This window comes from Microbulbifer jejuensis, from assembly GCF_047289955.1.
Taxonomy (GTDB): Bacteria; Pseudomonadota; Gammaproteobacteria; order Pseudomonadales; family Cellvibrionaceae; genus Microbulbifer.
In genome coordinates this window covers 1-115,343 of sequence record NZ_JBLBUB010000005.1, presented here as the reverse complement: position 1 = coordinate 115,343, position 115,343 = coordinate 1, and the positions used below count along the sequence as shown (strand labels likewise).

102 protein-coding genes (1 of these 102 running past the window's edge) are annotated in these 115,343 nt (G+C 54.9%); 73 read left to right on the top strand and 29 right to left on the bottom strand.

Translation table 11 applies throughout. The features are described from left to right. Positions 1-1,557, top strand: the 3' portion of a protein-coding gene (locus ACL7TT_RS04900) for an ATP-binding cassette domain-containing protein (protein WP_413393608.1). Its footprint begins 309 nt before the window's first position; only the last 1,557 of its 1,866 coding nucleotides appear in the window; its start codon lies beyond the left edge, outside the window; it ends in the stop codon at positions 1,555-1,557. A gap of 61 nt (positions 1,558-1,618) precedes the next feature. Here the strand turns inward: ACL7TT_RS04900 and ACL7TT_RS04895 are convergent, their stop codons facing one another. Further along, positions 1,619-2,062 (bottom strand): universal stress protein, encoded by a 444-nt coding sequence (locus ACL7TT_RS04895; RefSeq protein WP_299944084.1) that lies wholly within the window; start codon positions 2,060-2,062, stop codon positions 1,619-1,621. Between the two features lie 147 nt (positions 2,063-2,209). Between ACL7TT_RS04895 and ACL7TT_RS04890 the strand changes: the two genes are divergently transcribed. The 4 genes from ACL7TT_RS04890 (at position 2,210) to ACL7TT_RS04875 (ending at position 6,486) form a co-directional block, all read left to right on the top strand. Continuing rightward, positions 2,210-2,734 carry a hypothetical protein gene (locus ACL7TT_RS04890; protein ID WP_413393606.1) on the top strand — a complete coding sequence of 175 codons (525 nt, stop codon included), beginning with the start codon at positions 2,210-2,212 and terminating at the stop codon, positions 2,732-2,734. A gap of 213 nt (positions 2,735-2,947) precedes the next feature. After that, on the top strand, positions 2,948-5,635 hold the full coding sequence (gene topA, locus ACL7TT_RS04885; RefSeq protein WP_413393604.1) for a type I DNA topoisomerase: 2,688 nt from the start codon (positions 2,948-2,950) through the stop codon (positions 5,633-5,635). After that, positions 5,632-6,126 (top strand): DUF6586 family protein, encoded by a 495-nt coding sequence (locus tag ACL7TT_RS04880; RefSeq protein WP_413393602.1) that lies wholly within the window; start codon positions 5,632-5,634, stop codon positions 6,124-6,126. Before topA ends, ACL7TT_RS04880 begins: the two co-directional genes overlap by 4 nt. Positions 6,127-6,228: 102 nt before the next feature. After that, positions 6,229-6,486 carry a hypothetical protein gene (locus ACL7TT_RS04875; RefSeq protein WP_413393600.1) on the top strand — a complete coding sequence of 86 codons (258 nt, stop codon included), beginning with the start codon at positions 6,229-6,231 and terminating at the stop codon, positions 6,484-6,486. A 68-nt stretch (positions 6,487-6,554) separates the two neighbouring features. Here the strand turns inward: ACL7TT_RS04875 and lexA are convergent, their stop codons facing one another. After that, positions 6,555-7,160 carry a transcriptional repressor LexA gene (gene lexA / locus ACL7TT_RS04870; RefSeq protein ID WP_299944071.1) on the bottom strand — a complete coding sequence of 202 codons (606 nt, stop codon included), beginning with the start codon at positions 7,158-7,160 and terminating at the stop codon, positions 6,555-6,557. Between the two features lie 159 nt (positions 7,161-7,319). Here lexA and ACL7TT_RS04865 point away from each other — a divergent pair, with 159 nt between their 5' ends. From ACL7TT_RS04865 to ACL7TT_RS04840, 6 genes are all read left to right on the top strand, one after another. Beyond that, positions 7,320-7,958, top strand: a complete 639-nt coding sequence (locus tag ACL7TT_RS04865; protein ID WP_299944068.1) for an LOG family protein — start codon at positions 7,320-7,322, stop codon at positions 7,956-7,958. Between the two features lie 426 nt (positions 7,959-8,384). Next, a complete protein-coding gene (locus tag ACL7TT_RS04860) occupies positions 8,385-9,017 on the top strand; it encodes a TetR/AcrR family transcriptional regulator (RefSeq protein ID WP_413393598.1) in 633 nt (210 codons plus the stop codon). 47 nt (positions 9,018-9,064) lie between these two features. Beyond that, positions 9,065-10,081, top strand: a complete 1,017-nt coding sequence (gene nagZ / locus ACL7TT_RS04855; RefSeq protein ID WP_413393596.1) for a beta-N-acetylhexosaminidase — start codon at positions 9,065-9,067, stop codon at positions 10,079-10,081. Between the two features lie 51 nt (positions 10,082-10,132). After that, entirely contained in the window at positions 10,133-11,251 is a 1,119-nt protein-coding gene (locus ACL7TT_RS04850) for a mechanosensitive ion channel family protein (protein ID WP_413393594.1), read from the top strand. A gap of 276 nt (positions 11,252-11,527) precedes the next feature. Continuing rightward, positions 11,528-11,743, top strand: coding sequence for a cold-shock protein (locus ACL7TT_RS04845; RefSeq protein ID WP_020413094.1), 216 nt, complete (start codon positions 11,528-11,530; stop codon positions 11,741-11,743). A 449-nt stretch (positions 11,744-12,192) separates the two neighbouring features. Continuing rightward, positions 12,193-13,737 carry a bifunctional 2-methylcitrate dehydratase/aconitate hydratase gene (locus ACL7TT_RS04840; RefSeq protein ID WP_413393592.1) on the top strand — a complete coding sequence of 515 codons (1,545 nt, stop codon included), beginning with the start codon at positions 12,193-12,195 and terminating at the stop codon, positions 13,735-13,737. Positions 13,738-13,875: 138 nt separating this feature from the next. Here the strand turns inward: ACL7TT_RS04840 and ACL7TT_RS04835 are convergent, their stop codons facing one another. After that, on the bottom strand, positions 13,876-14,850 hold the full coding sequence (locus ACL7TT_RS04835) for a porin (RefSeq protein ID WP_413393590.1): 975 nt from the start codon (positions 14,848-14,850) through the stop codon (positions 13,876-13,878). 326 nt (positions 14,851-15,176) lie between these two features. Here ACL7TT_RS04835 and ACL7TT_RS04830 point away from each other — a divergent pair, with 326 nt between their 5' ends. The 12 genes from ACL7TT_RS04830 (at position 15,177) to ACL7TT_RS04775 (ending at position 29,013) form a co-directional block, all read left to right on the top strand. Then, the gene (locus ACL7TT_RS04830; protein ID WP_413393589.1) at positions 15,177-17,705 is read left to right on the top strand and encodes a DNA internalization-related competence protein ComEC/Rec2; all 2,529 of its coding nucleotides are present in this window, start codon (positions 15,177-15,179) and stop codon (positions 17,703-17,705) included. Between the two features lie 81 nt (positions 17,706-17,786). After that, on the top strand, positions 17,787-18,410 hold the full coding sequence (locus ACL7TT_RS04825; RefSeq protein ID WP_413393587.1) for a MotA/TolQ/ExbB proton channel family protein: 624 nt from the start codon (positions 17,787-17,789) through the stop codon (positions 18,408-18,410). Positions 18,411-18,425: 15 nt separating this feature from the next. Then, entirely contained in the window at positions 18,426-18,845 is a 420-nt protein-coding gene (locus tag ACL7TT_RS04820; protein WP_299946438.1) for an ExbD/TolR family protein, read from the top strand. Between the two features lie 86 nt (positions 18,846-18,931). After that, the gene (gene msbA, locus ACL7TT_RS04815) at positions 18,932-20,761 is read left to right on the top strand and encodes a lipid A export permease/ATP-binding protein MsbA (RefSeq protein WP_413393584.1); all 1,830 of its coding nucleotides are present in this window, start codon (positions 18,932-18,934) and stop codon (positions 20,759-20,761) included. Positions 20,762-20,770: 9 nt separating this feature from the next. Further along, a complete protein-coding gene (lpxK, locus tag ACL7TT_RS04810; RefSeq protein ID WP_413393582.1) occupies positions 20,771-21,805 on the top strand; it encodes a tetraacyldisaccharide 4'-kinase in 1,035 nt (344 codons plus the stop codon). After that, the gene (kdsB, locus tag ACL7TT_RS04805) at positions 21,795-22,562 is read left to right on the top strand and encodes a 3-deoxy-manno-octulosonate cytidylyltransferase (protein WP_413393674.1); all 768 of its coding nucleotides are present in this window, start codon (positions 21,795-21,797) and stop codon (positions 22,560-22,562) included. The genes lpxK and kdsB overlap by 11 nt, the downstream gene beginning before the upstream one ends. A gap of 12 nt (positions 22,563-22,574) precedes the next feature. Beyond that, positions 22,575-23,591 carry a UDP-N-acetylmuramate dehydrogenase gene (gene murB / locus ACL7TT_RS04800; protein ID WP_413393580.1) on the top strand — a complete coding sequence of 339 codons (1,017 nt, stop codon included), beginning with the start codon at positions 22,575-22,577 and terminating at the stop codon, positions 23,589-23,591. 355 nt (positions 23,592-23,946) lie between these two features. Next, positions 23,947-24,159 carry a hypothetical protein gene (locus ACL7TT_RS04795; RefSeq protein WP_413393578.1) on the top strand — a complete coding sequence of 71 codons (213 nt, stop codon included), beginning with the start codon at positions 23,947-23,949 and terminating at the stop codon, positions 24,157-24,159. Positions 24,160-24,170: 11 nt separating this feature from the next. Further along, positions 24,171-24,824, top strand: coding sequence for a UvrY/SirA/GacA family response regulator transcription factor (gene uvrY / locus ACL7TT_RS04790; protein WP_299946426.1), 654 nt, complete (start codon positions 24,171-24,173; stop codon positions 24,822-24,824). Positions 24,825-24,864: 40 nt separating this feature from the next. Continuing rightward, a complete protein-coding gene (gene uvrC / locus ACL7TT_RS04785) occupies positions 24,865-26,679 on the top strand; it encodes an excinuclease ABC subunit UvrC (protein WP_413393576.1) in 1,815 nt (604 codons plus the stop codon). 104 nt (positions 26,680-26,783) lie between these two features. Continuing rightward, a complete protein-coding gene (pgsA, locus tag ACL7TT_RS04780) occupies positions 26,784-27,350 on the top strand; it encodes a CDP-diacylglycerol--glycerol-3-phosphate 3-phosphatidyltransferase (protein ID WP_299946423.1) in 567 nt (188 codons plus the stop codon). Between the two features lie 703 nt (positions 27,351-28,053). Continuing rightward, entirely contained in the window at positions 28,054-29,013 is a 960-nt protein-coding gene (locus tag ACL7TT_RS04775) for a lipid A-modifier LpxR family protein (protein WP_413393574.1), read from the top strand. Between the two features lie 199 nt (positions 29,014-29,212). Here ACL7TT_RS04775 and ACL7TT_RS04770 read toward each other — a convergent pair whose 3' ends face one another. Beyond that, on the bottom strand, positions 29,213-29,593 hold the full coding sequence (locus ACL7TT_RS04770) for a YchJ family protein (RefSeq protein WP_413393572.1): 381 nt from the start codon (positions 29,591-29,593) through the stop codon (positions 29,213-29,215). 174 nt (positions 29,594-29,767) lie between these two features. Between ACL7TT_RS04770 and ACL7TT_RS04765 the strand changes: the two genes are divergently transcribed. From ACL7TT_RS04765 to ACL7TT_RS04740, 6 genes are all read left to right on the top strand, one after another. Continuing rightward, positions 29,768-30,295 (top strand): TetR/AcrR family transcriptional regulator, encoded by a 528-nt coding sequence (locus ACL7TT_RS04765; RefSeq protein ID WP_299946416.1) that lies wholly within the window; start codon positions 29,768-29,770, stop codon positions 30,293-30,295. A gap of 40 nt (positions 30,296-30,335) precedes the next feature. After that, on the top strand, positions 30,336-31,400 hold the full coding sequence (locus tag ACL7TT_RS04760) for an efflux RND transporter periplasmic adaptor subunit (RefSeq protein WP_413393570.1): 1,065 nt from the start codon (positions 30,336-30,338) through the stop codon (positions 31,398-31,400). 42 nt (positions 31,401-31,442) lie between these two features. Beyond that, on the top strand, positions 31,443-34,553 hold the full coding sequence (locus ACL7TT_RS04755; RefSeq protein WP_413393568.1) for an efflux RND transporter permease subunit: 3,111 nt from the start codon (positions 31,443-31,445) through the stop codon (positions 34,551-34,553). Between the two features lie 249 nt (positions 34,554-34,802). Next, positions 34,803-35,354: a GmrSD restriction endonuclease domain-containing protein gene (locus tag ACL7TT_RS04750; RefSeq protein WP_299946407.1), complete on the top strand. Its 552-nt coding sequence runs from the start codon at positions 34,803-34,805 to the stop codon at positions 35,352-35,354. Positions 35,355-35,432: 78 nt separating this feature from the next. Beyond that, on the top strand, positions 35,433-38,159 hold the full coding sequence (locus ACL7TT_RS04745; protein ID WP_413393565.1) for a DEAD/DEAH box helicase: 2,727 nt from the start codon (positions 35,433-35,435) through the stop codon (positions 38,157-38,159). Positions 38,160-38,243: 84 nt separating this feature from the next. Beyond that, positions 38,244-38,546, top strand: coding sequence for a hypothetical protein (locus ACL7TT_RS04740; protein ID WP_413393563.1), 303 nt, complete (start codon positions 38,244-38,246; stop codon positions 38,544-38,546). A gap of 147 nt (positions 38,547-38,693) precedes the next feature. Here ACL7TT_RS04740 and ACL7TT_RS04735 read toward each other — a convergent pair whose 3' ends face one another. Then, positions 38,694-39,008, bottom strand: coding sequence for a DUF6471 domain-containing protein (locus ACL7TT_RS04735; RefSeq protein ID WP_299946401.1), 315 nt, complete (start codon positions 39,006-39,008; stop codon positions 38,694-38,696). A 148-nt stretch (positions 39,009-39,156) separates the two neighbouring features. Here ACL7TT_RS04735 and ACL7TT_RS04730 point away from each other — a divergent pair, with 148 nt between their 5' ends. Genes ACL7TT_RS04730 through ACL7TT_RS04700 form a run of 7 tightly spaced genes read left to right on the top strand, consistent with a single transcriptional unit; the run spans position 39,157 to position 44,206 of the window. Continuing rightward, the gene (locus ACL7TT_RS04730) at positions 39,157-39,561 is read left to right on the top strand and encodes a DUF2170 family protein (RefSeq protein WP_299946399.1); all 405 of its coding nucleotides are present in this window, start codon (positions 39,157-39,159) and stop codon (positions 39,559-39,561) included. After that, positions 39,558-40,253, top strand: a complete 696-nt coding sequence (locus tag ACL7TT_RS04725) for a PspA/IM30 family protein (RefSeq protein ID WP_299946397.1) — start codon at positions 39,558-39,560, stop codon at positions 40,251-40,253. The genes ACL7TT_RS04730 and ACL7TT_RS04725 overlap by 4 nt, the downstream gene beginning before the upstream one ends. Positions 40,254-40,257: 4 nt before the next feature. Continuing rightward, complete coding sequence (locus tag ACL7TT_RS04720) at positions 40,258-41,331, top strand: potassium channel family protein (protein WP_413393562.1); 1,074 nt, start codon at positions 40,258-40,260, stop codon at positions 41,329-41,331. Further along, positions 41,316-41,969, top strand: a complete 654-nt coding sequence (locus ACL7TT_RS04715; protein ID WP_413393560.1) for a YjfK family protein — start codon at positions 41,316-41,318, stop codon at positions 41,967-41,969. The genes ACL7TT_RS04720 and ACL7TT_RS04715 overlap by 16 nt, the downstream gene beginning before the upstream one ends. A 15-nt stretch (positions 41,970-41,984) precedes the next feature. Beyond that, positions 41,985-42,401, top strand: coding sequence for a DUF350 domain-containing protein (locus ACL7TT_RS04710; RefSeq protein WP_413393558.1), 417 nt, complete (start codon positions 41,985-41,987; stop codon positions 42,399-42,401). A gap of 17 nt (positions 42,402-42,418) precedes the next feature. After that, on the top strand, positions 42,419-43,039 hold the full coding sequence (locus ACL7TT_RS04705) for a DUF1190 domain-containing protein (protein WP_413393556.1): 621 nt from the start codon (positions 42,419-42,421) through the stop codon (positions 43,037-43,039). Positions 43,040-43,042: 3 nt separating this feature from the next. Beyond that, on the top strand, positions 43,043-44,206 hold the full coding sequence (locus ACL7TT_RS04700) for a glutathionylspermidine synthase family protein (RefSeq protein WP_299946387.1): 1,164 nt from the start codon (positions 43,043-43,045) through the stop codon (positions 44,204-44,206). A gap of 103 nt (positions 44,207-44,309) precedes the next feature. Here ACL7TT_RS04700 and ACL7TT_RS04695 read toward each other — a convergent pair whose 3' ends face one another. Next, positions 44,310-45,941, bottom strand: coding sequence for a hybrid sensor histidine kinase/response regulator (locus ACL7TT_RS04695; protein WP_413393554.1), 1,632 nt, complete (start codon positions 45,939-45,941; stop codon positions 44,310-44,312). Between the two features lie 302 nt (positions 45,942-46,243). On the opposite strand from ACL7TT_RS04695, the gene ACL7TT_RS04690 reads away from it, so the two are divergent. The 3 genes from ACL7TT_RS04690 to ACL7TT_RS04680 all read left to right on the top strand — a co-directional run bounded on the left by ACL7TT_RS04690 (position 46,244) and on the right by ACL7TT_RS04680 (position 49,568). Further along, on the top strand, positions 46,244-47,659 hold the full coding sequence (locus ACL7TT_RS04690; protein WP_413393552.1) for an amidohydrolase: 1,416 nt from the start codon (positions 46,244-46,246) through the stop codon (positions 47,657-47,659). After that, complete coding sequence (locus ACL7TT_RS04685) at positions 47,656-48,957, top strand: amidohydrolase family protein (protein WP_413393550.1); 1,302 nt, start codon at positions 47,656-47,658, stop codon at positions 48,955-48,957. The genes ACL7TT_RS04690 and ACL7TT_RS04685 overlap by 4 nt, the downstream gene beginning before the upstream one ends. A gap of 215 nt (positions 48,958-49,172) precedes the next feature. Then, positions 49,173-49,568 (top strand): MAPEG family protein, encoded by a 396-nt coding sequence (locus ACL7TT_RS04680; protein ID WP_413393548.1) that lies wholly within the window; start codon positions 49,173-49,175, stop codon positions 49,566-49,568. Positions 49,569-49,696: 128 nt separating this feature from the next. Here the strand turns inward: ACL7TT_RS04680 and ACL7TT_RS04675 are convergent, their stop codons facing one another. Together ACL7TT_RS04675 and ACL7TT_RS04670 are read right to left on the bottom strand one after the other, a co-directional pair. Then, positions 49,697-49,996 (bottom strand): YebG family protein, encoded by a 300-nt coding sequence (locus ACL7TT_RS04675; protein WP_413393547.1) that lies wholly within the window; start codon positions 49,994-49,996, stop codon positions 49,697-49,699. A 312-nt stretch (positions 49,997-50,308) separates the two neighbouring features. Beyond that, positions 50,309-50,926: a LysE family translocator gene (locus ACL7TT_RS04670; RefSeq protein ID WP_299946375.1), complete on the bottom strand. Its 618-nt coding sequence runs from the start codon at positions 50,924-50,926 to the stop codon at positions 50,309-50,311. Between the two features lie 440 nt (positions 50,927-51,366). Here ACL7TT_RS04670 and ACL7TT_RS04665 point away from each other — a divergent pair, with 440 nt between their 5' ends. From ACL7TT_RS04665 to ACL7TT_RS04645, 5 genes are all read left to right on the top strand, one after another. After that, entirely contained in the window at positions 51,367-51,663 is a 297-nt protein-coding gene (locus ACL7TT_RS04665) for a hypothetical protein (RefSeq protein WP_299946373.1), read from the top strand. A gap of 70 nt (positions 51,664-51,733) precedes the next feature. Then, the gene (locus ACL7TT_RS04660) at positions 51,734-52,531 is read left to right on the top strand and encodes a DUF6249 domain-containing protein (RefSeq protein ID WP_413393545.1); all 798 of its coding nucleotides are present in this window, start codon (positions 51,734-51,736) and stop codon (positions 52,529-52,531) included. An 11-nt stretch (positions 52,532-52,542) separates the two neighbouring features. Next, a complete protein-coding gene (locus ACL7TT_RS04655) occupies positions 52,543-53,097 on the top strand; it encodes a sigma-70 family RNA polymerase sigma factor (protein ID WP_299946369.1) in 555 nt (184 codons plus the stop codon). Then, positions 53,090-53,464, top strand: a complete 375-nt coding sequence (locus ACL7TT_RS04650; protein WP_299946367.1) for a hypothetical protein — start codon at positions 53,090-53,092, stop codon at positions 53,462-53,464. Before ACL7TT_RS04655 ends, ACL7TT_RS04650 begins: the two co-directional genes overlap by 8 nt. 145 nt (positions 53,465-53,609) lie before the next feature. Then, positions 53,610-55,088, top strand: coding sequence for a serine hydrolase domain-containing protein (locus ACL7TT_RS04645; protein ID WP_413393542.1), 1,479 nt, complete (start codon positions 53,610-53,612; stop codon positions 55,086-55,088). 169 nt (positions 55,089-55,257) lie between these two features. Here the strand turns inward: ACL7TT_RS04645 and ACL7TT_RS04640 are convergent, their stop codons facing one another. Next, entirely contained in the window at positions 55,258-56,205 is a 948-nt protein-coding gene (locus tag ACL7TT_RS04640) for a DUF5996 family protein (RefSeq protein WP_413393541.1), read from the bottom strand. A gap of 633 nt (positions 56,206-56,838) precedes the next feature. On the opposite strand from ACL7TT_RS04640, the gene ACL7TT_RS04635 reads away from it, so the two are divergent. Continuing rightward, positions 56,839-57,453: a MiaE family protein gene (locus ACL7TT_RS04635; protein ID WP_413393540.1), complete on the top strand. Its 615-nt coding sequence runs from the start codon at positions 56,839-56,841 to the stop codon at positions 57,451-57,453. A gap of 17 nt (positions 57,454-57,470) precedes the next feature. Here the strand turns inward: ACL7TT_RS04635 and ACL7TT_RS04630 are convergent, their stop codons facing one another. From ACL7TT_RS04630 to ACL7TT_RS04620, 3 genes are all read right to left on the bottom strand, one after another. Continuing rightward, entirely contained in the window at positions 57,471-57,731 is a 261-nt protein-coding gene (locus ACL7TT_RS04630) for a DUF3081 family protein (RefSeq protein WP_299944806.1), read from the bottom strand. A 302-nt stretch (positions 57,732-58,033) separates the two neighbouring features. Then, positions 58,034-59,791 carry a SulP family inorganic anion transporter gene (locus ACL7TT_RS04625; RefSeq protein WP_413393538.1) on the bottom strand — a complete coding sequence of 586 codons (1,758 nt, stop codon included), beginning with the start codon at positions 59,789-59,791 and terminating at the stop codon, positions 58,034-58,036. A gap of 330 nt (positions 59,792-60,121) precedes the next feature. Continuing rightward, positions 60,122-60,451, bottom strand: coding sequence for a metalloregulator ArsR/SmtB family transcription factor (locus tag ACL7TT_RS04620; RefSeq protein WP_413393537.1), 330 nt, complete (start codon positions 60,449-60,451; stop codon positions 60,122-60,124). Between the two features lie 97 nt (positions 60,452-60,548). On the opposite strand from ACL7TT_RS04620, the gene ACL7TT_RS04615 reads away from it, so the two are divergent. From ACL7TT_RS04615 to ACL7TT_RS04550, 14 genes are all read left to right on the top strand, one after another. Then, on the top strand, positions 60,549-61,427 hold the full coding sequence (locus tag ACL7TT_RS04615) for an MBL fold metallo-hydrolase (RefSeq protein ID WP_413393535.1): 879 nt from the start codon (positions 60,549-60,551) through the stop codon (positions 61,425-61,427). Between the two features lie 269 nt (positions 61,428-61,696). Beyond that, positions 61,697-62,398, top strand: coding sequence for a spondin domain-containing protein (locus tag ACL7TT_RS04610; protein ID WP_413393533.1), 702 nt, complete (start codon positions 61,697-61,699; stop codon positions 62,396-62,398). Between the two features lie 22 nt (positions 62,399-62,420). Beyond that, positions 62,421-63,179 carry a spondin domain-containing protein gene (locus ACL7TT_RS04605; protein WP_413393531.1) on the top strand — a complete coding sequence of 253 codons (759 nt, stop codon included), beginning with the start codon at positions 62,421-62,423 and terminating at the stop codon, positions 63,177-63,179. A gap of 98 nt (positions 63,180-63,277) precedes the next feature. Beyond that, positions 63,278-63,985, top strand: a complete 708-nt coding sequence (locus ACL7TT_RS04600; protein WP_299944817.1) for a response regulator transcription factor — start codon at positions 63,278-63,280, stop codon at positions 63,983-63,985. After that, complete coding sequence (locus ACL7TT_RS04595; RefSeq protein WP_413393529.1) at positions 63,966-65,453, top strand: sensor histidine kinase; 1,488 nt, start codon at positions 63,966-63,968, stop codon at positions 65,451-65,453. Before ACL7TT_RS04600 ends, ACL7TT_RS04595 begins: the two co-directional genes overlap by 20 nt. Before the next feature lie 452 nt (positions 65,454-65,905). Next, positions 65,906-68,155, top strand: a complete 2,250-nt coding sequence (gene relA / locus ACL7TT_RS04590) for a GTP diphosphokinase (protein WP_413393527.1) — start codon at positions 65,906-65,908, stop codon at positions 68,153-68,155. Between the two features lie 12 nt (positions 68,156-68,167). Continuing rightward, on the top strand, positions 68,168-68,998 hold the full coding sequence (gene mazG, locus ACL7TT_RS04585; RefSeq protein ID WP_413393525.1) for a nucleoside triphosphate pyrophosphohydrolase: 831 nt from the start codon (positions 68,168-68,170) through the stop codon (positions 68,996-68,998). 189 nt (positions 68,999-69,187) lie between these two features. Next, positions 69,188-69,841 carry an adenylate kinase gene (adk, locus tag ACL7TT_RS04580; protein WP_413393523.1) on the top strand — a complete coding sequence of 218 codons (654 nt, stop codon included), beginning with the start codon at positions 69,188-69,190 and terminating at the stop codon, positions 69,839-69,841. 169 nt (positions 69,842-70,010) lie between these two features. Beyond that, on the top strand, positions 70,011-71,009 hold the full coding sequence (gene hemH / locus ACL7TT_RS04575) for a ferrochelatase (RefSeq protein ID WP_299944827.1): 999 nt from the start codon (positions 70,011-70,013) through the stop codon (positions 71,007-71,009). Positions 71,010-71,274: 265 nt separating this feature from the next. Further along, complete coding sequence (locus ACL7TT_RS04570) at positions 71,275-72,048, top strand: hypothetical protein (RefSeq protein ID WP_413393521.1); 774 nt, start codon at positions 71,275-71,277, stop codon at positions 72,046-72,048. A gap of 323 nt (positions 72,049-72,371) precedes the next feature. Beyond that, a complete protein-coding gene (gene tsaB / locus ACL7TT_RS04565) occupies positions 72,372-73,073 on the top strand; it encodes a tRNA (adenosine(37)-N6)-threonylcarbamoyltransferase complex dimerization subunit type 1 TsaB (RefSeq protein WP_413393519.1) in 702 nt (233 codons plus the stop codon). A gap of 3 nt (positions 73,074-73,076) precedes the next feature. Further along, positions 73,077-73,874, top strand: a complete 798-nt coding sequence (locus tag ACL7TT_RS04560) for an undecaprenyl-diphosphate phosphatase (protein WP_413393517.1) — start codon at positions 73,077-73,079, stop codon at positions 73,872-73,874. 4 nt (positions 73,875-73,878) lie between these two features. Next, positions 73,879-74,760: an NAD(P)-dependent oxidoreductase gene (locus ACL7TT_RS04555; protein WP_413393515.1), complete on the top strand. Its 882-nt coding sequence runs from the start codon at positions 73,879-73,881 to the stop codon at positions 74,758-74,760. Positions 74,761-74,845: 85 nt separating this feature from the next. Beyond that, positions 74,846-76,084, top strand: a complete 1,239-nt coding sequence (locus ACL7TT_RS04550) for a tRNA-queuosine alpha-mannosyltransferase domain-containing protein (RefSeq protein WP_413393513.1) — start codon at positions 74,846-74,848, stop codon at positions 76,082-76,084. Between the two features lie 101 nt (positions 76,085-76,185). On the opposite strand, the gene ACL7TT_RS04545 is transcribed toward ACL7TT_RS04550, so the two are convergent. From ACL7TT_RS04545 to ACL7TT_RS04525, 5 genes are all read right to left on the bottom strand, one after another. Beyond that, complete coding sequence (locus ACL7TT_RS04545; RefSeq protein ID WP_413393512.1) at positions 76,186-77,898, bottom strand: thiamine pyrophosphate-dependent enzyme; 1,713 nt, start codon at positions 77,896-77,898, stop codon at positions 76,186-76,188. Positions 77,899-77,938: 40 nt separating this feature from the next. Then, positions 77,939-79,618, bottom strand: a complete 1,680-nt coding sequence (locus tag ACL7TT_RS04540) for an FMN-binding glutamate synthase family protein (protein ID WP_413393510.1) — start codon at positions 79,616-79,618, stop codon at positions 77,939-77,941. Between the two features lie 244 nt (positions 79,619-79,862). Next, positions 79,863-81,014 (bottom strand): saccharopine dehydrogenase family protein, encoded by a 1,152-nt coding sequence (locus ACL7TT_RS04535; RefSeq protein WP_413393508.1) that lies wholly within the window; start codon positions 81,012-81,014, stop codon positions 79,863-79,865. 177 nt (positions 81,015-81,191) lie between these two features. Further along, positions 81,192-81,917, bottom strand: coding sequence for a UDP-2,3-diacylglucosamine diphosphatase (locus ACL7TT_RS04530; protein ID WP_413393506.1), 726 nt, complete (start codon positions 81,915-81,917; stop codon positions 81,192-81,194). Between the two features lie 36 nt (positions 81,918-81,953). Beyond that, a complete protein-coding gene (locus ACL7TT_RS04525) occupies positions 81,954-82,463 on the bottom strand; it encodes a peptidylprolyl isomerase (RefSeq protein ID WP_299944845.1) in 510 nt (169 codons plus the stop codon). 209 nt (positions 82,464-82,672) lie between these two features. Here ACL7TT_RS04525 and ACL7TT_RS04520 point away from each other — a divergent pair, with 209 nt between their 5' ends. From ACL7TT_RS04520 to ACL7TT_RS04480, 9 genes are all read left to right on the top strand, one after another. After that, entirely contained in the window at positions 82,673-84,346 is a 1,674-nt protein-coding gene (locus ACL7TT_RS04520) for a glutamine--tRNA ligase/YqeY domain fusion protein (RefSeq protein ID WP_413393504.1), read from the top strand. A 78-nt stretch (positions 84,347-84,424) separates the two neighbouring features. Beyond that, the gene (cysS, locus tag ACL7TT_RS04515) at positions 84,425-85,801 is read left to right on the top strand and encodes a cysteine--tRNA ligase (RefSeq protein ID WP_413393502.1); all 1,377 of its coding nucleotides are present in this window, start codon (positions 84,425-84,427) and stop codon (positions 85,799-85,801) included. Between the two features lie 106 nt (positions 85,802-85,907). Further along, the gene (locus ACL7TT_RS04510; protein ID WP_413393500.1) at positions 85,908-86,096 is read left to right on the top strand and encodes a DUF3012 domain-containing protein; all 189 of its coding nucleotides are present in this window, start codon (positions 85,908-85,910) and stop codon (positions 86,094-86,096) included. 15 nt (positions 86,097-86,111) lie between these two features. Further along, positions 86,112-87,539, top strand: coding sequence for a Wadjet anti-phage system protein JetA family protein (locus ACL7TT_RS04505; RefSeq protein WP_413393498.1), 1,428 nt, complete (start codon positions 86,112-86,114; stop codon positions 87,537-87,539). After that, positions 87,532-88,260, top strand: a complete 729-nt coding sequence (locus ACL7TT_RS04500) for a DUF4194 domain-containing protein (RefSeq protein WP_413393496.1) — start codon at positions 87,532-87,534, stop codon at positions 88,258-88,260. Before ACL7TT_RS04505 ends, ACL7TT_RS04500 begins: the two co-directional genes overlap by 8 nt. A 144-nt stretch (positions 88,261-88,404) precedes the next feature. Next, complete coding sequence (locus ACL7TT_RS04495; protein WP_413393494.1) at positions 88,405-92,049, top strand: ATP-binding protein; 3,645 nt, start codon at positions 88,405-88,407, stop codon at positions 92,047-92,049. A gap of 57 nt (positions 92,050-92,106) precedes the next feature. Continuing rightward, complete coding sequence (locus ACL7TT_RS04490) at positions 92,107-93,309, top strand: Wadjet anti-phage system protein JetD domain-containing protein (protein WP_413393492.1); 1,203 nt, start codon at positions 92,107-92,109, stop codon at positions 93,307-93,309. A 183-nt stretch (positions 93,310-93,492) separates the two neighbouring features. Beyond that, positions 93,493-93,945: a hypothetical protein gene (locus ACL7TT_RS04485; RefSeq protein WP_413393490.1), complete on the top strand. Its 453-nt coding sequence runs from the start codon at positions 93,493-93,495 to the stop codon at positions 93,943-93,945. Between the two features lie 140 nt (positions 93,946-94,085). Further along, on the top strand, positions 94,086-94,559 hold the full coding sequence (locus ACL7TT_RS04480) for a GAF domain-containing protein (RefSeq protein ID WP_413393488.1): 474 nt from the start codon (positions 94,086-94,088) through the stop codon (positions 94,557-94,559). A gap of 307 nt (positions 94,560-94,866) precedes the next feature. Here ACL7TT_RS04480 and ACL7TT_RS04475 read toward each other — a convergent pair whose 3' ends face one another. Then, positions 94,867-96,822: an aconitate hydratase gene (locus ACL7TT_RS04475; protein ID WP_413393487.1), complete on the bottom strand. Its 1,956-nt coding sequence runs from the start codon at positions 96,820-96,822 to the stop codon at positions 94,867-94,869. Between the two features lie 432 nt (positions 96,823-97,254). On the opposite strand from ACL7TT_RS04475, the gene ACL7TT_RS04470 reads away from it, so the two are divergent. Then, the gene (locus tag ACL7TT_RS04470; protein ID WP_413393485.1) at positions 97,255-97,800 is read left to right on the top strand and encodes an NADPH-dependent FMN reductase; all 546 of its coding nucleotides are present in this window, start codon (positions 97,255-97,257) and stop codon (positions 97,798-97,800) included. A 222-nt stretch (positions 97,801-98,022) separates the two neighbouring features. Here ACL7TT_RS04470 and ACL7TT_RS04465 read toward each other — a convergent pair whose 3' ends face one another. Together ACL7TT_RS04465 and trmA are read right to left on the bottom strand one after the other, a co-directional pair. Further along, complete coding sequence (locus tag ACL7TT_RS04465) at positions 98,023-98,406, bottom strand: hypothetical protein (protein ID WP_299944871.1); 384 nt, start codon at positions 98,404-98,406, stop codon at positions 98,023-98,025. Between the two features lie 671 nt (positions 98,407-99,077). After that, a complete protein-coding gene (trmA, locus tag ACL7TT_RS04460) occupies positions 99,078-100,166 on the bottom strand; it encodes a tRNA (uridine(54)-C5)-methyltransferase TrmA (RefSeq protein WP_413393483.1) in 1,089 nt (362 codons plus the stop codon). Positions 100,167-100,221: 55 nt separating this feature from the next. Here trmA and ACL7TT_RS04455 point away from each other — a divergent pair, with 55 nt between their 5' ends. After that, positions 100,222-100,626 (top strand): secondary thiamine-phosphate synthase enzyme YjbQ, encoded by a 405-nt coding sequence (locus ACL7TT_RS04455; protein ID WP_413393481.1) that lies wholly within the window; start codon positions 100,222-100,224, stop codon positions 100,624-100,626. A gap of 6 nt (positions 100,627-100,632) precedes the next feature. On the opposite strand, the gene ACL7TT_RS04450 is transcribed toward ACL7TT_RS04455, so the two are convergent. The 9 genes from ACL7TT_RS04450 to ACL7TT_RS04410 all read right to left on the bottom strand — a co-directional run bounded on the left by ACL7TT_RS04450 (position 100,633) and on the right by ACL7TT_RS04410 (position 109,776). Continuing rightward, on the bottom strand, positions 100,633-100,968 hold the full coding sequence (locus ACL7TT_RS04450; RefSeq protein ID WP_413393479.1) for a TusE/DsrC/DsvC family sulfur relay protein: 336 nt from the start codon (positions 100,966-100,968) through the stop codon (positions 100,633-100,635). A gap of 8 nt (positions 100,969-100,976) precedes the next feature. Continuing rightward, the gene (gene tusB, locus ACL7TT_RS04445) at positions 100,977-101,270 is read right to left on the bottom strand and encodes a sulfurtransferase complex subunit TusB (RefSeq protein ID WP_413393477.1); all 294 of its coding nucleotides are present in this window, start codon (positions 101,268-101,270) and stop codon (positions 100,977-100,979) included. A gap of 1 nt (position 101,271) precedes the next feature. Continuing rightward, the gene (gene tusC, locus ACL7TT_RS04440) at positions 101,272-101,634 is read right to left on the bottom strand and encodes a sulfurtransferase complex subunit TusC (RefSeq protein WP_413393476.1); all 363 of its coding nucleotides are present in this window, start codon (positions 101,632-101,634) and stop codon (positions 101,272-101,274) included. Between the two features lie 2 nt (positions 101,635-101,636). Further along, the gene (gene tusD, locus ACL7TT_RS04435; protein WP_413393474.1) at positions 101,637-102,029 is read right to left on the bottom strand and encodes a sulfurtransferase complex subunit TusD; all 393 of its coding nucleotides are present in this window, start codon (positions 102,027-102,029) and stop codon (positions 101,637-101,639) included. 66 nt (positions 102,030-102,095) lie between these two features. Beyond that, positions 102,096-102,779, bottom strand: a complete 684-nt coding sequence (locus ACL7TT_RS04430) for a Bax inhibitor-1/YccA family protein (RefSeq protein WP_299944884.1) — start codon at positions 102,777-102,779, stop codon at positions 102,096-102,098. A 346-nt stretch (positions 102,780-103,125) separates the two neighbouring features. Further along, positions 103,126-105,549: an endonuclease/exonuclease/phosphatase family protein gene (locus tag ACL7TT_RS04425; protein WP_413393472.1), complete on the bottom strand. Its 2,424-nt coding sequence runs from the start codon at positions 105,547-105,549 to the stop codon at positions 103,126-103,128. Between the two features lie 8 nt (positions 105,550-105,557). Beyond that, positions 105,558-106,832, bottom strand: a complete 1,275-nt coding sequence (locus ACL7TT_RS04420) for a glycosyltransferase (RefSeq protein ID WP_413393471.1) — start codon at positions 106,830-106,832, stop codon at positions 105,558-105,560. Next, entirely contained in the window at positions 106,829-109,069 is a 2,241-nt protein-coding gene (locus ACL7TT_RS04415; RefSeq protein WP_413393470.1) for a hypothetical protein, read from the bottom strand. Before ACL7TT_RS04415 ends, ACL7TT_RS04420 begins: the two co-directional genes overlap by 4 nt. Continuing rightward, positions 109,069-109,776 carry a TVP38/TMEM64 family protein gene (locus ACL7TT_RS04410; RefSeq protein WP_413393468.1) on the bottom strand — a complete coding sequence of 236 codons (708 nt, stop codon included), beginning with the start codon at positions 109,774-109,776 and terminating at the stop codon, positions 109,069-109,071. The genes ACL7TT_RS04415 and ACL7TT_RS04410 overlap by 1 nt, the downstream gene beginning before the upstream one ends. A gap of 380 nt (positions 109,777-110,156) precedes the next feature. Here ACL7TT_RS04410 and ACL7TT_RS04405 point away from each other — a divergent pair, with 380 nt between their 5' ends. From ACL7TT_RS04405 to ACL7TT_RS04395, 3 genes are read left to right on the top strand one after another with little or no spacing between them, the layout of a single operon-like run. Further along, entirely contained in the window at positions 110,157-111,479 is a 1,323-nt protein-coding gene (locus ACL7TT_RS04405; protein WP_413393466.1) for a TolC family protein, read from the top strand. Between the two features lie 3 nt (positions 111,480-111,482). Beyond that, positions 111,483-112,589 (top strand): efflux RND transporter periplasmic adaptor subunit, encoded by a 1,107-nt coding sequence (locus tag ACL7TT_RS04400; RefSeq protein ID WP_413393464.1) that lies wholly within the window; start codon positions 111,483-111,485, stop codon positions 112,587-112,589. Positions 112,590-112,598: 9 nt separating this feature from the next. Beyond that, positions 112,599-115,280, top strand: a complete 2,682-nt coding sequence (locus tag ACL7TT_RS04395; protein WP_413393462.1) for an efflux RND transporter permease subunit — start codon at positions 112,599-112,601, stop codon at positions 115,278-115,280. Positions 115,281-115,343 lie beyond the last annotated feature (63 nt).

Here is a 115,343-nt window from a genome sequence, read left to right as displayed (position 1 = left end):
CCCACTGCCGAGCTGCAGGCGCAACTGGAGGCTGCGCAGGGCTGGGGCCTGCTGCCGCGTGTCAGTGGGGTATTGGACCGTCTCGGCCTCGATGGCGATGGGCGGGTTGAGGCGCTCTCCGGTGGCTGGCAGCGCCGCGCGGCACTTGCCCGCGCACTGGTAACGGAGCCGGACCTGTTGATCCTCGACGAGCCCACCAATCATCTGGACATTGCTGCGGTGGAGTGGCTTGAGGACTTCCTTGCCGACTATCGTGGCGCCCTGTTATTTGTGAGCCACGACCGTGCGCTGGCCCGGCGTCTGTCCCGCACAGTTTGGGACTTGGACCGGGGCCATTTGCGCGCCTTTCGCTGTCAGTTCGAGCGCTATCAGGAGGAAAAGGAAAAACTGTTGGAGGAGGAGGCCAGAACTGAGGCGCTATTCGACAGGAAACTGGCCCGGGAGGAAGCTTGGATTCGCCAGGGTATCAAGGCCCGCCGCACCCGCAACGAGGGGCGAGTCCGCGCCCTGCAAGGGCTCAGGCGTCAACGGGAGGCGCGCAGGCGCCAGCAGGGCATTGCGAGAATTTCTGTCGACAGCGGGGAGAGGTCCGGCAAGCTGGTGGCGGAGCTGACCGATGCCACGTTTGCTTATCCCGGCGAGAAACCGCTGATTCGTGATCTCTCCTTCAGCTTGATGCGCGGTGACAAGATCGGCCTGATCGGCCCCAATGGCGCGGGCAAGAGTACCCTGATTCGCTTGCTGCTGGGAGATTTGCAGCCCCAGTGTGGCCGTGTGCGCCTGGGGACCAAGCAGCAGATAGCCTACTTTGATCAGCACCGTGACCAGTTGAATCCCGATTTAACGGTGTTGGACAATGTGACCGGGGGCCGCGATTCGGTACTTGTTGGTGGTAAGAGCCGCCACGCAATGTCCTATCTGTCTGATTTTTTGTTCAGTGGTGCCAAGGCGCGCGCCCGGGTTGGCGCCCTGAGTGGTGGCGAACGCAATCGTGCTCTGTTGGCTAAGCTGTTCAGTCTGCCCGCTAATATTCTGGTACTCGACGAACCCACCAACGACCTGGATGCGGAAACCCTGGAGTTGCTGGAGAAGTTGTTGCTGGACTTCAGCGGTACCGTCCTGTTGGTGAGTCATGATCGCGCCTTTTTGGACAATGTGGTGGGCGCCTGCCTGGCTTTTGAAGGGAATGGCTACATTCGCGAGTATGTGGGAGGTTATAACGATTTTATTCGCCAGGGGGGCAGCTTCGCAGCGGGGACCAAAGCGGAAAAGATCACCGAGACCACGCCTTCCCCCAAACCCGCGGATAGGGCGAAGTCGCGGGATCAAAAAAAGAAGCTTGGCTACAAGTTGCAACGAGAGCTGGACAGCCTGCCTGAGTTGATTGAAGGGCTCGAAGAGGCAATCGGCGCTTTGCAAGCGGAGGTTGCCGATCCCGCTTTTTTCCGCCAACAGCCGTCTTTGGTACAGGGGCGGTTGGGTTTGCTCACAGAAAAGCAAGCGCAGTTGGAGGCCGCTTTTGAGCGTTGGTCTGAACTCGAAGGCGGGACCGGCTGAGCGTGTTTCTGGCGATTGAAGGGTGGTGGTTTTGCCAACCTCAAACTGCCCCCCTGATCAGCTACTTATCTTCCAGGTGCACGCGGATTGCCAGCACATCGCATTTGGCCCCGTGTAACACCCCATTGGCCGTTGAGCCCAGCAACAGGGCCAGGCCGTGGCGGCCGTGGCTGCCGATGACGATCAGGTCTGCCCCCAGGTCCCCGGCCAGGCGGTGTATTTCGGTAGACGGCTGGCCGAGAATGACATGTTGTCGTTCGGTGGGAATATTCAGCGCATGTGCGGCCTTGCGCAGCTGTTCTTTGGCCTGGGTTTGCAACTGATCCTGTACTTCGGAGAGGTCCATAGGGATATCTCCGCCATAGGCAAAAGTCAAAGGCTCTATGGCATGCACCAAACTCATCTCAGCGCCGAATGCCCCGGCAAGCGCTGCGGCTTTTTTCAGTACCTGAGAGGATTCCTTGGAGAGATCAAGGCCGACCAAAATTCGTTGATATTCCGCCATAATGTGCTTTCTCCCGTCTCTATTATTGACTTTGTGAATACACCCTTTCGACAGCCATTTTCAGTCTACCGTAAAAAAACTGTTTGACACAGATCATACGAAACAGCACACAATGGCGGTTTTTGTCTATTGATCAGGTGGGCGGTTATGTCGGAATGGGTGCCAGTGATCATTATTGCCCTCGTCATTGGGCTGGTACTGGGGCCGGTAATGTGGCTGAAACCCAACCGGCGAGACCGCCAGTTGGCGGACATGCGCAGCCGGGCTGCACGGGCGGGCATTACTGTGCAGATTCAGGCCCTTCCGGCCCCCGCTGGCAGGGGGACTGCCGCCGTCTATTCCCATCCGTGGCGGGACCGCAAAGGGCTGCAGGTCGGCTGGAGTTTACAGCGCCAGCGGGTGGCGCACGAGTTGAATTTTGCCGGGTGCTGGGATTGGGGTAGCGCTCGGGCGGCTCCCCAATCCGCCTGGCATCATCTGCACCAATTGCTGGAAAAAGTGCCAGTGGATACCGATGCAGTCGTAGCCACCGATGTGGGGTTGGGCATCCAGTGGCGGGAAACTGGTGGGGGACAGGCCTTTGCAAAACTGTTATCGGCACTGGCTGAATTCAGTCCGCTGATAGAGGGGGTCATACGCAAACCGAGTCCGGCAAGGCCTCCGGTAGGTTAGCCTGATGGGCTCGATAGCGTGAAGAGGAGACAGGCGCTATGTCTCTTTCCCAGTCCTTTATCGGGTGGACATTTTTGTTGTTTGGCACAGAAAATTGTCAGCTCTGCTTGACCGCGCAGTGACTGGAGCTTATATATTCGCGCAGCGCAAGCCTGCACTCACGGCTTGCCAGGTCTCAAACAGCAGTAAATTTTTATTTTAAATCAGAGAGTTATGGGTAAATCACTGGTCATCGTTGAATCACCGGCCAAAGCAAAAACCATCAACAAATACCTCGGCAAGGACTTTGTGGTTAAGTCCAGCGTTGGCCATATTCGCGATTTGCCCACAGGTGGGGGCCGCAAACAGCCTGTTGATGCAAAGGCTCGGGCGCGGCGCGCGGCGGAAACCCGCAAGCTCTCCCCGGAGGCGAAAGCGGCTTACAAGCGCAAAAAGAGTCACGAGCAGCTGATCAAGCGCATGGGCATAGACCCGGATCACGGCTGGCTGGCACATTATGAAATTCTGCCAGGCAAGGAAAAAGTCGTCAGCGAATTGCGCAAGCTTGCTGAAAACGCTGACCATATCTACCTAGCGACAGATTTGGATCGCGAGGGGGAGGCAATCGCCTGGCATTTGCGCGAGGCCATCGGCGGTGATGACGATCGCTATCGCCGGGTGGTCTTTAACGAAATTACCAAGTCCGCGATTCAGGGTGCCTTCAAAGACCCCGGGCGCCTGAATATCAACCGGGTGAATGCCCAGCAGGCACGGCGGTTTCTCGACCGTATTGTCGGGTATATGGTATCGCCGCTACTTTGGGAAAAAGTGGCCAGGGGATTGTCCGCAGGACGCGTGCAGTCTGTGGCCGTACGTCTCGTAGTGGAGCGGGAACGGGAGATCCGCGCCTTTATCCCGGAAGAGTACTGGACTCTGTTTGCCGACACAAAAACCGATAAAGCCGACAAGCTGCGCCTTGAGGTCAAAAAGCAGGCCGGTCAGGTATTCCGTCCCGTCAATGAGGCCCAGACGAATGGTGCCACGCGACAGTTGGAGTCCAGTACATTCGTTGTTAGCGGGCGGGACGACAAGCCGACCAGCTCCAAACCCGGAGCCCCGTTTATCACCTCGACACTGCAGCAAGCGGCGAGTAATCGCCTCGGTTTCGGTGTGAAGAAGACCATGACCCTGGCTCAGCGTCTGTATGAAGCGGGGCACATTACCTACATGCGTACCGATTCCACCAACCTCAGTGGGGAGGCAGTGGAATCTGCGCGGGAATATATCGGCGAGCACTACGGCGATAAGTACCTGCCAGGAGTGCCTAACACCTACAGCAGCAAGACGGGTGCCCAGGAGGCCCACGAGGCCATTCGACCCTCCGATGTACGCATGGGCCCGAATATGCTATCCGGGGTAGAGCGCGATGCGGAAAGGCTCTACAACCTGATCTGGCAACAGTTTGTCGCCTGCCAGATGACACCTGCACAATTTACCTCTACCTCGATCGTGGTCAGCGCCGGTGAATTTGAACTGCGCGCACGGGGCCGGGTTATCCGCTTTGATGGTTTCCTCAAAGTGGCGCCTTCTGGGGGCAAAAAGGAGGAGGATCTGGTGCTGCCGGACGTCAAAGTCGGCGACAGGCTCGCACTGCAGAAATTGGACCCGAGACAGCATTTCACCAAACCGCCTGCGCGCTTTAGCGAAGCGGCCCTGGTTAGGGAATTGGAAAAACGCGGCATTGGTCGGCCCTCCACCTATGCATCGATTATTTCCACCATTCAGGACCGCGGTTATGCGCGCCTGGAAAACCGGCGTTTCTACGCGGAAAAGATGGGCGATATTGTTACTGATCGCCTCAGCGAAAGCTTCAAAAATCTGATGGACTTCGGGTTTACCGCGAGCCTGGAAGAGTCCTTGGATGCGGTGGCCGAAGGGGAGAAAGGTTGGAAACAGTTGCTCGATGAGTTCTATCGGGACTTTTCCGCTCGCCTGGAAAAGGCGCAGTCTGCCGAGGCGGGCATGCGCCGCAATACCCCGACCGATACGGATATCACCTGTAGCAAATGCGGACGTCATATGCAGATTCGCACCGGTTCCACTGGGGTATTTCTGGGCTGTTCCGGCTATGCTCTGCCGCCCAAGGAGCGCTGCGTCAATACCATGAACCTGGTGTCCGGCGATGAGGCGGTTGATGCGGACACGGATGAGGAAGCGGAATCCCGCCTTCTACGCGAGAAGCGTCGTTGTGCCAAATGCGGCACGGCCATGGACAGCTACCTGCTGGACGAACACCGCAAACTCCATATCTGTGGCAACAATCCGGATTGTAACGGCTACGAAATTGAGCAGGGCACCTTTAAGATCAAAGGCTACGATGGTCCGATCATCGAGTGCGACAAGTGCGGCAGTGATATGCAGCTGAAGTCCGGTCGCTTTGGTAAGTACTTCGGCTGTACCAATGAAGCTTGTAAAAACACCCGCAAGTTATTGAAAAGTGGCCAGCCGGCGCCACCAAAAATGGACCCGGTGCCCATGCCGGAGTTGTCGTGCTTGAAAGTGGATGACCACTATATCCTGCGTGACGGTGCCAGCGGGCTTTTCCTGGCGGCCAGCCAGTTTCCAAAAAAACGCGAGACACGCGCCCCTCTGGTCAAAGAGCTGCTGCCTCACAAGAGCGAAATCGACCCCAAGTACAGCTTCCTCTTCTCGGCCCCGCTCAAAGACAATGAAGGGCGGGACACTGTAGTCCGTTTCAGTCGCAAGATGCAGCAGCAATATGTGCAATCTGAGGAGGAGGGCAAAGCGACGGGATGGCGTGCTTTCTATCGTGAAGGCGCTTGGCGGGTGGAGACCGGCAGTAAAAGCACCACTGCCAGACGTAAACCCCCGCGCAAGAAAGCAGTTCAGGGCAGCCAATGACGACTCTCTATACGGGGTTGGTTGTCTCTGCACTGCGCAAATGTCAGCTGTTGTTACAGAGGACCGGCGAATCTGACTTGCAAAGCAGGGCCCTGGAAGAGGCGGCCCTGTTTCAGTTATGGAAAGCCTACAGGGCTTTCCTCGCTGAGCTGGCAATCCAATTGCAATTGGGTTTCGAGCCTGAGTCTTTGCAAGTTATCTTGGATAGTCTTGAAAGCCAGGGAGTGGTCAGCAGTGAGGCCAGGGAATTGTCCTTGCTCAGCGCTGATCCCGATAGTTGGTTAAGTAAACTGCTTCAAGCTTGGAAGCAGCTGCAACAACTTGCCCCCGCGCCCACTAGGGAATCCGTGCGGAAAGGGGCAAACCTGATCCCACTGCACAGTATTGCCTTCCCCGCATCTAACGCGATTTCCGCTGAAATACTACTAGAGTGGCACAGTGCCCTGAGTGAATTGGTGCGCAGGCAGCGCGCCAGTTTGGAGGAGTGTTAAGGGTACCTGTGTACCATTTGCTCCGCCGGCTGCGCCCACTGAAACTTATAAATAGCCTGTGGTACACTGGGCGGAAATTGATTTGTGGTGAAGGAAAAGCAAATGTCCTCCGAAACTTTTGAGATTATTGAACTGGCCAATGGCGACGTGGCATTGCGTCGTAGTGGCCACAAGGAGGACCCTCTGGTGAGTATTCATTTCTCAGACGAGAGTCTCCAGTTTATGAGAAAGCATAAGGTGGCTATTGCCCGCGCTATGCTGGAAGCGGGCATTGAGGCTGTGCATAATCTGGATGACCTGGAGCCTGGTTACCTTGAGGAAGACGAGGAGGCAATGCCGGTTAACCATACGATCCACTGATCGAGCGGTTACCCAGGGGAGTTTCAACAGCGGCCAGTGGCCGCTGTTTTCGTTTCAGGCGTGAAAAATTAGGGGGTTTGACGAATAACGCCCACGGCCAACCCTTCAATCACAAAGTTGTTGTCCCGCATATCCACCCGAAGGATGTCAAAGTCCTCGTTTTCAGGCAGCAACTGCACCGCCGCCTGGTTGCCTTTGCGGCGGAAACGTTTAACGGTTACCTCGTCGTCAATGCGCGCCACGACAATTTGTCCATTCCTGACCTGTTCGGTTTTTTGTACCGCAAGCAGATCACCGTCGAGTATGCCCGCATCGCGCATACTCATCCCGTGTACCCGAAGCAGGTAGTCTGCAGGGGGGCGGAAGAAGTTGGCGGGAAGGTTGCAATAGTCCTCGATGTGTTCTGCCGCGAGAATAGGGTGACCCGCGGCAACACGACCAATGATGGGAAGGCCGGATTGGTGGTCGGGAATCCGAATGCCGCGGGAGGCGCCAGCGACCATCTCAATGGCTCCTTTGCGCGCCAGAGCCTTGAGGTGCTCTTCTGCGGCATTGGGTGATCGGAATCCCAGCTCTTGGGCAATTTCCGCCCGGGTCGGCGGATAACCTGTTTCAACCAAATAGGCTTTGATCAGCTCCAATACTTGGGTTTGTCGGGCGGTGAGATTGGTCATAGGGTTACCTGAAGTTCTGTATTTTTATACAGTTGCTGGGATTATATACAGAATTGATGTTCTTGCAATCCCAATGCACCCCCGTTCTATATGCTGCTACATTGGTTATGCAGACAGGAAATGAACACGATTGTTGAAAGGCCTGACAGAGAGGGAATAATGCTGGATGCAAAAATGGCCGAGGCATGGCGGGTGCTGCGCATACAGTCGGAGTTGGTAGATGGCATTGAACGCCTGATCGCACTCAGTGGTGCGGTTACGGTTTTTGGTGGTGCGCGCTTTACAGAGAATAGCTCTGAATACCAGCAGGGCGTGAAACTGGGTGAGCTATTGGCAGCAGAGGGTATTTCGGTTATCACCGGTGGGGGACCGGGTTTGATGGAGGCGTGTAATCGTGGTGCTTTTGACCTGCCGGGTACTTCGATCGGTTTGAATATCGAGCTTCCCTTTGAGCAAACGGCCAACCCCTATCAGGATATCAGTTTGAATTTTCGTTATTTCTTTGTGCGTAAATTTATGTTTGTCAAGCATGCTGTGGGGTTTGTGGGGCTGCCGGGAGGTTACGGCACCTTGGACGAATTATTCGAGGCACTAACTTTGGTGCAAACGCAAAAAGTACGCCGTTTTCCCATTGTACTAGTGGATAGGCACTACTGGAGTGGCCTCTACAACTGGCTAGTGGATACGGTTTTGGAGCGAAATTGCATTGATGCAGGAGATCTGGACTTGTTCCACATCGTAGAGACAGTAGAGGAGGCGGCAGAGCTGATACTGCATTATATGCGACCTCAGGGGTGACCGGAGTTTTTCCCTGTGTGCCGCGCCTACCTTCCCTTCGTATTTTAGCCCGCAGAGGAAACCGCACTATCAGGATCTATTGGTCAAGATCTGTTGGATAGACGCTTTTGAAAAACCGGCACAAAGGCACAGACTGCCTTTATTGTGTGACTCGCACCGGCCTGGGCCTGGCGGCAGCACCCTCTCGCATCGCAATGACCCGGCAATCTAGAGTAGGGCGGGCTAGCCATAACTAAGCCAACCACACCTGCTCCTAGGGGAGTGGTACGTCTCAACATAGCTTTCCTAACCAATACGCACTGTGGCCACGGCCTCGATGATTGATCGGGGACTTGGGGGGGTAGAACAAGGTGTCACCGGTGCGATGGTGGAATGTGCTAGTCTGGCCAGAATCAAACACCTGTTTTAAATTTTGGTCTAATGCTTATGAGCCATACGGACACCGTTAGCCGCATACTGGACGCCGCAGAGGTTCTGTTTGCGGAGCGCGGCTTTACCGAGACATCCCTTAGGACAATCACCAGCACGGCCGGGGTTAATCTGGCCGCGGTCAACTATCACTTTGGTTCAAAGAAAGCATTGATTCAGGCGGTATTTGAACGTTTTTTAACCCCGTTCACTTGCGCGCTGGAGTCAGAGCTGGACCGGCGGGCTGCATCTGGACTGCCCCTGCATGTGGAAGACCTGTTGGGGAGTCTCTACCGGGTGGGGCTCGGCAGTCTCAGTGAAAATGGCCTCAACCCCCAGCGTTTCATGCGCCTTTTAGGGTTGGCCTATACGCAGTTCCAGGGGCATTTGCGCCGTTTCATCGTGTCCCGATATGGCGATAGCTATCGCCGTTTTGCCGGCCTGTTGGCAGGAGCCCTCCCCGGGGTGGACCCTGTCACTTTCTACTGGCGCCTGTACTTTATGTTGGGTGCGACCATCTTTACGTTGTCGAGTTTCGATGCCATAGAGGCTATCCTGAGGGAGGATTTTGGTGCGCAGAGCAGTTTGCCGGAGACTCTGGAGCGACTGGTGCCAGCTGCCACTGCCATGCTCAAGGTTGTTGCGAAATAGCCTCTGACAGAGGTGTTCAGGCGGCGGAACTATTCGAGGAGCTTATTATGTCTGCACCGCTGGGGCCGGTTATGGTCGATATTGAGGGGCTTGAGCTTTCCGGTGAGGATTGCGAGTTGCTGAGACATCCGCTTGTGGGGGGAGTGATTTTTTTCGCGCGCAACTATCACAACCGGGTCCAGTTGCAGGAGCTGATTACTGCAATCCGCACGGTGCGTCCGGAGTTGCTGTTGGCTGTCGATCAGGAAGGGGGCAGAGTCCAGCGTTTTCGCGATGAATTTACCCGGCTGCCATCCCTGCAGGCCCTGTCCGCGCGAGCCTCACAGGAGCAGCTGCGGGATGTGGGCTGGCTGCTGGCGGCAGAATTGCTGACAGTTGGGGTGGATTTCAGTTTTGCGCCGGTTTTGGACGCAGATGACCAACGCAGTCGGGTCATTGGTGACCGCAGCTTTTGCGCAGACCCCAAGCGCCTGACCGCATTTGTACGCCCGTTTATCCAGGGCATGCGGGAGGCGGGCATGGCGGCGACCGGCAAGCATTTTCCAGGCCACGGCCATGTGCTTGAGGACAGCCATAGGGAATTGCCCGAGGATGGGCGCACCCTGGATCAGGTGATGGAGTCCGATGCCTTGCCATTTATTGACTGTATTGGTACCGCAGAGTTGGATGCAGTTATGCCGGCCCATATTCATTTCGTGAATATTGATAGCCGACCTGTGGGCTTTTCCCGCTACTGGCTACAGGATATCCTGCGGGGACGCCTCGGCTTTGGCGGGGTTATTATCAGCGATGATCTGTCTATGAACGGTGCTGCTGTCATTGGCGGCTATGGGGAGAGAATCCGAGCTGCCCTGGAGGCCGGCTGCGATATGGGGGTAGTGTGCAACAGTCGTGAGGGCGCCCTGGAGGCGCTCGCCGCCCTGCGGGACTTTGTGCCGCATTCAGAATCCCGTGCGCGCCTGAGTGCCATGCGCGGCAGGCCCTCTATCACTACTTGGCCTGAGCTGGAAACCAATGCCCGTTGGCACAGAACGCGCGACTGGCTCTTATCCTGGCACCATTAGTAGAGAGAGGGGGCAGTTGGGCTGTATGGTTGTTAAACGTAGGGGGTGTTAGTGGAATCCGTAGAGCACTTGCTATTGTCCTGGTTGGGCGAGAATCGCGCCTGGATCGTGATTGTCTTCCTGTTCGTACTGATTGCGGCACTGGCTGCCTGGATGTATGGCCGTTTCGTCATGCGGCTGGCGGCTCGGGCTGAAAAGACAGAGAACCCTTGGGATGATGCCCTGGTGCGGGCACTGTCGCCCCCAGGGCAGGTTTTGGTGTGGTTGCTGGGACTGACGTTTGCGGCACAGTATGCGGAACAGGCCACCGGTGCGGAAATCTTCTCTGTAGCAGAACCGATGCGGGAGATAGGGCTTATCCTGGTTCTGGCCTGGTTTGCCTGGCGTTTCTCCCACAGTACCGAGTGCAATCTGAGCAATCCGCGCTATATCGGCAAGCCGATGGATGCAACCACGGTACGTGCGATCGGTAAGCTTGTCAGGGCCTCCATAGCCATTACCTCAGGCATTGTAATTATGCAGTTCCTGGGCTACAGCGTGAGTGGCCTGCTGGCTTTCGGTGGAATCGGCGGACTGGCGGTAGGTTTCGCGGCCAAGGATTTGTTGGCAAATTTTTTCGGTGGCCTGATGATCTACCTGGACCGCCCCTTTGCGGTGGGGGACTGGATACGCTCACCAGATAAGGAGATTGAGGGCACAGTCGAGGATATCGGTTGGCGCCTTACCCGGATACGTACCTTCGATCTGCGCCCGGTCTATGTGCCCAATAGTGTTTTTACCCAGATTGCGGTAGAAAACCCTTCACGCATGCTAAATCGGAGGATTTTCGAAACCATCGGCATCCGTTATGAAGATGCGCATTTGATGGCGTCGATTGTTTCAGATGTAAGGGCAATGTTACAGCGGCACCCAGAAATAGATGCCAATCGAACACTGATCGTTAACTTCAACAGCTTCGCCGTCTCATCGCTGGATTTCTTTGTGTATACGTTTACGCGAACGACAGACTGGATCCGTTTTCACGAGATAAAACAGGAGGTTTTATTATCAATCTTAAGGATTGTCGAGGGTCATGGAGCCTCCTGTGCATTTCCTACGTCTACCTTACATATTGCCGATATTCCTTCATTAACACGGGAGCCTGTGTGTGACAGCCCACCGCAAGTGTAATAAGGTACAAGTGAGTCATATAGATACTGCCCTTTGCCAAGCTTTTGACGGTTAATTACGCATATCGGTACAAACCTAGTATCTATTTCACATAGAAAACTAGACACTGGCGCTGTTTTATCTAAAAATCAGTTTACGTTCGCTGGATATCTGTCCAAAGGATGATTCAAGACAGCATTCTGCATGGCGCAGTCTGTTAATAATAGGGTGGCGTTTGTCCCTCTTTACGTATGGGGTAATAGAGGTGGGCGCAATAACAATAATGAGGTTGTCTCAATGAGTGATCGCGTTACAGGTACTGTGAAGTGGTTTAATAACGCAAGGGGTTATGGCTTCATCACCTGTGGAGAAGGAACTGAAGATATTTTTGTTCACTACCGTAGCATCCGCGGCGAGGGTTATAAGACCCTTAATGAGGGGCAGGCGGTTGAGTTCGAAATGCAACAAGGTGACAAAGGACTGCTGGCGGAAGATGTTGTTCCCTGTGAGTGATTCCCGGATTGCTCGTTGAAAGAACTGTTGTCGTGCGGGGTTGGGTGATTGTTAGCTGCCAGCTCTGCCAGCGCCTCTAGAAAAGCGGGTCTTTCGACCCGCTTTTCTAATTTCGTTCGTTATCATACAGACTGGCTCGCTTGGCAATCCAATGCATGAGCGTATAAATAGGATTAGTGGCGCGCTGCCGCCGGGCCTGGGAATACTGGCGTAACTTACATTGCTGTTGGTATTCAAGGGGTGGCAGCCAGGCGGCGCTGCTCGCCCTAGCGTTTATTGATGTTGTGAATAATTGGGTGCAGAGGCTTTCGTATATTCGTTTTTTTTTCGCTTTCACAGTATTTTTTGGCAATGGTGGCAAACCGGGACATAGCGTGAATCAAACAGGTATCCGGCCGGTCAGTGTCTTTTGAATACAATGGTATGAGTCCTGGTGGTTGGTATCCACGATGAACTGGGTAGTAAAAGCAGCTGCCCGTTATGCTCTTCTTCGACATGGAAGTCCCGCTATGCACCCCGGCATCGACCAGAATACGCGGCCCGATTACGATCCTGTGATTCAGGATATCGCTGACTATGTCCTGAATTACTCTATTGATTCCGATGCAGCCTGGGATGCCGCACGCTATTGCCTGATGGATGCCCTTGGCTGCGCTCTTCTGGCGCTGCGCTTTCCCGAATGTACCAAGTTGCTGGGTCCTTTGGTGGAGGGGACCTGGGTGCCCGGTGGCGCGCGAGTGCCGGGCACCCGGTTTCAACTGGACCCTGTGAAAGCGGCCTGGGATATCGGCTGTACAATACGCTGGCTGGATTTTAACGATACCTGGTTGGCCGCGGAGTGGAGTCATCCCTCGGATAACCTGGGCGCTATACTCGCGGTGGGCGATTATCTGTCGCAACAGCAGCGGGTACAGGGTGGCCCCCAAGTGCCGATGCAAAAAGTACTTGAGGCCATGGTCAAAGCCTACGAAATTCAGGGCGTGCTGGCGGTGGCAAACAGCTTTAACCGCGTTGGCTTGGACCATGTACTGTTGGTGCGAGTGGCTTCAGCGGCGGTCGCGGCCTGGATGAAAGGTGGCAGTCGAGCGGAAATAATGGCGGCGGTATCCCTGGCCTGGGTGGATGGCAGCGCCCTGCGCACCTATCGGCACACCCCCAATACCGGTTCGCGCAAGTCCTGGGCAGCGGGGGATGCCTCATCTAGGGGTCTATGGCTTGCGCAGATGGCAGTGCTTGGGGAAATGGGAGTGCCCACTGCCCTCAGCGCACATCAGTGGGGTTTTTACGATGTCTGTTTTAGCAAAACCAATGCGGATCAGAAAGTAAAGCTGGAGGGAGACCGGCAGTTTCAATTTTCCTGTGGCTATGGGTCTTATGTGATAGAGAACATTCTGTTTAAGGTCTCCTTTCCGGCCGAGTTCCACAGCCAGACTGCCTGTGAAGCAGCCATTGCGCTGCACCCGCAAGTGGTTGAAAGGCTTACAGAGGTCGACAGGATTGTGGTGACAACGCAGGAGTCGGCGATCCGTATTATCTCGAAACGCGGCCCTTTGGCGAATGCGGCAGATAGAGATCACTGTCTCCAGTATGTGGTTGCCGTGTCACTGTTATTTGGCAATCTGCAGGCTGAATACTACCAAGATGATTTCCATAGGGCGCATCCGGAAATTGATGTGCTGCGCGACAAAATGGCGGTGGTTGAGGACAACTGCTACTCGAGGGATTACCTGGACCCGGACAAACGCTCTATTGCCAATGCAGTGCAGGTCTTTTTTCGAGACGGCAGCTCGACAAAAAAGATCGAGGTGGCATACCCCATTGGACACCGCCGTCGCCGGCAGGAGGGAATTCCACTGCTGGAGAACAAGTTTCGCCAGAACCTGGCTTCCCGCTTTCCCCGGGGCCAAATGGAGAAAATTTTGGCGTTATGCCAGGACTTGCGACGCCTCCGGAACCTGCCGGTACATCGGTTTATGGATTTATTGGTGATTTAGTGCCCCGTGTCGTCAGCGGGGGGAAGGACTGCCAGGTGGGCATTAATGCGGCGGCCAGTGGCCGCCTATTCAAGCACTCACAGGGTGGGGTGATCAGATGGCCCTTCCCAATTGGAGTCGCCGGCGTATCAAGTGCTCCTAGAATTTGTACTCGGCACCGATGCCAGCGTAGCTGCGGTCGTAGCCTGCATCTGCGCTTTCATCGGTGTAGAATCCAAAAACCTTGGCCGCGCTGTTGAACTTGTAGTCGACCCCAAGGCTGTAGGTTTTTCCGTCCTCCTTGACAATGTCGGACTGGCCGTACTGGGCTTTCAGGGTCCATTGCTCGATCTTGTAGGCAACAGAACCCATCCAGCCGTCCTGGTTGCTGCCGTCAGCTTTTTCCTGATCTTCGAAAAGGGCGCCGACCTGGAGGGGGCCAAGATTGTATTGGGCGACGAAGCGCTGAACGTCACGGTCATTTTCTTCAACGTCCTGGTCAACAGCGTAGGCCAGGTAAACACCGTTGTTGTCGTAGGCGATCGAGACGGAAGCCCCGTTTTCCCGGGTGATCTCCCTGAGTATTTCGTCACCTGCCTCATTTAGGCCGAGGTCCTCATAGCCAATCACAGCGTCTTTGTGGCTGATGTAAGCGGCAGAGGCTTTAAAACCAGCGAAAGACGGAGTAGTGTACTGAAAACTGTCTGCTTCGCGGTTGTCGCTCTTGGTGATCAGGCTCTTGATGTCGCCCTCCAGATCGTTGAACAAATCCACTTTCTTCTGGGCAATCTTCAGTGGGGTGTCAAACTTGCCCGCGATCACCTGACCGAAACCGCCTTCCAGGCCAGCGTAGATATTGCGCTGGGAGAAGGTGTCTTCGGTGTCGCCGTCCATATCCACTTCGTATTCCAAACGGTAGATGCCCTTGATGCTCTCGGTCAGAGCGATTTCGCCCTTCACGCCGAGGCGAGAGGCATTGCTCTGAACGTCGGTGACAGAGCCGTCGCCCTCGTCGGCAGACTGCAGGGCGACATTGGCTTTGCCGTAAAAATCTACTAGTTCGCCTTCATCCTGAGCATTGGCCACAGTGGGGATCAGGGTAACGATGGCCAGAGAGAGCGCGGTCTTGTTCATAATCGTCTCGCACAGTTTATGGGTTTGGTCAGAGGGGGGTTTTCGTTCGCTTTATTGACGACCCCTCAATCTGGTGCGGATTCTGCGACCTGAATATTACAAAAAGGTTAAAGATGGCGCTTTTTTTAAAATAATATGACCAGTGAGTGTTACGCAAAGGCCTTAATGCCACCTGGAGGCAGCATAAGCTAACGATACCCTCTTTCTTTTGGTTCGCTTGTACCTGCTCTTGGGTTTCTGGCAGTCCCTCAGGTTGATTCAAGTGCGAATGGGGGTATTACCTGCTGATGTAAAGGCATTGAATCGAGCAGGGACAGCGGGGGCAAATGGGTATGCTTTATTGGCGGAGGGTATCTGGTGAAAGGCGACTCTGGGGTCCCACTCCGCTGCTCTGGATATTTTCACTGTCCCTCATGGGCGTCGGTTGTCTACCTGAACTTCCTCAAACGGGGCTGCTGTTGGGCGTCTATGTGTCATTGGCCCTGGTGGTGCTCATACAGCCCCGGCACAGGCCCGCACTGATTGTGTTGGCCGTCTCCCTTGCCGGTGCTGGCTGGGGGTTGTGGAGCAACCAGAAAGCGCTGCAACAACGCCTGCCCATTGAGATACACGGCTCCGACCACCTGCTCCGGGTCCAAATCGTATCCCTGCCGGAAATTCGCTCCGGTAACGGTGATCAATGGGACGGGTCGCAGGCACGCAGTGTGCGTTTCCAGGCGGTGGTTTTGGGGGCGCCTCCGGGCAAAAGGCGGAGTCCGGTTGCAGCGGGTAGCCTCTTGTATCTCACCTGGTATCGTGCCGATGCCGACACGCTGTCCCAACTGCGCGGTGCCAGCCGCTGGTTATTGCCGGTGCGATTGATGCGCCCGCGGGGCAGTGTGAACCCCCACAGTTTTGATTATGAGCATTGGCTCCTGCAAAGGGGGGTATTTGCGACAGGCTATGTGCGCCCTGGGGACGCGACCCCGCAGTGGTTGGGGCAGGGCGCGGGAATAGGGTCGCTGCGCAGTATGTTGCGCGACAGGCTGCTAGCACTGCCGGTGGGGCGGACAGCACTGATCAGCGCGTTACTGCTGGGTGATCGCAGCGGTCTTGTCCAGGCGGATCGAGACCTGTTGAAGCGGACGGGTACAGCGCACCTGCTGGCGATTTCGGGGCTGCATGTGGGCATGGTGGCGGGATTTCTATTGCTGCTCGGTCATGGCATTGCCCGGGGTGTCGGCATTCTGACAGGCGTTACCCCCGCGATCCTGTCTGTGGCGCTGGCTTTGGCGGGCACCCTGATTTATACCCTGCTGGCCGGTGCGCCCCTCTCGGCGCAAAGGGCGCTGGTGATGACCTGGGTATTGCTGCTGGGTTGGCAGTGGCGGCGCAGAATTGGTGCCGGCATTGCCTTTGCCCTGGCGCTTGCCCTGGTACTCACCCTGCAGCCGCTGGCCTTTTACGCAGCGGGATTCTGGTTGTCTTTCACTGCAGTTGCAGCCCTGCTGCTGGGTTTTAGAGGACGCCTGGCACTGGCGCTTGAGCCAGTATCGACCACCCAGGTGCTCAAAGCGGGGGCTTTCCCTGCAGTGCGATCCTCGTGGCTCACCCGTATTTTGCAGCTGCTGCGCAGCCAGTGGCTGGTGGCTCTGGGATTGCTTTTGCCTTCGGTCGTGTATTTTTCCGGATTCAGTGCCGGCGGCATGTTGTTCAACTTGGTGGCGATTCCCTGGCTTGGTGTACTCATCCTGCCTGTGCTGATGCTGGGCATCTTGCTGATGGAGACGAGCTTAGGGCTTCTTTGTTTCAGGTTCGCCGGTTGGCAGCTGGACCTTTTGATAAGGTGCCTGGAGGCTGCGGATCGTCTGTTGCCCAGTTGGCAGACCCTGGCGCCGCCGCAGGGTCCAGTGCTGCTGGCGGTTGCAGCGCTGGGTGTATTGGCGCTGTTGCTACCGCGGGGTTGGCCGGCGCGCAACCTGGGCTGGCTGTTTCTGTTGCCCTTGCTCCAGCCGCTGCTGCCCCTGTCGGTGTCGGAGCGCCAGGGGTTTCGGTTCACCGCCCTCGATGTTGGCCAGGGACTGGCGCTGGTGTTTTACTCCTCACAAGCCCATGTCGTCTATGACGCGGGTCCCCTGTCTTCGACAGGTTGGAGCGCCGGCAGCGCCATACTCACCCCCTACCTTGTCGCGGCGCGGGCAGGTACCCTGGATGCGCTGATTGTCAGCCATGGAGACAGGGATCACGCTGGTGGTGTGCAGGGGCTGCTGCAGACCTTTCTGCCGGGCAGGCTGTATGCGCCGGGGCGATTGGGATTCAACCTGGTGGGTAATTCCAGTGTGCCAACGGAAGCCTGCGTGGCCGGCAGAAGCGCCAGTATTGGCGATATCACTATTGACTGGCTCTGGCCCCAGGGAGAGGCACTAAGCGGTACGGAAAATGACCACAGTTGTGTGGCCCTGGTGCAGTGGCGCAAGGTTCGATTGTTGCTGACAGGGGATATCAGCAGTGCGGTGGAAACTCGTCTACAGCAGATGTACCCCCATTTCCCGCCAGTGGATCTGCTGGTGGCGCCACATCATGGGTCGCGGACTTCGTCATCGACAAACCTGCTGGTTTGGTCGAAGCCGGAGCGGGTTGTTTTCAGCGCAGGTTTTCGCCATCACTTTGGCCATCCCCATGCCGAGGTGGTCGAGCGTTACCGCAAAATGGGTACTCAAATTTTCAATACTGCGCAAAACGGCGCGGTGGCGTTTTTTTGGCGGGAGGGAATCAGCCGGCCCCAGGTACGCCTGGCCCGGTCCGCTGCGCGATTTTGGTATGCGGGTCACAGTGATGAGGCAGGGCACGATGGAGGACTTAGCCGCCGGGAATAGCTGTGGTAAAGTGCTGAACCCGCATCTGTGATGCAGTAGTTAAATTCCCGAAATCCCTCTCGCTGTTTGGGGCTGAGAAACGTGTTAGAAATCATAAAATCCGGTGGCTGGCTGATGCTGCCGATCCTGCTCTGTTCTGTAGCCGTAATTGCGATCTGTATTGAGCGCCTTTGGACATTGCACCCCCAGCGCATAGCGCCACCGACCCTGTTGAGCGAAGTTTGGGGGTTGCTGAAAAACAATCAGCTGGATGCGGAGCAACTGAAAGCGTTGCGGGACTCCAGTCCATTGGGGCGCATTTTTGCCTCCGGCCTGTCCAATTCCCGCCATGGTCGCGATGTGATGAAAGACAGCATTGAGGAGACTGCGAGTCAAGTGGTGCATGAACTCGAGCGCTATTTGGGTGTATTGGGCACCATTGCAGCGGTTGCACCACTGATCGGCCTGCTCGGCACCGTGATTGGTATGATCCAGGTATTTACCGCCATTATGCTGGAGGGAACCGGCAATGCCGGGGTACTGGCCGGTGGCATCAGCCAGGCCTTGATCACTACCGCTGCGGGCCTGACCGTGGCTATCCCCGCGCTGATGGCACACAGATATTTCCAGCGCCGGGTGGATACCATAGTGGTGGCGATGGAACAGGAAGCCGTGAAGCTTGTGGATGCTTTGCACAGCGACCGCAACATCAAAGCCGCGGCCTGAGCGAGGTAGCAACCCATGCACTTTCGCCGTCAAGCCAAAGAGTCTGATGGAGTGAACCTCACGCCGCTGATTGACGTGGTTTTTCTCCTGTTGATTTTCTTTATGGTGTCTACCACCTTTACCAAGGAGAGCCACCTCAAGCTGAACCTGCCGGAAGCCGCTGGGCCCCAGGCGGCAGAGCAGCCCCGTGCTGTGGAAATTTTGATCAGTGCGGATGGTGGTTACGCTGTGGAAGGTCAGCCTTTGATCAACAAAAAACTGACCACCTTGAAATCCGCGCTGTCAGAAGTTTCCGCAGGCGAGTACAATCGCCCGCTTGTGATCACCGCCGACGCCACAGCCCATCATCAAGCCGTGGTTCGGGCAATGGATGCCGCTGGACAGTTGGGTTTTGTCAACCTAAGCATTACTACACGGCAACCGGAACAAAACTAGCGCGCAGAGTCTGTATCTGGCCGTGGTGGATGGTGGGATTCGCGCGTGCATTCATCCCGTTTGGGTGAATCCATTCATTGGTCTGTATGAAGAGAGAAATCCCGTCCCCCAGCAAACCGCAACGAGGGGCGCAAACCTATCGCCGTCTGCTCATTTACGCCCGACCGCATATTGCCATCTTTGGTGTTGCAGTCCTGGGTTTTTTGCTGTTTTCTGTGATGGGTGTCAGCCTGATTGCCGTAACCGAGCTGCTGCTCGATGCGGTGGGGGCGGGTATTCAGGAGAATCGCGGTTTTCTCTCAAAATTTGTAGCCTCTCACTATGCCGGAGGCGTGATGCCCCAGGAAACCGCGCGCTGGCTGGTTCCCCTGGCGATGTTCTTGATTATTGTGTTGCGGGCGCTGGGCAACTTTATTGGCAGCTACGGTCTTTCCCATGTGGCGCGCGCAGTGATTCACCAGCTTCGCACCGAATTGTTCGAAAGGATCGGCCAGCTTCCCAGTGCCTATTTTGACCGTTATACCGGCGCCTACCTGATTTCCAAGGTCTCCTATAACGTCGAGCAGGTTACCAACGCCATCACCAAGGCGATCAAAGTGCTTTTCCGCGAATCCTTTACCACGCTTGGCCTGTTGATATACCTGCTGTTGGTGAACTGGAAACTCACGTTGACCTTTTTTCTGTTTGCGCCACTGATCGCTCTTATTGTGCGGGTGGTCGGCAAGCGGTTTCGCAAATTGAGTCATCGTATCCAGAACTCCATGGGAGATGTTACCCACGTCACCCAGGAAGCCATCAATGGCTACCAGGTTGTACGTATGTATGGTGGCCAGGCTTATGAGCGTTCCCGTTTTCTGTCAGCCAGTGACAACAATCGCAGACAATTTATGAAGCTGGTGGTGACCAATACTGCCAGTGTGTCGGTTATACAGATTTTGGTGGGGCTCTCGACGGCTACCATTGTATGGCTGGCCCTGGCACCAGGTATGGTGGAGTCCATGACTGCGGGGGTTTTTGCCGCCTATATCGGCGCTGCGGCCTCCCTGGCGAAACCGGTACGCAGTCTCTCCGAGGTGTTTGCGGATATTCAAAAAGGCATTGCCGCGGCGGAGAGTATTTTCGAGGTGATGGATGCACCCAAGGAGCCGCAGGGGGGCAAGCAGAGGTTACCCAGGCCGGTGCGCGGGGCGGTCAGTTTTGAAGCTCTGGAGTTCAGCTATGATGAGGCGGCACCAAAAGTCCTTGAAGGGATCAGCTTTTCTGTGGGAGTGGGTGAAACGGTGGCCCTGGTCGGGGCTTCGGGCTCCGGCAAAAGTACCCTGGTAAGTCTGCTGGCCCGTTTTTATGAACCCAGTGGCGGGTGCATTCTGGTGGATGGCACAGATATCTCCGCTGTACCTGTCACCGAATTGCGCCATCATATCAGTATGGTATCGCAGAATATCGTCTTATTTAACGATACCGTTTACCGCAATATCGCCTATGGCGAACTGGAAGATGCCCCTCGGGAAAATGTACTGCGCGCCATAGAACAGGCGCATGCGGCTCAATTTATCGAAGCACTGCCACAAGGGCTGGAGACCGCCCTGGGTGACAATGCGCAGACGCTCTCCGGCGGTCAGCGCCAGCGTCTGTCGATCGCACGGGCCCTGCTCAAGGATGCTCCCATTCTTATTCTGGATGAGGCGACTTCGGCATTGGATAATGAGTCCGAACGCCATATTCAGGCCGGCCTGAGGGAGGTGATGAAAAACCGCACTACGTTTGTCATTGCCCATCGCCTGAGTACGATCGAAAATGCCGATCGCATCCTGGTGATGGAGAGGGGCCGTATAGTGGAGAGCGGTAGTCACACGGAGTTGCTCGCACGCGGGGGGCATTATGCCGTATTGTTGCAACGGCAGGCGATGGGGTAGGGCACAGGGATGTCACTGGAAGACTGGTTGAATACGCGCTGGTATCCGAAACAGGGCGGCAGGCGGGCTCTGTACCTGCTCGCACCACTGGAGATGCTCTACCGCCAATTGATCGGTCGGCGCAGGGCCAGGTTGGCCCGCACGCCGCCACCGCCACTACCGGCGCCGGTCATTGTGGTGGGTAATATCACTGTTGGTGGTGCCGGCAAAACGCCGTTGGTGGCGGAACTCGCGCGCTGGTTGAAAGAGCGGGGTAGAAACCCCGGTATTGTCAGTCGCGGATACGGCGGCCGCGCCAAGCGCTATCCCTACCAGGTTACGGCCCAGTCGCACCCGCTGGAATCCGGTGATGAACCACTGATGCTGCACCTGATTTCCGGTGTGCCGGTGATGGTTTCCCCCAATCGAACAGAGGCGGCCCGGGCACTGATTGATTATCACCAGTGCAATGTCATTTTGTCCGATGACGGTTTGCAGCATTACAATCTTTGGCGCAGCCTGGAAATTTGTGTGGTGGATGGCCTGCGCGGTCTCGGCAATGGCCATTTGCTGCCCTGTGGCCCCCTGAGAGAGCCTGAAACCCGTTTGCGGACTGTGGATATTGTGGTGAGTAACGGCGAGCCCGGTTCGGGAGTCAGGCAGCAGTGCGGAGATCTGCTGGATTTCCAGATGACACTGGAGCCATCCTGCTGGCATCAATTTAACCTCGATCAGACTTCTACACTGCGACTGCTCTCGGGGCCGGAGCCCGGCCCCTGCCACGGGGTGGCGGCGATCGGCAATCCGCAGCGCTTTTTCCGCGCACTTCGCCAACTCGGCTTTAAGGTGATGGAGCAACCCTTTGCCGATCACCATCAGTTCAGTCCGCAGGAGCTGCACTTTGATGGCAAAACACCGGTCATCATGACGATGAAGGATGCGGTAAAATGCCGCGACTTCTGGCAGAGCCACTGGTGGGCGCTGGAGGTGCGCGCCAAGTTACCCGATCTGTTTTATCAAAAGGTGCATCGGCACCTGCAGCAGTTTTCTGATGATGAAAAATAATTGCGCTTTCGATGTTATTATTCCCGCCCGTTTCGCGGCCAGTCGATTACCGGGCAAGCCCCTGGCAGATATTGCCGGTAAACCCATGGTGCAGCATGTCTATGAGCGGGCACGGGAGAGCAGTGCCGAGCGGGTGATTGTCGCCACTGACGATATGCGCGTAGCTGAAGCTGTGCGGGCATTCGGTGGGGCGGTGTGTATGACCTCGGCGGATCATGCCTCCGGCACCGATCGCCTGCAGGAAGTGGCGATGAATCTTGGGCTCGCCGACGATCGCATACTGGTGAATGTACAAGGGGATGAGCCCCTGATCCCGGCCCGGGTTATCAATCAGGTCGCGCACAATCTCGCGGCAAATGGGCGCGCCGGTGTGGCCACCCTGGCGGAGCCTATTCATACCCTGGACGACTTTCGTAATCCGAATATTGTAAAAGTCGTCACTGCAAAATCGGGGATGGCGCGCTATTTTTCTCGCGCGCCAATACCCTGGCCGCGGGATGCCTTTAGCCTGGAAGCCATTGAACTGCCCGTTGGCCTGGAACCTCGCCGACATATTGGTATCTATGCCTACCGGGTGGCGCTGTTGCAAAGCTTCGTATCCTGGCCTGTGGCCCCGCTTGAGCGGTTCGAAGCGCTGGAACAGCTGCGTTTTTTGTACCACGATGAAGATATCCATGTAGCCGATGCCTGTACGGAAGTGCCTGGCGGTATAGATACCGAGCGGGATCTTCAGCGTGTACGGGCACTTTTCGGCTAAAGCTGTTTCCCGATGATAGAAGCCGATATCGATTTACAACCCCATAATACCCTGGCAATACCTGCTCAGAGTGCCCATTTTGCGCGGGTGCGAACGCTGGATCAGTTGCGGGAAGCTTTAGCGTTTGCGCTGCGGCGGCGCCTTCCCATTTTGCCCTTGGGTGGCGGCAGCAATATCGTGTTGACCGGGGATTTCCCCGGTCTGGCTATCCAGTTGGATCTTCGTGGTCTCTCACTTAAGTCGGAGGACCTTGGTCACACTGTCAGCGCCGCCGCCGGTGAGAATTGGCATCAATTGGTGATGACGACGGTGAAGAAAGGATTGGGTGGGCTGGAAAACCTTGCCTTGATTCCGGGCAAGGTGGGTGCAGCGCCAATTCAGAACATCGGTGCCTATGGGATTGAGTTGCGCGATCGCTTTAGCAGCTTGCAAGCAATGGAAATTGCCAGCGGGGAAATACATACATTCGATACCGGGGACTGCGCCTTTGCTTACCGCGACAGTGTGTTCAAGGGCTCGCTGCGAGACCAGTACATCATCACCCAGGTGAGCCTGGTGCTTCCCGGCAAATGGCAGCCCTATATCGGCTATCCTGCACTGCGCGAGTATCTACAAAAACGCAACTGGGACCGCGCCGCGCTGACGCCGGCTCTGGTGGCGCGAGCAGTGAGTGATATCCGCAATAGCAAATTGCCTTTGCCGGAAATAATTCCCAATGCCGGCAGTTTTTTCAAGAATCCTGTCGTAGATACCGTTTGCTATGAAAGCCTTAAGGTGGCACACCCGGATTTGGTGGCTTTTGCAGCGGGGGATCGCTGGAAGTTGGCTGCGGCATGGCTGATTGATCGCGCCGGTTGGCGGGGGGCCCGGCGCAATGCTGTGGGGGTGCACGATTCTCAGGCCCTGGTGCTGGTCAACCCCGGCAGGGGTAGTGGGGATGAACTGACGGGGCTGGCCGAGGAGATCGCCGCTGACGTGCGTGCAAAATTTGGTGTGTCACTGGAACCCGAGCCACGCTACTACCCATAGTGGGGTGCTCCGGCTGAGCGGTGGCCCTTGACGGTGCCAATCCAGCGCCTTCTGCAGCCCTGTTTTTTCCATATCGCTCCCTGCTGCCTAGCCGTGACCCTGGCACGAGGTTTTAGGCAGAATCTTGACGTCCAATCACTGCTTAAGTCATCGGGTTCAACAGAGATTTGTGTTGTGGCACAGATCCCAATATCTATAACTAAAAGAAATTTAATTGCATTTAATATATTTCGAATTCTATTATCCATAGAATCTTCGTTATCTGACTTTTTGCCGTGCAAATCGTGCGGAATAAAAACCTGTTGATCGCAGGAAAATAACTTGGTACGTTTTTACAGTGTAACGATTGCGTATAATGGCAGCAGAATTCTTTGCCGATCAGACTTTTTGGCAGCATTTGAAACGCCAACTTTGCTTTGCGGTAGCGTTTTTGTCTGGTATGTTGTCGTTGGATTCTTGGGGTGGATCTGTGCGGGGCAGTTTCCCCGCAATTAAGAAAAAGAAGGCAGTTTCGAGGGCGCAGGCGGTGGGGATGAAGACGCTGCGCAATCGCTGCACTTATCCGTAGTTGGGGATAGCTTGATCAAAGTCTTGGTGGTAGACGATCACGATCTTGTGCGAATGGGGATTTCGCGCATGTTGAGTGATGTCGAGGGAGTAGAGGTCGTTGGCGAGGCAAATTGTGGCGAGGAAGCCCTGGAATTTGTGCGCCAGCGCGAAGTCGATGTGATTCTCATGGATGTAAAAATGCCCGGCATGGGCGGGCTCGAAGCGACCCGAAAGCTGCTCCGCCGTTGTCCGCAGGCGAGAGTTGTCGCGGTGAGTGCGCTGGATGACGATTTGTTCCCCGGTCGCTTGATCGAAGCGGGCGCCCGGGGGTATGTCACCAAGGGTGCCGACCTGGCAGAGATGGTTCTCGCAATTCGCACCGTGGTGTCCGGTGAACCGTATATCAGCAAGTCCATGGCGACCAAAATGGCACTGCGCAATGTCTCCGGCCAAACGGGTAACCGCTCTCCGTTCGAAAAACTTTCCAAGCGTGAACTGCAGACCGCTGATATGATCGTCAATGGGGCCAAGGTCGCAGAGATCGCCCAGACGCTCTCTGTCAGCCCCAAAACAGTAAACAGCTACCGTTACCGGATTTTCGAGAAGTTGAATATCAGCAGTGATGTTGAATTGACCCTGCTCGCAGTCAAATACCAGATACTCGATCCCGAGGCGGCCCTTTAATTTTAGCGGGCAGGTGCCGGCCCATAAAAATGACTGCCAGATGTTTGACAGCAAGCGTTTTCTTTCCACCGTTACCCGAAAGTCGGGCGTCTACCAGATGTTTGACGCCAACAATCATATTCTCTATGTGGGCAAGGCGAAAAACCTGCGCAATCGCCTTTCCAGTTATTTTCGCAGTTCTGGTCTCACCACCAAGACCATGGTCCTGGTGCAGCGCATCAACACCATAGAGGTTACTGTCACGCGCAGTGAGACGGAAGCGCTGGTGTTGGAACAAAGCCTGATCAAGGCGCAGCGCCCACCTTTCAATGTCATGCTGAAAGATGACAAAGGTTATCCTTATATTTTTCTTTCCAGCAGCGATGCTTTCCCACGCATTGGCTTGCATCGCGGTGCCAAATACAGGAAGGGACGCTATTTTGGCCCTTTTCCCAATGCGTCCTCGGTGCGTGAGAGCCTGAACTTCCTGCAAAAGACCTTTCGAATCCGCTCCTGTGAAGACAGCGTATTCCGCAACCGTTCAAGACCCTGCCTGCAATATCAGATCCAGCGCTGCACTGCGCCCTGTGTGCATTTTATCGGTGAGGAGGAGTACCGTCAGGATGTGCGTCACGCTGAGATGTTCCTCAGCGGCAAAAGCGACAGTATTATTCGGGAATTGGCCGATGAAATGGACGATGCCTCCAGGGCCCTGGCATTCGAGAAGGCCGCGCGCTTGCGCGACCAGATTTCCGCATTGCGACGCCTCCAGGCTGATCAGGTGGCCGAGGGCGACAGCGGTGATGTGGATGTGCTTGGGGTTGCCAGTGAGAGCGGCAGCTGTTGTGTACATGTGCTGTTTATCCGCCTGGGGAGAATATTGGGCAGTCGCAGTTATTTTCCCAGCGAGCGTCTCGGGCTGAGCCATGCTGCGCTGTTGTCTGCCTTTGTACCGCAGTTCTATATCGGCAGTGCGCGGGAAATCCCCCGCGAAATTCTTGTGTCCGAAGCCCTGGAGGATGTGGTGCCGCTGCAGCAGGCCCTGGGCGCCCAGAGTGGGCGAGAGGTTACCATAGCGCACAAATTGCGCGGCAAGCGCGCCACTTGGGTGGAGATGGCGCAACAGGCGGCCCGACAGAATTTGAGCAGCCGTACCGCTGCGCAGCAGAGGCTGTTCGACCGCTTTGAAGCGCTGCAGGAAGCGCTTGGGTTAGAGCAGCTTCCGGATAGGTTGGAGTGCTTCGATATCAGCCATTCATCAGGTGAGGCTACGGTGGCGTCATGTGTTGTATTTGATACCGGCGGTCCGGTCAAGTCGGATTACCGCCGATTCAATATTAAGGGCATCCAGGCCGGGGATGATTATGCGGCCATGGGTCAGGCGCTCAAGCGACGCTATACCCGCTTGTCAGGGGGCGAGGGCAAATTCCCCAATATTCTGTTGATTGATGGCGGAAAGGGTCAGGTTGGCCAAGCGGTGGACGCTCTTAATGCGCTGGGTGTGGTTGGTGTACAAATCATCGGCGTTGCCAAGGGCACGACGCGCAAAGCGGGCTTTGAAACCCTCCATGTGGTTTCCAGTAACAAAGAGCTTGTACTGTCTTCCGATTCGCCCGCTTTGCATTTGATTCAACGGGTTCGCGATGAGGCGCATCGGTTTGCCATTGCGGGCCACCGGGCGCGCCGGGACAAGAAGCGGCGGGAGTCGCCCCTGGAGGGCATCGCCGGGGTGGGGCCCGCTCGTCGACGGGCATTGCTGCGCCATTTTGGTGGTCTGCAGGAAATCAAGCGGGCCACAGCGACAGAAATTGCCAGTGTGGAGGGAATCAGCCGCAAACTCGCACAAACTATATACTCGCTACTGCACCAGGAATAATTGGGTGATAGAACTGATGAATTATTGTCCGGCTGTTTCACTGGACGTTTCATTTTGTGCAACGGCTTGTTAACGTACGTCCCCCTTCAAGAACAGAGAAAAGTATGACACTTGCCAACCAGTTGACATTGCTTCGTGTCGGATTGATACCCGTCTTGGTGATGGTTTTCTATCTGCCGTATCAATGGAGCTATGTCGCCTCGGCAGTTATTTTTGCCGCCGCCGCCGCAACCGACTGGCTCGACGGTTACCTGGCAAGAAAACTGAATCAAAGCACGGCATTTGGTGCCTTCCTGGACCCCGTCGCGGACAAGCTGATGGTGGCCACCGCCCTGGTGCTGCTTGTGGGCCTGCACAAAAATGCCTGGTTTACTATTGCAGCAGCAGTGATTATTTGCCGGGAGATTGCGGTATCCGGTCTGCGGGAATGGATGGCGGAGTTTGGTCAGCGCAGCAGTGTTGCCGTATCCTATGTGGGCAAGGTCAAGACTACGGCACAGATGGCGGCTATTATCGTATTGCTTGCCTTCGACGTACGGGAGTATCCGCTAATGGAAACCCTTGGGTATCTACTGTTGTATATCGCCGCTGCGCTGACCCTGTGGACAATGGTTATGTACCTGCGCGCTGCCTGGCCAACCCTGATGGCAAATAATCACACCCCCCCCTAGCTCATTGTCTTTTTAAGTCACTGTTGGTACCCATCGGCGCCATGAGGCAAAGGGGGTACTGCGGTCGCAATGTGATAGCCCCCTCATTAGGTGTATTTCAGCTCCAGAAGCGGACCGGGTCCGTTGCGGAGTGGCTCTGCCAGCTATTGTGATTATTGAAAGGGCGCTTCTCATCTCATTCTTTTGTTGCCGGTTTGCTAGGGGCTGTTGAAACAACATTTTTCAGCAGCCTGCTAACGCGAACAGGGATGTTCGGGCTGCAAATCAAGCCTGTAAGTGTTTGATTTGTCGTGGAGGGTTTGCGGGCATGCGCCGCAAACCCAAGTTGAAAAAAGTCATGGAAGGCCTTTTTCAACAACCTGCTAGAGTTCAAATTGAGCTGCGAGTATTTGTATTGTGATGTTGATTCAGGGGCCAGTTTATCGCTGTTGCGCCCGCCACGGAGTAGAGCTGTGTCAGTGAGGGGCAAGTTGATTGGGACTGGTCATCATTTCTGCCCCGGCCTTTAGGCAAACAAGCAGTACTTCACCAGACGCAATTGGGCTGTTGACACTGAAAAGGTGAGAGGTGGCAGAGTGAGGGGGCTCCTCCAGTCGGGGCTTTGAGGGGGCTGGAATACCCTTGTTGCAACCAGTAGTGCGAGAGTGCAACAGAGCGAGATCGGATTTGGCTTCTTAAGGAACAGGCGAAGTAAGAGTGGCATATGGAGCACAGTGCCAAGAATTTCCTGTTGTTAGTGGTTGTTTTGCTCTCTGCCATGGATTCGCTGCCAGTTGGGGCGGCCGGTACAGCAAAAGGCCAGCTTCAGATCGAGGTGGCGAACGACGCTCCTTTCCAGACGGATAGGGATTATACCGGCGGACTCCTTTTAGCCTGGAGGTCGGCAAGCAGTCCGTTTACGCTGCGTTTGGGCCAGGATATCTATACTCCGGAAAATCTTGCAAAGCCCGCGCCGGCCAATGGTGAACACCCCTATGGCGGATGGGCCTATTTGGGTGTCAACTACCACTACCAGATTTCCGCTAACTGGTGTGCTGATGTTACCTTGGATATTGGCAGCACAGGCCCCAGATCCGGTGCGCGAGTGATGCAAGAGTGGATACACAGAGCTACCGGTTCCACGTTCCCCAAAGGTTGGCGCTCCCAAGTTTATAACGAATGGGGATTCATGCCAGAGTTACAGCTTGGCTATAAAATTCCTCTGTCCGCCTTTCAAAAAGGGGGGGTGGTTTACCGCGCGGTACCTTATCTTCGCTGGAGAAGCGGTAATATTATTAGGGACCATGGGGTTGGGCTTCGTTTGATGCTGGGCAGTCGGCTGCCGGCTTTCAGCAGTGTCTCAACCCAACCTGACGGTGATTTTTATTGGTTTGTTCAAGCCGGTCTTGAACATACAGCAGTGGTGAGAAATATTTTTTTGGAGGGAAATTCAAAAGTTAGAAGCGGCGTAAAGCAATATAGTTATGGGGTGATCCCAGAGAAAGCGCTTACAGTGGCCAATTTGGGGGTGTTTTGGGGTTTTGGCGCTTATGAAGCGGGTGTGGATATAAGGTATAATTCCAAGGCCTATGCATCACAAAGTCGTATGGAGAGTAGCTTTTTAATTGGCGGCACTCCCTCCGGAAACTTTGTTATGTCTCTAATTTTCAAAAAGTTTTTTTAAAATAAATCTTCTCGCGGCCCGCTTGAGAGGCGCCATTGAAAAGCCAGTGCAGCCGAAGATCACAGATGTTTGCTTTGTCAACGTAAAAGGCGGTGAGAAAAGCCTGGATGCCAAAACATTTCTGCGGGGACGTTGTCCCACGGAGCCTGCTCGGCCCATGTATTGTTGCAGAGTAATTACAGTAGTATGGCAGGACTTTTTATGGCCAATCCGCGCAAGTTTGCAGATAGACCCAGCGCTTTCTGTATAGTTTGAACAGGGAAATCTCGCGAACTTCACGCTCCTGATCTCCGTCTCTGTACAGCGCTTTAAACTCCGCGACAGAGTGCTTCAGCCCTGGCTTGACCCTGATTATCTGCAGATGTGTCCATTGGGTTACCAGGTCTTGCGCGCGAAGATTTGGGCGGGTATCGGGGTGCCAGGTCTGGTGCAAATAGGTCAGGTTGCCTGTGGCATAGGCACTGTAGCGGCTGCGCAACAGAGATGTGGCTGTACCTGGGTAGGCTTTGCCGGAAAGGTAGAGGCCGCAGCAGGCTTTCAGATTTTCGCCCGAACCGCAGGGGCAGAGTAGGATCGACATTAAATACTCCAGATAGGAAACTGCAGGGCAGTGTCCAATGGGTCATAGAGTGCCCTGGCACACACTTTTTAACCTTGAGTGATGGGGCCGTAGAGTAACATCGCTTGACATTGCCTCGGCTTGAGATAATATACCGACCAGTCGGTTTTTATTTGGAGATTCCCAGGAGGCCATGTGCCAAAAGTCGATAAGGCTACCATAGTGCGCGCGGCGGAAGCGGTGGTGCGGGAGAGAGGTGCGCGCAAGCTCACCCTGGATGCAGTCGCTGCCCATTGCGGCCTCAGCAAGGGGGGGCTCATTCATCACTTTCCCACCAAGCAGTCGTTGATCAAGGCCATGCTGCAGGCAGCCGTTGACAGGGAATATGCCAGTACCGAGGCCTCCGTCGCGTCGGGAGCGGGTTTGCTGATCGCTCGGCTCAATGCCATTTTTGAACTGATGGAGGATGATGAATCCCTGCCGCGATCTCTGATAGCGGCTGTGGCAGAGAATCCGGCACTGCTCGACCCTTTCAAGGCCAAGCAGGCTGCGTTGCGCAGTGAATTGGCCAAAATCTATCGTGACCCCGAATTGGCCCTGCTTTTGATCCTGGCGGCCCAGGGTATGTTTCTCGGGCGTGTTTTGGGGGTTTTGGAGATTGAGGACCCACTGTTCGAGCGTCTCCGCGAACGCCTGCTAATGCTTTCGACCGATCTCGCCTGAAGCTTTGATTTCCAGTTAACCAAGTTTGTGGATAAGGAATATGAATTTGTCGATACATTGTCGTTGCTCCCTGCTCTTGCTGGTGGCCACTGTGGTGCTTTTTGCAGGGTGTTCCGGCTCGGAAGGGGATGAGCGCCAGATCGAGCACCTGTTGCCGGTCAAGGTTGCCACTGTCACCAGCGATGCTGGGTCTACGGATCGCCAGTTTGCCGGACGGGTGAAAGCGGTGCAGAGTGTGGATCTCTCATTCCAGGTGGGGGGCAAACTGGACAGGTTGAATATTCGAGAGGGAGAAATTCTTCCCAAGGGTACACTGATTGCGGAGTTGGACGACCGGGACTACCGCCGCAGGGTAAAAGAGGCCCGTGTCAATGTAGAGCTGCTGGAGAAGACCCTGAAACGCCAGCGCTCTCTGGCGGGATCAAAAGTGATATCCCAGCAACAGCTCGACGAAACCGAGAGTAATTTCAATCTGGCAAAAGTGGCCCTGGAAAAGGCCGAGCAGGACTTGGCCTATACCAAACTGCGCGTGCCCTTTGATGCGCTTGCTACCCGCCAGCTGGTGGAAAATTACACCAATGTGCAGCCCGGCCAGGCCATTGTGCGGCTGCAGAACATTTCTGAAGTACGCATCCAGATTTCGGTGCCGGAAAAAATGCTGGCAACTGTCAGTAAGGACCAGATCAGTTCGGTCAATGCAGAATTTGAATTCCTGCCGGGACAGGCGTTTGCTCTTGAATACCGGGAGCACCAGGCGGAGGCGGACAGCGTGACCCAGACCTATATCGTTGAACTGGGCATGTCGCGCCCAGAGAAAGTACAAATTCTCCCCGGTATGACGGCACGGGTGAAGGTGAAGTTGAAACAGGAAAGGGGAGATCTGTGGGTTCCGCTGGCGGCAATCCAGACTGATGCCGAAGGTAAGCCTTATGTCTGGCAGATCAATGTGGACCAGTCTGTATCCAGAGTCCAGGTCGCCCTCGGGCGCACTGACGGTGAAGCCGTGCAAGTCGTTGAAGGCTTGTCGCCAGCGATGAAACTGGTCGCCGCTGGCGGTCAGCATCTCTATGACGGTGCAAAAGTACGCAATTATGTACAGCGCTAATATCCGTTTGACCTGTGGGCCTGGTAGGGGTGGGGAAGTATCTTGAAAATTTCTGATGTTTTTATCCAGCGGCCGGTATACAGCTGGCTGCTGATACTGATTTGTCTAATCGGCGGCCTCTGGGCGCTAACGGATATTGGCCGTCTTGAAGATCCTGCCTTTACCATTAAAGAGGCCCGTGTTTTTACCTTGTATCCGGGGGCCAGTGCCCGGCGGGTTGAAGAGGAGGTCACCGAAAAGCTCGAGGTTGCTATCCAGCAGATGGGACAGCTCGATAAGGTGACCTCCACTTCCAGTCCCGGCATGTCGGAAATTCGGGTACAGGTCAAGGATCAGTATAATTCGGAGGAATTGGCACAGGTTTGGGATGAACTGCGCCGCAAGGTCAACGACACGCAGAGTGAGCTGCCTAGTGGCGCCATGGAATCTGTGGTCAACGACGATTTCGGTGAAGTGTACGGTATTTACTATGCGGTCACCGGTGACGGTTTTTCGCAGGCGGAAATGCGTGAAATCACCAAGGCCATTCGTCGCGAGCTATTGGGTGTTGAGGGGGTGGCTAAGGTATCCCGCTCTGGCACCATTGATGACGTGGCCTACCTCAATATTGACGAATCCCGCCTCGCACAGTTTGGCTTCTCCCTGGATGACCTGGCTCAGGTGCTGCGGGTGGAAAGTGCCACCCAGCAAGAGGGGGAGATCGGCAGGCAGGACCTGCGCACCCGTATTGTGGTGGACAACCCGGCCAGTGATCTGGAATCGGTTCGCAACATTCTGGTGGGTGTTCCCGGTTCCACCGCTATGCTGGCAGTGCGGGATATTGCCGATGTCTCTCTGGGTTACCATGAAAATCCGGGTTTTATCGCACGCTTTAATGGTAAGCCAGCCATTTTGATTGGTGTGGCTGGTGCTGAGGACATCAATATCGTCGATGTGGGAATGGCTGTGGGAGCCAAGCTGGCAGAGCTCAAGCAGGGCTTGCCTCTGGGTGTGGACATCCACCCGGTTTACGAACAACACAAAGTGGTAGAGGAGAGTGTCACGGGGTTCCTGTTCAATCTTGTTTCTTCCATAGTGATTGTTACTCTGGTGTTATGTGTGTTTATGGGCTGGCGCTCTGGTGTGGTTGTCGGTGTTGTGCTCGGTCTTACGGTGCTTGGAACCGTGCTGATTATGAATTTGTTCGGTTTGAATCTGCAGCGCATTTCTCTCGGTGCCCTGATTATCGCCATGGGGATGCTGGTGGATAATGCCATTGTGGTGGCCGAAGGGATGCTGATGGGGGTGCAGAGGAAAGAGGCACCCCAGAGTGCTGCCCAGCGCGTGGTACGTCAGACATTCTGGCCGCTTCTGGGAGCGACCATCATCGGCATTATGGCTTTTTCCGGAATCGGTTTGTCCGACGATGCCACCGGTGAATTCCTCTTCTCCCTGTTTGCTGTGATTGGTATTTCCCTGGTGCTCAGTTGGGTGCTGGCGATTACTATTACGCCTTATTTGGGTTATCACCTGTTCAAGCCGGTAAAAACTGCCAGGAGCGACGATGATCTTTACAGTGGGCGCTTTTATCGTATGTATGCCCGGGCCCTGTCCGGTGCGTTGAATCGACGCGGCCGCACCATCGCGGTGCTGGTTGTGGTGACGCTGCTCAGTTATATCGGTTTCGGTTTTGTTAAACAGGGCTTTTTCCCCAACTCCAATGCCGCCCTGTTTTATGTGAATTATTTCCTGCCCCAGGGTAGCGATATCAAGCGCACTGAAAGCGCGCTGCAGGAAGCCACCGAGTTTATGTTGGCGCAGGACGCAGTGATTTCCGTAACAGCGGTTGCCGGCAGAGGGGCGGACCGTTTTATGCTGACTTATGCTTCTGAGCCGCCCAACCCCGCTTATGGCCAGTTGATTGTGCGTACGGAAAATCGTGAGCAGATTGCGGGGTTGATCGAGCGTGCCAAGACAGGGTTGCGCAACGCGCAACCGGAGGCCTTGATCACCTTCAAGCGCTTGGTATTTGGCCCTGGCGGGGGCGCGGATGTGGAAGTGCGTATCTCGGGTCAGGATTTCAATACCCTGCGTGCCCTGGCTGAGGAGGTTGAACAGCTTTACCGAAAAGGCGATTTGGAAGATATCCGGCACAACTGGCGCAGCCGAGAGGCCACTGTTCGCGTGCATCTCGACCCTGAGCGGGCGCGTGTAGCGGGGGTGACCAATACGGATATCAGTCGCACCATTCAGTTTGCCACATCTGGCTACCGGGTGGGGGAATTTGAAAGTGGCGACCGGATTATCCCGATTATTGCGCGTATGCCGGAAAAAGACCGCAACCGGGTTGGCTCCCTGCAGGACCGGCTTATATGGAGTCCCAACGAGCAGGGTTATATTCCCGCCGGCCAACTGGTTACGGAATTTGAGACCACCGCAGAAGAGAGCCTGATTCAGCGCCGCAACCGGGTGCCCACTATTACAATCAGTGCGGAAGCGCCCGAGGGCGTGACTGCCATGGCGGCATTCAATAGAATCCGCAGCGGGGTGGAAAGTCTGTCATTGCCCCTGGGTTATACTGTGGAGTTTGGTGGCGAATACGAAAGCTCTTCGGATGCACAGGAATCCCTCGGCAAGAAGTTGCCACTTGGCTTTCTGGTCATGGTCCTGATCTCTATTTTGTTGTTTGGCACTGTGCGTGAACCGCTGATCATCTGGCTGGTTGTGCCTATGTCTCTGGTGGGTGTGGTGGTTGGCCTGTTACTGACAGGGTTGCCGTTTGGCTTTATGTCGCTGCTCGGCGTACTGAGCCTGTCTGGCATGTTGATCAAAAATGCCGTGGTGCTGGTGGATGAAATTGAGGTGCAGACTGAAATGGGCCTGCCGCGCCTGACGGCCATCCAGCGCGCCAGTGTCAGTCGTTTACGCCCGGTATTTCTCGCTGCGGTTACGACCATACTGGGGATGTCGCCGTTACTGTTTGACGCTTTCTTTGCCGATATGGCGGTGACCATCATGGGTGGACTGGGTTTTGCAACGGTGCTGACTCTGATTGCGGTGCCGGTCTTCTACGCGGTTTTCCACAAGGTCAAGGCCACTGAGGTGGCCGGATATGAGGAGCATTCCGCACGGGAGCTGCAGCGGCAACCCCGCACAGAATCCGTGTCTGCCTAGAGTCAGGGAAGACCCGGTAAGAACACCCGGTATACTGGGTAATTCGGGGGGCAAAAGAAGATGAATGTTTTGCCCCCATTCTATTTCTGAGTGTACTTACAAACCTGAATCTATCCTGTTCTGGGGTTTTTCGTATAAAATATTCACGCTTCAAACTTGTACCTCCCCGGTAAAAATCTGAAGTATGCGATAGCCTAAAGCAGGCCTTTCCATTAAGCTGCAAATTTGGATTTGATTGGTAGTCGTTGTATGAGTGTTCGGTCAATTTCAAAGCTGCTGACGGCTTTGTCTTTTCTTTTGTTTGGTTTTTCTGCGGTAGCGTTACCGTATAAACGTGCGGAATGGCTGCCCCGCTGGTCCGACTTCGATAGTGACTGTCAGGATACCCGTCACGAGCTGTTGATGCGTTTCTCCCTCTCCCCCGTGCGTTTTACCCACAGCAATGGCTGCAAAGTGGATACGGGATTGTGGTTGGACCCCTATACCGGCAATTTTTACAGCAAGGCATCTGATCTGGATGTGGAGCATATAGTACCTTTGAAGTGGGCCCATGATCACGGCGGGGCCGAATGGAGCAGTGAGCGGAAACGGCAATTTGCGGAGGATATTGAAAACTTGTGGTTGGTGGATGATGGGCATAACCAGAGCAAAGGGCACAGAGGCCCCGATCGATGGATGCCACCTTACGCACCGGTGGGAAAAATTTATGTCCGGCGTTTTATGTCGATCGTGAAAAAGTATGGCCTGCGCCTGAGTGTGGCTGAAAAGAAACAATTCCACGCACTGGCGGGTGAGCGTTAAGATGTGGTAAGAGATCATTTGTCCCGGCCTTTTTATTTCAAGTAGTATTTTGTCGAAAAGTAGTATCAGCGGACGGTTATGCAGGCAAACTTTCAATTATTGATTGAATATTTTCGACGCTGCTATCTAGCGGACAGTCACGATCTGTCGCTGACCAATATTGCCAGACTGCCGGGCAACCGCCGTTTGTTTTTAAAGGAGCCGGATTATCTCAGCAGCGGCGAACTGCCACGAATTCCATTGATTTACCCTGTTGCGGAAAAACTGGCCAAACTGGCTGATACCTATCGAAAAGAGCGACGCCTGATTTATGCCTGTTTTTTTGTCTGCGGAAAGCTCACCACTCAAGGTGGTTTCACCGCCAGGCGCACACTGTGTTCACCGCTTCTGTATTTTCCCGCTCGAATTTATCGCGAAGATGATTATTTTGCCGAAATAAATACCACCGATATCCGCATTAATCTGCCCCTGCTCCGGCAGATTTTGAAGCCGGATATCGATTCGGCGGTGACGAATACTTTTCCTTTACCCCGGTTTCCCATGGATGCCTCCCAGGTGGCGGATATGGGGCGATGGCTGCGGGAATACAGTCTGTTGGAAGAACTTGAGGAATTGAGTCGCTGGCCAAACCTTCAGCCTGAGACATTGGTGCAGGAAAGGATGGAAGCGTCACGGCTGGGTCCGGTCAGTGCCGGTGCGGTAATTTTGGCGGACAGGCCCAGAGGGTCTCGCGGAGTCCTGCACGAACTTGGTCAATTGGTGCAGGCGCGAAATTTCCAGGCCCCTTTACAGGTTGCCCTGGGAGGAGAGTCTGCGCAGTTGATTGAAAGTGACAGCGAGCCTGAAATGTTGCCGGGGCTGTTCAGTAGTGCCCAGGAGCGGGCATTACGCAATGCGGCACGATTGCCGCTCAGTCTCGTATCAGGGCCCCCCGGTACGGGCAAGAGTTTTACCATTGCCGCCGTGGCGATCGACCAAATGCTGCATGGTGACTCAGTGCTGGTTGTCTCTAAAACCTCCGAAGCCATTGATGTTGTAAGAAACAAGTTACAGGAAACCTATGGACTGACCGAGGGCTACGTACATGCGGGCGAGCAGAGTTTTGTTCGCAGCTTGAAGACCCACCTCGATACCCTGCTCAAGGAGGGGGTTGATTTGCCCGAGGTGAGTGCCACCAAGTTAAAGCTCAGCTTGAGGGCTACAAATAAATCATTACACAGGGCCGAGCGTCGCTTTGCGCGGGCGCTGCGGCTTGCCAGGGTTCTCGGCCCCGGACGCTGGGCAGCTTGGTTATTACGTGTGGGTGCGCCACTGTTTGGTCGGGACCTGCAGACAGAAGCCTTGTGGGGCTTTCAGGATGGCATCAGCCAGTTGCGTCATAGGTTTGAACGGCAGGCTGCCCGTTACATCAATACCTACCGCCTGGAAAAGCTTGCCCAGTTATTAAATACAGAGCGGCGCAGCCTGGCCAGTTTCCACCAAGCACTGAGGGCGAGGACTTCAAAAACCCAGGCGGAACGATTTGCACAGACGAATATGCATCTTGTCCTACAAGCCTATCCTATCTGGCTTGCAAGTCTGGACGAGCTCAACGAGATACTGCCGCTTTCTTGTGGCATGTTTGATCTGGTGATCTTTGATGAATCCACCCAGTGCGATATTGCAAGTGCGCTTCCAGCGCTCTACCGGGCGAAACGCGCGGTTGTGGTGGGGGATGGAAAGCAGCTTCGGCATGTCTCCTTCCTTCCGGCAAACCAGCAGCAGCGCTTGTGGGAAGAGACGGTGCATTGCGGCGAGTTACCGGAGGCATTTAGCTACCGGGACCAGTCCCTGTTGGACTTGGTGTCTGACGCCCTTGGCAGCCAGGATGCGGTGACCCTGCTCGATGAGCACTACCGAAGCCAACCGGAGCTGATCGCTTTCAGTAACCATGCGTTTTATGCTGACCGTCTCAAAGTTATGCAGGCGCGGCCCGGGAACTCCCGCACTTCGGCGTTGACTTTTCACCGGCTGGAGGGGCGGAGAGCCAGAAACGGCAGGAACAGGGTTGAAAAAGACTGGGTCATATCCCAGTTGCGCGATCATTTTAACCGCTACGAAAATGCGCCGCTTAAACCGTCTGTTGGTGTGCTGTCTCCCTATCGGGAACAGGCCAACTACCTGGCTAAAGAGGTCTCCAGGGTTTTTTCCGCGGACAAGCTGCACAGCTTTTCGGTACGGATCGCCACACCATACGGTTTTCAAGGGGAGGAGCGGGATGTAATGCTTCTCTCAATGGCCATCGATAGCCAATCTCTGCGGGCCGCGGCGTATCTCAATGGTGCCGCTATGTTTAATGTGGCGATTACTCGGGCTAAGGAGCGGCAGCTGGTGGCTTATTCAATCAGTCCCGAGTTGCTGTCATCAGATCACTTACTGCGCCGTTATATTTCCTTTGGTCATGGCGCGGACCGTAGTTACCAAGAGGGGACCTTCTCCTGTGAATTTGCCAGGGCGGTCAGTGCGGGCCTTAAAGAGGCGGGTATCCGGCACTGGATCGACTTTCCCATCGCAGGCCAGCGTGTCGATGTCGTGTGTGAGTATCAGGGTTGCATCCTGGGGGTGGACTTGATTGGCTACCCGGGAGAGTACCAACAGCACTTTACGATCCGGACCTACAAGATTCTGCACCGGGCTGGCATCCGGGTTCTGCCGTTGCCCTATCTGCACTGGTCTGTGGGTCAACGGGAGTGCATCACGCGTATTATCGGGGTTTTGCGGGGTGAGCAGTGTAGGGAAGAGGAGACAGGGGCCATCCCGGAGTGATTGATTCGGTCACCTGAAATAAAAGCTGCGCCGGGGCTGCTAGGCTTTAAGGGAGTCCAACTGTGACTTTCACCGAGTGCATCTATGAAACTGTGGTTGTTGATTCCCTGCTTTTGGGTATCTGCTGTCGGGGCTATGGATATCATGGTTGCGGATGCCCAACAGCAACAGGGCGTGCGAAGTCCGACTCTGAGCTTTTGCCAGGCGCGCTTTTACGAGGAAGATGATGGCCGCCTGTACTGCAACTGGGCGGTCAACTTTCGTTACGCCTGCTTTGTCTGGTGGCCCACCAATAAGATAATTCCGGCTGGGGCAAAACTGTCTGAGCCGGAAGTTGTGGGTAAGTGCGGCAATGGCGAACCCGTGTACAAGCTCCACCATTATTAGTGCGGTGTTGACTGTCTCGGGTTTTTCCTCACAGTTCAATCGGTGGCTCTTAAGGCTAAAACAGCCCCAAAACTCCAGTCAGGCATGGGTCTTATAGCGGCTGCATCGCGTGTGATCCTGTGTACTGGCCCGGAAGAGAAGAAGATGTTAGCTTTTCTCCCGACCGATGTTGAGTCCGTGATCTTGCAGTTCCCGAGCCTGCTTAAGGATTTCAGTCATGGCGCTGTCCTCTAAGGATAAGGCATCAATGATGGCCGCGAGCAGATCCGCTGAAAACATGCATTTGCTCACTTTGCTGCGCAGATTTTCTGTAGTCATTGAAATACCCCTTTCGGCCAGGGCCTGGGCCAGATCACTGTAGCGCATGCCCTTCAAAGCCATGGAGGCACGCACATAGCGGGCAATGGCCTGCTTATAGGGAGCCAGTGCCTGCTGATTACTGAGGCTTTGTTTGTGATCCATGGGCTTTACTCCATTCTGGTTAATAGTCATTAAGTGGCAAATAGTATCTTTTTGTGTATTATTTGCAATATAAGTTTGAAATAACCTATTGACTGTTGTTTTTTTGATGCTATATTCGTGACCAATATTCCACAGTAAGGGGGTTGAGATGACCTGGAACAATGAGAGCCTGCGCCAGCTGGCGGAAAGTCATACCGGTTGGGTAGTGGAGCCGGAGGGAGACTGCCTCAGTATTTCCAACGATGAGGGCGTTGACGCCTTTATTTATGTGGGTGAGAAGCAGATCGTTGTCGAGAGTATTCTTTTTCCGGTGAGCCAGGTCGGCGATGTGGCCGCGCTCAATGAGATGGTATTACAAACCCATCAATTGGTTCCCCTGACGGCTATCGCGATTAAAAATATTGGCAGTGAGCACTATTACGTCGCCTTTGGCGCGCTCTCTGTGTCCAGTAAAGATGAAGTTGTCATCGAGGAGGTAGAGACCCTGTTTTCCAATGTGAGGGATTTCCTGGATTTGTATGCAGAGCATTTTGAAATGGAGGGTGTAGCATGAGCCTGAGAAAGATCTGGACTGCCTTGAAAGGTGCGGTCAACGAAGGCACTGAAGCGGTAGCGGACAGCCAGTCAATCCGTATTCTCGACCAAGAATTGCGCGAGGCGAAAACTGAGTTGAAAGCCTGTGACGAGAACCTGACCAAAATTATGGCCAAGCGCAAGCTGGCGGAAGGTAAAGTGGAATCCCTGCGTGCGGATATTGAAACTTACAGCGCCCACGCGGTTAATGCCAGTGAGAAGGGCGATAATAACCTGGCGTTGGAGTGTGCCGAGCGGGTTTCTGAGCTGGAGACGCAGTTGCAGACCGAGCGCAGCCTGCTGGATGGGTTTCTGAACTCAGAGCGTTCCCTGAAGGGCAATATTGCCAAGGCCAAGACCAATGTACGCCGCATGGAACAGCAGATCGACCAGATCAAGGCCACTGAATCTGTGCAGAAAGCTCAGGTTGCTGTCTCTTCCCGTCACTTGGGGGCCAACAGCAGGATCAAGACCGCTCTGGACAGTCTTGACCGAATCAAGAGCAAGCAGCAGGAGCGCGCGGCCGAATTGGAAGCGGCGGAAGAGCTGGCCTCTGAAGAGAGCGGCTCGAGCCTCGATGCCAAGCTGAAGGCAGCGGGTATCCAACCTGGCGGTCAGGTCAGCAGTAGTGACAAACTGGCTCAATTGCTGGCGAATCGCGAAAAGGCCTGAATCGGTGCTACTGTATCGCGTGCGACGCCTTCTGGCGTCGCTGTTTATTCAAGCCGATAAAACGACTGTTTTTGTCTCTGTCCTGGTCTATGTGGCGGGCAGCTATCTGCTGCTGAGTGCCGCCGGGGAAAGCGAGATTATCGCGCCCGATAACTTTCTCTACTGGCTGGTAGTGACCGCATCGACGGTGGGTTACGGGGATTTCTCACCGGCTACACCCGCGGGAAAAATGGTGGTGGCGGCCTGGGTGATCCCTTTGGGCCTGAGCCTGTTTGCGTTGGTGATTACCCGGGTGGGCTTTGCAGTTTCGGAGTTTGTACACCGAGGAAAAAGAGGGTTGCGCATGACGAATCATGTAAATCATACGGTCATTATTGGCTGGAACGGAACGCGGACCCTGCGCCTAATCGAGCTTTTGTTGTCAAAGACCAATGGTGCAGCCGCTGAAATAGTACTTTGCGTAGAAGCCGATATTGAAAACCCCATGCCCGGCAGAATTGACTTTGTGCGGGTTGAATCCTTTTCCCATATTGAAAGTATGCAGCGAGCCGGTTTGGCCGATGCTGCACGGATTATTATTGACAACCCGCTTGATGATGTAACACTGACCACGGCTTTGTTTTGCGACAAGTACAGCCCCAACAGTCATAAGACTGCCTATTTCCAGGATGAAAATGTCGGTGAATTATTGCGCGCGCACTGTCCGAATATTGAATGTATCCCCTCGGTAGCGGTGGAGCTGCTGGCAAAATCCTCTCTGGACCCCGGATCCGCCCGCTTGCACAGGCAGTTGCTGGATAGTACTTACGGGATGACACAGTACAGTGTTGAGTACTTTGGAGAGGAGCCTTTACCGGTTGCTGCCCTGTTTGATCATTTCAAACGGGACCTGTCGGCAACACTGATCGCTGTGCGCCGCAAGGGTGTAGTAACAATAGCGGTGAATCCGGCGCTGACAGATCAGGTGGGTAAAGGGGATATGCTGTATTACATCTCCGCGAAGCGACTGGATGAGAAGCACTGCTTCGATATAACAATAAATGAAGGGGAAGGTGTTGGTACATGTTTGCCAAACTGATCGATAAATTGAAGGGGACACAGGCCCCGGCAGTGAAAACACCGGAGATTATGGGGTTGCGCCTGGGAGCCAGTTTTGAGCTGGATCCACTGGCAATTCGCCTGATACTGGATGAACTTACGATTGAGTCCTGTTCCCCCACGCAAATCATCAAAGCCGCAGGCGTTGTAGAGCTCGATGGCACCTGGGTTTACCGTTTCTATACAGACGATGATGCCTGGCTCCAGGTTGTGGCTGAAGGTGGCCGGGGAGACGAGCATGTGGTGGATGTCAAGTTGTTCCACTTTTACGACACCCTGGATGTGGCCAATCAGCAGGCCTGGGACAGCCTCCTGAAACAGGAGATAGGCGCTGAAAGTTACCAATTGCAGGAGCGGTCCTACAACAGGGTCTGGACTTCGGCCGGTGACTACCACAATCCGGTACATATGTCCGAAAAGACCTATGACGTAGGCGGAGACTATTCGGTAACGGATCAATTCACCATGCTGTTCGAACGCGAACTGTCCGACCAGCGTACTGAATCCCTCTTCCTCTCCGCAGAAGAGAAGGAGGAGCATGCGGGCTATCTGAGCCGCAGCCTGGTGATCAGTACCGGTATCACACTGACATCTTCACAGCTGACTATTCACGGATAATAAGGAGAAGTATCAATGGGCCAGCCCTATGATTTACTGACTGGTATTGTACATTTTGCGGCCTACTTTGGCCTGTCATTACTATTTTTGATCGTGTTTAAATTTCTCTACACAATGGTGACGCCCCATGACGAGTGGAAATTAATCCGAGAAGATAAAAATGCGTCAGCGGCTATTGGATTTGGTGGTGCGATTCTGGGCTTTGCCATCGCTGTCGCCGGTGCTGCGAGTAACTCTGTAACACTGATTGATTTCGCCACCTGGGCTGCGGTCGCGTTGATTGCCCAATTACTTGCCTTTGCAATTATCCGCTTTGGTTTTATGCCGCGTATTGTAGAGCGTATTGAAGAGGGCGAGATAAGCGCGGGTATTATGCTGGCCGCAACCACAATCTCCGTTGGTGTGCTCAATGCCGCCTGCATGAGCTACTGACTGATGGGGAAATAGTGATGAAACGTACTAAAAATATTGATCTCTCGCGCATGCGCAAGAGCAGGGGACCAAGCTTCTTATTTCGCCCCCTGGCGATCGGTGTTGCTGCAGCTCTCATGGGATGCTCTTCAGATGAAGAAGTCAAGGTTGTTTCCTCGATAGAGGACTGTGTAGACAATACCCAGTTGGATGAAGCCCGGTGCGAGGCGGCTTATCAGCGCGCTCAGGCGGAGGCCGAGCGCACCGGCCCCAAATATGCTTCCCTGGCGCAGTGTGAAGGGGAATTTGCGCATTGCCGGGAAAGTAGCAGCGGTTTCTGGATGCCGCTGATGACGGGTTTTATGGTTGCCTCCATCCTCAATGATAGCGACCGACGCTCTCATGCCCGCGGCTACTACAATCCAGTCTACCGTTACGCCGCGTCGGGTTCACGCTACAATGATCGTTTGATGACTGCCGATGGCCAGGTTATCGGGCGTTATGGGAAAACAAGCTATAGAGTTGACAAGAGTACCATGCAGCCCAAGCCCAAGGTCACCAAAACGGTTTCCAGGGGCGGCTTTGGTGCTGTGGCCTCAGCCAAGTCCAACTGGGGCGGTGGCCGCTCCAGCAGCCGTTCCCGTGGCTGGGGGGGCTGATTGGTGCTGAGGTTGCCTATCGGTGAACGTCCGCACTGGAAGGCGCGAGCAAAGGAGTTTGGCTTTCATTTTCACACCCTGTATGGCGAGCCCTACTGGGATGAAAGTGCCTATTACCAATTCTCCCTGAAGCAGATCGAAAAGGATATTGAAGACCCCACCGAGGAAATTCACCAGATGTGCCTGGAGGTGGTGGCATTGGTGCTTGAGGATGAGGAATTGCTGCGGCGTTTCTGTATTCCTGAACAGCACTGGGACTTTGTGCGCAGTTCCTGGAGGAACGGTGATCCCAGCCTGTATTCCCGCCTGGACTTTGCCTATTCCGGACAGGGGCCCGCTAAGCTCTATGAGAACAATGGGGACACTCCAACTAGCCTATACGAGACTGGTTTCTGGCAGTGGCTCTGGTTGCAGGACAATGTGGACAGGCGCGCTCTGCCGTTGCAGTCAGACCAGTTTAACAGTTTGCAGGAAAAGCTGGTGAATCGCTTTTATGACCTGCAGATTTTGACCCCTGGTCGCCCATTGCACTTCGCTTGCTGCAAGGATAGCGAAGAGGATTTCGGTACCGTCCAATATCTCAAGGACTGCGCCAGTGAAGCGGGTATCGAAAGCCACTTTGTTTTTATAGACGATATTGGCCGCGATGCCGCGGGGTATTTCACGGATCTGCGGGATCAGGTGATCACCTGGATGTTCAAGCTGTATCCCTGGGAGTTTATGTTCCGCGAGGACTTTGGTGCGCTACTGGGCACCAACAATGTACGCTGGCTGGAGCCCCCATGGAAGGCGATCGTATCCAACAAGGCACTTCTGCCAATGTTGTGGAAACTGTTTCCCGGCCATCCCAATCTGTTGCCCTCTTTCTTCGAAGATGAGTTGGACAGGGCCAGGGAGGGCGATCTGGTGAAAAAACCGATTTTTTCCCGTGAAGGTGCCAATATTTCTATCGTGCGCAGCGGAGAAGTCCAACCGCTGTCCGATGGCCCCTATGGCGAGGAGGGGTATATCTACCAGGAGATGCACCCGTTACCGAAGTTCGGCAACCATTTTACCCTGGTAGGCAGCTGGCTGGTGGGCGATGTGGCCGCCGGCATATCAATCCGGGAGGATCAGACCATGGTGACCCAGGATATGAGCCGCTATTTACCGCACATTATTCTCTAGTTTCGATTGGTCACAGTTACCAGAATACCTTTCTTAACCGCAGTCGCTACCCCCAACAAGGCTGGTCGAGGCGCTTCGTCTATAGTTGTATTTGTCCCGTTGTTTAGCTTGATGGGGCCAGTTGACCACTGGCGATCATCTCTTCAATTTTTTTGCTGAGCCTATCGTAAGTAAAGGGTTTTTGAATGCAATCGAGCACCCCCTCCGCAATCACCTCCTGAACTTTGCTGTCAACACTGTAGCCTGTGGAAAGGATGGCTTTGATGTTGGGGTTAATGCGTTTTAGGAATGCAAAGAGTTCCTGCCCGTCCATACCCGGCATAATCATATCGAGTAAGACCAGGTCCACATTGTCACAATACCGTCGATAATAAGTAATTGCCTGCTCTGCTGTGGCAAAGGTTTCTACCCTGTGGCCATGCATTTCAAATATTGCCTTGGAATAACTGCGTACAATGGCTTCATCGTCAACCACCATAATCCGGAGCTTTCGCTCCTTTAAGGGTGCGGCCGGCGGTTTGGACTGCTTGCACGTGCCGGCTTCTGCGATGGGCAGGAAGAGTTTAAAGCAGCTGCCCTCGCCCTCATGACTGTGGCATTGAATAGCGCCTTTGTGCAGGTGAATGGTACCGTGCACAGCGGCAAGGCCGAGTCCAGCGCCGCGTCCGCTCTCTTTGGTGGTGAAAAAAGGCTCGAATATACGTCGGCATACCTCGGGGGGCATGCCGGTGCCACTGTCGCTGATTTCGATGACCAGATATCGACCTGGTTGGACTTCAAAATCTGCAATAGTGCTGACCTTCTTCATGGATGAGTTAGCGCTTGTAAAGCGCAGTGTACCGCCATTGGGCATAGCATCTTTTGCATTAATGCCAATATTGAGTAAAGCGCTCTTTAGCTGGGCCGGGTCGCCGATGATACAGGGGCAGCTGGCTTCAAGCTGTTGTTCTATGCAGATACGACGGTCGATTGTGCGCCCCAGCATGGCACTGACATCGCGTATGATTTCATGGGTGTTGCACTCTTTGAGCTGATAGTTGCCTTTGCGTGCGAAGGTAAGCAATTGCCTGGTCAATTCTGCTGCATGACGCGCAGTGGTAAGAATATGGTGACTATATTCACTGATCAGGGGGTCCCGAGAGATTTTCTGGATGACCTCTGCGTAGCCGCTGATACCATGGATCATATTGTTAAAATCGTGGGCGATACCGCCGGCCAGTTCTCCAATCGCCTGCATTTTTTGTGCCTGGCGTAACTCCTCCTCCAGCAGGCGCTGCTTGGTAATATCGGTACCGATACTGAGGATACCCCCGGGGAGGCCTTTCTCATCGGAGATGACTTTATTGGTCCAGGCAATCCAAACCCGCTTACCACATTTAGTGATATTTTCATTAATGTTATAGCGGTGTTCCTGGGGGTGATTGCAGATGTGATCAATCAGCTTGCGCAGGTCACGGCCACTGGTTTCACTGGCCGGTACAATAGTGCCAATCAGATGTCGCCCAATAATCTCCTCTTCCGAGTAGCCAAACAGCTGCTGTGCGTATTCGTTAAAAAAAGTGATCCGCCCGTTTCTGTCGTAGCGCATGATAATCGAGTTTGCATGGGCGACCAGTTCTCGGTAGCGCTCCTCGCTTTTGCGCAATGCCTCATAAACCTGGTTGGAATCCATTGCCTGGGCGGAAGCGATGACTGGGGAGGAGGGGAAAACCTGCAAGTTACCTTCCTTGATCATCTGTTCTCCTCCTGAGTTGGTGTTGTGCATTTTCTCAGCAGAAATTGCACCAGAAAGGGTGAGATAAGTATATGGAGTTCGCCGTGTTTTTGAGTCACTACACAGTTTATGGTGTCAGGCTGCTCTTTATGCTTCTTGGTTGTAATTGCCTCTGGGCTATCAGCAGTGCCCGGGCCCCTGGCAGGCCCCGGTCGGCAGCGTATTGGGAGCAAGGGTTCCAATTTGTAGGTTGAAATAGTGGCTATCACCAGACAACCTGATAGCATGTACCACCCTATTCAAAACCATCTGGATGAATTCCTATGCAGCTGCATTCTCGAGTTTTCGGGCGCAGTATCGCGGTTCTGCTTTTTGCCTCGGTACTGCTGTCTGCGTGCGGAGAGATGAAAAATGGTGAGAGCGGGCAGAGATCCCTGGATTTCGCCCGCCTCGACGCCTTTCCCTCCACCTATGCGATCAAGCAGTCGCGCCCTGTCCTGATTCAGGGGGCTACATTACTCACCGGTTCCGGTGCGCAAATGGAAAAAGCAGACCTGTTGCTGGAAGAGGGCAGCATTGCCCAGATTGGCAAAGCCCTCAAGGCGCCCGAAGGGGCCCTTATCGTCGATGGCGAGGGCAAATGGGTCACCCCCGGTATTATCGATGTGCATTCCCATCTGGGTGATTACCCCGCACCGTCCATCGAGTCCTCTCAGGATGGCAACGAAATGACCTCCCCCAATACGGCGCAGGTTTGGGCTGAACACTCGGTGTGGACTCAGGACCCCCAGTTCCCCCTGGCCCTGGCCGGTGGGGTAACCACGCTTCAAGTTTTGCCAGGCTCTGCCAATCTCTTCGGCGGACGCAGTGTTACCCTCAAGAATGTACCGGGCCGCAGCGTACAGGATATGAAGTTCCCCGGGGCTCCCTACGGGCTGAAGATGGCCTGTGGTGAAAATCCCAAGCGCGTCTACGGTGGCAAGGGGACTTCCCCCTCCACCCGCATGGGTAATGTAGCCGGTTATCGCAGTGCCTGGATAGAGGCGAGCAATTACAAGAAGCGATGGGAGGACTATGTTGAGAGCGGCGGTGACGAGCCGGAGCGCGATCTGGGGCTCGAGACACTGGCCGGTGTACTCAACGGCGATATTCTGGTGCACAATCATTGTTATCGCGGTGAAGAAATGGCGGTGATGATGGATATTGCCGACGAGTTCGATTTCAAGATCTCCACATTCCACCATGCTGTCGAGGCTTACAAGGTGGCGGACCTGCTGGCAGAGAATAACGTCTGTGCGGCTATGTGGGCCGACTGGTGGGGCTTCAAACATGAGGCCTTTGATATGACAGAGGCCAATATCGCCATTGTCGATCAGGCCAGGGCCTGTGCAATGATTCACTCGGACTCCGGGGTGGGGGTGCAGCATCTGAATCAAGAGGTGGCCAAGGCGATGGCTGCCGGCCAGCGTGCGGGCTTCGATATCCAGCCCAAAGATGCCGTTGCCTGGATGACACTAAACCCGGCAAGGGCCCTGGGTATTGACGCGCAGGCTGGCAGCCTGGAGAAGGGCAAGATGGCCGATGTGGTGGTTTGGTCCGGTAACCCCTTTAGTGTCTACACCCAGGTGGAACAGGTGTTTATCGATGGCGAACTGATGTATGACCGCACCGACAAGAAGCGCCAACCGCGCAGTGATTTTGAGTTGGGTATTCTCAATGCCGAGGGAGAGCGACTGTGAATAAAGTAGTTGTTTTTTGTACTCTGGCTCTGGGATTGCTTTTCAGTAACGCCCAGGCCGAAACCATCCTGATCAAGGGGGGGAAGGTTCACACCCTGTCCGATAAAGGTAGCCTGGATACTGCCGATATCTTGATTGCGGATGGCCGCATTGTGCAAGTGGGCTCCTCTTTGGATGCCTCTGCCGAGCGGGTAATTGATGCCAGTGGCAAGGTTGTAACCCCGGGGATTGTCGCACCGATTTCGGAGCTGGGCCTGGTGGAAATCAGTGCTGCCAGTACCACCAATGATCAGGCGGTCACAGGTGAAAGTATCGGCAGCGCCTTTAATCCGCTGCCGGCTTATAACCCGAAGTCCACCCTGATTCCGTTTAATCGCGCAGGTGGTGTAACCAGTGCTGTGGTGTTTCCCGGAATCAGTCCCTGGGACAGCGGTGCGGTGGAAGCCCAGCGGGTATTCGCCGGGCGCAGCTTTGCGATCAAATTGAATGGCGAGTTCGACAGTGTTGAAGCCAGGGATGTTGCCCAGAAGGCCTATCTGGGAGAGGCGGGCGCACAGTTGGCTGGCGGTAGCCGTGCCAGTGCCTATGCCAAAGTGGAGAGCGCTCTGCGTGAGGCCATAGAGTTCCGGGAAAACCGTTCGGCCATTCGCCGTGGCGAATGGCGTCAGCTGGACTACAGTTTGGCCGATCTGGAAGCCCTGCAACCGGTAGTGGATGGCAAGACGCCCCTGGTGATCACTGCGAACCGCGCCAGTGACATCCTCGCAGCCATAGCGCTGGCAAAAGCCTTTGACGTAAAGCTGGTGATCCTGGGTGCGGCAGAGGGCTGGATGGTGGCGGATCAATTGGCCGAGGCCCAAGTGCCGGTGGTGATTGATGCGATCAACAATCTGCCAATCTCCTTCTCGAGCCTGGGCGCACGCCTGGATAATGCCGCCTTGTTGACCAAGGCCGGAGTCAAGGTGGCGATCAGCGGCCCGGATTATGCCTCGACACACAATATCTATCTCTCGCGCCAGTCCGCCGGTAACGCCGTCGCCCATGGCCTGCCTTATGAGGCGGCACTTAAGTCTATTAGTAGCAATGTTGCCGATATCTTCAGTCTGGAGGGTGGTACCCTGGAGACGGGCGCTGTTGCGGATATTGTGATCTGGAGCGGAGACCCGCTTGAAGTGACCAGTTACCCGGAGCAGGTACTGATTGCGGGGGAGCCCCAGTCATTGGTGACCCGGTCCACCCGCTTGCGTGACCGTTACTTGAAGCCATCCAAGGGCCACAATTTTGGTTACCGGCATTGAGCGCGCGCAATATTTGATGACGGCGATAGTCAATAGACAGGAGCGGGCAATAGGCCCGCTCTTTTTTTGGTGGAATATTTCAGATAGTACGGTGTCATTTGCCAACGGCATAATGCGCCAAAAGGTCATACACTTGGATAGTATTTGTGTGGCTGGTGAACAGATTAAAGCGATATAGTGGATCAGCGGCTCAATAAGAAAAAAGGAACAACAGGATGGCGAATGTAACAGCCCTTTATACCGGTCTCTGCGCAATTTTAATCATCTATCTTGCCATTAGGGTGGTGCAGTTTCGGCGCACGAAAAAGCTCGGAATGGGCACCGGGAATGATCTGTTCAATGAGATTCGCGTGAGAGTGCATGCCAATGCCATTGAATATATTCCCATAGCACTACTGTTGTTGCTGGTCGCCGAGCTGAGCGGTCTGGCTCGAATGTGGTTGCATTTTTTTGGCAGTGCATTTCTTTTGTCCAGAGTCTGCCATGCCTATGGTCTGTCGGCAGGCAAGGGCGGAGCCCATATGGGGCGTTTCTGGGGCACGCTGATCAGCTGGGTGGTGATACTGGTTCTGGCGATCATCAATATCGTTATAGCTGTGATGGCGATGTAAACTGGCGTTTTGCGTTGTCCGGGAGCTGGGTGCAATCGCACTTGAGGACTGGTTACAGGCGCAGGATCTGCTGGTGATAAAAAAGCCCGGTAGAACCGGGCAGAGTACAGGGATAAAAATACAAGTGCCTACTGATTTGCCACAAAAGGGGTAACGGTTTCCTCTCCGCCTTCATGTGCACCGTTCTCTTTTTGTTCCAGCAGAGCTTCCGGTTTGCCCTTGCAGGCCTTGGCCAACGCGTCGCGACGCCTGGCCAGTAACAAGCCTATCTCTTCACCGGCCTGTTCATTGATGCCCTCAATATGGCGCTCAATCAGCGCGGTAATATTGGCAGCCAGTTCCAGCATTTTGTCGTGTTCTTCAGCGTCTTTTTTATTGTCAAACATTGCTCCGTCTCGATCACATTTCCAAACAGCTACTACGGCCATGATATGACTCCCACTTGTCTTGCAGACAGTTCAGGTTATTTGTATGGGCGTACATTAGCTGTATAAATATTCAGTGTCAACAGCCAATTTAAAAAAGGGACAGCCGTGAATGATGCTATTGCTGGAGCGAAAGTGGATTGGTGCCTGAGGAATAGGCTGCAATATCCCCTTGACAGTCCAATAAGCTAAACAGGCTTTCGGATCAGTAAAATTGCGCCACCGGTGGGTGCATTCTGCGAGCGCAAGCTACAAAGGTGCCGGTGCGTTTCGCCGACCGGGTCAGTAAAGGGCAATCGGTAGTCTTGCAGAAAGTTAAACAGAGAGCAGAAGCCGTGCGGCAAGGGCAATTAGTAGCAAACCAAACAATTGTTGTATGCGTTGTCCCAGAGGTTTACTCACCAGTTGTCGCTTGCGGCTGGCGTGAACAGTCAACGCAATGATGCAGTACCAAAGTGCATCCACTCCGGCCACCAACGTGGCCATACCCAGTTTGGTTGCCAATGCCTGTTGCTCTGATACGAACTGGCTGAACAAGGCGGTGAAGAAAACAGCAATTTTGGGATTAAAAAAGGCAACGCCGAAACCCTGGGCGATCGAGCGCCTGAGACTCTGGTGATTGGTTTCCAGATTGACGGCATGGGAACCCAGGGTGGGGCCGCTCAGGGCTTTCCAGCCCAGATACACCAGCATGGCGGCACCGGCCCATTGCAGGATGCCAAATAAAAGCCCCGAGCGGGTAATGAGTACTGCCAGGCCGAAAGCGGTCAGTGTGGCATAAATTGCGACACCGGCGCCATGGGCAATGGCGCAGGCAAGTCCCTGGCGCCAGCCGGAAGCGGCACTGCGCAACACGATCAGGAGGCTGGGACCGGGCGACATGGCCCCGAGCGCGCAGATACCTGCAAGAGATAACCAGCCGAGTAAATCCATTATTTTAACTGCCCTCTGTATCTGCCATTACTTATTCCATGTAGTGGATTCACCGTCCCAGGATTGCATTGCACATCAGGTGCTGCCCAAACCTCTTATAAACCACTTAAAAAGCAGATCAACAGAGGTGGAGCACAGGGAACTCCTCAGGTCCTATCCAGACTGCTGCTGCGCATTGGCAAAGTATGCCACAGTGGAGGCATCTAGCGAGAGGTTCTCACTGTACTGGCCGGATATGCTGAGGTAACTGGGCTGAAATTACCTCACTCAATGGCATGCGCTCAGCAAAAGGTCGGCTCGATTATTATGCTATTGAAATCATTCTGGCTGGAACATTATTTCCCTTAATAGACTAAAGGAAAAATTATAGTTTATTGCATCCAAAGCCATGCCTGACCCCGTCTCAGAGGTGTACAAGAAAAAACGATCTGGAGGTCACAATGTTCACTGCGGTATCATTCCGGAAGGTACAGTTTTGCGCCATGTTGGTGTTGATATTAGGTGGATTGCCAGTTGGTCAGAGTAGGGCGGCGGAATTGGGTTTCTCGATGGAGAAGATCAACCGGGAGCTTACTGAGAAGATCGACCAGCACTTTATGTTCAAGCTTAATAAATGGCGAGCCAAGCATATTTTCCAGGGTAGCGGTTTCCCCTATCCGGTGCGAATCGCCGAGGACAAGCCCCTGCGCGGTGCAACACCGGGTCCTTACTCAAAAGGCCGGCTCACGGTCATGTAACGGCAGCGGGATTTGACACTTGCCTGACTGTGCAACAACGCGAGTAAAGAGAACGATTAGAGAGCAAAAAATGAGAGCGAGAACTATCTTTTCGGTGCGGGCAGGCACCCATTGGTTCATGGCAGTAGCAGCCTTATTTGTCGCCCAGGGCAGTTGGGCACAGGAGAATACCGCCACTATGCCGGAGCCCCCAGCCCCTCCTGCAGTGGACATTGAAGCCCCGGAGGCCGCATCGCGCGTGCGTATCCTGCGTGATGAAAATGGTGTGCTCACGATTAAAACCCGTGGAGAGGATGGTGAGCGCAGTGAGGTTCAGGTGGACCTTGGTGAGGAATTCGGTGGTCCACTAAGCCAGCGCATTATTGAGAAACTCGAACGCAAGGGGATTCTCGATGAGCGCGGTCAGGTGGTTGAGGAGGCGCTTGACAGTGTCCCGGAGAATGTGGAAATCGGCCTTTCCCGGCGTTACGACCACTCTTCCAGCCACTGGTTTAGAGATCACGAGGTTGAGCAGCTAGATGAATTGTTGATACCAATCGTTGCCCTGCTCTGTGTTTTTGGTATGCCGGTGTTGATTGTGTGGTTGGTCACCCATAATAGCTATCGCAAGAAGCAACTGTTGATGGACAACATCAACCGCATGGTGGCAGAGGGCCGGGATGTTCCGCCGGAGTTGTTTGATGCCCTGGATGGCAATAGTCCGGGGAGCCCTAAAGACCGGGGTATCACCCTAATAGCAATTGGCTCGGCGGTATTTATATGCCTTACAGCCTTGGCGGGTATCGAAGTGGGTAGTCTGGGAGTGATCCCTCTCTTTATCGGTCTGGCCCGCTTTATCAACTGGAAGCTGGATAACAAGCAGGCGTAAGGACAGCGAATATGGACCTCGATGATGAGGGGCTGATCAGACGCGCCGTCGAAAACGGGGACCAGCGGGCCTACGCGCAGCTGGTTCGCCGCTATCAGTCTCAGCTGCGATTCTCGCTCCGGCAGCTGTGTGGTGGTGACCAGGGCCTGGCAGACGATATGGCTCAGGAGGCATTTATCAAGGCCTACAAAGCGTTGCCGGCATTTCGGGGAGATGCCCGCTTCAGCACCTGGCTGTACCGTATTGCCTACAATCTTGTTATGAGTCACAAGCGTAAGAATACGCCGGAAGTGGATCAGGAAGCAGTAGATAAGGCCCAGGCTGATGAAAGTGTGGAGGAAGCCCAGCAATTGGCTATGGCCAGGGACCTTGACTCCGCCATGGAATCACTCAGTGATGTGCAACGCCAAGCCATACACTTATCCCTGCAGCGGGGTTTTTCTCATGAAGAAACGGCGAATATCATGAAGTTGCCACTGGGTACGGTAAAATCTCATATCAATCGCGCCAGGGCCAAGCTGCGCAGCTTGCTGCAACCTTGGCACGAGGAGGTGGTCAATGGTTAATTTTGAACAACATCACAGAAAGGGCAGCGCTTTGCGCGATACAGCTATAGAGGGCAAAGATCCGGTGTTCGATGCCTGGTTGAGTGAACAGCTGCAACTCGGGGAGCCCTACCTGGATGACAATGGCTTCTGTGACCGGGTGATGGCCGAGTTGCCGGTGTCATCAAGGCGTGCTGAGCGCCGTGCCAGTGGATTCCAGTATCTCGCTGTGCTGGCTGCCTCCGGTATTGTTGCCTGGCAGTTTCCCTTTGGAGAGGTATTGAGCGAAGCCGCCCGACAATCTATCAGCCTTTACAGTCTGGTTGGTATGGGGATGCTCTCCTCTCTGGTGGTTATGGCCGGCGGTATTCTTGCTGCCCGTCACTAAGCCTTGAGCATTAAGGGGTTCTCTATAAATTAAGGAAAACTTAATTTATAAAGATACCCTTAATGGAATGATAGTGAGGTGAAGGAATTACAGGTGTTTTTGCCTTCCAGTTTCACTTAAAAAAGTAAAAAAACAGGAAATATCCATGAATTGGAAAGTGCTATTATGTGTGGCAGCTTTGTCTGTGGCTGCTTATGACTGCTTTGCAGGTAACGATAAAGTGAAATCAGATGTGTCATCTACTTTAAAAGAACTGATTGATAAAAATAATTTAACGGGTTCTTATTTTGTTGGGCTTGTAGATTCAAGTGGACTTTCTTTTTTCAATGCCTATTCAAAAGGTGACCGCCAGTTAAGCAAAGATACTCCGATTCTTATCGCATCTCATACTAAGGCATTGACTGGCACATTATTGGCTATTCTTCATGATGCAGAAAGAATAGATTTAAGTAAACCTATATCCTATTATGACCCCACGCTAATTACCAGCGGAAAGATTGACGCTAACAAAATTACAGTGGAACAACTGCTTACACATACATCCGGTTTTACGAGTGTTCCATTTACCTTTAAAACGGCATTTCTTGGTTACGCCGATCAGCTTGAGTTAACCAGAGCTTTAAATGAGCATATGCTTGTTGCGCCGGACCATCAGTTTAGATATTCAAATACGGGGCCAATTGTGGCTTCAATGCTTGCTGAGTCTGTTATGGGCAAACACTGGGCTGAGCTCATCTCATTGTATATTACCAAGCCTTTAGGTATGAGTGCTACAACTGCAAATATTTCTGGGGTTACGAATATATTGCCTGCAATTACCACTGCAAAAGACGGTGGTGTTTTTGATTATGGGCACCACAAAACAAATGCCACCATGCACCCTGCAGGCGGTCTGGTTTCTACAGCAAGCGACCTTGCTGCCTGGCTGAAAACCAATATCAACCAGGATGCCTCAAAATTATCCAAAGGCGATATTTTTGAGAAAATGCACGATAAACAGGTCGCTCAAAAAAGAACCTATTTCACTTATGCGCGTGATGGCTATACATTGGGATGGGATGTGGCGGAATACAATGGTGAAGCCCTATTGACGAGGTTTGGTAATTACGGTGGCTACAGTATACATGTGTCCTTTATGCCCGAGCGAGCAATAGGGGTCATAGCCTTTACCAATCAGGATATTGCGTTCACTCTGCCCCATGTGATTGCTAACTATGCTTATAATTCTGTGCTTGAGAAAGGCAATCGTTATGAATTACTGAAGCAGGAATCGCAACGGTTAGCGGAATCGATCAAAGCAGAGCTGATGGATGCGCCTGATAGTGACCTGATAGTACAAGCTGATGAGTTGCCGTCTAATTTGTTAGGGACTTACAGAAATAATAAAGGCTGGCCGGAACATAAGATTTATATTACCAATGACCAGGTAAAAATAGATTGGGGCAGTCTTAAAGGGGCTCTATTGAAAGATGAGCAGGGTTATAACGCTCATTTTGGTGTATTCAGTAGGAAGATTTCAATTATCCTGGGGCAGAACAATAGGGCTACGCTTAAAAATGGCTCACTTATTTATAAAAAGCCAGGCGCTAGTGTTCAGGAGCCTGATGTGTCAGGCAAAGTTTAAGCGCTGGCAAAACTGGTAACAGGAGGTCTGTCGCTGACGGGCAGCACTACTGTTTCATTAATAATACGATTTCGGGGCACCGCCATACTGATACACAAGGCGTTTAAGCCGCTTAGGTGAAGTTTGTGCACTCTTAGCTGAATCAATCCAGGTCAACACACCAGTAATGTCAAGGACTTGGCACAAGCTCACGCTCCAAGGCTGTGCGGTCCCAGCCCGAGATATTGGCAGCCGCCTCATAGGTAGTTTGGAGGAACTCTAGCAGCCTGTCGTCAGGCGATTCTGATGTTCGCACATCGTCGTAGGAGAGAATGAATTCGCCCAACTTGTCCGAGTAGTAGGCTTCTGCGGGTGACACTTGCGCTTTAGAGAATCCATCCGGTGCCGGATAGGCATAGGAGTAAAACGATGGGGTCTCGATCTTGCCGCCACCTGGCCAGAATCCTGCACTGCTCACCTCGTGAGAGTAGGCCTCGCGGGCGACCCAATCCGGAAGGTGTGGCACGCCTCCCGGATGAGGTGGCGCCTCTCTGCCCGAAAAGCGTGTCACGGCCAGGTCGAAGCTGCCCCAGAAAAAGTGGACAGGGCTGCATTTTCCAATAAAACGGGAGCGAAATTCCTTGAACACGCGATCCATCTGCACCAGGGCGCGCCAGAATCGTGTGGCAAATTCGTGATCATAATGATGGTGCTTATTATCTTTTTCGAATGGAATTGCATCGGCTACTTCGCTGGGTGTGGTAAAGATCTGGATATCGAGACCAAGTGTCGCGAGTGCCTTGAGAATATCTTGATAAAAACTGGAAACAGAGCGCGACTCCAGCGCTAGGAATTGTTGGCCGCCATTGGTTGTCTGGATCACAAGTTGGTGGTCAAGCAGGTCGAAGGTGATTTCAAATGCCCTGCCATCATAGGGAATCAGCGACGTACCGAGGCCGCGCGCTGTTACGTAGAAGGGGACATGCCAGGAATGGTTTGTCCACGGGGTTTGCGCGAGTCGAATCTTTCCGACTATTTGGGTCCACATATGGAGTGTCGCCGCTGTATCCGACCAGTTTTTAAAGGGAAGCTCCGGCCAGTCGGCGGTCTGGGATCGGTTTGATAAGCCGATAGTCAATACGGTCTCCTGCCTTTTCGAGCGGCCTCAATGCTGTGCGACACTTTGTTAAGTGTATGGGTGTGTCGCTGCCGAGCCGCGCTGTAGCGATCTACTTGAGCAATGGTTTGAAATAACAGTGTATACCCCTTTGTTCAGGGTGGGGCTTTGGCTGGTTAGTCAAGCAATATTGAAGATGACATTCTTGTGCTGAGCCAGCACTCGTCGTCCTGCCGCGGGCGCCGGCACAGGTATAACTGGGCAAATATGGGTTGCACTACCCGGTAATCGGGGTCACAGAACACTTGTGCAACCCGTTGCCCTGGTCAGTTCGCAAAGTGGCAGTCAAGAATTTCCCGAGCCGCCGGGACAACCGCTTTACCCCTGAAAGCGGCCAATGCCACTAGGGTCTGGTACAAGCGATACGCCTTTTTCTGGCGCAGGCTGTGACAATTGGAGCATTGGGTATCCGCTCCGGCAGGCGCATACCTCTGCATCGGGCTTCTTCCGCCTGGCAAAGGAGGGGGATGCCGTTCTTCCCAAATCAATCCGGTAAACAGAAGCTGCTGTACCAACAGCTGGCATAGCTGCCCTTTTTATCCCGGGTCGCTATAATCCCGCGCCAAGTGATTTTCTCCTATTGAAGTACCCCCTATGAATAGTCAAACCCCCGATCTTTCCGCCATTCACGGGTTTCTGCTGTGCCCGACTCCGGAGGCCTGGATTCACGCAGCGCTGGCCGAGCCAGAATTGATGCTGGTGGACCATGCAAACTGTGAAAAGAAGGCGGCGGGTACAGCGCTGAACCTGATGTTTCGTTACCTCAATGACTTCGAGCTGCTCAACAAAATGTCGCGTCTGGCACGCGAGGAATTACGCCACTTTGAGCAGGTGCTGGCGATTATGGAGAAGCGTGGCATCGCCTATCCCCATCTCAGTGCGTCTCGTTACGCGGCGAGTCTGCGCGCCGAGGTGCGCACGACCGAGCCGGGGCGACTGGTGGATACCCTGATCTGTGGCGCGATTATTGAAGCGCGCTCCTGTGAACGTTTTGCCCGAATCGCGCCCTTTCTGGATGAAGAACTACAGGGGTTCTATCTCTCTCTTTTGAGGTCTGAGGCCCGTCACTTTCGTGACTATCTGTACCTAGCCGAGAAGACTGCCGGTGAGGGCACGGCGCCACGGGTCCAGGTGTTGCTGCAAGTGGAGCGGGAACTGGTAGAGCACAGTGACAGCATTTTCCGCTTCCACAGCGGTGTCCCGAAGTAGTTCAATTATTGAGGGCTTTAATCCTTATCCAGGCGGTCAATAAGGTTCAAAAATTCCTGTAAGTCTTTACCGCTCTTATAATCCACCGAGAACTTGTTATGAAAAAAGATCGTGAGCTTCACTTTGCTTGAATGGATAAAGGCCGTATAGCCGTCAAAATCGGTGCTCACTGTCAGCCCTTGGTAATGCCAGCCATCGCGCTCTTTGCGGCCCTCCCTGGTGACCCGGTCGAATACCCGCAGGGCTTGCTTGACGTCGACTTTGTGCGCCTCTTCCATAGCGGCCTCTCTGTGTGGTGAAGCGGGATGGGTGGATATTGGAAATTTTTCCCCTGGGTTGAACTGAAACCTTTGGCAGAGTGAATTCGGATAGTGCTCAACAGTGGGTTTGTGTTTAGTTTACTATTCTAGTGCCTGTCCGTGTTCAGGTTTGCTGTAACCCCCGGCTTGCGTACAAGAGGGCAGATGGTGAGGTGGCAGTAATAGGCTCCGGATAGCGGATGATTTGCAGTTTTCGGTGATTTTCTTCGGGTTTGTTTCCTTTAAGGGGGTATTTGACGCCGTTTTGGGCTACGCCGGTCTCAGGTGGGTTTGGCAGGGGGCAGCGATTCCGTGGATTTGCTGTCGTCACCTTTGATCTGGTAGCGACGCAAAGCCAACTCGGCAATATAGGAAGACATAAAGACCCGTCCACTCAGCTCCTGCAGCAGTTTGGAGCGCCCCATACGGTCCAGCACTGGTCCCTTTACTTCGGCCAGATGCAGGCGTATGTCGTGTTCCCTCAGGTCTCGGTTAATTTGCTGTAACCGCTCTATCGCAGTGCTGTCAATCCGGTTTACCGAAGAGAGAATAAGTACCAAGTCGTGGGGGTTCCGGTGGCGCTTGACCTCGACCAGCAGGCGTTCTTCAACGGCGCTGATATTGCTGAAGAACAGGTTCTCATCAATGCGCAGAAACAGGATACCCGGTTGGGTTTTTACTGTGTGCCGCAGAACATTGCGGAAATGCTCGCTGCCCGGTACGCGTCCGACCACAGCAATGTGGGGTCTGCTGGTGCGCCAGATAAGGGTGGCGAAGGACAATCCAATGCCCAGCCCAATACCAGTTTCGACACCGAACAGCAAAACACCCAGCAGGGTGCCGGCCATGGCGAGACCGTCGGTGCGGTCGTAGTGCCAGTGCAGGGCCATGGCACGCAGGTTTATCAGGTTGGCGGCCGCTACGATAATGGTTGCGGCGAGCACGCATACCGGCAATTCCGTGAATATCCGGGCCGCGTACAGCAGGACCAGGGCAATCAGCACGGCAGCGATCACCCCACTCAATGGAGATCTGGCTCCAGCCTCATCATTCACGGCTGTGCGTGCGAAACTGCCTGTGACTGCGAAGCCGCCTGAGAATGCGCTGAGCAGGTTGGCCGCACCCAGGCCCCGGAGTTCGGCGCTGGCATTGAGTTTTTCCCCCCGGCGCAAAGCGATAGCATGGGCGATGGAGAGACTTTCCACAAATCCGAGCAGGGCAATAATCAGTGCCGGCAGCATCAACTGGTGCAGCAGGCTCAGGCTGAAAGTTGGCATCTTCAGCTCTGGCAGGCCGGCCGGAATATCGCCGACCACGAGTATTTCCTTTTCCCAATGGAATAGGGCGGTGAACAAAATTGCCAACAGGACAATCAGCATCGGAGCCAGGCGAGACAGCAGTTTTGCCCTGGGCGGGCCGACCCCCATTTTTATCAATACGAAGGGAAGGCCCAGGCGTGCACCGATCAGGCTCAGCAGGGCAGCGAAGCCGAGGATGGCGGTTTGTGGGTCCGTATCGGAAGTGTTGCTGAGGGTGCTCAGCAGTATTTCCAGGGCCGTATCACCACTGTTCTCTATTCCCAGCAAAGGAGCGATTTGACCGACAATAATGAGGATAGCTGCACCGGAGATAAAGCCGTCCACAACCGGCAGGCTCAACAGATTGGACAGACTGCCGAGGCCGAGGAACCCCATCAAAAGGAGTATCAAACCACTCAGCAGGGCGAGGAGGATGGCGCCGTTGATGTATTCGGCACTACCCGGTGTGGCGATAGGGCTGAGGGCCGAGGCGGTCATCAGGGCCAGCACCGCCACCGGGCCCACTGACAGTACTGAGCTTGAACCAAACAGGGCATAACCGGCCAGTGGCAGTAGGCCCGCATAGAGCCCCAGATACGGTGGCAGTCCTGCCAGGGCTGCATAGGCCAGCGCCTGGGGTACAAGCATCATACTGGCAATGAGCGCGGCAATGGCATCACCTGCCAGCCATTCGGGCCGGTAATGCTTAAGCCAGGGCGAAATCAGATGGTGCACCCGCATATTGTATCCATTGGGCGTTGGCGGCCCCTAATTGTAGTGCGCTGCAGCGGCAAGCCAGGCGGGCGCCATTGAGAGGGCACCGGGCTTGCTTGGGTAACCCGAACGCAGAATGTTCGTTTTGAGACTTAATTGAAACTGTATTTAGCGGTGAGTAGCGCAGTAAAGCGGGGGTTTCATCATTTCGATCTTTTCAGCTGGTCGTTGAATAGCGCAGAATGCAAACGATGACAAAACCCGCCAGTTTGAATGCTAACTTGGCCGCCACAGAGACCATGGAGAGCTGACCCGGGTGTTGTCGGCAAAGGCGGTGACGGTATTGAGGCCGCCGATTCAGTCATCATTGGAGGACTCCGCACAGTAGAGTTGGTAGAGGGTTTGCAGCAGGGACAGGGCCCGGGGGGCTGCAACCCGGTAGTAGATGTGTTTGCCCGCGCGCCGGGTGGCCACCAGGCCCTCGCGGCGCAATACGCCCAGCTGCTGGGAGAGGCTGGGTTGATGAATGTCCAATTGCTTTTCAAGCTCGCTGACGTTGAGTTCTTCCTGGCTGAGCTGGCACAGCAGGAGCAGGCGATCCCGATTGGCCAGGGAGCGCAGCATGGCGGTAGCCTGGCCAGCGGATTCGCGCATTTTTCTGAGATCGGGTTTGTCGGTATTGGGCATAGGGATCGGCTACTGACAGGTTTCACAAATACAATATATTGTTTTGTATATTATCAGATTGTATATTGCTGGGCCAATGTATTGTAGGGGTTATGTGATGCCACAGAGAAAGCAGGTCACTCAGGTGCAGCCGTTTCTTGACAGGGATACGGACACCTGGAGCTATGTGGTGTACGACCGGGAGGGGGGTTCGGCTGCGGTTGTGGATGCCGTACTCAACTTTGACGCTGCTTCCGGACGCACCAGTAGCCGGGGTGCAGAGGAGATAGTGTCGTTTATCCGGCGCAAGCGGCTTACGTTGGAGTGGATGCTGGAGACCCATGCACACGCGGACCATCTGTCAGGGGCGCCCTTTCTCAAGGGTCAACTGGGTGGGCGCATTGCCATCGGGGAGCAGATACGCCAGGTGCAAGAGATTTTTCGCGAAGTGTTTAACCTGGAGCGGGGATTTTTGGTCGATGGTAGCCAGTTTGATCACTTGTTTAAAGATGGTGATATTTTCCAAGTAGGGGAGCTGGAAGCGCGGGTGATTTACAGCCCCGGGCACACGCCTGCGGATATGGTGTGGTTGATCGGTGATGCCCTATTTGTCGGCGATACCCTGTTTATGCCGGATGTGGGGAGTGCCCGCTGTGATTTTCCCGGTGGTGATGCCTCCCAGCTGTACCACTCTGCACGAAAAATCCTGGGGTTGGGGGAAGAAATCCGCCTGTTTGTGTGCCACGATTACCCGCCCCAAGGCAAGCGTGACCACCAGTGTGAAACAACAGTGGGTATCCAGCGTCGTGACAATATCCATTTGCGCGAAGGTATTAGTGAGGCGGAGTTTGTCGAGATTCGCAAGAGGCGCGATGCGAACCTGGCTATGCCAAAGCTGATTATCCCCTCGGTACAGGTCAATATCCGCGCAGGGCAACTCCCCCCGGCGGAATCCAATGGCACTGTCTATCTGAAGGTGCCACTCAATCAACTCTAGGATTGTGCCGTAGGGACGCGGTATCTTCCCGCCCGATTGCTGTTCTTCCGGCAATCTGTTGTGGTGACGGGCTAACAATACAGGAAAGCCTTTGCCCCGATGCCGATAGGCTCCGGTACAGAAAGTCGGTCATGGCTTTGTCGCGGGGCAAGTAGAGTCCTTGTGATAGAAACGTGATGATTTGGTGATCGCCAGTGGATATTTCCCCTTTAGCCTGAAAAAGGTTCTTCGGTCTTTTACTTGTATAACCACAGACTTTGGGGATAGCTATGAAAATAAAACCATTTCTAGGCGCGTTGACGTTGGCTGCTGCCGCGACAGGCGTTCAGGCACAAACGGTTTCAGTGGAAGTCACCAACCTTACCCACAGCATTTATTTTACACCGCTGCTGGTTTCCGCCCATGTGGGCGAATTTCACCTGTTTGACATCGGCTCCGCCGCCACTCTTGAACTTCAAATGATGGCCGAGGGAGGAGATATCAGTGGGTTGGTCGCCTCGGCTGAATCTGTGGGGGCGACCAATGTGGAAAACCCGGCCGCCGGTCTGTTGGGGCCTGGTACCAGTGTCAACATAGAGGCATTTGATACCGGCAACAACGGATTTCTGTCCCTAACCGCCATGCTGCTGCCCACCAATGACGGCTTTGTCGGGCTCGATGCCTGGGAAATCCCCACGGAACCCGGCAGCTATACCCTGTACCTCAACGCTTATGATGCCGGTACCGAAGCCAACGACGAGCGAGTGGTTGCAGGTAGCGGTGCGCCATTTGTCGCGGGAATACCCGCCAATCCCGGTGGCAACGGTGAAGCCGGTGGCACCGGTGTTGCGATCGAAGAGGTCAACCAGCGAATACACATTCACCGCGGCAATATCGGCGATACCGATCCGGATGCCGGTATCAGTGATCTGGACGCGCGTGTTCACCGCTGGCTGAACCCTGTGGCTAAGGTCGTAGTGACTGTCCAATAGGGTGGCAAGGGGAGGATTCACCATGAAAAGATTGAAATTGGGCGCTCTGCTAGTATCACTGGCCATTTCAGCCCTACTGACCGGCTGCGATAGCGATAACAACAACCGTGCCGATGTACCGGACAACCCTGCACCTGCACCTGCACCTGCACCTGCACCTGAGCCTGAACCCGTCACGGTTGGGTTTGAAGTAACGGTTACCAACCTGACCCACGGCCAGCCCCTGTCACCGGTGGCGGTGGTGGCCCACGATGGTACTTTGCGCGGTTGGACTGTCGGCCAACCCTCCAGCAACGGCCTTGAGCTGCTTGCTGAAGGCGGTGACAACAGCGAATTTGTTATGGCGTTCGAGGATGCTGGCAGCTTCGCCTCTGTAAGTGCAGAAGCACCGCTGGGTCCCGGCGGTACAGAAAGCCTCTCTCTGAGCTTTGCCGAAGAGGAAGGCGTACTGTTGACGGTCGCCACCATGCTGGTCAATACCAATGATGCATTCAGTGGGGTCACTCGAGTCGATGTTTCCACTCTGGCGGTGGGTGAGTCACTGCAGCGGTTGGCGCCGATATACGATGCGGGTACCGAGTTTAACAGCGAATTGGCCGGCACTATTCCCGGCCCCGCCGATGGTGGCGAAGGTTTTAACGCTGAGCGGGAGGATGTGAACTTTGTCGCACGTCATCCCGGCATTGTCAGCCGGGCAGATGGATACGCCGAGTCGGTTCTCGACCAGTCACATCGTTTTGACCAGCCGGCCATGCTGTTAAGTATCACTCGCACCGAGTAATAATTGCGGCGTTGGTGCGACAAACAGTCCGGGACCTGCCGTATCCCCTTTACAGGAGGGGCTGCGGCAGGAAGACGACTGTGACCCGGTGGGCCGCTATGAACATGCGTATTTTGATAATAGAGGATGATCACGACATATTGCGCCTGTTGCGCATGAATCTGGAGGCACTGGGATACTCGGTCACCTCCTGTGACAATGGGGAGCAGGGGCTGATGCGGGCCCTCAACCAGAAATTCAACCTGTTGGTGCTCGATGTGATGCTGCCGGGTCTGGATGGGCTGGAGATCTGCCGCCGCCTGCGGGACGCCGGCAATGCCCTCCCAATTCTGATGCTTACCGCGCGCAACTCCGAACTGGATCGGGTGCTGGGGCTTGAAATGGGCGCCGATGACTACCTTCCCAAGCCATTTGGTGTACGGGAGCTGCAGGCACGCGTCAAGGCCCTGTTGCGTCGTACCGCACTGAACGCCCAGGCGAAAGACCGCGAGGATTGTGTGATCACCTGTGGTCGCCTGCACATCGACTGCACTAAACGGCTCGCAACGCTGGATTTGCGCCCACTGGAACTGACGGCGCGGGAGTTCGACCTGCTTTGCTACCTTGCCAGCCACCCGGGCAGGGTATTTCGCCGAGCGCAGATTCTGGACGCGGTCTGGGGCTACCAGCACAGCGGTTACGAGCATACGGTGAATTCCCATATCAATCGCCTGCGCAGCAAACTGGAGTGTAACCCTTCGCAACCGGAGTATGTGCTGACGGTATGGGGTGTGGGTTATAAGTTCAATGATGCAATTTCTGCGTGATGCTTTCTTTCGGCGCCTGGCACTGCTGCTGTTATGCAGTTTTGTGGTTGTGGGCGTGCTGTTTCTGCTGTTGATGCGCTATGTGGTCAGCGCACATCAAAATGAAGTGGCGCAGAACCTGCACCGCGATCTGGCTCGCCACCTGGTCGATCAACATCCATTATTTATCGACGGCCATCCGGATAAAGAGGGCCTTTATCACCTGTTTCACAACCTGATGGTATTGGGCCCGAACTTCGAATTCTACCTGCTGGACCCACAGGGCGAAGTGCTCGCCTATTCTGCCGATCCGGCCCAGATCAAGCGCCGGCATATTGAAGTCGAGCCTATTCACACTTTTCTCGACAGCCCCACTGAAATTCAGCGCACAATATACGGTGCGGACCCCCGCGACCGCGAGCGGCGCAAGGTCTTTTCCGCGGCCCCAGTGAAGCGGGATGGCCAGCTTAAAGGCTATATGTACGTGATTATTGGCAGTGAGATATTCGATGATGTGGCGCAGGGGGTGTGGCAGAACCAGATCCTGCGTTGGGTAGTGGTGGTTTTCCTCGGTGGCCTGATACTTAGCTTGATCGCTTCTTTGTGGGTATTTGGCCTGCTCACCCGCCCACTGCGGCAACTCACTGGGGATATGCAGCGCTTTCGTGCCGCTGGCCTGCAACAGGAGCTGCCGTCAACTCCCTGGGATGCCAATGCCAACGATGTGGTTCACCGCCTGGGCAGTGCCTTCAATGCACTGTCTGCATCGTTGCGGGAGCAGTACTTGCGTATAAAAACCGTCGATGAAATGCGCCGCGAACTGTTGGCCCACATCTCTCACGACCTGCGCACGCCGCTTTCGTCCTTGCGGGGATATCTGGAAACCTGGCTGATCAAACGCGAAGAACTGCACCCGGACGATAGCCGGTACTATGTGGAGACGGCTTATCGCAATAGCAAAAAGGTGAATCGGCTGGTGGAGCAGTTGTTTGAACTGGCCTGTCTGGAGAGTGCCGATGTACCGATGAACTTCGAGGCAATCGTGCTTGCGGAATTGGTACAGGACGTACTGCAGAAATTTGCTCTAAAAGCCCGCCAGCACTGTGTACGAATGGAGGTGACCCCGCAAGACTCAACCATTGTCGTACACGGTGATATTGAAAAACTCGAACGGGTTTTCTCCAACCTGATGGAAAACGCCTTGCGTCATTGCAAGTCTGGTGACGAGGTCATTGTGCAATTGCAGCCCCGCGGTGAACAAGTGCTGGTCAGTGTAAAGGACAGCGGCAGCGGAATACCCGCCGATGATCTGCCACATATATTTGAGGCTCATTACAGGGCTGCCAACAGCGTGTCCGACAGCGGCGGGCAGGGCGGGCTCGGGCTTGCAATCACCAAAAGGCTGCTGGCACTGCACCAGGTCGATATCAGTGTGCATAGCAGGGAAAATCACGGTACCGCCTTTGAGTTTCAACTGCGCTGTAGTTGAGATTCATTGCACTAGACATGCTCTGGTATTTCGGTTTGCGGCCTCTGGGCATCCCGGTATTTTTCTTATGCTACAGAGGTATGGTGTGACACCTGGCCCTCCTGCTGGGATCTGTTGGCCTCCCGTACCCCCACAAAACCTATACTTGAATCTATCCGGAAGGGTATGCGAACGGCAGGGAAATGTCCTGAGGCCCTTGGATCAGCCGGGGCTGTTTTTGTGAGACCGGAACAGGGCAGCCAAATAGCCCGGGCCCGCGGGCTCCGCTGCTGCTGCATACCTTCGCACCCCGGCGGCACCGCTACAGGGATATTCTGATTTGCGCGCAGCTTCCTGAAAAATATAAAGAAGATCTTGGACTTTGACGGCTTCAAACCTATGATAGAAGCCCCGTTTTGGGCCGGTAAATGAGTCCAATTGCGTTAAAAATCCCTGTTACGGTCCGATAAGGCATGGTTCAAGTCAGAAAACATCATTCCTACGGTGTTGAGTGCGAACTCGATTTGGAGTCCTGGCTGCGCCATATGCAGAAACTGGCCGGGCTGGATGGCGCGCAGGTTGTAACTCTGCGCCGTGCTGCTGAGATGAGTGCCGAGGCGGAGCAGCGGGCCATAGCGGCGGAAAACATCTGGGCGGAAGGTGCCAGTAGTTTTGCCACCGGGCTGGAAATGGCCGAGATACTGGCCGACCTGCAAATTGATTCCGAGGCACTGGTCGCCGCTGTACTGTATCGAGCGGTACGGGAAAAACGCCTGCAACTCGGGCAGGCGGAAGAGGCATTTGGCCCGGTAGTGACCAAGCTGATTCGCGGAGTCTTGCGTATGGCTGCGATCCGTAGCCGCAGTGCGGGTACCGGTGATGAGGGCAGGGGCGGTGCTATAGAGGAGCATTCGGAGAATATCCGCCGCATGTTGGTGGCGCTGGTGGATGATGTGCGGGTGGCATTAATCAAGCTTGCGGAGCGCACCTGCGCGATTCGCGCGGCAAAGAATGCCGAGCAGGCTAAGCGCACACGCGTGGCCAGGGAAGTGGCCGATATTTACGCCCCCCTTGCGCACCGTTTGGGTATTGGTCATATCAAGTGGGAGCTGGAGGATCTTTCGTTTCGCTATCTGGAACCGGAAGATTACCAACAGATTGCCCACCTGTTAGATGAGAAGCGCCTGGCGCGGCAAAAATATATCGATGCGGTCTTGGACCTGCTCCGTGGCGAGCTGGCGTGTGCGGATATTGAGGGGGATGTTTACGGCCGGGCAAAGCATATTTACAGTATCTGGCGCAAGATGCGCCACAAGAATATAGGTTTCTCACAGGTATACGATATTCGTGCAGTACGGATACTGGTGCCTACGGTACGGGACTGTTATGCGGTGTTGGGGATAGTGCATAATTTATGGCGCAACATACCCAACGAGTTTGATGATTACATCGCCTCCCCCAAGGAAAATGGCTATCGCTCTTTGCACACTGCGGTGATCGGGCCCGAGCGCAAGGTACTGGAGGTGCAGATCCGCACCTTCGCCATGCACGAGGAGGCCGAGTATGGGGTCTGTGCACACTGGCGTTACAAGGGCACCGATCTGAAGAAAAGTGGCGGCCAGGACAGCTATGAGCAGAAAATTTCCTGGCTGCGCCAGGTCCTCGACTGGCACGAGGAAGTGGGTGGGAATCCGCTGCGGGATGACTTGCGAACCAGTGATGTTGATACGCGTATTTACGTATTTACCCCGGATGGGCATGTCGTGGATTTACCCAGCGGCGCCACGCCTTTGGATTTCGCCTACAAGATTCACACTGAAATCGGTCATCGCTGCCGCGGTGCCAAGGTGGATGGGCGTATAGTGCCTCTCAATCACGCATTGCGTACTGCCAACCAAGTGGAAATTCTCACCAGCAAACGAGAGGCCCCTAGCCGCGACTGGCTGTCTTCGGGCATGGGCTATATCACAACTTCGCGGGCGCGCGCCAAAATTATCCACTGGTTCAAGCAGCAGGCACGGGACCAGAATATTGCCGATGGACGCGGCATTCTCGATAGCGAGTTCAAGCAATTGGCGCTGGCAGAGTTCGATTTTGAGAAACTTGCGGCCAAGCTGAATATGTCTTCACTGGAGGATCTCTATGCGGCTGTGGGTGCCGGAGATATTGGTGTTGGCCAGGTTTTGAATGCCGCCCAGCGCATGGTCAAGGTGGTAAATGTGGACCAGGTGCCTTCGCTAACGGCACCGGTTGCCAGGGGGGAGGGCAAGGCGGACGTCTATATCGATGGCGTCGGCAACCTGCTCACCCATATTGCACGCTGCTGCAACCCCTTGCCGGGTGACGACATTATGGGTTATATCACGCTCGGCCGGGGGGTCTCTATTCATCGCAAGGACTGTGCCAATATGCTGCGTATGCAGGCGGAGGAATCCGATCGGGTGTTACAGGTGAGTTGGGCAGAGAAGCCGCAGGAGCTCTATGCGGTGGAAATTGTGATCGAGGCTTACGACCGCCATGGCCTGCTGCGCGATGTCACAGTGATGCTGGATAGCTATAAGGTCAATGTCACTACCATGCAAACCAGATCCAATAAGCACAGACACACCGTGGAAATGGTGCTCACTGCAGAGATCCACAACTTTGAAGAATTGAGCCGCGTGCTACACCGCATCAACCGCCTGCCCAATGTCGCTTCGGCAAAGCGGCGCATGCTGCACTGAGGAGGGGGGCAAGTGCAAGACGAATACTCGCTGGAAGACCTGCTATACCTGATGTCCCGGCTGCGCAATCCCAGGAGCGGCTGCCCCTGGGATTTGAAACAGACATTTGCCAGCATAGCGCCCTGTACGATTGAAGAGGCCTATGAAGTAGCCGAGGCCATCGAAGCCGCGGACTACGAGCATTTGCGCGAGGAGCTGGGCGATCTGCTGTTTCAGGTCATCTTTTATGCCCAACTGGGCCGGGAGCAGGGCTGTTTCGATTTTGCACACATTGTCGATACCCTGGTGCGCAAACTTGTGCGCAGGCACCCCCATATATTTCCCGATGGCACCCTTGACTGTGAGGCCGACGCTGGCGATGTGGATGCGGTGCAGGTGAAGCGAAACTGGGAGGCGATCAAGGCCGCCGAGCGCAATGTCAAAGGTGAAGCCGGAGTCCTGGCCGGGGTGGCGGTGGGACTGCCAGCGATGACACGTGCGGCCAAATTACAGAAACGCGCTGCGCAAGTCGGTTTCGATTGGCCGGATATCCAGGGTGTGCTCGATAAAATCGAGGAGGAGATTGCCGAACTGCGCGAAGCTGTGGCGCTGGGTGATCGACGGCACGTGGAGGAAGAGCTGGGTGATCTGGTATTTTCCTGTGTGAATGCCGCGCGTCACCTGAAGTTAGATCCGGAGGCGATACTGCGTCGCAGCAATCGCAAATTCGAGCGACGCTTTGGTGCTGTGGAGGCAGCGCTACAGACCCAGGGGCGTCGGTTTGCGGATGCCAGCCTGCGGGAACTCGACCGGCTTTGGAAGCGGGCGAAAGCGGAGCAGGCGCCCGAACCCCGCAATCCCTGACGTAAAACCTCAATGGGTTGGGGGTTTGATCGAAAGCCACCGGGCCCCGCGCTTGACCGGAGCTGTGTGATTTTACGGGAATGGGATGGTATAAGCAGCAATCTTGCTCAATTTTGGGTCTGCGTGTAAGGTAGCGCTCTTTTGGCGCGGCGGCTATTGGGGCGTCGCCAGTTTTGGAGGCTACAGAACATGCGAATTATTCTCTTGGGGCCACCGGGAGCCGGCAAAGGCACTCAGGCGCAATTTATCGTAGAGAAGTTCGACATTCCGCAAATCTCCACCGGCGATATGCTTCGTGCAGCGGAGAAGGCTGCCACACCCCTCGGCCTACAGGCGAAAGATATCATGGCGGCCGGCAAACTGGTCTCTGACGATCTGATCATTGCCCTGGTGAAAGCGCGCATCGCAGAGACCGACTGTGCGGGCGGTTTTCTGTTCGATGGTTTTCCGCGTACTATTCCCCAAGCCCAGGCCCTGCTGGATGCGGATATCCCCATCGACCACGTTGTAGAAATCGCGCTTGACGATGAGGAAATCGTCAAGCGCATTTCCGGTCGGCGCATACACGAGGGCTCTGGCCGCGTGTATCATATTGTTTACAATCCGCCTCGGCATGAGGGCGCAGATGATGTGACTGGTGAGGCACTGATTCAGCGCAGTGATGATAGCGAAGAGACTGTGCGCAAGCGCCTCGCAGTCTATCATGAGCAAACAGCTCCCTTGGTCGGCTTCTACCGTGAGCTGGTGGCGCGCTCCCCCGAAACAGCCCCCAAATACACGAAAATCGCGGGGGTTGGCAGTATGCAGGAAATCCGCGGGAAGCTACTCGAGGCACTGTGCTGATTTGTCGGTGACGATTTATCTAAAAAGCTCCCGCACGGGGGCTTTTTTATATTTCTCCACTGCGCCTTTGGCAGGTTATCAGCGCTTCTATACCTTGTAATTATGTCTTTAGTCATTAAGAGTTTTGGCGGGTTTTCCTGACAAATTTACCGTTCAGACGGGTCCAATTATGTCCACGGCAGTAATCTTGATGAATCTGGGCACGCCCGCACAGCCGACTGCTGCTGCAGTGAGACGATTTCTGCGGGAGTTCCTCTCTGATCCCCGTGTTGTTGAAATCCCCCGCCCACTCTGGCTCACAATATTGAACTGCCTGGTTTTGCCATTTCGTCCCAAGCGAATCGCACCCGCCTATAGGGGTATCTGGAACTGTGGTGTGGATGGCGCTCGGGTTGAAGGTTCCCCGCTTCTCTACTATACACGCACACAGGCCGAGTTATTACAGGAGTATTTTCGCAGTAACGGGCGGAATCTTGTGGTTGAGTGCGCTATGACCTACGGCGGTCCACGGTTACACCAGGTGGTGGAGTCATTGTGCAAAAAAGGGATTGAATCCTTTATTGTTTTCCCATTGTATCCACAATATTCAGCCACGACCACAGCGGCTATTTACGATCAAGTGGCGCAGATTTTTCTTAAGAGCCGCGATATGCCAGATATTTCGCTGATCAGGGATTATTATCAAAATCCCCTCTATATCAACGCCCTCGCCAATTCCGTGCGCGAGCATTGGCAGAAGAGCGGGCCGGCTGAAAAACTCCTGCTGTCATTTCACGGTATTCCCAAGATCAATACTGAGAAAGGCGATCCCTATTATCGGCACTGCCTTGAGACCGCGCGCTTGTTGGCGGAGCAGTTACAAATTGCAGGGGACCGCTGGCAGGTCAGCTTCCAGTCCCGTTTTGGCAAAGCGGAATGGTTGCAGCCCTATACAGATAAAACACTTATGGCATGGGGGACACGCGGCGTGGCTTCCGTGGACGTGATCTGTCCCGCGTTCTCGGCGGATTGCCTGGAAACTCTGGAAGAAATTTCGGTAGAGAATCGCGCTATTTTTCTCGACGCAGGGGGAAGTGAATACCGATATATTCCCGCGTTGAACCTGCGCAGGGATCATATTGAGGCGCTAGCTTCAGTGGTTGAGAACCGCTTGCCGGGGCCAAAATAATATCCATCACTGCTCCAGATAGAGCCGCTGTGGTGAAATTTGATAAGAAAATATACTTTTTCCCCGAAAAGCACTTATTTATTTGCTTTTTGACTTGCAATACCGGATATTTTTATTAAGTTTGATATGGTTGTATCGAAATAGGCGGTGCGGCGCTATGCATAAGTAATAAAAACAGCCCATTGTAGTTTTTATTCGATAGCAAAAAGGCAATGCTGCCGGCACACTTTCGGAAGTACTTCTTTTTTCAGTGAGGAGACAAGGGATGGCAAGAGTAGCGAAAAAGAGTACGCGGGCGACTAGTTCGACCACGGCGTCGCCAATAGTCGCAAAAGCGCAGAAGGCGCTGGTCGCAGCGAACAAGTCATTGGAGGCACAGCTGGCTCGCGTGGCAAAGGCCAAAGCCCGTGCCAAAAAAAGTAAATCGGCAACAGTGAAGGCATCGCTGGCCAACGCCAATAGCAAAGCGAAAGCTATGCGCGTCAAGCTGGCTGTGGTCAAGATAGATCTCGCCAAAGCCAATGCCATGGACGCGGTACGCGCTGCAGAAGTGGCTGCTAAAGAGAAGGTTGCGGCTTTGGCCGATAGTCTCTCTGCCAAGGCGAATAAGGATCTGGCGGCGGCCTTGAAGGCGTTTGAAAGCCGCTGGATGAAAACCCGCGCCAAGGTACATGCCAGAAAGATCAAGGCAGCCGAGAAAAAAGCCGAAGCTAAAGTGAAAACAGCCGCGAAGAAAGCGGCAGTAAAAGCCAAAGCGTTAGAGAAGAGAGCGGCAGCCAAGCTCAAGGCGGAAGCCAAAAAGCCCACTGCGAAGAAAAAGACCACTGCCAAGAAAACGGTCAAGGCAAAGAAAGTAGGCCGTCCAAAGAAAGCCACCACAGCGGCGAAGCCGGCAAAACGAGCTGGTCGGCCCAAGAAAGCCACCAGGGCTACTGCGGCGAAACGAGCCGGTCGCCCCAAAAAGACCGCGGCTAAGGCCACCCGAGCAACCAAGAAAACGGCGGCTCGCCGTGGCCGTCCGCGCAAGAAGGCAGCCTGATTCAGTTCCGCTCAACCGCTCTGTTGAGCGGTGAGACTTGATCGGCTTTTCGTGAACCCCGGCTGCGGCCGGGGTTTTCTGTTTAAGGTGGCGGGCAGTGATTCCCTGGCAATTAACAAGGGCCTCCTGAGCCCAACCGATCGCCTCTTTTGAAAGACCAGTGGAAGTGTGGGCATCTCATGTGGTTCAGAGCCCATGCTGGCATCACTCCGTGCCGTTATGGGGCCGAGAAATTCTCTGGCTGCGGGGATAATAAATTACATGACTCCCTGTTATGGCCGTGCCACAATGCCCGGCTCGCAATTTCCCGCTTTGAGACAGCTGTGAAGATTCTCGCCTTGGATACCACCTCCGGCGCCTGTTCTGTAGCCTGCTACAGCAATGGCCAGATAGCCGCGCGTTTCGTGCAAGCGGAACGCGGCCACACCCAACGACTGTTGCCAATGGTGGATGAGGTACTGGTCGATGCGGGCATTGCGCTTTCCGATCTTGATGCCGTCGCAGTCAGCCGCGGTCCCGGTTCATTCACCGGGCTGCGTATAGCCATCAGCTGCGCCCAGGGTCTGGCATTTTCCGCCGATTTACCTGTAGTGCCTGTATCCAGCCTGTCCGCCCTCGCACTTGGTGCCAGGCGCACACACCCAGAGTGGGGGGATGCCCCGATTGTGTCGATGTTGGATGCCCGTATGGGGCAGGTTTACTGGGGTGTTTTCACAGCACAGTCGCCCAATGACAGCCTGTTGCCCGAGGCGGTAAAGAGCCCTGAGCAGGTTGTGTTGTCTCTGCAGGAGGCAACACTTTCCGCTCCACTGTATGGGGCCGGCCCGGGTTGGCACTACGATCGCCTGCGCGCGGTTCCAGTTGCAGGTATCGATCAGAATGTCCCGATTCGCGCGGAGGATATCCTACAGTTGGCGATGCCCTTGTGGCAGGCGGGCGCGGCAATAACCGCCGAGACACTGGAACCCAGGTATCTGCGTAACCAAATCACTTGGCAAAAGCGACAAAAAATTCGATCCCGGTAGCCCATGGAAATATTTCAGATCGTTGTGTTGGCCCTGATGCAGGGGTTGACTGAATTTCTTCCAATCTCAAGCTCAGCCCATTTGATTCTACCGGCGGAGCTGCTCGGTTGGCGGGATCAGGGGCTGGCTTTTGATGTGGCTGTGCATTTCGGTTCACTGATTGCGGTGGTTTTCTATTTTCGCAAAGACATCCGCCTGCTGATCAAAGATGGGCTGGGTGGATTCACCGATGGGCGTTTTACCGCTGAAGGGCGGCTCGCCTGGTTGCTAGTACTCGCGACCATTCCGGCTGGTTTGGCAGCCCTGGTATTCGAGGACTTCATTGCAACGAACCTGCGTTCGGCAACGGTGATCGCTACGACAATGATTGGTTTTGGGTTACTGCTCTGGTGGGCGGATGTGCGCGGAGCCAGAAGGGATTCGCTCGCACAGCTCAATTGGAAAAAAGCCCTGTTGATCGGCTTGGCCCAGGCGGTTGCACTGATTCCCGGCACCTCCCGCTCCGGTATCACTATGACCGCCGGGTTAATGTTGGGCATGAAGCGGGAAGCGACTGCGCGTTTTTCCTTTCTGATGTCGATTCCGGTCATTACACTGAGTGGTCTCTGGCTGGTCATGGATTTGCTCACATTGGATACTGTGCCCTGGGGTGACATACTGCTCGGTACGGTGCTCTCGGGAATCAGCGCTTATGTGTGTATCCATTTCTTCCTACAGTTGATCAGCCGCATAGGAATGGCACCTTTCGCAATTTATCGTCTGGTGCTGGGAGCATTCCTGTTTTGGATGATCTGGAGGTAGTTTTATGGCAACGGTAGCGTTTATTGGTCTCGGCGTAATGGGATATCCCATGGCCGGCTATCTTTCGGACGCGGGTCATTGTGTGCGGGTATACAATCGTACGACCAGCCGCGCAGACCAGTGGCTGCGGGAATACACCGGTCGGGGTTTTGCAACCCCGGCCGAAGCCGCGCGCGGTGCAGAGGTGGTTTTTACCTGCGTGGGAAATGACCGTGATTTGTCTGAAGTGGTGTGCGCAGAGCAGGGTGCCCTTGGCGCTATGGAACAGGGGACACTGCTGGTGGATCACACCACCGTATCTGCAGATATCACCCGGGCACTCGCCGCTTCCGCGCGTGATCGGGAGATTGGCTATCTCGATGCCCCGGTATCCGGTGGCCAGGCAGGTGCGCAAAAGGGGGTTTTGACGGTGATGGTGGGCGGTCAAGAAGCCGATTATCAGCGCGCATTCCCTTTGATCAATTGCTATGCAGGTACGGTCAGGTTGATGGGCCCGGTAGGCAGTGGACAGCTGTGCAAGATGGTCAATCAGATTTGTATCGCCGGCGTCGTCCAGGGACTTGCCGAAGGCCTGCACTTTGCCAAGGCGGCGGGGCTCGACGCGGAGGAAGTTGTCAGTGTGATTTCAAAGGGTGCGGCGCAGAGCTGGCAGATGGAAAACCGTTCGAACACCATGCTGGCGGGAGAATACCAGCATGGATTTGCCGTCGACTGGATGCGCAAGGACCTGGCAATTGTTCTGGATGAGGCCCGGTACAACGGTGCCCTATTGCCACTGACCGCGCTGGTGGATCAGTTTTACAGTGAGGTACAGGCCATCGGCGGCTCCCGCTGGGATACTTCCAGTCTTTTTGCACGGCTGATGAAGATACGCCCCTTCGAATGATCTTTTTGTCCTGCAATCCGTTCCCGCGCCGGGTGTTTGTATGGCCGAGCCGGGGTATACACACTACGGTTGTTTCTGACTCCCGATGAAAACGCTCTTGCTCTCTGCCTACGATGCACACAGTCATAAGCGCTGGCGCAAGGGCCTGATTGACGCTTTTCCCAAATGGCAATGGGCCGTGCTGGCCCTTCCGCCCCGTTACTTCAGCTGGCGCATCCGTGGCAACAGCCTTACCTGGGCCAGAGGGGAAGCAGCGCGGACGTTGCGACAGGGCTGGGATTTGATTATTGCTACCTCAATGACAGACCTCAGCGCTCTGCGCGGGCTGGTACCGGAAATAGCGGGGGTGCCTGTTGTTGTCTACTTTCACGAGAACCAGTTTGCCTACCCGGCGAGCACCGACACCTTCCGTTCCATTGAGCCGCAATTGCTGAATATCTATACGGCGCTGGCTGGCAACCTGTTGCTTTTTAATTCCGAATTTAATCGCCGCACCCTGATCGACGGTGCCGCCAGGCTGTTAAAGCGCTTCCCCGATTGTGTGCCGGCGGGCGTCTGCGAAGAAATGGAACGCAAATCCCGGGTATTGCCGGTGCCCCTGGAGGATTCCTTGTTTATCGCTACCCGCGATGCTCCCCGGGACTCCAGTGTGGCCTGGAAACATCGCTGGGCACAGGGTTATCAGGGGGCAGTTTCAGCAGGAGTCCTGGTGATCAGTTGGGCCGCACGCTGGGAATACGACAAAGGCCCCGATCGCCTGCTGTGTATTCTGCAGGGCCTGAAAGCAAAAGGGGTGGATTTTCTGCTCAACCTGATGGGCCAATCCTTCCGCAGCTGTCCCGAGGCCTTTAAGCGCATCCAGCGGGACTTTGCCCAACACCTGTTGGCGGTGGGTTATGTACAGGACGCGGAGACCTACCGCGATACGCTCAGAAACAGCCACGTATTTCTCTCCACTGCTTACCATGAGTTTCAGGGGCTGGCAGTGATGGAAGCTGCAATAGCCGGGTGCACGCCATTGGTTCCGGATGAACAGTGTTACCCGGAGTACTACCCCGAATCCTTGCGCTATACCGGTGTTGCCGATGCGGTTGTCAAGCTGGCATCTCTGGCCGCTCAGGTCAGGGAGCACAGCCCCTTGCCAAGGGTGGAATTTGAGACGTTTTCCTGGAAGCAGCAGCGGCGGGCATACGAAGACAGTTTGAATCGCCTGGTTCGAAAAGAGTACTCAGCGAATAAAACAGGAGTACTGGGTACAAGTGCTGAAGGGAGTGTGCCACCGATTGACACAGACCGCCGGGAAACAAATAATCCCGCCCAGTAGTGCGAGCATTTCCATGGGGCTGGCGCACTCACTGCTGTCGTCACCGGAGGGGAAAACGATACACGCACTGGTACGGTATTGATGCCTGTTCTTTAGCGGGGTTAGCGCAGGAAGTTGTCCTTCAGCAAGTCGACCACCTCGTCCGCGCGTCCGCTGAGTATGGCTTTGAGTCCAAAGAGTGCCGTGGACGATACCTGCTGTGCTTTGATTGACGGCGGCATAACCAATTCCATCCGGTTTACGGTGACATCCAGCAGGGCGGGGCCTTCTGCCGCCAGCCAACGCTGCATGGCCTCAAGCAGATCGTCGGCTTTTTCAACCTTCTCCCCCCAAAAACCACAGACTTCCGCCAGGCGGCTAAAGTCCGGATTTTTTAACTCGGTGTAGTTGTCCAGCATCCCCTCGATACGCTGTTCCATTTCCACGAAACCGAGAGAATGGTTGTTGAATACCAGCAACTTCACAGGGATTTTTTCCTGTACCAGTGTGAGCAGATCCCCCATCAGCATGGTCAGGCCACCGTCGCCACACAGGGCGACCACCTGGCGACCGGGGTTTGCCTTGGCCATACCCAGTGCCTGCGGGTAAGCATTGGCCATAGTGCCGTGAGACAGGCTGGTGAGAAAGGAGCGTTTGCCGTTGGCGTGCAGGTGGCGCAACATCCACACCATCGGTGAACCCCCGTCTGCAGTGAAGGCCGCATCTTCGTCAGCCAGTTTGTCCAGGGTCTGGGCGACAAACTGGGGATGGATCAGGTTGGGGTCCGGCTCGTTGCCGCGTTTCTCCAGCTGTTCGAGGTCACTGCTGTAGCGCGCGCGCAGGTTGTCCAGAAATTTCTTGTCGCTGCGGGGTTTCAGGCGCGGTAGCAGGGCCGCCACGGTTGTATTGATATCGCCTACCAGCCCCATGTCCACGGCGGTGCGGCGGCCGAGATGGGAGGCCTCGATATCCACCTGGATAATGGTGGCTTTTTCCGGGTAAAACTGTGTGTAGGCGAAGTCGGAGCCGAGGCACAGCAGCAGATCGCAGGTCATCACGGCGCGGTATCCGGCCGGGTTGCCTATAAGCCCGTTCATACCCACATTACAGGGATTGTCGTAGTCTAGGAATTCCTTGGCCCGGCTGGTGTGAACTATGGGTGCAGCCAATTGTTGGCCGAGTTCAACCACGGCATCGTGCGCAAAGCGGCAGCCGATGCCGCCGTAAATGGTGATATTCTTAGCTTGGTTGAGTTTGTCCGCCAGGGCCTCCAGCGCTGTATCCTGCGGACGTGTCAACCACTGGGGCCTGTGGACCGACCAGGGAATCGCGTCCTTTGATTTTATTTTAAACATGTCGCCATTGACCACCACGACCGCTACACCGCGATGATTGAGCGCAGCCTGAGCGGCCTGGCTCATGATTCGGCGGGCCTGGTCCGGATGGGCGATGGGCTCGCAGAACACCGAACACTGCTCGTAGAGTTTTTTCTGATCGACTTCCTGCGGGTACCCGAGCCCTTGTTCAGAGCGGTCGACGTTCGAAGCGATCAATACCACCGGCGCACCGTTCCTGTGGCTCTCAAAAATGCCGTTGATAAAGTGCAGGCTGCCGGGGCCGGTTGTGCCGGCACAGGCACTCAATTCCCCGCTTAGGTAGGATTCGCCCCCGGCGGCGAAGGCGCCCACCTCTTCGTGACGGACATGGATCCACTCGAGTTTGGAGTGTCGCACGGCCGAGGTGAAGTGGTTGATGGTATCGCCGACAATTCCATAGCAGCGCTTCGCACCAGCTTTTACCAGGGTGTCGGCGATAATTTCTGAAACCGTCAACATAGTGTTCTCCACAGTAGAGGCGATTGGAGAGAAATTGTGCTCAGTACGAACTGCGCCGAATGGATTGTTTCAGCCCCAGGTCTAGCCTGACGGCGGGGTGAAATGAATCCGCCTGTGCGGCCAGCCACCAGTGCCCGTAGGGCGTTTCTTCGGGCGCATCGATCAGGGATTTCTCATCGATAAAATGCCAGATATGGTGAATGGGTTTTGAGTCGCCGCTGCTGAGGTTGTGATACAGGTGGTAGGGTTTCAGGTCGCGCGGATTACTCAGGCCGGCGGCGGCAACAATATTGCCCAGGGCCTCCAGTGTTTTGGCCTGAAATGCCGCCGCGCGCTTACTCTGGACTTCCACCACCAGTCCGCGCTGGCGGCGGGGGTCCTGGGTGGTGACGCCGGTGGGGCAGGTGTCGGTGTGGCAGCGTTGGGACTGTATACAGCCAATGGAAAACATGAATGGTCGCGCTGCATTGCACCAGTCGGCACCGACCGCGAGGCACGCCGCCAAGCCGGAGGCAGAGTAAAGTTTACCGCTGGCAGCGAGGCGGACCTTATCGCGCAGGCCGGCCCCTACCAGGGCGTTGCGCACTACGATCAGGCCCTCCAGAAGCGGCATACCCACATGGTTGGACAATTCCAGCGGCGCGGCGCCTGTGCCGCCCTCGGACCCATCGACCACAATAAAATCGAGCAAAATTCCCGTCTCGCACATGGCTTTCATAATCGCCATGACTTCATAGATATGGCCCACACACAGTTTAATGCCGACCGGTTTGCCACCGGAGAGTGAACGCATCTGGTCGGCGAACTGGAGGAGTTCTATGGGGGTTGCGAACATGGAGTGCGCGCGCGGGGACACGCAATCCTCCCCGGGCGTTACTTTTCGCGTGGAGGCGATTTCCTGTGTGACTTTTGCCCCCGGTAATACACCGCCATGCCCGGGTTTGGCACCCTGGCTGAGCTTGATTTCCGTCATCTTCACCTGGTCATCACAGGCGTCGCGGAAGAGATCCGGGTTAAAGCTACCGTCATGGTTGCGGGTGCCAAAGTAGCCGGAGCCCAGCTCCCATACCAGATCCCCGCCATGCTTGCGGTGGTAGGGGCTGATGCCCCCTTCGCCGGTATCCTGGTAAAAACCCCCGATCGCGGCCCCTTTGTTGAGGGCCTCAACGGCGGCGGCGGAGAGTGCGCCAAAGCTCATCGCGGAGACATTGAGCAGCGAGACATTGTAGGGTTGCGAACACTGCTCTGTGCCAACCTTGATACGCGCCCGCACGTCCACTTTGTTTGCCGGGGTAATAGAGTGTGTCAGCCACATGGTTTCCGGCGCCTGGACATCTAGTTCAGTCCCAAAGGGGTGCATATCGGAGAAGCCATCGGCGCGGGCATTGACCAGGCGGCGGGCCTCGTAGCTGAACGGCAGGCCCTCCTCATCGCCTTCGACGATATAGGCGCGAAAATAGGGGCGGAGATTCAGGAACATCCAGCGGATACGGGCGGCTACCGGATAGTTGCGGGTCAGTGTCCACTGGCGCTGGAATACATCGTAAATGCCCAGGATTAACAGTATCAGGCTTCCCCCCAGGGCAATCAGCCACCAACCGCTTACTGTCATCGTGAGTATCAGGAAAATGGGTGTCAGGACCAGGGCACTCAGTGGAATAATGGCACGTTTGAGCCCGTTCCTGCAGGAGAATGCCTGCCAAACATTGGATATCATCATAGGAGGTTGGGTGCCGTGTTGTTGGCGTTACCGGGAGTTCTGATACTGAACCTAGATCATTCGCCGGGACTTTGCCGGGATCACGCGGTATTTGCGGCTGTTAACCTGGCAGCCGGATAGGTTGTCGGGAGATTGTGGCACTGGCGAGCACTTGCCGACGGCATCGCGCATTTGTGGCGGTATTTCAAGGCTGGGAATGACACAGGGTAGGGAACACCGATTGGATCGCAGGCTGAACTTTCCCCTAGTGGGTTAGCGTCGGCATGGGTTTCCGGGGCAAGGTCTCCAGCGCAGTCACCACTGAACGGTTGTTCAGCTCCATCAGGATGTCGTCCAGGCCCAGGAGTTGCCAGCAGGCCCGTGCACCGACTTCCGGCGCATTTCCGCGTAAAAACTTGCGGGCCAGAGCTACCACCGGTGCCGCGGATATCCAGGCACCATCACCGTTTAAACCGAGAACCTGCCACTGCCAGGTGGTGGTTTCGCCCTGCCTGTTTTCCCCCTCGGCACGCACGACCATACCGCTGTGGGGGCTGCCGCCTGGCCAGTGCGCGCCGAGTTTGCACCCGAGTGCCGCTAATCGAGTAGTAGGTAACGGCAGCTGCTTGCGGGCCAGGTAGGCACAGGCAGACAGGCAGACCTGCACAGTGCGCGGTTCTAGGCCGGTAGCGAAACGCGCACTGTGTAGTTGCGGGAAGTGCCGGGGACAGAGTTCGAGGTCAGGCGCATCAAAGTCGCTGAGCCAGCGTTTGCCCACAGGGTGCGCCAGGATCACAGGGCGCAGGTGCCTGCCGGTGAAGGACTCGTGCCAGCGGTCTTTTTGCAGCTGTGGAAAGCTGTGTTCCAAGGATTCAAAACCCGTTCCTGCTGCGGCCAGGTCGCAGTTTGTGCGGCGGGCCGGTGCGACGGCAATCTCCACCGAGTGGATAACCGGTAATTCCCTCTGTATCTCGGCAAGAGCTGCGGAACTCAATGCCGGCAGGGTGCCGGCCCCGGACACCATGGCAATGCCCGCAGTCTTGGCGGCAGGAGATAGACGGTGAAAATCACAGACAGAGCGGCGCGCATTGGAAATATCAATATAAGGTGTGCGGGATTCGATACAGGCTTTGGCAACCCGGTTGTCGGTGGCATTTTGAAAGGGGCCGGCGCAGTGGATCAGCAGGTCCAGATGCAGCGCTTTGAGCTGTGCGGCGAGATTGATAGCGTCCCTTTCCAGACGCAGCCCCTCGGTGATGCCCCCCAGCTTTTTCGCGTACTGATCGGCCAGCGCTTTGTTACGACCGGAGATAATCAGTTGTAAGTCTGGCTCCGAGCTCAGCATCTGCGCAATGCGCGCGCCAAACTTGCCGTAGCCGCCGAGTATCAATACACGCTTGTTCAGGTTATTGATCACCTGGGTCGCACTCCTCTCTCCCGAGGTATGCGCCGATCATGCAATGGCCCAATGGGAAAAATCAAGAAAATCCGTTATTGCCCTGAACATCGCCGTCGTTTTTAGCCGATCTTTCCCTTCGGCAGGTGAGACCCGTGCATGGGAGCCGGTACTTCTTGCGCGGGCTGCGGTGTTGGTTCAGGCGATAGGCCAGTGTATTAGCTCAAGGGCATCTTTGCCCGCCTTCAGGCACCAGCCAGACTTATCCCAATCCCCCAACACAATGCGCTCTACCGCTTTGCTGCCAAGGGTGTGGACATGGCGTCCGGGCCTGTGGGTGTGGCCGTGGATCAGTATGTCCACACGGTACTTGCGCATCACTCTTTCCACTTCTTCAGGGGTGACGTCCATGATGTCCACCGCCTTGCGGCTGTTCATGGTCTTCGAAACCGCGCGGATTTGTGCCGCGATGGTACGGCGCTCTTCCAGCGACCTGGCCAGCAGCGCCTGTTGCCAGTTGGGGTCGCGAGCCTGGCGGCGAAACGTCATATATTCCTCGTCACGGGTACACAGGCTGTCGCCGTGCATCAATAGGGCCCGGTGACCGGCGAGGGAGAGGGTCGTGGGATCCTGCAGTAGGTTCGCACCGGCGCGCTGGGCGAAATCGATGCCGAGGAGGAAGTCGCGGTTGCCGTGCATCAGATACACTTCAACACCGCTGCCACTGTAACGGCTGAGTTCCCGCACAACCTCATCGACCAGGGGGGCATCGTCGTCATCGCCGATCCAGGCCTCGAAGAAGTCGCCGAGGATATATAGGGCCCCGGCGCCGGCGGCTGGACCGCGCAGAAAATCAAAGAAGGCCCTGGTGATCCTGGGCCGGCCCTCATCGAGATGCAGATCAGAAATCAAATAAGTGGACAATGTTTTCCGCCTTAGGGCCCCTGGCAACCCGTAGAATTACTTGTCGGTATAGTCATCGGAGAGGCTGACACCGGTGATTTCGATCGTTTCCAGAGGTACATCCTGATGGAAGTCCTTGCTGCCGGTTTTCACACTCTTGATTTTGTTGACCACGTCCATGCCATCGGCAACTTTACCGAAAACACAATAGCCCCAGCCCTGGGCGTCTTTGCTGCGGAAGTTCAGGAAGTCGTTGTCCTTGACGTTGATAAAAAACTGGGAGCTGGCGGAATGGGGGTCCATGGTGCGCGCCATGGCCAGGGTACCCGCGTCGTTCTTCAGGCCGTTGTGGGCTTCGTTCTCGATGGTTTCGCGGGTTTTCTTCTGCTCCATATCGGGGGTCATGCCGCCGCCCTGGATCATAAAGTTGTCGATCACCCGGTGGAAAATGGTTCCCGTATAAAAATCGTCACGGCAGTACTGCAGGAAATTGGCCGCCGTCTTTGGGGCTTTGTCAAAATCCAGTTCGATGGTGATGTCCCCATGGGTGGTGTGCAGGGTGATCATAAAATGTCCTATAACGGTTGGTTTGGGGCGGCATGATACCCTGTAGTCTGGGGCTGTAAAACGTCGAGCTGGGATATCTGTATTGGTTGCTTAAAAAGTGTGCGCTATCGGTGCGGTTCATCGGTACTCGCCCTTTCAAATCCGATATTCTGTGCCACAACTAGGCTATAATCCGCCGCTGACATTCGCACAGCTGTAACGGGAAACCTATGATATCCGAGCGCAAGCCTGCTCACTTTTTACAGAACCTTATCCGCGAAGACCTGGCAGAGGGCAGGGTAACCCAGGTGGCAACCCGCTTTCCGCCAGAACCGAACGGCTACCTGCACATTGGCCATGCCAAATCCGTCTGCCTGAACTTTGGTCTCGCGAGGGAATTTGGCGGCACCTGTAATTTACGCTTTGACGACACCAACCCGGCCAGGGAAGAGGAAGAGTATGTCGACGCCATCAAGCGCGATCTCTCCTGGCTGGGTTTTGAGTGGAACGGCGAGGCCAGATACTCCTCGGATAATTTTGATCAACTGTATGAATGGGCACTGTACCTGATTAAAGAGGGTAAGGCTTACGTCTGCGACCTGTCTGCCGAGGAGGCCCGTCAATATCGTGGCACGCTAAAAGAGCCGGGTAAGAACAGCCCCTACCGCGACCGCTCCGTGGAGGAAAATCTAGTGCTGTTTGAAAGGATGCGCAATGGCGAAATGGCAGAGGGTCAGTGTAGTCTGCGCGCCAAAATCGATATGGCTGCGCCCAATATCAATCTGCGCGACCCGATTATTTACCGTATCAAGAAAATGGCTCATCACCAGACCGGTGATAAGTGGTGCATTTATCCGAGCTACGATTTTGCTCATGGCCAGTGCGATGCAATCGAAGGGATCAGCCACTCCATTTGTACTTTGGAGTTTGAAGATCACAGGCCCTTGTATGACTGGCTGATTGAGAACCTGCCGGTGCCTTCGCGCCCGCGCCAGTACGAGTTTGCGCGCCTGCACCTCAACTACACCGTGGTGTCCAAACGCAAGCTGAAGCAACTAGTGGACGAAGGGCATGTGGATGGCTGGGATGACCCCCGTATGCCGACCCTGTCCGGACTGCGCCGCCGTGGATTTACGCCCACTGCGATCCGCAATTTCTGCGAGATGATCGGTGTAACCCGCTCCGACTCCGTGGTGGATGTGGGTATGCTGGAATATAGCATCCGCGATGACCTGGATAAAAATGCGCCGCGCGCCATGTGTGTGTTGGCGCCCTTGAAGGTCACTCTGAAGAATTACCCCGAAGGGCAGCAAGAAATGCTGGCGGCGCCCGGCCACCCGGTACGCGATGACTTGCCTGCCCGTGAACTTCCCTTTACCCGCACTCTCTATATCGAGAAAGAGGATTTCCGCGAAGAGGCCAATAAGAAATACAAACGTCTGGTACTGGGCAAGAAAGTTCGCCTGCGCAACGCGTATGTTATTTTTGCGGAAGCAGTGGTCAAGAACGATGTCGGTGAGATTGTCGAGGTGATTTGCTCGGTAGATCTCGACAGCCTGGGTAAAGACCCGGGCGATGGCGTTAAGCCGAAAGGCGTGATCCATTGGGTGTCTGCGGAAAAGAATGTGGATTGCGAGGTGCGCCTGTACGATCGCCTGTTCAACGATCCGGCCCCGGATGCCGGTGGTAAGAACTTCCTCGATTGCGTAAACCCGGACAACCTGCAGATCCTAACGGGTTGTAAAGCGGAAGTTGGCCTTGCCAATATAGAGCCGGAGCAGGGTTACCAGTTTGAGCGCAACGGGTATTTTTGCCGTGACAGTAAATACGGCAGTGTGGAAACTCCGGTGTTTAACCGTACCATCGGTCTGCGCGATAGCTGGGCCAAGGAACAAAACAAGTAACTGCCCACAGGGTGGTTTGGGAAGGTGGGGCTATAGGTTGGCTCTACCTCAGGCAGCAAATAGAATTTGAGAGAAGAGATGTCTCTACAGGTCTACAACACCTTTTCCGGGAAGAAAGAACCCTTTGTGCCACAGGTGGAAGATCAGGTACGCATGTATGTGTGTGGCCCGACCGTGTACAACCGCGTGCATATCGGCAACGCCCGCCCTGTAGTGGTGTTCGACACCCTTTACCGGGTGCTGAAAAGAAATTTCAGCGATGTGATTTACGCGCGCAATATCACCGATATTGAAGACAAAATCATGAAGGCCGCGCGGGAAAACGGCGAGGAAATCGGTGTGTTGTCGGCGCGCTATGCCCAGGCCTACTACGAGGATATGGCTGCGCTCAATAACCTTGAGCCGGATATTGTCCCCTACGCCACCCAGCATCTGCCGGAAATGATCTCTATGATAGAAAGCCTGTTGGAGAAGGGCCACGCATACGCTGCCGAGGGTCATGTGTTGTTCGCGGTGGAGTCCATGTCCGACTACGGCCAACTGTCCAAGCGCTCTCTAGACGATATGCTCGCCGGTGCGCGGGTGGAAGTGGCACCCTACAAGAAATACGCGGGTGACTTCGTACTGTGGAAACCTTCGGCAGGTGAGGAGCCGGGCTGGGTCAGCCCCTGGGGCCGCGGTCGCCCGGGCTGGCACCTGGAGTGCTCGGCAATGATCAAGAAGCACCTGGGGGATACCATCGATATTCATGGCGGCGGTCGCGACTTGACCTTCCCGCACCATGAAAACGAACGCGCCCAGAGCTGCTGCGCCAATGGTGTGGATTTTGTGCGCTACTGGATGCACAACGGCTACGTCAATATCGACGGCGAGAAGATGTCCAAATCCCTGGGTAACTTCCGTATGGTCAAGGATCTGCTGGCGCTGTACCCCGGTGAAGTGCTGCGTTTCGCGCTGCTGTCCGCTCACTATCGCTCCGAACTGAACTTCAGTGCGGACCTGCTCGACCAGGCTTGGCGCACCCTCGATACGCTTTACGGTGCCTTGCGTGAGACTGAAACAGTGGTGACGGAAACAGCCGACCTGAGCGACAGCGCCTTCCTCAAGGCGTTGGAAGACGACCTGAATACGCCTATCGCCATCAGCGAATTGCACCAGATTGCCCGGGATCTGAACAAGGCCGAAGTTGCCGATAAAGCGCACCTGAAAGGTTTATTACTGGCTGCTGGCGATATGCTGGGTATTCTGCAGCAGGACCCGGAAGCCTGGTTTAAACAGGCACGCGGAGGTGAGGAATCCATTTCCGCTGAGGAAATTGAAGCCCTGATTGACGAGCGCGTACAGAGCAAGAAAAACCGCGACTTTGCCCGCGCTGATGAGATTCGAGAGGCGTTAAAATCCAAGGGGGTGGTACTCGAGGATAGCCGTGAAGGTACCAAGTGGCGCCGTGAGTAGGGCGCCCCATACTCAATAGGAACAATTAAAGCCCCACTCTAACCTTGTTGTAAAAAATTGGTTGGGGTGGGGTACAGAACCCGAATTTCATTTGTAGAAACAAGCTATGAAAAAAGTATTTGTCCTGATCACTTCTCTTGTCGCCGTGGTAACTCTCAGCGCCTGTGCGCCCAAGCGTGGCTCCGATGCCTGGTGTAAAAAAATGGACAGTATACCCAAGGGTCAATGGAGCATGAATGATGCGGGTGACTACACCAAGTACTGCGTCTTGAACCAAAAGCCGGAAGAAGAATAAGCAGGCAGTTAGTCGTTGTTCTTCACCGATTCCCACCAGCACTTCTTTCGCCCGCTGACCGGTAAATACCGCGAGCAGGTGGTGGAGTGCCTGCGTCTGTTGTATGAGCGTCTGTATACCGCCAAGGCTGACTACGGTGAGTCCTTGCTACGCGAGCAAATTCTTGAAATTTTTGCCGAAGCCCTGACCCGCGCGCCGCAGCTCGACAGCGAGGAGGGTGTACAGGACCCGGAAGGCCGTTTCCGCAACCTGCGCGATCAGGCCGTCTGGGTAATGAATAGCCTGGTGGAGTTCGGTTGGCTGGAAAAGCAGGTGGATAGCGCCACCCTAACCGCCACTTATCCCTTCAGCCGCCGCGGCCGCCTGTTTACCCAGCCCCTGGTGGAAGTGAACGGCACTCGCGTGCGCACCCGCCACCGCAACACCCGCAATACTTTAAATGCCCTAGAGGCCTTTGCCAGCCGGGGTGAAATCCACGACCTGATCGATGCCTGGGAGTATTCCGAGCGTATCGTGGCGGATTTCACCGATATGATTGCGGAGCTGGAAGAGCGCAAGCGGGAAATGGTGCGTGAGGTGGAGGCCCAGCTGCTGGTACAACTGGCTACCGACCAGTTTTTCTCCTTTATGGAGAGTCGCTTTCAGCCCGACCTGGCCATTCGCCTGTCTGCGGACAGCGTGGAAAAGCACCGCGACGCTATCAACCGGGTAATTGAGCGTATCCGCCGCAAAGAGGAGGTGCAGAAAGCGGAGTGGGAGAAGCGCCTGCGCCAACTGCTGCCGGAACTGGTACAGCAGGGACAGTCCCTGCTGTGGCTGATGCTCGATACCATTGAGGACCGTATGCGCCGCGCCTGTGAGGTGAAGTTGCCCGCACTGCGCCGCGCCCTGCAGGGCTTTACCAAGCGTGCGGATATTATTATTCGCCAGCTCAGTTACCTGCACAGTCAAGCCGAGGGCGAGTTTGCCGATCTGTGCCAGCGCCTCGGCGACAGCCAGCAGAAAACCCAAATCCTCGGACAGCTGGGCGAAGCGTTGGGCGGCTTCCAGCTGCGTCTGTTCGACCCCAGGCACACCCAATTATGGCAGCGCAGCCGCCGCCACCCAGTGAATACCCGGGTCGAAGAAGAATCCCCAATCGGTGAGGAGGACCGCCGCGAGATCGAGCTGCAACAGCTCCTCGACCAGGCGTTTAACTTCAACAACAGCCATCTGCGGGAATATTTACACAATGCCCTGGGCAAAGGCCGCCAGATCAACAGCCGCAACCTGCCACTGCGGGATGCGCGGGATTTACTCGCCATGAGCCATGTGATCGAAGCGGCAGCGGTGAGCCAGAGTGGTGCCGCCGACTTGCAGGTGAAATTTACCGGCGAAATTGCCAGCAATGATTATTTCACCGAATTTGACGAATATATCCTGGAGCTGAAAAATTGTGATTGAACAGGCTTTGGAAGAGGCTCTGGCACAGTGTCATCTGAACCGCAGTGAGTTTTCCGAACTGCTGGTGCGCCTGTTGGATTACGGCGTGATTTGTCGGGATGAAAGCGTGATTGAGACCACGCTTTACGATCGTTTCCAGCGCTGCAAGCAGCTGGTGCGCGAGTGGTTGGCGCCGCTGGGATTGCGTTTGCAACACGACAGCCGTTTCCAGTATATCCGTGTCTATCCGCCCGGTGCCGAAGTGCCCGGCCTGCCGGATCAGGAAGAGCCTCACCACGGCGGCTTCCGCGCACGCCTTGGACAGCAGGAAGTGGCCGCGATCCTCTCCCTTCGAGTGGAATACGACAAGGCGCTACGAGAAGGGCAGGTGGATGAGAGCGGCTGTGTTGCGCTCTCTCTGGAGGCTCTGGAACTCGGGATGCGCAACCTGCTGAAAATGTCCCTGCCGGACAAACACGCCGAACGCAAAAATCTTTTGAAGAAATTGCGTCAGCTGCGCCTGGTGCAGTTCAGCAGTGAAGAGGCGGAGACCAGCGCGGAAGTCTGGTTGCGGGTGCGCCCGACGATCGCCCACTTTGTTAGTGAATCGGTATTGCGTCAGCTGGTGGAGAGTGAGGCTCCAGAGGTTGCCTGCCCCGATGGCCGTGAAGGAGGCGAATCTGAGCAAGAGAAATCCTCTGCGCGTATCACTCCAGACAACGAGGATCACAGCCTGTTTTAGACAGAAGCTTCCCCTTAGAGAGAAATAAAAAATGGTCGGAAGTACCGGCTATCAATCATCGATAATATTCGACCGCCTGGGGCTACGCTAGTCGCACCCAGGGGCCTTGGAGAGGGAAGTCGGGTTCCCGCCTGCGATAAGACTATGTTTCTGAAAAAACTGATCCTGATCAACTGGGGCAATATTCCGCAATTGGAATATGAATTCGGCCCAATCAACCTGTTTTCCGGCGGCAACGGTTCCGGTAAAACCACCGTGGCAGACGCGATCCAGACCCTGATGACCGCCGCCCACGACACCCTGTTTACTTTTAACCCCGGGCAAGACGAAACGACCCAGCGCGGACGCGGCGGCAAGCAGGTGCGCACCCTGGCGTCCTATGTGCTTGGCTGTGATGACGGCAGTTACGCCCGCCTCGAGCCTACCGATGGTTATATCGCCGGTGTTTTCCATCCCACCAGTGGTGAAGAAGATGCAGAGCCATTTACTGCGGTGATGGGTATTCGCGCGCATCTGGATAACAGCAGCCAGCCCGCCCAGGCACGCCAGAGTGATTTACGTTTTTTTGTATTCCCCGGCGGGCAATTGGTCATGGGGGACTTTGTCCGGGATTACACCGACGGCAAGCACCTGCTGCCTTTGGATAAATTCAATCAGGTACTGGGCAAGCAGTTCGAAAAAGTTGAGCAGTACGACAAGAAAAAGGCCTACCTGCGCCGCCTATACGGCGCCTTGCGTGGCCGCCGCGATGCGGTGCCCGATCGCGAGGCCATGCACGCCGCGCGTACCTTTGCCAACTTTATGGCGTACAAGCCGGTCAAAAGCATCAACGATTTTGTCGCCCAGGAAGTACTGGAAAAACGCGATTTGGGCGATGCCATCCGCTCGGTTTCCGAGCTGATGAAAACCATTCACAGCATGGAGCAGGAGGCGCGTCAGATTGTGCAGCGGGTCAGCTCCCTGGAGACCATCGCCCAGTCGGTGGAATTCTACCGGGAGCAGTGGCTGCAACTGCGTGTACAGGAATATTTGTGTGCACGTCACCGCCTGCAGCGCGTTCAGAAAAGCTACCTGAGCGGCAAGAATGACCAGCAGAAACTACGCAGCAATCTGGAAAACAATGAGCGCGAAGTGCGTATCGTTTCCGAGCGTGTCGAACAGCTCAATGGCCAACTGGTAGAGCTGCAGGCCCAGCGCCTGGGAATCGATGCGCTGCGCAACAAGGACGAATTGGAGCAGCGCATTAACAATGCTCTGAACCTCCTGTCCCAGCAGCACACACCGCTGTCCGCCGAAGAGGTCCGCTGGCGTGAGAACCAAGAAGCTGCAGAAGAGTTGTTAAATCTGCTGAACAGCACTTCCGCCGAGTTGGAAATCAACGCCTTCTCCGACAAGGCGCTGGTGCAGGCGATCAAGCGGGTGGCCTGCGAAGAAGACCTGCCGGATCTGCACAAGCTATTGGGCAAAGACTGGATCAATCTGGCCGCACTGGAACCCTTGCGCGAACGCGCTTCCAGCAGTGAAGCTTTACAGAATCGTCTCTGTGAACTGCTGGAAAGCAGTAACAAAAGTGCAACCGGGGATGAGCCCTCCCCCAAAGAACAGATTGCCCAGCAGGCCGCCCGCTGGGAGCAAAAAGTACAGCAACTGCAAAAGCAGTTGCGCACCCAGGAAAGCCGCATTCAACACTTGCAGGCCAACCGCGTCCGCTACCCCCAGGCAGTGGAAGGGGCTCTGGCTGCCATTCGCGAACAGTGCCCTGAAGCGGAGCCCCGCGTCCTTTGTGACTATGTGGAGGTGCTGGATGAGCGCTGGCAAATGGCGATTGAGGGCTACCTGGGTGGCGCGCGCTTCTCGATTATTGTTGAGCCGGAACATGAAGCACGAGCGATGCGTATCGTACGCAGCCTGCCGGGGCGCAATAACCGCGCCCGCGTTATCCAGGGGGATAAAGCCCGCCGGGATGCCGAACGCCTGGATACCCCGGCCAATTCCGTTATCGAGCTGATGGAATTTACCCATAAAACCGCCGAACACTATTTGCGCGTGTCCTATGGCGCCGTGGTCCAGGTGGAGGATGAGCACGAATTACGCGGCACTCGCCGGGGCCTGACCGTCGATGGTATGGCCAGTGGCAACTACAGCATGTGGCGCTGTGATATGGACGATGCCGAACTGGTATTCGGCCAGGGCGCCCGTGCCCGCGCATTGGCAGCCCAGCAGCGCGCTATGGAGCAGCTGCTTGAGGAAGCTGCACAGGTTAATGAGCGCCACCAGCTCTACCGCCGCGTTATCACTGCAGTGCGCGGGCTGGCGAATATCCAGTTACTCTCGATTGTGGATTCCGCGCTGTCCGCCCAGCGGGAGTGGCGCAACGCTGAGCGTGCCCTGGAAAACCTGGACTTGAAAGACTTTGAGCAGTTTGAACAGCAGGTGGATGAACTCAAGACCCAGCTGAAAGCCCAACAGAAGCTGTTGTCTGATCTGCAGCGGAACACCGGTTCGCTGGAGACCAAATTAAAGGGCAATGAAAAGCTGTTATACGCACTGTCCGGCGAGCTGGAATCCCTGGACGATGCCGCCAGTGAAAGCGAGGCGATGGTAAGGCGTATTACTGCTATTGATCCCACCTTCGATGCCGAGCAGGTCTTGATCACTGCAGACAAGCAGGTGCAACACGCCGCGGACAATTTTGATTTCTCTGTGGATATCGAAAATTGGCAGGGAATACTGGAAAAATACAGCCGCCAGCTGGATCGCGCGGTGATGGAGTACAATGCCACTTGTGCCAGTGTGGACACCCTGATGTTTGAGCCGGACCTCACTGGCGGCCACAGAGACGGGTTGTTCAAGTTGATCAGTGGGCTTGGTGATCAGGTAGAGACACTGCGCAACCGTCTCAAAAACAACCTGTTGGTGGAGCGTCACGATCAATTATTGGGATTGAAAAAATCCTTCAATACCACGTTTGTAACTCACTTGTGCCACGCTATTTACCAGTCCATCAATGACGGCAAGCGTGTGCTGGATGACCTCAACAAAGAGCTGGAGCATCATCGCTTCGGCGCCGACCGCGAGCGCTTTCGTTTCGATTACCAGTGGGTGGCGGAATTCAAGGAATACTGGAACTTCTTTAAAGCGGTGATCGAACTGCCGAATCTGGGCGAAGAGCAGAGCCTGTTCGATACGGATCTGGCGCCCAAGCACCGCAAAGTGCGCGATCGCCTGCTAGATATGTTATTGAGTGAGGATGAGCAGGTGGCACGGCGCGAGCTGGACCGCATCAGCGACTACCGCAATTACCGCAGCTACGAGATTTACAAGGAATTGGAAGACAAATTGCCTATCGCCCTCAGCCAGTACGGCACCGGCTCCGGCGGCCAGTTGGAAACCCCAGCTTATATTATCCGTTCCGCTGCGGTCACTTCCGCCTTCCGCTTTGGTGAAAGCGGCAGCCATTTGCAGATGGTGCTGGTGGATGAGGCTTTCTCCAAGATGGACGAATCCCGCTCCAAGGAAGTGATCCGTTACCTCACCGAAACACTGGGATTGCAGCTGCTGTTTATTATGCCCAGCAGCAAATCCGGGCCATTTATGGACCTGATTTCGAACCAGTTTGTATTCAGTAAGTGCCCCAGCGCCAAACCTATCGGCCAACTGAATACCCGGGTATATGTGGATCGCAAGGTGTGTAACCAGGAGCGTATCGCCGAGCTCTGGGCCAATCACCGCCGCACTATTCGTCAACAGGCATCGCTGGATTTTATGGGATTGGTGGAAGTAGAGTGACTTGACAGGGAGTGTATAGCTTGGGGTGAACCCCCACCATTGGCAGGGAGGCAACTGATGGAAAAGGCATTGCCCTATTGGGTGGAAGAGAACCCGCTGTTGATCGGAATCCTGCATTTTATTTTGGATCAGCGGGATAGCCAGCTCGAACGGGGCACGGAAGCGCGTATCAGCTTCAGGCTGGATCTGCGCGCCGGCAGTAAGCGCTGGCAAGCGGTGTTGGAGCCACTCAGGGACCCGACTCAAGATGAGCAGGCGTTGTGGGATGAACTCCAACACTTCGCCAGGAAATACCAGTGCTTTGCAATAAAGCCGAATCCCAAACGGCGCCCGGGTGTTGCGGAGTGGCAGGGTGCCCAGCTGATCTTTCGGGATGCCTGTGAGGAACAGTTGCGCCTGTGGCTCAATCGCCCACCCCCCAATTTGCGTAAAGCTGTCTGGACTACGCTGCTTGAACCTTACGCTGACCGCTTTGAAAATCCCACCGCTTTTCCCATGGATGGATTGGAGCTGCAGTTGGGGTTTGAATCTGTAGAAGAGATGGTTTCCTGCTGGGCCTCCGTAGGAAAAGAGCTGGTATTTGCCAAGAAAATTTCTTGGCGACAATTGGCCGCGCGCTGTTTTAAGGGGGACTCCAAATACCTTGAATTGCACAGCCGCCAGTCCCTGGTGCGCAACTTGTATCCAGAACTGAGCCGGAAAATCCAGGAGCGCCAGTTGTTGCTCCACATTTATCTGCCCGCGCAATATGAGCAGGTCATTTTTATCGAAAACCAGGATACTTTTATTAGCCTGGCGGAACAGCAGCCCATGCATACCGCACTGGTTTATAGCGAGGGTTATCGGGGTGGGGCCGAGCGTATTCGCAATCATGAGATCGCTCGGTTTGGTACGTTTAATACAGCCAGTGAAGATGTTCGGCAACAATTTCTCCATTGGTGGTATAGGAATAGCTCGCGTTCGCTACCCGTTTTCTTCTGGGGAGACCTGGATTATGAAGGGATGCGTATTGGCGCCGCATTGAAAAAGAGCTTTCCTGAATTGCGGTGCTGGCGTCCGGGGTATGACTTGTTACTGGATACCCTCTGCGCGGGGAGAGGACATGCCCCTCTGCAGGCGGATAAGGAGCGGCAAAAACCGATCCAAAAAATCGGCTGTGAATATGCAGATGGTACCCTGATACCGGCTATGACAACCTACCAGTGCCATGTGGATCAAGAGGCTGCAGAATTTGGCGAGTTACCGGCTGGATTGTTGTAATTTATCTTTTGGAGATAGCCTGGATCGCTATCCGATAAAATTATTCCAGCCCTTAAAAAATGGCTATATCAAAGCCTTTGGTCATTTTTCAAATCTGTTTTTATGCGCAATATCTCGGAAGATGCAGTAAATTTAGGGTAAAAATGCCTCTTAAAAATAAGAAGGAACGTTTTTGGAGATTTTATGCGTCAATTTTCCATTTTGGTTATTTTTGTTTTGGCCTTTGGCGGCGCCGCTGTTCTGTACGAGCAGGAAAGTCGCAAGGTGAAAGGCGTGCTGACCCAGATTACCCAACTGCAGGCACAGATGGGCGATCTGCAGGCAGAGGTCAATCGGCTTAACAGCGAGCTGAAGACTGTGAAGCTTGCCGAGCGTCGCCGGCCCAACCTGAGCACTATGGCCAGCCGGATCCGCCGTGAGGTACCCGGCTCTGGGGCACCCCAACCGGTCGTTGGAACAGGGCTTGAAGGTACATCCAGTGGTTTGATTGCCTCTGATGTCACCACGGCGCCGCCGGCGATCCGGTCCAATGATGGCAGCAGGGAGGATGATCGTGACTGGTCACACCCCACTGTAGATGCAGACCAATACCAGGGAGAATCTGAGGAGCAGGAAGTACTGGACCCCTACCAGTAATTCTCCGCCATCTATTGATTTCAGCTTGAAAGGCCGCAAAATACCTGTCTTCTGGTGCGTTCCGCGCCAGGTATCTCGTGGGTCTGTTGCTTGTAGCGGACACTGTTTGTAGCCACTGATTGTGAGGGGGCGAACCGGCAATGCCATTAAACAAATTCTACGCATCATTGAATAGTCAACTGGAAGGCCTGCTCTCGGCAGAGCGGGACTGGCTGGCCAATACCGCCAATGCCAGCGCGCTGCTGTTTATGGCGCTGGAAAATATCAATTGGGCCGGTTTCTACATCCTCCACGGCGATGAGTTGCGCTTGGGGCCCTTTCAGGGCAGGCCAGCCTGCACTCGTATCCCTGTTGGCGCCGGTGTCTGCGGCACAGCGGTTTCTAGCGGAGAACCCCAACTGGTTGATGATGTACACCAGTTTCCCGGCCATATCGCCTGCGATGCGGTTTCCGCTTCCGAGGTGGTTATCCCGCTTTACACTGTCAGTGGACGCTGTCTGGGTGTGCTGGATATCGACAGTCCCAGGGTTGCCCGCTTTACTGAAGCAGACTTGATGGGACTGCAGGCTTTCACACAAGTGCTACTGAGTGCCTCCGAAATCCCCGTGAACTGATTCTCTGTGGCATGGGTGCTCTGATGGTCGGGCCCCGAGCGTTGAAATAGAGCAAAACAGCTTGATTTTGTGAAGGGGCTATTATGTTTGTACTACTGGCCTGGATGAGCCGATGATTCGAGAACAAATTAAGAATGTGAAAAGTGCCATCGGCTTAAACATCCTCGGGTTGTTCATTTATGAGTAGGCTTGGATAGCAAAGTACACCAACGTCATTGAGAAGTCTTCCGTAGGGGGCACCTTACACAGTTTGGCGGTTTTGCGAGCGATGCTGTACATGGTTTAATGGCATTTATCCAATGAACACTCACGCAGTCTGGTCGGGCATTTCTGAGCGCTGCTCTCGCACCGCATTAATCAGACCGCCAGCTTCCAATATTTGGATCTCATCTTCTGATAGATCGTGCCGCAGATAAATACTGTCACCAGGTAAAGGTACTTTTAATTCTATCGGCTTGCCCGATTTTAGCTGGTCGATTGGCTGGTCAATTTCCAATACAATATCCTGCTTGAGATGATCGTAATCACCTGGATTATCAAAAAGCAAAGGCAGCACGCCAAAGTTTACGAGATTGCGTCGGTGGATCCTCGCCATGCTTTTTGCGATTATGCAGCGAACACCCAGGTAGCGCGATGATATGGCAGCATGTTCGCGACTGGAGCCTTGTCCGTAGTTTTCCCCGCCGACCACATAGCAATCCCCGTTCAGGTTCTTCGCGCGTTGATAAAAGTTTTCATCGATTCTGGAAAAGGTATAGCGACTGATAGCGGGGATGTTGGAGCGCAGCGGCAGTATCTCCGCGCCGGCGGGGAGTATTTCATCGGTGGAAACATTGTCGCCGGCTTTGAGTAGCAGAGGGCCCGTCAAACTGCCCGGTAACTGATCAAAGTCCGGTAGAGGTTTAATATTTGGACCCTTGATCAGCTCAACGGCTACGGGGATTTCTGCTGGAGGCTGCAGTTGTGGACGAATATCCGGCAGCTGTTCCGGCTCCTGAAAAGTCGGGTAGTCCATATCCAGGTCACGGGGATCGGTAATTTCGCCTTTCAGTGCGCTGGCGGTGGCGACTTCGGGGCTGCATAGATAGACCTGGTCCTCCGCAGTGCCGGAACGACCGGGGAAATTCCGTGGCACTGTGCGCAAGCTGATGCGACCACTGGCTGGTGCTTGACCCATACCAATACAACCGCCGCAGCCGGTTTGGTGTAACCGCGCGCCGGCTTCGAGCAGTTTTGTCAAATCCCCAGTGCGGCTGATTTCCTCAAGCAATTGGCGCGAGGTTGGATTGATATCGAAAGAGACATCATCGGCAATGTGGCGACCGGTGACCATGTGTGCAGGTATCGCGAAATCCCGCAGGCCCGGGTTGGCGGAAGAACCAATATAGCTTTGGTAGATAGGGCGACCTGCCACATCGCGAACAGCGACCACTTTGTCCGGACTGGAGGGGCAGGCAATCAGTGGCTCGAGTTTGGATAAATCAATGGTGTCATTTTCATCGTAGTTCGCGCCCTCGTCGGCTTTCATTTCGACGAAATCAGTTTCCCGCTGCTGTTGTTTCAGAAAGGATTTTACCGCCTCATCGGCAGGGAAGACACTGGCCGTAGCCCCCATCTCCTGACCCATATTGGCGATGACGTGACGGTCCATCGCCGTCAATTTCACAAGGCCGGGGCCATAGTATTCAACGATTTTGTTCACGCAGCCCTTGACTGTCTGCCGGCGTAACATTTCCAGGATGATGTCTTTGGCGCTCACCCAAGAGGGCAGCTCGCCTTCGAGCTTAACGCCAAGCACTTTTGGCATCTTCAGCGGGAAGGCCGTGCCGGCCATAGCCATGGCCACTTGCAGGCCACCTGCGCCTATGGCCAGCATACCCATGGAGCCGGCCGCGCAGGTGTGGCTGTCGGAGCCGAGTAATGTTTTGCCGGGAATATCGAAGCAGGACATATGCACCGGGTGGCTGACGCCATTACCGGGGCGCGAAAACCAAAGCCCGAATTTGCGGCAGGCGCTCTGTAGAAACAGATGGTCGTCGGCGTTCTTAAAATCGGTCTGCAGCAGGTTGTGGTCCACATACTGAGCGGAGATCTCGGTCTTTACCCGCGACAATCCCAACGCCTCAAATTCCAGCATCACCAGGGTGCCGGTGGCATCCTGGGTCAGGGTTTGGTCGATCTTGATGGTTATCGGACTGCCGGGCTCTAAATTGCCGCTGACGAGGTGACTTTGGATCAGTTTCTGTGCCAGGTTCATGGTCATATAGGTACCCTTGAATGCAGATTCTGTCGCTGGAGAACACCACCTGCGGCTTATTACAGTCACGCCCATTGTAGTTCAGCGTAAAAGGGCCAATTTGTGGTTATGGCCCCGCTCTCGTTGGTCGTATCCAGTACAGTGTGTATGGTCCTTGGACTTGTTGTATTTGACGCGATACGAAAGATGCTGTTTTTTTGCCACAGACAATCATATGACCTGCATCAGTTCCTTTGATGGCGGTGTGCTTCGGCAAATGCTGGCTGCTATACGGCTTTTACTTATAGAGCCTGCTAAAAATAAGAGAGTACAGCGGGAGTAGCCGGTCAGATTTTGGCAATGGAAACCAAAATACCCGTCCAGAATGTCATATAAAACATCTAATGAAATCAATAACCTAGCTAAACTCAATGCAATACCTCTATCGAGAACGATAATATGAGTTCCACTGCTGTGTTGGCCCTCTGCGGCAGCCTTAGGCAAGAATCCTTTAATAAAAGGCTGCTGCATCAAGCCATTCAACTGGCACCCAGGGAACTGGAATTCTCTCTGGGTAACCTCAGTGATTTACCGTTGTACAACGAGGAGATAAAGAATGCTGGCTTTCCTGACAGTGTTGATCGACTGAATCAACTGCTCATTGACGCGGATGCCATACTAATAGTCACGCCAGAGTATAATTACTCTATTCCCGGAGTATTAAAAAATGCCATTGACTGGCTATCCCGATATCAACCCCAAGGATTCTACAATAAACCGGTCGCCATTATGGGTGCCAGTCCTGGCCGCATGGGCACTTGTCGATGCCAATATCATTTGCGCCAAGTCATGGTGTTTTTAAATGCTTGGGTTCTCAATGAACCTGAGATCATGCTCAGTGACGCTTCCAGAGCTTTTGATCACCAGGGGCGATTGAACGACCCCAAGCTGGTGGAGCTGGTACAGAAACAGATGCAGAGTCTGAAAAAGATGGTGCATGCCTGAGAGGGATCAGCTGTTAACCTGGCTCGGAAAGCAGTAAATTATAGGCGCGCTGGCGTTTCAGGGGTTCAAAATGTAGCTGGACATTGAGCAGCCTAATGAATTGCCCACTTGTTGCCTGCATAGCGCTTCAAAAGTACATCAAAAAGACGCCAACCAGTGGGTTGAACTGGTTGGCAACAGATCCTTTGAGTTTATGATTCTGGTATTTGCAGTGTATTCCTATTAACGCAGGTTGCCGATGCACCTATGGTATTCTCTGATATAAATCTTGCCTCCTATAGATGGATTGGCATTAGATTTATCAGCAGCGGCATTACGACAACCTTCTACCTGATCCCGAGTCAGACCCATCTCGGGATGATGCCATCTACCACGGACCGACATGTCTGTTGGTTGCTGGTATCTGGGCAGTACAGTCGGGGGCTGTACTTGATAGAAGTATCTACTATTTTCATCAAAGCGATAGAAAGTGTTACCACTTTGATAGTAGGTCTTACCAAGAATCTGCACTGTGGCAGCGTTAGACGGAAGCTGTGTTAAGCGCTCTTGCGCATAGCTGAAACCAGCAAGAGAGAATAACAGTACCAAAGAAAGTAAATAACGCATGATGATGTCTCCTTCTCCCAACTTGGCAACAAGTCTACTCAATTGGGTGTGCTGTCCCAATATGCGCTGGTGGATAGTTCGGTTGCTAAAGCATGAATTTTTAAGAATGCAATGCGATAATGGAGAATTCCCAAGTAGTGATTTCTTATGATGTTCACATAAAAGTCAAAGAACGTTCTAATTAATTTCCTCGGGGTAGCATCTGGAACCAGCACTGTAAGATGTTCCAGAATTAACTATTTCTGCTTGCTGCTGCGAGTCAGGTTCACTCCGACGTCTGATTGAGTCGATTGTAAGGTGACTGACCTGCCACTTATTTTAATTTCGCCCGGATCTCAGAGGGGGTAGGCTGGTATTCGTAAATCAACCAGATATGCCAACGCATTTGAAACCCCAGGCATTAAGTATATTTGTAAATCTTGGGTGCCGATGTCGTCCCTACCGAGCGTGATTTGAGTCCTTCACGTTAAACTTTATCCTCAATAAGATTTTCCGTTAATCTGGTTGTATGTATATTTTAAACTGAGGAAATGTTAACTGACTGAGTCGGGGCAGTATTGTATGTGAGATGATAGTCAATCGCACCTCTGAAATGGCCCTGTGTGGTTTTTATATCTGTTTTGGGGGTCAAAGGATGCAAGTGGCTAGAAGGCCGCTCATGAATCCCTTCTTTATTGACGGGTTAATAACAGTCCGGTTTCAGTATGCTCTGTATAGGGGAATTGATCGAACAAAGCAAATTGTTCGATGCTATGTGTCTTGCTCAGCAGTTTCAGGTTTTCCAGTTGAGTTGTCGGGTTACAGGAAATATAGAGAATCCGTGGGAGGCGGGCCACCATTGCGCAGGTGTTTTTGTCCAGGCCCGCGCGCGGTGGATCCACCAGCACAGTACCAAAATTGTAGAAATCCAGATCAATGTCTGAAAGGCGTCGGAAGGGGCGCACCTTGTCAATGGCCTGGGTTAATTCTTCGCTGGACAGGCGCACGATGTTTAGGTTGGTGACACCATTTGCACGGATATTTTCCCAGGCAGACTTCACCGAGACTTTGGATATTTCAGTGGCCAACACCTTTTCAAAATTTTTACTCAGGGGAATAGTGAAATTACCATTGCCACAGTACAGTTCCAGCAGATCGCTGTTATCGTTTCCACAAACCCGTTTGGCCCAATGGATCATAGAACGGCAGATTTCGCCATTGGGTTGGGTAAAGCTGCCTTCCACCTGTTTGTACTGGTACTGCTCGCCGTCAATCTCCAATTTTTCCGTTACATAGTCCTGCGCCAGTACTACCTTTTGCTTGCGCGAGCGGCCAAGGATCGGAAAGCCGAGCATGTCCTGCAGAGCGCGGGCCTCTTGCTTCCATGTTTCGTCCAGTTTCTTGTGGTAAATCAGGGTGATCAGTGCATCGCCGCTCATGGTCGTGAGAAACTCGGCGGAGAAGAGGCGTTTGCGCAGTATTTCACAGCCATTGATGGCTTTGAGGACGACAGGCATCAGCTGATTCATCAGCTTGGAGCCAATAGTGAAGGTATCTATAATGAAGGGTTTTTTATGTTCACCCTGACGATACATGGCGTAGTGGGCCGTGTTGTCCTGATGCCAGATCTTGAATTCAGCCCGCAAACGGTAGTGGCTGGGTGGGGATGGGAATAGTTCCAGTTCCAATGTGGTAAATTCCCGATATGCTTCCCTCAGGCGTTGGGCCTTGTTGTACAACTGGTCTTGATAGTCATCGGTGTTCGCGCGGTGTAGTGCCATATTAAAATACAGTAGTCGCAATTACAGGGAGGGTGCGCATTATAAAGGAATCCGTATGGCAATAGGTAAGATTGCAGTCAGGGTGCACGGGCAGGGGTTGTACGAGTTTACCCGGCAGGTTGCGGGCTGGCTTGCCCTGCAGGAGGTGGACGAAGGGCTCTGTACACTGTTTATTCAGCACACATCGGCGAGCCTGTTGATTCAGGAAAATGCCGACCCCAGTGCGTGCGAGGATTTGGAAGCTTGGCTCAACCGGCTAGTGCCCGAGCGCGACGGTCTCTACACCCATACCCAGGAAGGTCCAGACGATATGCCGGCCCATATCAAATCGGCACTAACCGCAGCGAGCCTGTCTATTCCTGTTCAGAGCGGCCGTTTGATGTTGGGTACCTGGCAGGGTATCTACCTTTGGGAGCACCGCCACAAACACGGGCAGCGGCGAATTATTTTACACTTGTAGCGGTGGCTACAGACAGTTGGTGGGTTTGGGGAGGCCGGCGATTTTACTGGCGATCTTGGCCGGGCTGGGCGGAAACAACTGCATCAGGTAGATACTGCGGCCTTTGTCTGCGCCCAGGTGCTGGCGAATATAGTGAACCAGAGGGCGCATCGCTGGGGATAGCTCAAACCGACGATAGAATTCCTGCAGCAGTTTAATCACTTCCCAGTGGGCCTCCGTCAGTTCGATACCCTCCGCCCGTGCCAGTTGCACGGCTACCGAGGGGCTCCAGTCGCACAGTTCGCGCAGGTAGCCCTCCTTGTCCAGGGGGATTTTACGGCCTTCCACATCCAGCTTACGCATAGTCAGTGTCAACGAAACCAGCTGACGATGGGATTGTGTTGCGTGCAGAGCTGCACCCAGCGGATATCGTCAATCACCTCTACATTGGGTTTTGCCGACGCTGTGGCTTCCTGGGCGCGCGCGGCTGTATCCACTTCCAGACAGTAAATCCGCGCGCCAGGGATGGCCCGGAAAAAGTCACCCTGCAGGGCGTAAACGCCATCCTCAATCAGGAGCAAAGCATCTCCCTGGGCAAAGCTCTCCAGGCAATCCTGTAGAGCGTTTGAGCTGAACGGAGACTGGTTAACAATATGCAAGGTCATCCTAAAAGCTCAAGACACAGTGGTAGGCGGCGATAAGGGTACCTGGCTCCCGGATTGTCTTCACTTCAACACCGGGAATTTGCACCTGATCGAGGGTGATTGTTCGATCTCTGAGACTCTTATGGCAAACAAGGATCTGCTCAATCCCGAACATAGGCAATGCGAGCAGGTTGCGGCGCAGGCTCTTTTGTCCGATCTCTTCCGGCGACTGGTGATCCAGCAACTGGAAAATGCCGTCCCCAAGAAAAAGCAGGTCGATCTCCTGCTCCATAGCTGCAGATGTCAGCACTGCTTCGAGTCCCTCTCGGGCAATGGCACTGCCATAGGGGGGAGTGCGGCAGAGGGCGATTGTGCTGTGGCTCATGATCACGCTCCGAAGGTTACCAGGCGCTCGGAATGCGCCACGGCGTCCACCAATTGGCCGAGACCAGCCAGTTCAAATCCATCGGCCAGGTTCGCAGCAGGTTTTTCCAGGCGCTTCGCCTCCCGTTCACTGAGTACACCGCGCCTCTGTGCTGCGGCGATACAGATCACCAGGTCCAGGTGATACCGGCGCTGCAGTTCCTGCCATTGGGCGATCAGGTCCGTCTCGTCTTGGGGAGGGGCGGCGAGGGTGTTGCCGTTTTGCACACCGTCACAATAGAAGAATACCCGGTAAATTTCGTGCCCCTGTGCCAACAGCACCCTGGCAAACCGCAGGGCGCTAGATGCGGACTGGGCGCTGTAGGGCGCAGAGTAGACTGCCAGGGAAAATTTCATAGGGGGCCGAACAGTAAAATGCCCCGCGCTGCGGGGCATTGAAAATAGCGCAACAACAGCTGCCTGTCAGTCGTCGGAAGAGGCAAATCCGAAGATATGGAGCAGGGCAGTGAACAGGTTCAGGATATCCAGGTACAGGGCTGTAGTCGCCATCAGGTAATTTGTCTCACCCCCGTGAATAATGCGGCTGGTGTCATACAGGATAAAACCCGAGAATAACAGGGCGATAACACCGCTCAGGGCAACACTGGCCAGGGGCAGGTAAAGACCGAAGAAACCGGCGATTAGCATACCCAGGGCGCAAACCAGTACGGCAATCAGGCCAACAAACAGGAAGCCGCCCATAAAACTGAAATCCTTGCGGGTAGTCAGTACATAGGTGGACAGGGCAAAGAAGATCACTGCAGTGGTTCCCAGAGCCTGCATAACAATCTGGCCACCGCCAGCAAGACCCAGGTAATGGTTGAGCAGTGGGCCGATAGAAGCGCCCAATAAACCGGTAAATGCAAAGACAACGCCAATACCGGCGCTGGAGTTAGCAGTGCGCGGTAGTACAAACCAGATCAGGGCCAGTGCTGTCAGGGAACAGATAAGGCCCACGCCGCGGCCCATGCCCAAAGCCATGGCAATACCGGCGGTAGCGGCACTGAAAAGGACGGTCATAGCCAACAGGGCATAGGTATTGCGCAACACCTTCGTCGATTCCGAGCGGTCCTGTGCGCGGGTATGTGAATAAGTTTGCGGTTGCATTAAGCGGCTCCTGCTATGAATTGATATCGGAATCATATAGCCCGCAGTGGGGACCATCAAGTCGGGAAATCCCTTATATTGACCCGGCAACCAACTAGAAATTCCACCACCGGTTTGATTTGCGCCTCGAAACTACGGGATAACTGGGCGAAGTAACCGGTATTTAGGGGCTTGCAGGTGGTTCAACCTGGCCTTTCCCCGTGCAGAATTCTACTGGTTTTGCGGATAAATACGCGTGGCTAAAAGTTTGTTCTCGCTCGACAAGCCCCTTATATCTGTAGGGATTTAGTCGAAACCTCTCCGCTTATTGTTGGGGGTAGGCCGCCTTTTTTCAAGAGCGCCCGCTTCAGCCCGCCCTGAATGGCACTTCGATATCGGCGATCAATGGAAGATGGTCAGAGGCCCTGCGGGTGAGTGCGGTGCGGGGAATACACACCTCCTTCACCGTGAGGCCGGCACTAAGGAATAAATGGTCAATACGCACCTTGAGAAACGTCCCCGTGGGGGTGTGCTGAGGGGCCTGTTCCTGTGCGTCGCGCAAATACCCCCCCAAACGTCTGCATTCGGCGGAATTGGGCAGGGCGTTGAAATCACCGAGTAAAATCCGCTCCCCTATGCAGCGAGGGTTATTCAGCCATTCGGGCCCCAGGAGGGCATCCACCTGCCGCAGGCGCTCGGCACGGGAAAGTCCCAGGTGTGTGTTGATGATTTGTAACCGGTTGCCATTGTGCTCAATCTCCACCCAGACAGCGCCGCGGGGCTCATTGGGAGCCAGGTTGAAAAGGCGGCCTTTATCCTTGGGTGGACCTGGTAATATTCCTCTCTTTACGAGCCGGACAGGCAAATGGGTGAGGATGGCGTCACCGTAACGCTCTTCCTCAAGGTTGATGGCCGGCTGGAAGTGCATTTCCATGGCTAGCAATCGCGCCAACCGTTCTGCCTGGTCCAGTCCTCCGCTGCGTTTGCGCATAACATCTAGTTCCTGTAGGGCGACAATATCGGGCCTGTAGCGGGCGATTACCCTGGCGATGCGCTGGGGTGAGAGGGTACCGTCCACGCCGCGGCAGCTATGCACGTTGTATGTCATCACTCTGAGGATTTCCTGTGGCCGCCTGTGTTTGTGCACCTTCATAGGGCGGGCGCCGCGCAGGTAGGCCCTGGCAGCGGAGCGCAGGTCCTGCGGGCGCCAGTATCCCAGCCTGGGGTCCGGTGGCTGGATATCCTCCGGCATCAGGGCAAAGGCCTGAGTTTCATTGGGCCCCGCACCACCATGGCTGCCGTTTTCCATCGCGAAGGTGAGTGGTTGTCGCTCCCCGGCACACCAGCCGTAGATCATGAAATCCCCGGCATCCGGGTGGCCGCATAGGCTGGCCATATCGGCGATGGCCTGATGGGGATAGGGATGCTGATCCCCCATCAATTTGCGGCCATCCTCCGGCAGGCGTACGGGGCCGTGTTTCCACCAGCCGTGCACTGGGGATGAACGAGACTTGGGGTCGACCCGATAGAGTACCAGCGGCACATGCGCCTGCTCAACGATGGTTCTGGCTACTTGCGACCTGCTGACGCCGGTGAGTTCCACATTGTAGAGCATCGCCAGTGGTCCGAGGGCCGTCAGGGCCAGTGGCCGGTTGCCCTCCTTTCGGGTGGCGTCTTCCGGCTCCCAGGCTTTATCCATCCATTCGCTGCCAAACAGGCGCTTTCGTTCCAGTTGAACGCCGCATGAGCCGTGCCCCGGCGGGATTTCCAGTGTTTCACACAGGCCCGACAGGGCCTCCGACAGGGCGTCCCCCAGGCTGCGGCCGTAACGCTCTGCATAGGGTTGTGTCTGCTCTTGGCCGTGATCCGAAAAGATCCATACATCGTAATGGCGTCGGTCTGCTGCGTGCGCCGCGCGCCAGATGCGCGCCACGGCATCGTCGATCCCCTTTAGTACCCAATGGGCAAAGGCCGAGCGCGGGCCGCGACGGTGGGACTGCTCGTCGTAGCCTAGTAGGTTGACGTAGATAATGGGCAGGCCGCGGGCAATATCGACCTTCACACCCATAGTACAGAGTTCCCGTGTGAGGATCGTGATGCCCACCCGCGTGGGGATAAACATCAGCTCTCTCAGCAAGTCCTGGCCCTGGATGACGCCGCGTACGAAGTCCACCAGTGAGAGTAACAATTCGAGCAGAATCAGCGCGCCGGTGCGAAACAGACTCCAGATATTGGTTAATATCAGCATGCAAACCGTCAGCGGGTTGGAGCTGCGCAATGCCGGCCCCCAGCCCTGGTCCGCTGGGCAGAAATGGGCTTCACCGGTCTGCGTACCCGCGCGGAACAGGCTCAGGTAACAACTGCCGCCGCGCAACAGCGGATCCCGCTGTTGGGTGTTGATTCTGCTTTCCACCAGTGCCGCCACTTCGGGGTCGTACATACGCCCGAGTTTCTGGGTTTCGTGAACCAGAAAACCAAACGCGGGTACGGCCTGGCGCACGCCGTAAAAGAGCTCGGCCTGCACGGCGGGCGTTGTTGAGGGCACGCCCGGATACAGGTGTTGCAAACGGTAGTGCTCCCTGCGCATCAGCCGTTTCAAAAAGGGCATGCGGCCCACTGCCAAAGCCTTGCGTAACTCGGGATAGGCGAGACCATCTATCTGGATAAGAATCAGCCCGGGAGCGTGGGGTTGCCGCCTGCTGCTGGGCAGGCCGAGTAGGTGCGCTATCCATTCACTGCGGCTAAAACGGCGGCGCCAGCGCCTGATGGAGAGACCGATTCGGCTTAACATTTGTGCGCTTACTGCTCCGGAGTTTGGCTGAGGGCTGCGCCTGCGGCCCCGGTCAGCCCCTCTAGAATCTCCCACTGAGCACCGATCAACTTGCCCAATCGCATCCATTGGGCATACAGGGAGTCATCCATGGGCCAACCGGACTTGAGCAGGGGTTGATAGAGGTCCAGGGCGCGCTGGGCACAGCTTTTCATGGAGAAGTCTTCTGCAGTACTGCGGGCTTGGCGTATCAGAGCGTGGCGGCTCTCCTGGGGAAGCTGGTGCAGCCAGTGGATTGCCTGGACAAAACTGCGGGTTTTCTCCTCTGTGACCAAGCGGCCATTGACTCTATCGCGCACTACCTCCCGCGCACCATTGGCGTTTAGGGCGATTACCGGGATGCCTGCGGCCATGGCTTCGGAAAGAACGAGCCCCTGGGTCTCCGTGGTGGAGGCAAAGACAAAAGTATCCATGGCGTTGTAACTATCCCGGTGCCAATTGCCCAGCACGGTGCCGGGCATGTGCAAACGTTCAGCGAGGCCCCGCTGCACAAAAATCTGTTGCAACTCTTCTTGCAGCGGGCCGCTGCCGGCGAAAAGGAAATGAGCGTTTTTCTCCGCCTGCAGGAATTCAGCCACGGCGTTACACAGAAAACGCAGGTTTTTTTCCCGCCCCAGGCGGCCGAGATGCCCCACCACAAATGCAGACTTGGGAATACCAAGTTGGCGGCGTACTTTGCTGCCGTCCCCATTGGCGTACTGTTCCAGTTGCACACCGGTAGGCACTTCGGCAATGGGCGTTTGCACACCCCGGTGCCGCAACAGCTTGGCGATACTTAAGCTGGGTGCCAGCACCAGATTCGCTAAGTTGGCGTAGCGGGTAGCCAGCTCGATCACAAAGCGCTTGAGGACCTGGGAGTCGGCCGGGACATAGTGTGTGTAGTGCTCATATAAGGTGTGGTGGGTAAATACCAGTGGCAGCTCCCGCTCCCGAGCCACCCGCAGGGCGGTCATGCCGAGCAGAAAGGGGTGGTGGGCATGCACGATATCCGGCTGGAACTTATCCAGCCGCTCACTCAGGTCCAGTGAAAAGGGCAGGGCGACAGAAAAGTCACTGCCGTTGAAATTCTGGATGGCGTGAATCCGCAGGACATGTTGTTCATCGGGTATTGTTTTCGGAAATTCCGGCGCAACCACCAATACCTTGTGGCCGCGATTGCGGTACTCGGCGCTGAAGGCAGCGATCGAATGCGCAACGCCACCGACGTGGGGCAAATAGGTATTGGTGAGCATGACAATATTCATTGGGCGCTCAACTCCACGTGTTGCAAGCCTTCCGCAACCCGTGTGGGTTTGTAGCCGGGAGGATTGACGCAAATAACTGGCGGCTTGCCATACCAGTCAGCTTTCCAGGATATTGTCGGGTTGATACCGGGAGTGATTTCCAGGGTGATGGCCCCAAATCGGGTGGGTGCGGGGCCGAAACGGATGGGTTTCCCGGAAGTGGTGTCGCCAATCCATTCCGGCGGCAGACCCGCGATTAAGACCAGGGTGTCCTGCTCTTCCCGGACAAAACAATTGCGCTGCATGGCAACCCATTCGGCTGCGGCCCAGGCGTGCTGCCCATCTCCCATACAGCCGCCGAGAGAGAGGGGGTGAATCGCCTCTGGCCACTGGCCTGTGGGAGAGGCGAGACGCGCTACATTCTTCATTAGCTCATGACAACGCCAGTCCCCGGCCCGCAACAGGACCTGAGCAATATGCAGGGTCAGGTAGGCGTTGATCCCCGAGTGGATCATATCCTGAAAAAAACCACCGCTGACAAAGCAGTTGTCGATCAGGTAGTCGGCCAGGTCAGTAAGGCGGGGATCGTCTGGGGGGTAGAGCTGCAGCGGATATCCGGCGACTATGGAGCCTATGGCACCCGCGTCCAGTCGCCGGTTGGGGGAGGCGGGCATCGCCGGGCGGTCCAATCTGCGCTCAGCACCGGCCAGGCTCTCGTTGATGGTATGCTGAAATGCACTGGCTGCAGCGTTAAAACGATGGGCGCTTTCGTCGATCCCCTCCCGGGTGCAGATGGCAGCGGCTGCCTGCAGGCCGGCCACAGCCCAAAAGTCATCCCAGTAATAGCAGTCGTTGGGACCCAGGTGTTCAGCGCTGAAACCAGCGGGAAGCAGACCGGCGCAGCGGCTGCCATCCTGCGACAGCCGTTTGCCGATAATCCATTTCGCACCCTTGAGCACGGGTTCGCACCAGGCCTGTTTTAGGGGTTTGTTGGTCATTTGGCAGTAGCAGTCAAAAATCCACAGAGCCTCCCCATTGGAATCCCATTCCCCGTCCTGGGAGTGAAAGAAACCGTCGCGTTTTTGTCGTTGGGGAAACTGGTCCAGTGCCCGCTCTGCCCGCTTCGTCAGCCCGGTAAATAACAGCGACTGAATCATAAACGTGGCATCGCGGAACCAGAAGCGCTTGTAGGTATAGGGGCCTGGATACACATCCTTGGGAGAGTGCAGGATCAGGGTGCGGATCGCAGCATCGTAGAGGAATTGGAAGTCCTTATCCGGCACCTGAAGGGCGCAGTGCCCCTCCAGGCTATCCTGCCAAGGTGTGGCAGATTTATCTTCGTGTGTATCGGTAGCCAGGGGAATAGAGACTTCCAGCTTGCGGGGTTTGTGCGGCTCAATGCGGAACATGGCTGCCGCCGTGGCCATGCCCACCTCACACTCCCCCTGCATACGTCCCTTCTCATCTTTAAGGTGCAGGAAAATATCGCCACTGCGGTAGTTGGACGCCAGGTGTTTGTCCGCGGCTTGTCCGAACTCAACAGCGGGCCCGCCCTCAATCAGCCATTGCCGGCGATTACTCGCCAAGCGCACCTTATGCACAAAGCTGACGCCCTCGGGGTTGCAGGGGCGCAGTACCACCAGCAGCCAGCCACCGCCGTTGCAGCTGGCGGTAAGCGCCATGGTGCAGCAGGGGCCTTTTGGCCGCACTTTCACCTGTACGCGATTGCAAAGCTTCAGGTTTTTATGGGCGGATTCAGTGACTACGGCAATATTGTCCAGATCCTGATACTGTTTGCAGTAGGGAAGGGTGGAGGGCGTCAATACATCGCCGGCGTCACTAATCACCCAGGCATCAATGGACCAGCCATCATAGTGGGGCGTGAGCAGTCCGCGGGGGTCCACAACCGGCAGCGCCTCGCAGTTCGGCAGCCCCACTGCGGTCCAGTTGCGGTGACTGAGGTTGCAATGGGTGATGGAGAAGGCGCGGGGTATAAAGGATTTATCCCGGGGATCGAACTGGCGCTGGATCCAGTAGGGCCAGACCCAGTCCAGATTGTGCTGAATGACCTTGCTGTTGATCAATGCGCGCGCGTGAAATACCGCTCCGGCCCGCAACAGTTCAATGGGTTCACTCACCTCCGAGGGCTCGGCAAAGCGCTGCAGATGCGCCATCAGTGTCAAAGGGTCCAGGAAGCCGTGGGCTGTGGCGAATCGACGTACAAAGAAGCGCCATGGCAGCCATTTCATCCAAGGCATTACAAATCCTCTTCTTGAACGATTCTTTTGAGGGCGCGACGCGCCATACGAGTGAGGCCGATCAAGGCCGCTACCGCCAGGACAAAACCCGCGATATACAAGGTCCATTGAAGGGGTGTGCGCTCTTCCACCTTGCCCAGAGAGGTCAGATCTGCGGCAATGGAGCCGACATAGACGTTGTTAACACTGAGGGGGATGATGCCGAGTGTGTTGCCCAATACAAAATCCCGCAGCCTTAGGGGTGTCAGCCCAAAAAAGTAATTGGAAAGTTTGAAGGGGAACAAGGGTACCAGGCGTGTCAGCATCACCATCTGCCACCCTTCACTCCGAATGACCTCGCCGATGGTTGCCGATTTGATATGAGACATCACCCACCGTGATGGCCGTTCACCAAAGAGATGGCGAGCGCTGAGGAAAGCGATAGTGGCACCGAGTAGAGTGCCGACGATCACCAGGAGGGAGCCTTTGGGCACCCCAAAAACAAATCCGGCACCCATGGTAAATATGACACCGGGCAGCAGCAGGATCACCGCTGCGGCCATAATCAGGATAAAAAGCAGGCTTGTTTGCCAGCCGCGGTCGTTGAGCCATTGGAGCAGCTCGATCAGTTGTTCATCCAGGTCAAAATAAAATAACAGGCTGAGCACTCCGGCCACGGCGATAAGGCACACAGTAAACGCTGCAACTGGTAGAAACTTCGCCGACATAAAAACTGTCCGGGAAACCCACGTAGTACGGATTTGATCGCCGCCAATTATTAGCCTAGCCAAAGGACAACGGCAGGTGAAACCTCATATTGACGTTTGGGGGATTTTTTAGGGTGGATTTGACGTAACAATGGGGGGATCGAAAGGATTCCTATGCAGGCAGCGTAAGCCTAACCTCCTAAGCTGTGCATTCTCGCAAAATTATAATTAAAAAATAAAAAGCTATAGCAAATGGGAATAGTTTGGGGAAACAACAGGCTGGCGTAAGGATAGGCGCAGTACCTGAGTGTCGGGTCAGCAGCACATATACTTACTGGGTCTTTCTTAAATACCTTTGCGCAGTGGGCGGACTTTTGCCGTTGTCGGGATAGGGGTAATCGTTGTTCAAGGGCGGCTTCGCAATATGGATGTTCGCCGGTGCTGCCTGGAGTGCCGTGCCCGAGCCTCTGTTGTCACTCAATGACGCGGTGGCAATGGGGGTGCGAACCAATCTGCGTGTGCAGAGCGCGACGCTGCAGGCGGATGAAGCCGGGGATAGCGTCGAAGCGCTCAAGACCCGCCGTTACCCCCATCTGGAAATGGATGCTGCAATAGAACATAACTTTACCCGCCAGAATTACACTTTCAGGGAGGGGACCTGGGTTCCCGACTCGCCTATCGGCCCCATTCCACCGGAAAATATCGAACTTGCCTCCAAAGAGGGAACCATCAAACTTTTCTCTCTGGGGGCCAGGCAGCCTCTGACACGCCTTTACACTATTGCACTGGAGATCTCTGAAGGCGATGTGAGCACCGATATGGCGGTGCAAAAAATACGTTGGACCCAGCAGGATGTGGCCTATCTGGTCAAACTACAGTATTTCGAGATAGACAGGATTCTCGCCGAATTGAATGCGATTGATGAGGCGATACTCTTTTTAAGTGTGCTGCGTGACGAGGTGCGCAACGATGTCGACCAGCAGGTGGCTTTGGAGTATGAGCTACTTGATGTCAGTGCGCGGCTGGCACAGCGCCGACTCGAACGCCGGAGGCGCGTCGATGCAATGGCAACTGCCAAGGAGCGCCTGAACGCACTGCTGGGGCGGGATGTGAAAACCCCATTTCAAATTGAGCATCTGTCCATTCCGCATCGGGTAATTTACGACACCAGCGAATCCCTCCAGCGTGCATTTGAACTGCGCGCCGATTTTCTCGAATCACGACTGGCAGTCAAAAAAGCGGTTTATAGTTACGAAGCAAAAAAGTCTGAATATATTCCGGATGTAGATCTGTATATTCGCTATTTCAGGCTATACAACACCCGGGTTATTCCCGATGCAGAGGCGTTTATCGCTGTGGATATGCGCTGGGAGTTTTTCGACTGGGGGCGCAAACGCGATGAATTGGCCGTTCGCACACACCGGATAGCGGGAGCCGAGGTGCAGGTAGCCGAGATTCGCAATCGGATTGAAATCGAGGTGCGGGAAAGCCTGCGCAAACTGCAGACTGCGCAGGAATCGGTTGGTGTTGCCCGAAAACTCCAGGCTGCCTATCGGGAAAAGGTGCGCGTAATGAGCAATCGCTATCGGCAGCAGACTGCCCTGCTGTCGGAGGTGCTGGAGGCGGAAACCCAATTGGATCGTGCCAACAGCAAGTACAACAGCGCTGTACTCTCTGTTTGGGGCGCCCTGGCGGAGTATCAAAAAGCCGTTGGGGAAGTGTAACGGATGTTACGTGTGTTTATTTATTGCCTCGCCCTGTTCAGCCTAGCGGCTTGCCACCGGGAACCGCCGGTAAAACAGCCCAGGCCAGTTCGGGTCTCTGTGGCCGATGGGCAGAGTGCTGTCGGGGGTTCTCCCTATTCCGCTGTGGTAACGCCCTACACCCAGGTCAATGTGGCGTTTCGTACCAATGGTTATATCGAGGAAATTTCCAGCCGGGAGGCTTTGGGGGAGGTTCGTATCCTGCAGGCGGGTGATTATGTTGCCGACCGGCAGATCCTTGCCAAAGTCAACGATGAGCAATACCGGGACAAGGTGATTGAGGCTGTCGCCAGGGTGAGTGAGGCGGAAGCGACCAGGCGTAAGGCCGATCTCGACTTCAGACGCGCTACGATCCTGTTTGCGGCGGCGAGTATCACTGCGCCCGATTACGATACTGCGCGACAGGAGTATGAGGTGAGCCAGGCCGCTGTCGTCGGCGCCAAAGCGCAGTTGGATAGAGCCGAAGAGGCACTGAACGATACGGTACTGCGCTCACCATTATCCGGCGTTATTCTCCAGCGCAGAATCGAGGTGGGCACCCTAGTACACCCGGAAACGGTGGGGTTCGTTGTGGCGGACGTCTTTCGCGTAAAAGTGGTGTTCTCGGTTCCGGATATTGTGCTCAAAGACGCAAAACCCGGGAGTGTGGTGACCATGCGCACAGAGTCGTTTCCCCACCAGGTTTTTTCGGGGCAGGTGACAGAAGTTGCACCGCAGGCCGATCAGCGCACAAGGGTCTTTGCGATCACGGTGACGCTCCCCAATCACAATGCTTTGCTTAAAACCGGAATGATCATGTCCCTCATCCTGGACAAGGCCAAGATTCCTCCCAACCAGGTGGTGATACCCCTGTCCTGTCTGGTGACAGAGTCTGTCGGCGGTACGGGATTTGCCGTGTTTGTGCTTGAGAGTGATCAGGGTGTATTGCGGGCAAGGCGGCGTTCGGTCATTTCCGGCCGGGTGCTCGGCAACGATATTGCCATTTTACAAGGGCTCACAGCCGGTGAACGGGTTGTCTCAACCGGTGCCGCCCAATTGCAGGATGGTCAGCCCGTAACAGTGGTGCCTTGAGGGTGGGCTATGGCAGGTGAGCGGAAAAAAAACAGGGAGGAGATGATCGAGGCTGAAAGCCGGCACCGCTTCAATACCGCGCGTTTCTTTGTCGAAAACCCAAGCATTTCCTGGGCGCTACTCACCGGCGTCCTATTGTGGGGGTTGTTTGCCTATCTGATGATGCCCAAAAGCAAAGATCCCAATATTCCCGTGCGTATTGCCATGGCCACAACCGAATGGCCGGGGCAGGGTGCGATACAGGTTGAGGAACTGGTTACCCGCCAGATAGAGAACGCCATTACCGAGAGTGAATACCTGCATGAGCCGGATGCCCGGACATTTGCGGTCAAGTCCCTGACACTGAACGGTATCTCCATGGTGCAGGCCCAGCTCGCACCCAAAACCGATGTTACCAAGGCCTTCAACGATCTCAATCTGAAACTGGAAGATACACAGAGCCGGTTGCCTGCCGGCGCAGAAATGACCCAATTGAATACGGAGTTTGGCGATACCGCAGCCGTGTTGTTGGCAGTGGCGAGCCCCAGGGCTGGGTCCACAGAGATCAGTTTGCATGCGCGCAATATTCGTGCGGCGATTAACGGCGTGCGCACTGAGCGCAAACAGCCCCCGCATGGGTGGCAGCGCGTTAGCATTGTCATTGGCTTACCATTTACGGTTGAGGGGAGGCGTTTTTTACCGTCTCTGAAGGTGTTCGCACAATGGCTGAAGTCAAAGGCTTATGGGGACGACTTCAAAATACTCAGTGGCGCCGGCTATATCGGGGTGGATTTTATTTCCGATAAAAATGACGCACAACTGCTACAGGGAGTTGCTATTTTCCTGCGGGAGCGGCTCAGTGCACAAAGGTTTTTCCCCGATGCCTGGGCGCCCTGTGTTGTGCGGCTTCCGGAGCATACCCGCGAGCGCCTTGACGCTATAGCGGGGGCCAAATACAGCTATCGCCAACTGGACGATTTTACCGATTTGATTGCGGCAAATATCCGTACAATTCCGCAGGTCAAGCGGGTGCTGCGTTCCGGGGTCCTGCGCCAGCAGGTTCACATTGTCTATTCCCAGGAGCGTCTCGCGTCTTACGGCCTGCGCCCAGACAGGATTGCCGCAACGCTCAATGCGCGCAACACAGTCATCCCCGGAGGCACAGCTTCTGTGGGGAATCTGAATATCGCAATAATGCCCAGCGGGGATTTTACCAGGTCCGGGGAAATTAATGATGTGGTTGTCGCACAAAATGCACAAGGTACGCCCGTCTATTTACGCGATATTGCCGATGTTTCCATGGGCTATCAAATTCCGCCCCCTTTGTTGAATTACTATACCAGCAGAACAAAGGATGGTCTCTGGCAGCGCAATCGAAGCGTCAACCTTTCGGTGCAGATGCTTGATGGCAAGCAGATTGGCCAGCTGGGGAAGAACCTGGACCAGCTTATTGAAAAGGTGCGGGCCGAACTGCCCGACGACCTGATTATTGAGCGGGTATCGGATCAGCCGAGGCAGGTGAGGGAGAGTGTCGGTTTATTTACCGAAGCATTGTTCGAAGCCATTGTTCTTGTTGTTATTGTCGCTTTTATTGGCTTCTCAGATTGGCGTACTGCAGTTTTGCTGATGGTCTGTATCCCCGTTACCCTGGCGATGACCTTTGGTTTTATTCATCTTTTAGGCATCGATATTCAGCAGGTTTCAATTGCCGCCCTGATCATCGCTCTGGGGCTTCTGGTGGATGATCCGGTAGTGGCGGGTGATGCCATTCAGCGGCAGATGAGCGTCGGCAAACCCTCAATGATTGCCGCTTGGCTGGGGCCGACGCTTCTGGCCAAAGCCATTTTTTTCGCGACATTAACCAATGTCGCCGCTTATCTGCCCTTCCTGTTGCTGACCGGAAACCAGGGGGACTTTCTGTACAGTCTGCCGATTGTTATGTCCGCCGCCCTGATTGCTTCGCGCATCGTTTCCATGACTTTTCTTCCGTTTATTGGCCAGTTGATACTGCGCCGGCCACAGCGTGCGCTACCCAGTCTGGAGGTGAGGCGCAGCCAGGGCCTGACCGGACAGTATTACCGTGCGGCCAGCTGGGCCATAGACAACCGCAAGCAGGTGCTCCTGGTAACGGCAATTATTCTCATACCGGGATTTCTGCTCAAAACCCAGCTGAAAAATGCATTCTTTCCAAGTGATATTCAGTATCTGTCCTATGTGGATATATGGCTGCAAAACGATGCGAACATTGATACAACAAACACTGTTGCAAAGCGGGCGGAGCGGGTGATTTGGGAGACCATTGAACAGTATCAACGGGAAAGAGGGAAAGAAAACAGTCCACCCATGCTAGAGTCACTAAGCGCTACTCTGGGTGGGGGCGCCCCCAGGTTCTGGTTCACAATAAATCCACAACAGCAGCAACCGAATTATGGCCAAATTATCATCAGGCTCAGTGACAAAGACTTAACACCCATACTTGTCCCCCTGATTCAGGAGGCGTTGAGTGAGCAGATTCCCGGAGCTGACCTGGATGTTCGCCAATTGGAATTAACGCCGGTCACTTATCCATTTGCGATTCGGGTTTCAGGCCGTGTGACAACAGGCTCTGAGCAGGAACGGGAAGACATCCGGAGTTATTGTCAATTTTGGTGTTCAAAAAGCCAGATTAAGCAGCGCTCTGGTCGGCTGTTGACACCTCCTCTCCATCTTTGAACTTCACTCCGGTGATGACCTTGGCCAGGCAGTCAAAGCCCCGGAGTTTTCTCCACTTTCCCT

Coding starts and splice junctions, on each gene's coding strand:
- pgsA (WP_299946423.1), top strand. CDS start 26,784: ATGACACTTGCCAACCAGTTGACATTGCTTCGTGTCGGATTGATACCC.
- ACL7TT_RS04615 (WP_413393535.1), top strand. CDS start 60,549: ATGCCACAGAGAAAGCAGGTCACTCAGGTGCAGCCGTTTCTTGACAGG.
- ACL7TT_RS04865 (WP_299944068.1), top strand. CDS start 7,320: ATGCTGGATGCAAAAATGGCCGAGGCATGGCGGGTGCTGCGCATACAG.
- ACL7TT_RS04820 (WP_299946438.1), top strand. CDS start 18,426: ATGCACTTTCGCCGTCAAGCCAAAGAGTCTGATGGAGTGAACCTCACG.
- lpxK (WP_413393582.1), top strand. CDS start 20,771: ATGTCACTGGAAGACTGGTTGAATACGCGCTGGTATCCGAAACAGGGC.
- ACL7TT_RS04450 (WP_413393479.1), bottom strand. CDS start 100,968: ATGCGTAAGCTGGATGTGGAAGGCCGTAAAATCCCCCTGGACAAGGAG.
- ACL7TT_RS04655 (WP_299946369.1), top strand. CDS start 52,543: ATGGACCTCGATGATGAGGGGCTGATCAGACGCGCCGTCGAAAACGGG.
- ACL7TT_RS04635 (WP_413393540.1), top strand. CDS start 56,839: ATGAATAGTCAAACCCCCGATCTTTCCGCCATTCACGGGTTTCTGCTG.
- trmA (WP_413393483.1), bottom strand. CDS start 100,166: ATGGCACTACACCGCGCGAACACCGATGACTATCAAGACCAGTTGTAC.
- ACL7TT_RS04775 (WP_413393574.1), top strand. CDS start 28,054: ATGGAGCACAGTGCCAAGAATTTCCTGTTGTTAGTGGTTGTTTTGCTC.
- ACL7TT_RS04570 (WP_413393521.1), top strand. CDS start 71,275: ATGGCAAGAGTAGCGAAAAAGAGTACGCGGGCGACTAGTTCGACCACG.
- ACL7TT_RS04630 (WP_299944806.1), bottom strand. CDS start 57,731: ATGGAAGAGGCGCACAAAGTCGACGTCAAGCAAGCCCTGCGGGTATTC.
- ACL7TT_RS04770 (WP_413393572.1), bottom strand. CDS start 29,593: ATGTCGATCCTACTCTGCCCCTGCGGTTCGGGCGAAAATCTGAAAGCC.
- adk (WP_413393523.1), top strand. CDS start 69,188: ATGCGAATTATTCTCTTGGGGCCACCGGGAGCCGGCAAAGGCACTCAG.
- ACL7TT_RS04670 (WP_299946375.1), bottom strand. CDS start 50,926: ATGGATTTACTCGGCTGGTTATCTCTTGCAGGTATCTGCGCGCTCGGG.
- ACL7TT_RS04890 (WP_413393606.1), top strand. CDS start 2,210: ATGTCGGAATGGGTGCCAGTGATCATTATTGCCCTCGTCATTGGGCTG.
- ACL7TT_RS04735 (WP_299946401.1), bottom strand. CDS start 39,008: ATGGATCACAAACAAAGCCTCAGTAATCAGCAGGCACTGGCTCCCTAT.
- ACL7TT_RS04425 (WP_413393472.1), bottom strand. CDS start 105,549: ATGTTAAGCCGAATCGGTCTCTCCATCAGGCGCTGGCGCCGCCGTTTT.
- ACL7TT_RS04845 (WP_020413094.1), top strand. CDS start 11,528: ATGAGTGATCGCGTTACAGGTACTGTGAAGTGGTTTAATAACGCAAGG.
- ACL7TT_RS04600 (WP_299944817.1), top strand. CDS start 63,278: ATGAACATGCGTATTTTGATAATAGAGGATGATCACGACATATTGCGC.
- ACL7TT_RS04475 (WP_413393487.1), bottom strand. CDS start 96,822: ATGACCATGAACCTGGCACAGAAACTGATCCAAAGTCACCTCGTCAGC.
- ACL7TT_RS04420 (WP_413393471.1), bottom strand. CDS start 106,832: ATGAATATTGTCATGCTCACCAATACCTATTTGCCCCACGTCGGTGGC.
- ACL7TT_RS04795 (WP_413393578.1), top strand. CDS start 23,947: ATGGCAGCAGAATTCTTTGCCGATCAGACTTTTTGGCAGCATTTGAAA.
- ACL7TT_RS04605 (WP_413393531.1), top strand. CDS start 62,421: ATGAAAAGATTGAAATTGGGCGCTCTGCTAGTATCACTGGCCATTTCA.
- ACL7TT_RS04835 (WP_413393590.1), bottom strand. CDS start 14,850: ATGAACAAGACCGCGCTCTCTCTGGCCATCGTTACCCTGATCCCCACT.
- nagZ (WP_413393596.1), top strand. CDS start 9,065: ATGTCTGCACCGCTGGGGCCGGTTATGGTCGATATTGAGGGGCTTGAG.
- ACL7TT_RS04680 (WP_413393548.1), top strand. CDS start 49,173: ATGGCGAATGTAACAGCCCTTTATACCGGTCTCTGCGCAATTTTAATC.
- ACL7TT_RS04725 (WP_299946397.1), top strand. CDS start 39,558: ATGAGCCTGAGAAAGATCTGGACTGCCTTGAAAGGTGCGGTCAACGAA.
- ACL7TT_RS04480 (WP_413393488.1), top strand. CDS start 94,086: ATGCCATTAAACAAATTCTACGCATCATTGAATAGTCAACTGGAAGGC.
- ACL7TT_RS04540 (WP_413393510.1), bottom strand. CDS start 79,618: ATGATGATATCCAATGTTTGGCAGGCATTCTCCTGCAGGAACGGGCTC.
- ACL7TT_RS04760 (WP_413393570.1), top strand. CDS start 30,336: ATGAATTTGTCGATACATTGTCGTTGCTCCCTGCTCTTGCTGGTGGCC.
- ACL7TT_RS04675 (WP_413393547.1), bottom strand. CDS start 49,996: ATGGCCGTAGTAGCTGTTTGGAAATGTGATCGAGACGGAGCAATGTTT.
- msbA (WP_413393584.1), top strand. CDS start 18,932: ATGAAGAGAGAAATCCCGTCCCCCAGCAAACCGCAACGAGGGGCGCAA.
- ACL7TT_RS04610 (WP_413393533.1), top strand. CDS start 61,697: ATGAAAATAAAACCATTTCTAGGCGCGTTGACGTTGGCTGCTGCCGCG.
- ACL7TT_RS04695 (WP_413393554.1), bottom strand. CDS start 45,941: ATGATCAAGGAAGGTAACTTGCAGGTTTTCCCCTCCTCCCCAGTCATC.
- ACL7TT_RS04710 (WP_413393558.1), top strand. CDS start 41,985: ATGGGCCAGCCCTATGATTTACTGACTGGTATTGTACATTTTGCGGCC.
- ACL7TT_RS04490 (WP_413393492.1), top strand. CDS start 92,107: ATGGAAAAGGCATTGCCCTATTGGGTGGAAGAGAACCCGCTGTTGATC.
- ACL7TT_RS04410 (WP_413393468.1), bottom strand. CDS start 109,776: ATGTCGGCGAAGTTTCTACCAGTTGCAGCGTTTACTGTGTGCCTTATC.
- ACL7TT_RS04875 (WP_413393600.1), top strand. CDS start 6,229: ATGTCCTCCGAAACTTTTGAGATTATTGAACTGGCCAATGGCGACGTG.
- ACL7TT_RS04595 (WP_413393529.1), top strand. CDS start 63,966: ATGATGCAATTTCTGCGTGATGCTTTCTTTCGGCGCCTGGCACTGCTG.
- lexA (WP_299944071.1), bottom strand. CDS start 7,160: ATGACCAATCTCACCGCCCGACAAACCCAAGTATTGGAGCTGATCAAA.
- ACL7TT_RS04740 (WP_413393563.1), top strand. CDS start 38,244: ATGAAACTGTGGTTGTTGATTCCCTGCTTTTGGGTATCTGCTGTCGGG.
- ACL7TT_RS04715 (WP_413393560.1), top strand. CDS start 41,316: ATGTTTGCCAAACTGATCGATAAATTGAAGGGGACACAGGCCCCGGCA.
- ACL7TT_RS04840 (WP_413393592.1), top strand. CDS start 12,193: ATGAACTGGGTAGTAAAAGCAGCTGCCCGTTATGCTCTTCTTCGACAT.
- ACL7TT_RS04485 (WP_413393490.1), top strand. CDS start 93,493: ATGCGTCAATTTTCCATTTTGGTTATTTTTGTTTTGGCCTTTGGCGGC.
- ACL7TT_RS04705 (WP_413393556.1), top strand. CDS start 42,419: ATGAAACGTACTAAAAATATTGATCTCTCGCGCATGCGCAAGAGCAGG.
- relA (WP_413393527.1), top strand. CDS start 65,906: ATGGTTCAAGTCAGAAAACATCATTCCTACGGTGTTGAGTGCGAACTC.
- murB (WP_413393580.1), top strand. CDS start 22,575: ATGATAGAAGCCGATATCGATTTACAACCCCATAATACCCTGGCAATA.
- ACL7TT_RS04560 (WP_413393517.1), top strand. CDS start 73,077: ATGGAAATATTTCAGATCGTTGTGTTGGCCCTGATGCAGGGGTTGACT.
- tusC (WP_413393476.1), bottom strand. CDS start 101,634: ATGAGCCACAGCACAATCGCCCTCTGCCGCACTCCCCCCTATGGCAGT.
- ACL7TT_RS04415 (WP_413393470.1), bottom strand. CDS start 109,069: ATGCCTTGGATGAAATGGCTGCCATGGCGCTTCTTTGTACGTCGATTC.
- ACL7TT_RS04465 (WP_299944871.1), bottom strand. CDS start 98,406: ATGCGTTATTTACTTTCTTTGGTACTGTTATTCTCTCTTGCTGGTTTC.
- ACL7TT_RS04430 (WP_299944884.1), bottom strand. CDS start 102,779: ATGCAACCGCAAACTTATTCACATACCCGCGCACAGGACCGCTCGGAA.
- tusD (WP_413393474.1), bottom strand. CDS start 102,029: ATGAAATTTTCCCTGGCAGTCTACTCTGCGCCCTACAGCGCCCAGTCC.
- ACL7TT_RS04400 (WP_413393464.1), top strand. CDS start 111,483: ATGTTACGTGTGTTTATTTATTGCCTCGCCCTGTTCAGCCTAGCGGCT.
- ACL7TT_RS04880 (WP_413393602.1), top strand. CDS start 5,632: ATGACGACTCTCTATACGGGGTTGGTTGTCTCTGCACTGCGCAAATGT.
- ACL7TT_RS04650 (WP_299946367.1), top strand. CDS start 53,090: ATGGTTAATTTTGAACAACATCACAGAAAGGGCAGCGCTTTGCGCGAT.
- ACL7TT_RS04745 (WP_413393565.1), top strand. CDS start 35,433: ATGCAGGCAAACTTTCAATTATTGATTGAATATTTTCGACGCTGCTAT.
- ACL7TT_RS04555 (WP_413393515.1), top strand. CDS start 73,879: ATGGCAACGGTAGCGTTTATTGGTCTCGGCGTAATGGGATATCCCATG.
- tusB (WP_413393477.1), bottom strand. CDS start 101,270: ATGACCTTGCATATTGTTAACCAGTCTCCGTTCAGCTCAAACGCTCTA.
- ACL7TT_RS04730 (WP_299946399.1), top strand. CDS start 39,157: ATGACCTGGAACAATGAGAGCCTGCGCCAGCTGGCGGAAAGTCATACC.
- ACL7TT_RS04520 (WP_413393504.1), top strand. CDS start 82,673: ATGATATCCGAGCGCAAGCCTGCTCACTTTTTACAGAACCTTATCCGC.
- ACL7TT_RS04860 (WP_413393598.1), top strand. CDS start 8,385: ATGAGCCATACGGACACCGTTAGCCGCATACTGGACGCCGCAGAGGTT.
- ACL7TT_RS04830 (WP_413393589.1), top strand. CDS start 15,177: ATGGGTATGCTTTATTGGCGGAGGGTATCTGGTGAAAGGCGACTCTGG.
- ACL7TT_RS04660 (WP_413393545.1), top strand. CDS start 51,734: ATGAGAGCGAGAACTATCTTTTCGGTGCGGGCAGGCACCCATTGGTTC.
- hemH (WP_299944827.1), top strand. CDS start 70,011: ATGTCCACGGCAGTAATCTTGATGAATCTGGGCACGCCCGCACAGCCG.
- uvrC (WP_413393576.1), top strand. CDS start 24,865: ATGTTTGACAGCAAGCGTTTTCTTTCCACCGTTACCCGAAAGTCGGGC.
- ACL7TT_RS04665 (WP_299946373.1), top strand. CDS start 51,367: ATGTTCACTGCGGTATCATTCCGGAAGGTACAGTTTTGCGCCATGTTG.
- cysS (WP_413393502.1), top strand. CDS start 84,425: ATGTCTCTACAGGTCTACAACACCTTTTCCGGGAAGAAAGAACCCTTT.
- ACL7TT_RS04395 (WP_413393462.1), top strand. CDS start 112,599: ATGGCAGGTGAGCGGAAAAAAAACAGGGAGGAGATGATCGAGGCTGAA.
- ACL7TT_RS04495 (WP_413393494.1), top strand. CDS start 88,405: ATGTTTCTGAAAAAACTGATCCTGATCAACTGGGGCAATATTCCGCAA.
- ACL7TT_RS04550 (WP_413393513.1), top strand. CDS start 74,846: ATGAAAACGCTCTTGCTCTCTGCCTACGATGCACACAGTCATAAGCGC.
- ACL7TT_RS04510 (WP_413393500.1), top strand. CDS start 85,908: ATGAAAAAAGTATTTGTCCTGATCACTTCTCTTGTCGCCGTGGTAACT.
- ACL7TT_RS04690 (WP_413393552.1), top strand. CDS start 46,244: ATGCAGCTGCATTCTCGAGTTTTCGGGCGCAGTATCGCGGTTCTGCTT.
- kdsB (WP_413393674.1), top strand. CDS start 21,795: ATGAAAAATAATTGCGCTTTCGATGTTATTATTCCCGCCCGTTTCGCG.
- ACL7TT_RS04625 (WP_413393538.1), bottom strand. CDS start 59,791: ATGCGGGTGCACCATCTGATTTCGCCCTGGCTTAAGCATTACCGGCCC.
- topA (WP_413393604.1), top strand. CDS start 2,948: ATGGGTAAATCACTGGTCATCGTTGAATCACCGGCCAAAGCAAAAACC.
- ACL7TT_RS04455 (WP_413393481.1), top strand. CDS start 100,222: ATGGCAATAGGTAAGATTGCAGTCAGGGTGCACGGGCAGGGGTTGTAC.
- ACL7TT_RS04620 (WP_413393537.1), bottom strand. CDS start 60,451: ATGCCCAATACCGACAAACCCGATCTCAGAAAAATGCGCGAATCCGCT.
- ACL7TT_RS04545 (WP_413393512.1), bottom strand. CDS start 77,898: ATGTTGACGGTTTCAGAAATTATCGCCGACACCCTGGTAAAAGCTGGT.
- ACL7TT_RS04470 (WP_413393485.1), top strand. CDS start 97,255: ATGAGTTCCACTGCTGTGTTGGCCCTCTGCGGCAGCCTTAGGCAAGAA.
- ACL7TT_RS04750 (WP_299946407.1), top strand. CDS start 34,803: ATGAGTGTTCGGTCAATTTCAAAGCTGCTGACGGCTTTGTCTTTTCTT.
- ACL7TT_RS04525 (WP_299944845.1), bottom strand. CDS start 82,463: ATGATCACCCTGCACACCACCCATGGGGACATCACCATCGAACTGGAT.
- ACL7TT_RS04895 (WP_299944084.1), bottom strand. CDS start 2,062: ATGGCGGAATATCAACGAATTTTGGTCGGCCTTGATCTCTCCAAGGAA.
- ACL7TT_RS04645 (WP_413393542.1), top strand. CDS start 53,610: ATGAATTGGAAAGTGCTATTATGTGTGGCAGCTTTGTCTGTGGCTGCT.